At 37.9% G+C, this 115,343-nt stretch carries 115 protein-coding genes, 1 tRNA gene and 2 pseudogenes (1 of these 118 running past the window's edge); 96 read left to right on the top strand and 22 right to left on the bottom strand.

Features of this window, described 5'->3' with window-relative positions; genetic code table 11:
* The 3 genes from TR08_RS11065 to TR08_RS11055 form a co-directional block, all read left to right on the top strand.
* Positions 1-1,055, top strand: the 3' portion of a protein-coding gene (locus TR08_RS11065) for a DUF6056 family protein (protein WP_202964965.1). Its footprint begins 340 nt before the window's first position; the window shows 1,055 of its 1,395 coding nt (coding positions 341-1,395); the start codon falls outside the window, past its left edge; the stop codon is at positions 1,053-1,055.
* A 149-nt stretch (positions 1,056-1,204) separates the two neighbouring features.
* Positions 1,205-2,188, top strand: a complete 984-nt coding sequence (locus TR08_RS11060; RefSeq protein WP_045518250.1) for a glycosyltransferase family 2 protein — start codon at positions 1,205-1,207, stop codon at positions 2,186-2,188.
* Between the two features lie 13 nt (positions 2,189-2,201).
* Positions 2,202-2,594 (top strand): GtrA family protein, encoded by a 393-nt coding sequence (locus tag TR08_RS11055; protein WP_045518249.1) that lies wholly within the window; start codon positions 2,202-2,204, stop codon positions 2,592-2,594.
* A gap of 60 nt (positions 2,595-2,654) precedes the next feature.
* On the opposite strand, the gene TR08_RS11050 is transcribed toward TR08_RS11055, so the two are convergent.
* Positions 2,655-3,644, bottom strand: a complete 990-nt coding sequence (locus TR08_RS11050) for an LCP family glycopolymer transferase (protein WP_045518247.1) — start codon at positions 3,642-3,644, stop codon at positions 2,655-2,657.
* A gap of 234 nt (positions 3,645-3,878) precedes the next feature.
* On the opposite strand from TR08_RS11050, the gene TR08_RS11045 reads away from it, so the two are divergent.
* The 10 genes from TR08_RS11045 to TR08_RS11000 all read left to right on the top strand — a co-directional run bounded on the left by TR08_RS11045 (position 3,879) and on the right by TR08_RS11000 (position 13,448).
* Positions 3,879-4,664 (top strand): glycosyltransferase family 2 protein, encoded by a 786-nt coding sequence (locus tag TR08_RS11045; protein WP_045518246.1) that lies wholly within the window; start codon positions 3,879-3,881, stop codon positions 4,662-4,664.
* A gap of 41 nt (positions 4,665-4,705) precedes the next feature.
* Positions 4,706-5,323, top strand: a complete 618-nt coding sequence (locus tag TR08_RS11040) for a YveK family protein (RefSeq protein WP_193747717.1) — start codon at positions 4,706-4,708, stop codon at positions 5,321-5,323.
* A 73-nt stretch (positions 5,324-5,396) separates the two neighbouring features.
* Entirely contained in the window at positions 5,397-6,593 is a 1,197-nt protein-coding gene (locus TR08_RS11035) for an O-antigen polymerase (RefSeq protein ID WP_045518244.1), read from the top strand.
* A gap of 4 nt (positions 6,594-6,597) precedes the next feature.
* Positions 6,598-7,305, top strand: coding sequence for a glycosyltransferase family 2 protein (locus tag TR08_RS11030; RefSeq protein WP_045518243.1), 708 nt, complete (start codon positions 6,598-6,600; stop codon positions 7,303-7,305).
* A gap of 113 nt (positions 7,306-7,418) precedes the next feature.
* On the top strand, positions 7,419-8,294 hold the full coding sequence (gene rfbA / locus TR08_RS11025; protein ID WP_045518242.1) for a glucose-1-phosphate thymidylyltransferase RfbA: 876 nt from the start codon (positions 7,419-7,421) through the stop codon (positions 8,292-8,294).
* A gap of 10 nt (positions 8,295-8,304) precedes the next feature.
* Positions 8,305-8,865 carry a dTDP-4-dehydrorhamnose 3,5-epimerase gene (gene rfbC, locus TR08_RS11020; RefSeq protein ID WP_045518241.1) on the top strand — a complete coding sequence of 187 codons (561 nt, stop codon included), beginning with the start codon at positions 8,305-8,307 and terminating at the stop codon, positions 8,863-8,865.
* Between the two features lie 14 nt (positions 8,866-8,879).
* A complete protein-coding gene (gene rfbB / locus TR08_RS11015) occupies positions 8,880-9,902 on the top strand; it encodes a dTDP-glucose 4,6-dehydratase (RefSeq protein ID WP_045518240.1) in 1,023 nt (340 codons plus the stop codon).
* A complete protein-coding gene (gene rfbD / locus TR08_RS11010; protein ID WP_045518239.1) occupies positions 9,902-10,747 on the top strand; it encodes a dTDP-4-dehydrorhamnose reductase in 846 nt (281 codons plus the stop codon). Before rfbB ends, rfbD begins: the two co-directional genes overlap by 1 nt.
* 391 nt (positions 10,748-11,138) lie before the next feature.
* A complete protein-coding gene (locus TR08_RS11005) occupies positions 11,139-12,212 on the top strand; it encodes an MraY family glycosyltransferase (RefSeq protein ID WP_045518238.1) in 1,074 nt (357 codons plus the stop codon).
* A gap of 171 nt (positions 12,213-12,383) precedes the next feature.
* Entirely contained in the window at positions 12,384-13,448 is a 1,065-nt protein-coding gene (locus TR08_RS11000) for an MraY family glycosyltransferase (protein WP_045518237.1), read from the top strand.
* A gap of 57 nt (positions 13,449-13,505) precedes the next feature.
* Here the strand turns inward: TR08_RS11000 and TR08_RS10995 are convergent, their stop codons facing one another.
* Positions 13,506-14,141: a YigZ family protein gene (locus TR08_RS10995; protein WP_045518235.1), complete on the bottom strand. Its 636-nt coding sequence runs from the start codon at positions 14,139-14,141 to the stop codon at positions 13,506-13,508.
* 261 nt (positions 14,142-14,402) lie between these two features.
* Here TR08_RS10995 and TR08_RS10990 point away from each other — a divergent pair, with 261 nt between their 5' ends.
* From TR08_RS10990 to TR08_RS30255, 9 genes are all read left to right on the top strand, one after another.
* On the top strand, positions 14,403-15,548 hold the full coding sequence (locus tag TR08_RS10990) for a sensor histidine kinase (RefSeq protein ID WP_045518233.1): 1,146 nt from the start codon (positions 14,403-14,405) through the stop codon (positions 15,546-15,548).
* A 40-nt stretch (positions 15,549-15,588) separates the two neighbouring features.
* Positions 15,589-16,272 carry a response regulator gene (locus tag TR08_RS10985; RefSeq protein WP_045518230.1) on the top strand — a complete coding sequence of 228 codons (684 nt, stop codon included), beginning with the start codon at positions 15,589-15,591 and terminating at the stop codon, positions 16,270-16,272.
* A gap of 231 nt (positions 16,273-16,503) precedes the next feature.
* Positions 16,504-17,343, top strand: coding sequence for a DegV family protein (locus tag TR08_RS10980; protein ID WP_045518229.1), 840 nt, complete (start codon positions 16,504-16,506; stop codon positions 17,341-17,343).
* 290 nt (positions 17,344-17,633) lie between these two features.
* Positions 17,634-18,614 (top strand): nuclease-related domain-containing protein, encoded by a 981-nt coding sequence (locus TR08_RS10975; RefSeq protein ID WP_152597391.1) that lies wholly within the window; start codon positions 17,634-17,636, stop codon positions 18,612-18,614.
* On the top strand, positions 18,599-20,086 hold the full coding sequence (locus TR08_RS10970; protein WP_045518226.1) for a DEAD/DEAH box helicase: 1,488 nt from the start codon (positions 18,599-18,601) through the stop codon (positions 20,084-20,086). Before TR08_RS10975 ends, TR08_RS10970 begins: the two co-directional genes overlap by 16 nt.
* Positions 20,083-20,799: a ComF family protein gene (locus TR08_RS10965; RefSeq protein WP_045518224.1), complete on the top strand. Its 717-nt coding sequence runs from the start codon at positions 20,083-20,085 to the stop codon at positions 20,797-20,799. The genes TR08_RS10970 and TR08_RS10965 overlap by 4 nt, the downstream gene beginning before the upstream one ends.
* 255 nt (positions 20,800-21,054) lie before the next feature.
* Positions 21,055-21,603 (top strand): ribosome hibernation-promoting factor, HPF/YfiA family, encoded by a 549-nt coding sequence (hpf, locus tag TR08_RS10960; protein ID WP_045518222.1) that lies wholly within the window; start codon positions 21,055-21,057, stop codon positions 21,601-21,603.
* 190 nt (positions 21,604-21,793) lie between these two features.
* A complete protein-coding gene (locus TR08_RS10955) occupies positions 21,794-22,114 on the top strand; it encodes a cbb3-type cytochrome c oxidase subunit I (RefSeq protein WP_045518220.1) in 321 nt (106 codons plus the stop codon).
* Positions 22,115-22,640: 526 nt separating this feature from the next.
* Positions 22,641-24,602 carry an SEC-C metal-binding domain-containing protein gene (locus TR08_RS30255; protein ID WP_052427416.1) on the top strand — a complete coding sequence of 654 codons (1,962 nt, stop codon included), beginning with the start codon at positions 22,641-22,643 and terminating at the stop codon, positions 24,600-24,602.
* Between the two features lie 226 nt (positions 24,603-24,828).
* On the opposite strand, the gene secA is transcribed toward TR08_RS30255, so the two are convergent.
* Entirely contained in the window at positions 24,829-27,342 is a 2,514-nt protein-coding gene (gene secA / locus TR08_RS10945) for a preprotein translocase subunit SecA (RefSeq protein ID WP_045518218.1), read from the bottom strand.
* 518 nt (positions 27,343-27,860) lie between these two features.
* On the opposite strand from secA, the gene TR08_RS10940 reads away from it, so the two are divergent.
* From TR08_RS10940 to TR08_RS10875, 14 genes are all read left to right on the top strand, one after another.
* Positions 27,861-29,258 (top strand): NapC/NirT family cytochrome c, encoded by a 1,398-nt coding sequence (locus tag TR08_RS10940; protein WP_045518216.1) that lies wholly within the window; start codon positions 27,861-27,863, stop codon positions 29,256-29,258.
* A 30-nt stretch (positions 29,259-29,288) separates the two neighbouring features.
* Positions 29,289-30,452 carry a NapC/NirT family cytochrome c gene (locus TR08_RS10935; protein WP_045518214.1) on the top strand — a complete coding sequence of 388 codons (1,164 nt, stop codon included), beginning with the start codon at positions 29,289-29,291 and terminating at the stop codon, positions 30,450-30,452.
* Positions 30,453-30,482: 30 nt separating this feature from the next.
* Positions 30,483-31,166 carry a tetratricopeptide repeat protein gene (locus tag TR08_RS10930; RefSeq protein WP_045518212.1) on the top strand — a complete coding sequence of 228 codons (684 nt, stop codon included), beginning with the start codon at positions 30,483-30,485 and terminating at the stop codon, positions 31,164-31,166.
* Positions 31,167-31,187: 21 nt separating this feature from the next.
* On the top strand, positions 31,188-32,156 hold the full coding sequence (locus tag TR08_RS10925) for a 6-bladed beta-propeller (protein WP_045518210.1): 969 nt from the start codon (positions 31,188-31,190) through the stop codon (positions 32,154-32,156).
* A 104-nt stretch (positions 32,157-32,260) separates the two neighbouring features.
* Positions 32,261-33,991, top strand: a complete 1,731-nt coding sequence (locus TR08_RS10920) for a cytochrome c3 family protein (RefSeq protein WP_045518208.1) — start codon at positions 32,261-32,263, stop codon at positions 33,989-33,991.
* A 254-nt stretch (positions 33,992-34,245) separates the two neighbouring features.
* Positions 34,246-36,129 carry a cytochrome c3 family protein gene (locus TR08_RS10915; RefSeq protein ID WP_045518206.1) on the top strand — a complete coding sequence of 628 codons (1,884 nt, stop codon included), beginning with the start codon at positions 34,246-34,248 and terminating at the stop codon, positions 36,127-36,129.
* 430 nt (positions 36,130-36,559) lie between these two features.
* A protein-coding gene (gene prfB / locus TR08_RS10910) for a peptide chain release factor 2 (RefSeq protein WP_152597390.1) occupies positions 36,560-37,661 on the top strand; the annotation gives its coding sequence in 2 pieces (ribosomal slippage) (positions 36,560-36,631 and positions 36,633-37,661; 1,101 coding nt in all).
* A 380-nt stretch (positions 37,662-38,041) separates the two neighbouring features.
* On the top strand, positions 38,042-38,905 hold the full coding sequence (locus TR08_RS10905; protein ID WP_045518203.1) for a YitT family protein: 864 nt from the start codon (positions 38,042-38,044) through the stop codon (positions 38,903-38,905).
* A gap of 51 nt (positions 38,906-38,956) precedes the next feature.
* Positions 38,957-39,280: a cytochrome c551 gene (gene cccB, locus TR08_RS10900; RefSeq protein ID WP_045518201.1), complete on the top strand. Its 324-nt coding sequence runs from the start codon at positions 38,957-38,959 to the stop codon at positions 39,278-39,280.
* A 294-nt stretch (positions 39,281-39,574) separates the two neighbouring features.
* Positions 39,575-40,261 carry a cell division ATP-binding protein FtsE gene (gene ftsE, locus TR08_RS10895; RefSeq protein WP_045518199.1) on the top strand — a complete coding sequence of 229 codons (687 nt, stop codon included), beginning with the start codon at positions 39,575-39,577 and terminating at the stop codon, positions 40,259-40,261.
* Positions 40,251-41,144 carry a permease-like cell division protein FtsX gene (gene ftsX / locus TR08_RS10890; RefSeq protein ID WP_045518197.1) on the top strand — a complete coding sequence of 298 codons (894 nt, stop codon included), beginning with the start codon at positions 40,251-40,253 and terminating at the stop codon, positions 41,142-41,144. Before ftsE ends, ftsX begins: the two co-directional genes overlap by 11 nt.
* Positions 41,145-41,244: 100 nt before the next feature.
* Positions 41,245-42,546, top strand: a complete 1,302-nt coding sequence (locus TR08_RS10885; protein ID WP_045518195.1) for a murein hydrolase activator EnvC family protein — start codon at positions 41,245-41,247, stop codon at positions 42,544-42,546.
* A gap of 182 nt (positions 42,547-42,728) precedes the next feature.
* Positions 42,729-44,183, top strand: a complete 1,455-nt coding sequence (locus tag TR08_RS10880; RefSeq protein WP_045518193.1) for a S41 family peptidase — start codon at positions 42,729-42,731, stop codon at positions 44,181-44,183.
* Positions 44,184-44,456: 273 nt separating this feature from the next.
* On the top strand, positions 44,457-45,650 hold the full coding sequence (locus tag TR08_RS10875) for a PDZ domain-containing protein (RefSeq protein WP_045518191.1): 1,194 nt from the start codon (positions 44,457-44,459) through the stop codon (positions 45,648-45,650).
* A gap of 215 nt (positions 45,651-45,865) precedes the next feature.
* On the opposite strand, the pseudogene TR08_RS31900 reads toward TR08_RS10875, so the two are convergent.
* A pseudogene (locus TR08_RS31900) lies at positions 45,866-46,032 on the bottom strand (IS3 family transposase); the annotation flags it as partial.
* Positions 46,033-46,369: 337 nt separating this feature from the next.
* On the opposite strand from TR08_RS31900, the gene TR08_RS10870 reads away from it, so the two are divergent.
* The 3 genes from TR08_RS10870 to TR08_RS10860 are packed head-to-tail and all read left to right on the top strand — an operon-like array spanning position 46,370 to position 50,005.
* Complete coding sequence (locus TR08_RS10870) at positions 46,370-48,694, top strand: xanthine dehydrogenase family protein molybdopterin-binding subunit (RefSeq protein WP_081954438.1); 2,325 nt, start codon at positions 46,370-46,372, stop codon at positions 48,692-48,694.
* A 4-nt stretch (positions 48,695-48,698) separates the two neighbouring features.
* Entirely contained in the window at positions 48,699-49,532 is an 834-nt protein-coding gene (locus TR08_RS10865) for an FAD binding domain-containing protein (RefSeq protein WP_045518189.1), read from the top strand.
* Positions 49,532-50,005, top strand: a complete 474-nt coding sequence (locus tag TR08_RS10860; RefSeq protein WP_045518187.1) for a (2Fe-2S)-binding protein — start codon at positions 49,532-49,534, stop codon at positions 50,003-50,005. The genes TR08_RS10865 and TR08_RS10860 overlap by 1 nt, the downstream gene beginning before the upstream one ends.
* 175 nt (positions 50,006-50,180) lie before the next feature.
* Here the strand turns inward: TR08_RS10860 and TR08_RS10855 are convergent, their stop codons facing one another.
* A complete protein-coding gene (locus TR08_RS10855; RefSeq protein ID WP_045518185.1) occupies positions 50,181-50,624 on the bottom strand; it encodes a hypothetical protein in 444 nt (147 codons plus the stop codon).
* Between the two features lie 141 nt (positions 50,625-50,765).
* Here TR08_RS10855 and TR08_RS32480 point away from each other — a divergent pair, with 141 nt between their 5' ends.
* The 8 genes from TR08_RS32480 (at position 50,766) to TR08_RS10820 (ending at position 57,017) form a co-directional block, all read left to right on the top strand.
* Positions 50,766-50,909, top strand: a complete 144-nt coding sequence (locus TR08_RS32480) for a hypothetical protein (protein ID WP_193747715.1) — start codon at positions 50,766-50,768, stop codon at positions 50,907-50,909.
* A gap of 161 nt (positions 50,910-51,070) precedes the next feature.
* On the top strand, positions 51,071-52,417 hold the full coding sequence (locus TR08_RS10845; RefSeq protein ID WP_045518183.1) for a cytochrome ubiquinol oxidase subunit I: 1,347 nt from the start codon (positions 51,071-51,073) through the stop codon (positions 52,415-52,417).
* A complete protein-coding gene (locus tag TR08_RS10840; protein ID WP_045518181.1) occupies positions 52,414-53,439 on the top strand; it encodes a cytochrome d ubiquinol oxidase subunit II in 1,026 nt (341 codons plus the stop codon). Before TR08_RS10845 ends, TR08_RS10840 begins: the two co-directional genes overlap by 4 nt.
* 12 nt (positions 53,440-53,451) lie before the next feature.
* Positions 53,452-53,550 carry a cytochrome bd oxidase small subunit CydS gene (gene cydS / locus TR08_RS34165; protein ID WP_441911875.1) on the top strand — a complete coding sequence of 33 codons (99 nt, stop codon included), beginning with the start codon at positions 53,452-53,454 and terminating at the stop codon, positions 53,548-53,550.
* 236 nt (positions 53,551-53,786) lie between these two features.
* The gene (locus TR08_RS10835) at positions 53,787-54,155 is read left to right on the top strand and encodes an ArsR/SmtB family transcription factor (RefSeq protein WP_045518180.1); all 369 of its coding nucleotides are present in this window, start codon (positions 53,787-53,789) and stop codon (positions 54,153-54,155) included.
* A 74-nt stretch (positions 54,156-54,229) separates the two neighbouring features.
* Positions 54,230-55,168: a cation diffusion facilitator family transporter gene (locus tag TR08_RS10830; RefSeq protein WP_045518178.1), complete on the top strand. Its 939-nt coding sequence runs from the start codon at positions 54,230-54,232 to the stop codon at positions 55,166-55,168.
* A 127-nt stretch (positions 55,169-55,295) separates the two neighbouring features.
* Positions 55,296-56,165 carry a permease gene (locus tag TR08_RS10825; RefSeq protein WP_045518176.1) on the top strand — a complete coding sequence of 290 codons (870 nt, stop codon included), beginning with the start codon at positions 55,296-55,298 and terminating at the stop codon, positions 56,163-56,165.
* A 15-nt stretch (positions 56,166-56,180) separates the two neighbouring features.
* Positions 56,181-57,017, top strand: a complete 837-nt coding sequence (locus TR08_RS10820; RefSeq protein ID WP_045518173.1) for a TIGR03943 family putative permease subunit — start codon at positions 56,181-56,183, stop codon at positions 57,015-57,017.
* Positions 57,018-57,052: 35 nt separating this feature from the next.
* Here the strand turns inward: TR08_RS10820 and TR08_RS10815 are convergent, their stop codons facing one another.
* The 3 genes from TR08_RS10815 to TR08_RS10805 all read right to left on the bottom strand — a co-directional run bounded on the left by TR08_RS10815 (position 57,053) and on the right by TR08_RS10805 (position 60,137).
* Positions 57,053-57,982 carry a TIGR03943 family putative permease subunit gene (locus TR08_RS10815; RefSeq protein ID WP_045518171.1) on the bottom strand — a complete coding sequence of 310 codons (930 nt, stop codon included), beginning with the start codon at positions 57,980-57,982 and terminating at the stop codon, positions 57,053-57,055.
* A 12-nt stretch (positions 57,983-57,994) separates the two neighbouring features.
* Positions 57,995-58,993 carry a permease gene (locus tag TR08_RS10810; protein WP_045518169.1) on the bottom strand — a complete coding sequence of 333 codons (999 nt, stop codon included), beginning with the start codon at positions 58,991-58,993 and terminating at the stop codon, positions 57,995-57,997.
* A gap of 139 nt (positions 58,994-59,132) precedes the next feature.
* A complete protein-coding gene (locus TR08_RS10805) occupies positions 59,133-60,137 on the bottom strand; it encodes a metal ABC transporter solute-binding protein, Zn/Mn family (protein WP_045518168.1) in 1,005 nt (334 codons plus the stop codon).
* A gap of 343 nt (positions 60,138-60,480) precedes the next feature.
* Between TR08_RS10805 and TR08_RS10800 the strand changes: the two genes are divergently transcribed.
* The 8 genes from TR08_RS10800 (at position 60,481) to TR08_RS10765 (ending at position 69,384) form a co-directional block, all read left to right on the top strand.
* Positions 60,481-61,668 (top strand): GTP-binding protein, encoded by a 1,188-nt coding sequence (locus TR08_RS10800; RefSeq protein ID WP_045518166.1) that lies wholly within the window; start codon positions 60,481-60,483, stop codon positions 61,666-61,668.
* A 36-nt stretch (positions 61,669-61,704) separates the two neighbouring features.
* The gene (rpmG, locus tag TR08_RS10795) at positions 61,705-61,854 is read left to right on the top strand and encodes a 50S ribosomal protein L33 (protein ID WP_045518164.1); all 150 of its coding nucleotides are present in this window, start codon (positions 61,705-61,707) and stop codon (positions 61,852-61,854) included.
* A 181-nt stretch (positions 61,855-62,035) separates the two neighbouring features.
* Positions 62,036-62,269: a DUF2198 family protein gene (locus tag TR08_RS10790; protein WP_045518580.1), complete on the top strand. Its 234-nt coding sequence runs from the start codon at positions 62,036-62,038 to the stop codon at positions 62,267-62,269.
* A gap of 319 nt (positions 62,270-62,588) precedes the next feature.
* On the top strand, positions 62,589-64,568 hold the full coding sequence (gene uvrB / locus TR08_RS10785; protein ID WP_045518161.1) for an excinuclease ABC subunit UvrB: 1,980 nt from the start codon (positions 62,589-62,591) through the stop codon (positions 64,566-64,568).
* Positions 64,569-64,575: 7 nt separating this feature from the next.
* Positions 64,576-67,452 (top strand): excinuclease ABC subunit UvrA, encoded by a 2,877-nt coding sequence (gene uvrA / locus TR08_RS10780; RefSeq protein WP_045518159.1) that lies wholly within the window; start codon positions 64,576-64,578, stop codon positions 67,450-67,452.
* 88 nt (positions 67,453-67,540) lie between these two features.
* Positions 67,541-67,858, top strand: coding sequence for a DUF4870 domain-containing protein (locus TR08_RS10775; RefSeq protein ID WP_045518157.1), 318 nt, complete (start codon positions 67,541-67,543; stop codon positions 67,856-67,858).
* A gap of 35 nt (positions 67,859-67,893) precedes the next feature.
* Positions 67,894-69,009, top strand: a complete 1,116-nt coding sequence (locus tag TR08_RS10770; protein WP_045518155.1) for a DUF4097 family beta strand repeat-containing protein — start codon at positions 67,894-67,896, stop codon at positions 69,007-69,009.
* Between the two features lie 15 nt (positions 69,010-69,024).
* Positions 69,025-69,384 (top strand): phage holin family protein, encoded by a 360-nt coding sequence (locus TR08_RS10765; RefSeq protein WP_045518153.1) that lies wholly within the window; start codon positions 69,025-69,027, stop codon positions 69,382-69,384.
* 44 nt (positions 69,385-69,428) lie between these two features.
* Here TR08_RS10765 and TR08_RS10760 read toward each other — a convergent pair whose 3' ends face one another.
* The 3 genes from TR08_RS10760 to nagA are packed head-to-tail and all read right to left on the bottom strand — an operon-like array spanning position 69,429 to position 72,092.
* A complete protein-coding gene (locus TR08_RS10760; protein ID WP_045518152.1) occupies positions 69,429-70,151 on the bottom strand; it encodes a GntR family transcriptional regulator in 723 nt (240 codons plus the stop codon).
* A gap of 23 nt (positions 70,152-70,174) precedes the next feature.
* Positions 70,175-70,900, bottom strand: a complete 726-nt coding sequence (nagB, locus tag TR08_RS10755; RefSeq protein ID WP_045518150.1) for a glucosamine-6-phosphate deaminase — start codon at positions 70,898-70,900, stop codon at positions 70,175-70,177.
* A 4-nt stretch (positions 70,901-70,904) separates the two neighbouring features.
* A complete protein-coding gene (gene nagA, locus TR08_RS10750) occupies positions 70,905-72,092 on the bottom strand; it encodes an N-acetylglucosamine-6-phosphate deacetylase (RefSeq protein WP_238579129.1) in 1,188 nt (395 codons plus the stop codon).
* 257 nt (positions 72,093-72,349) lie between these two features.
* On the opposite strand from nagA, the gene hprK reads away from it, so the two are divergent.
* The 20 genes from hprK to TR08_RS10650 all read left to right on the top strand — a co-directional run bounded on the left by hprK (position 72,350) and on the right by TR08_RS10650 (position 89,924).
* The gene (gene hprK, locus TR08_RS10745; RefSeq protein WP_045518148.1) at positions 72,350-73,282 is read left to right on the top strand and encodes an HPr(Ser) kinase/phosphatase; all 933 of its coding nucleotides are present in this window, start codon (positions 72,350-72,352) and stop codon (positions 73,280-73,282) included.
* A 21-nt stretch (positions 73,283-73,303) separates the two neighbouring features.
* Complete coding sequence (lgt, locus tag TR08_RS10740; protein ID WP_045518146.1) at positions 73,304-74,134, top strand: prolipoprotein diacylglyceryl transferase; 831 nt, start codon at positions 73,304-73,306, stop codon at positions 74,132-74,134.
* Between the two features lie 19 nt (positions 74,135-74,153).
* On the top strand, positions 74,154-75,107 hold the full coding sequence (locus tag TR08_RS10735) for a nucleoside recognition domain-containing protein (protein ID WP_045518145.1): 954 nt from the start codon (positions 74,154-74,156) through the stop codon (positions 75,105-75,107).
* Positions 75,097-75,744 carry a pyrophosphatase PpaX gene (gene ppaX / locus TR08_RS10730; protein WP_045518144.1) on the top strand — a complete coding sequence of 216 codons (648 nt, stop codon included), beginning with the start codon at positions 75,097-75,099 and terminating at the stop codon, positions 75,742-75,744. The genes TR08_RS10735 and ppaX overlap by 11 nt, the downstream gene beginning before the upstream one ends.
* 2 nt (positions 75,745-75,746) lie before the next feature.
* A complete protein-coding gene (locus tag TR08_RS10725; RefSeq protein WP_045518142.1) occupies positions 75,747-76,280 on the top strand; it encodes an acyltransferase in 534 nt (177 codons plus the stop codon).
* A 244-nt stretch (positions 76,281-76,524) separates the two neighbouring features.
* Complete coding sequence (locus tag TR08_RS10720) at positions 76,525-77,688, top strand: ATP phosphoribosyltransferase regulatory subunit (protein WP_045518140.1); 1,164 nt, start codon at positions 76,525-76,527, stop codon at positions 77,686-77,688.
* Position 77,689: 1 nt separating this feature from the next.
* Positions 77,690-78,328: an ATP phosphoribosyltransferase gene (gene hisG, locus TR08_RS10715; protein ID WP_045518138.1), complete on the top strand. Its 639-nt coding sequence runs from the start codon at positions 77,690-77,692 to the stop codon at positions 78,326-78,328.
* Position 78,329: 1 nt separating this feature from the next.
* Positions 78,330-79,598, top strand: a complete 1,269-nt coding sequence (gene hisD, locus TR08_RS10710) for a histidinol dehydrogenase (RefSeq protein WP_045518136.1) — start codon at positions 78,330-78,332, stop codon at positions 79,596-79,598.
* Between the two features lie 26 nt (positions 79,599-79,624).
* Positions 79,625-80,212, top strand: a complete 588-nt coding sequence (gene hisB, locus TR08_RS10705) for an imidazoleglycerol-phosphate dehydratase HisB (RefSeq protein ID WP_045518134.1) — start codon at positions 79,625-79,627, stop codon at positions 80,210-80,212.
* Complete coding sequence (gene hisH, locus TR08_RS10700) at positions 80,213-80,863, top strand: imidazole glycerol phosphate synthase subunit HisH (protein ID WP_045518132.1); 651 nt, start codon at positions 80,213-80,215, stop codon at positions 80,861-80,863.
* Positions 80,835-81,557 (top strand): 1-(5-phosphoribosyl)-5-[(5-phosphoribosylamino)methylideneamino]imidazole-4-carboxamide isomerase, encoded by a 723-nt coding sequence (hisA, locus tag TR08_RS10695; RefSeq protein WP_045518130.1) that lies wholly within the window; start codon positions 80,835-80,837, stop codon positions 81,555-81,557. The genes hisH and hisA overlap by 29 nt, the downstream gene beginning before the upstream one ends.
* Entirely contained in the window at positions 81,554-82,315 is a 762-nt protein-coding gene (gene hisF / locus TR08_RS10690; RefSeq protein WP_045518129.1) for an imidazole glycerol phosphate synthase subunit HisF, read from the top strand. Before hisA ends, hisF begins: the two co-directional genes overlap by 4 nt.
* Positions 82,312-82,923, top strand: a complete 612-nt coding sequence (hisIE, locus tag TR08_RS10685; RefSeq protein ID WP_045518128.1) for a bifunctional phosphoribosyl-AMP cyclohydrolase/phosphoribosyl-ATP diphosphatase HisIE — start codon at positions 82,312-82,314, stop codon at positions 82,921-82,923. Before hisF ends, hisIE begins: the two co-directional genes overlap by 4 nt.
* A 174-nt stretch (positions 82,924-83,097) precedes the next feature.
* A complete protein-coding gene (locus TR08_RS10680) occupies positions 83,098-84,591 on the top strand; it encodes a tetratricopeptide repeat protein (protein ID WP_045518127.1) in 1,494 nt (497 codons plus the stop codon).
* 480 nt (positions 84,592-85,071) lie between these two features.
* Positions 85,072-86,022, top strand: a complete 951-nt coding sequence (gene trxB / locus TR08_RS10675) for a thioredoxin-disulfide reductase (protein ID WP_045518126.1) — start codon at positions 85,072-85,074, stop codon at positions 86,020-86,022.
* Between the two features lie 274 nt (positions 86,023-86,296).
* A complete protein-coding gene (locus tag TR08_RS10670) occupies positions 86,297-86,755 on the top strand; it encodes an NUDIX hydrolase (RefSeq protein WP_045518124.1) in 459 nt (152 codons plus the stop codon).
* Positions 86,756-86,774: 19 nt separating this feature from the next.
* Complete coding sequence (gene rapZ / locus TR08_RS10665; RefSeq protein WP_045518123.1) at positions 86,775-87,668, top strand: RNase adapter RapZ; 894 nt, start codon at positions 86,775-86,777, stop codon at positions 87,666-87,668.
* A complete protein-coding gene (locus TR08_RS10660) occupies positions 87,665-88,648 on the top strand; it encodes a gluconeogenesis factor YvcK family protein (protein WP_045518122.1) in 984 nt (327 codons plus the stop codon). Before rapZ ends, TR08_RS10660 begins: the two co-directional genes overlap by 4 nt.
* Before the next feature lie 43 nt (positions 88,649-88,691).
* On the top strand, positions 88,692-89,642 hold the full coding sequence (whiA, locus tag TR08_RS10655) for a DNA-binding protein WhiA (protein ID WP_045518121.1): 951 nt from the start codon (positions 88,692-88,694) through the stop codon (positions 89,640-89,642).
* Positions 89,643-89,666: 24 nt separating this feature from the next.
* Complete coding sequence (locus tag TR08_RS10650; RefSeq protein ID WP_045518120.1) at positions 89,667-89,924, top strand: HPr family phosphocarrier protein; 258 nt, start codon at positions 89,667-89,669, stop codon at positions 89,922-89,924.
* Between the two features lie 80 nt (positions 89,925-90,004).
* Here TR08_RS10650 and clpP read toward each other — a convergent pair.
* Positions 90,005-90,616: pseudogene (clpP, locus tag TR08_RS10645) on the bottom strand (ATP-dependent Clp endopeptidase proteolytic subunit ClpP); the annotation flags it as partial.
* A gap of 393 nt (positions 90,617-91,009) precedes the next feature.
* Between clpP and TR08_RS10640 the strand changes: the two are divergent.
* The 3 genes from TR08_RS10640 to TR08_RS10630 all read left to right on the top strand — a co-directional run bounded on the left by TR08_RS10640 (position 91,010) and on the right by TR08_RS10630 (position 93,579).
* Positions 91,010-91,972 carry a tyrosine-type recombinase/integrase gene (locus TR08_RS10640; RefSeq protein WP_045518116.1) on the top strand — a complete coding sequence of 321 codons (963 nt, stop codon included), beginning with the start codon at positions 91,010-91,012 and terminating at the stop codon, positions 91,970-91,972.
* 165 nt (positions 91,973-92,137) lie between these two features.
* A complete protein-coding gene (locus tag TR08_RS10635) occupies positions 92,138-93,001 on the top strand; it encodes a hypothetical protein (protein ID WP_045518114.1) in 864 nt (287 codons plus the stop codon).
* Positions 93,002-93,342: 341 nt separating this feature from the next.
* Complete coding sequence (locus TR08_RS10630) at positions 93,343-93,579, top strand: hypothetical protein (protein ID WP_045518112.1); 237 nt, start codon at positions 93,343-93,345, stop codon at positions 93,577-93,579.
* Between the two features lie 450 nt (positions 93,580-94,029).
* Here the strand turns inward: TR08_RS10630 and TR08_RS30250 are convergent, their stop codons facing one another.
* The 3 genes from TR08_RS30250 to TR08_RS10615 all read right to left on the bottom strand — a co-directional run bounded on the left by TR08_RS30250 (position 94,030) and on the right by TR08_RS10615 (position 97,759).
* Complete coding sequence (locus TR08_RS30250) at positions 94,030-94,581, bottom strand: major tail protein (protein WP_052427415.1); 552 nt, start codon at positions 94,579-94,581, stop codon at positions 94,030-94,032.
* 90 nt (positions 94,582-94,671) lie between these two features.
* Positions 94,672-96,411 (bottom strand): phage major capsid protein, encoded by a 1,740-nt coding sequence (locus tag TR08_RS10620; protein WP_238579116.1) that lies wholly within the window; start codon positions 96,409-96,411, stop codon positions 94,672-94,674.
* Positions 96,404-97,759, bottom strand: coding sequence for a phage portal protein (locus tag TR08_RS10615; protein WP_081954436.1), 1,356 nt, complete (start codon positions 97,757-97,759; stop codon positions 96,404-96,406). Before TR08_RS10615 ends, TR08_RS10620 begins: the two co-directional genes overlap by 8 nt.
* 856 nt (positions 97,760-98,615) lie before the next feature.
* Between TR08_RS10615 and TR08_RS10610 the strand changes: the two genes are divergently transcribed.
* Positions 98,616-99,314, top strand: a complete 699-nt coding sequence (locus tag TR08_RS10610) for a hypothetical protein (RefSeq protein ID WP_045518111.1) — start codon at positions 98,616-98,618, stop codon at positions 99,312-99,314.
* Positions 99,315-99,461: 147 nt separating this feature from the next.
* Here TR08_RS10610 and TR08_RS10605 read toward each other — a convergent pair whose 3' ends face one another.
* The 6 genes from TR08_RS10605 to TR08_RS33570 all read right to left on the bottom strand — a co-directional run bounded on the left by TR08_RS10605 (position 99,462) and on the right by TR08_RS33570 (position 101,891).
* Positions 99,462-99,842, bottom strand: a complete 381-nt coding sequence (locus TR08_RS10605) for an HNH endonuclease (protein ID WP_052427414.1) — start codon at positions 99,840-99,842, stop codon at positions 99,462-99,464.
* Positions 99,843-99,971: 129 nt separating this feature from the next.
* Positions 99,972-100,406, bottom strand: a complete 435-nt coding sequence (locus TR08_RS10600) for a hypothetical protein (RefSeq protein WP_045518110.1) — start codon at positions 100,404-100,406, stop codon at positions 99,972-99,974.
* Positions 100,406-100,939, bottom strand: a complete 534-nt coding sequence (locus tag TR08_RS30245; RefSeq protein WP_052427413.1) for an NUMOD4 motif-containing HNH endonuclease — start codon at positions 100,937-100,939, stop codon at positions 100,406-100,408. Before TR08_RS30245 ends, TR08_RS10600 begins: the two co-directional genes overlap by 1 nt.
* 64 nt (positions 100,940-101,003) lie before the next feature.
* Positions 101,004-101,504 (bottom strand): hypothetical protein, encoded by a 501-nt coding sequence (locus TR08_RS10590; protein ID WP_045518109.1) that lies wholly within the window; start codon positions 101,502-101,504, stop codon positions 101,004-101,006.
* A 42-nt stretch (positions 101,505-101,546) separates the two neighbouring features.
* Positions 101,547-101,711 carry a hypothetical protein gene (locus TR08_RS32475; RefSeq protein ID WP_193747713.1) on the bottom strand — a complete coding sequence of 55 codons (165 nt, stop codon included), beginning with the start codon at positions 101,709-101,711 and terminating at the stop codon, positions 101,547-101,549.
* Between the two features lie 48 nt (positions 101,712-101,759).
* A complete protein-coding gene (locus TR08_RS33570) occupies positions 101,760-101,891 on the bottom strand; it encodes a hypothetical protein (protein WP_274521003.1) in 132 nt (43 codons plus the stop codon).
* 476 nt (positions 101,892-102,367) lie between these two features.
* Between TR08_RS33570 and TR08_RS10585 the strand changes: the two genes are divergently transcribed.
* Genes TR08_RS10585 through TR08_RS10575 form a run of 3 tightly spaced genes read left to right on the top strand, consistent with a single transcriptional unit; the run spans position 102,368 to position 103,076 of the window.
* A complete protein-coding gene (locus TR08_RS10585; protein ID WP_045518108.1) occupies positions 102,368-102,613 on the top strand; it encodes a hypothetical protein in 246 nt (81 codons plus the stop codon).
* Positions 102,614-102,630: 17 nt separating this feature from the next.
* A complete protein-coding gene (locus TR08_RS10580) occupies positions 102,631-102,876 on the top strand; it encodes a hypothetical protein (protein ID WP_045518107.1) in 246 nt (81 codons plus the stop codon).
* The gene (locus TR08_RS10575; protein WP_045518106.1) at positions 102,876-103,076 is read left to right on the top strand and encodes a hypothetical protein; all 201 of its coding nucleotides are present in this window, start codon (positions 102,876-102,878) and stop codon (positions 103,074-103,076) included. The genes TR08_RS10580 and TR08_RS10575 overlap by 1 nt, the downstream gene beginning before the upstream one ends.
* Before the next feature lie 15 nt (positions 103,077-103,091).
* Here TR08_RS10575 and TR08_RS10570 read toward each other — a convergent pair whose 3' ends face one another.
* Entirely contained in the window at positions 103,092-103,274 is a 183-nt protein-coding gene (locus tag TR08_RS10570; protein ID WP_045518105.1) for a hypothetical protein, read from the bottom strand.
* A gap of 167 nt (positions 103,275-103,441) precedes the next feature.
* On the opposite strand from TR08_RS10570, the gene TR08_RS10565 reads away from it, so the two are divergent.
* From TR08_RS10565 to eno, 14 genes are all read left to right on the top strand, one after another.
* Positions 103,442-103,717 carry a hypothetical protein gene (locus TR08_RS10565; protein WP_045518104.1) on the top strand — a complete coding sequence of 92 codons (276 nt, stop codon included), beginning with the start codon at positions 103,442-103,444 and terminating at the stop codon, positions 103,715-103,717.
* A 26-nt stretch (positions 103,718-103,743) separates the two neighbouring features.
* Entirely contained in the window at positions 103,744-104,103 is a 360-nt protein-coding gene (locus tag TR08_RS10560) for a hypothetical protein (RefSeq protein WP_152597388.1), read from the top strand.
* Positions 104,104-104,208: 105 nt separating this feature from the next.
* The gene (locus tag TR08_RS10555) at positions 104,209-104,445 is read left to right on the top strand and encodes a hypothetical protein (RefSeq protein WP_045518101.1); all 237 of its coding nucleotides are present in this window, start codon (positions 104,209-104,211) and stop codon (positions 104,443-104,445) included.
* A 356-nt stretch (positions 104,446-104,801) separates the two neighbouring features.
* Entirely contained in the window at positions 104,802-105,452 is a 651-nt protein-coding gene (locus TR08_RS10550; RefSeq protein WP_045518099.1) for a hypothetical protein, read from the top strand.
* A 62-nt stretch (positions 105,453-105,514) separates the two neighbouring features.
* Positions 105,515-105,970 (top strand): hypothetical protein, encoded by a 456-nt coding sequence (locus TR08_RS10545; protein ID WP_045518097.1) that lies wholly within the window; start codon positions 105,515-105,517, stop codon positions 105,968-105,970.
* Between the two features lie 172 nt (positions 105,971-106,142).
* Positions 106,143-106,214: transfer RNA gene (locus TR08_RS10540), tRNA-Arg, on the top strand.
* A 111-nt stretch (positions 106,215-106,325) separates the two neighbouring features.
* On the top strand, positions 106,326-107,651 hold the full coding sequence (rpoN, locus tag TR08_RS10535) for an RNA polymerase factor sigma-54 (protein WP_045518095.1): 1,326 nt from the start codon (positions 106,326-106,328) through the stop codon (positions 107,649-107,651).
* Between the two features lie 13 nt (positions 107,652-107,664).
* Entirely contained in the window at positions 107,665-107,922 is a 258-nt protein-coding gene (locus TR08_RS10530) for a glutaredoxin family protein (protein ID WP_045518093.1), read from the top strand.
* Positions 107,923-108,055: 133 nt separating this feature from the next.
* On the top strand, positions 108,056-109,078 hold the full coding sequence (locus tag TR08_RS10525) for a sugar-binding transcriptional regulator (RefSeq protein ID WP_045518091.1): 1,023 nt from the start codon (positions 108,056-108,058) through the stop codon (positions 109,076-109,078).
* A 49-nt stretch (positions 109,079-109,127) separates the two neighbouring features.
* Positions 109,128-110,135, top strand: a complete 1,008-nt coding sequence (gap, locus tag TR08_RS10520) for a type I glyceraldehyde-3-phosphate dehydrogenase (RefSeq protein ID WP_045518089.1) — start codon at positions 109,128-109,130, stop codon at positions 110,133-110,135.
* Positions 110,136-110,285: 150 nt separating this feature from the next.
* Positions 110,286-111,470 carry a phosphoglycerate kinase gene (locus tag TR08_RS10515; RefSeq protein ID WP_045518087.1) on the top strand — a complete coding sequence of 395 codons (1,185 nt, stop codon included), beginning with the start codon at positions 110,286-110,288 and terminating at the stop codon, positions 111,468-111,470.
* Between the two features lie 164 nt (positions 111,471-111,634).
* Positions 111,635-112,396: a triose-phosphate isomerase gene (gene tpiA / locus TR08_RS10510; RefSeq protein ID WP_045518085.1), complete on the top strand. Its 762-nt coding sequence runs from the start codon at positions 111,635-111,637 to the stop codon at positions 112,394-112,396.
* On the top strand, positions 112,389-113,921 hold the full coding sequence (gpmI, locus tag TR08_RS10505; RefSeq protein ID WP_045518083.1) for a 2,3-bisphosphoglycerate-independent phosphoglycerate mutase: 1,533 nt from the start codon (positions 112,389-112,391) through the stop codon (positions 113,919-113,921). Before tpiA ends, gpmI begins: the two co-directional genes overlap by 8 nt.
* A 27-nt stretch (positions 113,922-113,948) precedes the next feature.
* Complete coding sequence (gene eno, locus TR08_RS10500; protein ID WP_045518081.1) at positions 113,949-115,247, top strand: phosphopyruvate hydratase; 1,299 nt, start codon at positions 113,949-113,951, stop codon at positions 115,245-115,247.
* Positions 115,248-115,343 lie beyond the last annotated feature (96 nt).

The following is a 115,343-nucleotide window of genomic DNA, read 5'->3' as shown; positions in this document are numbered from 1 at the left end:
TATCTAAACTATTCCCGTCCCATAATGCTAGTATAACTAATTGGTTAATTATCGGTATATTATTCATGTATCCATTTATACATATGTCTTCTGCTGGGTGGATAGCAACTACTTTAAATTACCTTTGGCCGCTTGCTTTTGGTTTGTTTTCAATGGTACCAATTAAAAAAATTCTTTTTTATGAGAGAATTTCCTGGTATGAGTTTATATTCTATATCCCAGCGTTGATTTTTGCTGCAAACCAGGAACAAATGTGTGCAATTCTATTTGTTGTATATTTTACGTTTACAATATATTTATTAATACATAAAAGAATAAACATGTTTATGATATTACAAACAAGTATATGTTTAATGAGTATTATATTTATTTTAAGCACGCCAGGTAATGTAAAAAGAAAAAATAGTGAAATTCAGACATGGTTCCCGGATTATATCAATATTTCATTCATTAGAAAAATAGAAATGGGTTTCTCTTCATCTTGGTTTGAATTTGTTATGAAACCCAATGTGATATTTACTGTATTTTGTATTTTATTATTGCTTTGCATGATGGTTACCCAAAAGAAAAAACTATATAAATGGATTGCATTCATTCCTTTAGCTTCTAGCCTTATTTTTGGCCTATTTAGTAACGTACTAAGTGAAGCCTTTCCAGCAATTCAAAAGATTAACAATTCTATGACTCAATATGGAACAAGAGTAAATTTTGCTTCTATTATTACTTGGATTCCAGATATTATTTTAGCTGTGGTGTTCATCTCAATATTAATTTCACTTTATTTTATATTTATAAATAAAAAGTATGCTATTGTAACGATATTTATTATCATGCTAGGATTTGGGTCTAGAATGATAATGGCATTTTCTCCAACCATCTGGGTTTCAGGGGAAAGAACCTTTATATTTATGTATTTTTCATTTATCATATGCTCGGTAATTTTGTTTCAGGTCATATTCAAGTCGGAAATAAGTAAATTTGATACATTTACCAAAAGTATAATAAGTATTCTAGCATTATTATCATTTCTTAATACGCTGTATTTATTGGGTTAATTGAATAGAAATGGAATCGTTTTGGATGTAAAGAATGAGAAAGTTTTTTCTAAATATGGGATTTATTATAAAGCTATTATTTAGCCTAAATATTGAAAGGATTAGATTTTGCTTTGCTTTGGAAGCAGCAATGGGAAGGGGGCATCTACATGAGAAAGATTACCATTATGATACCTGCATATAACGAGGAAGATGTCTTGCAACAACTTTATGATCGATTAAGTAAGGTTATCCTTAATATTCCTTTTTATGATTTTGAGCTATTATTTGGTAATGATGGAAGTACGGACGGCACTTTGGACCAGATAAAGAAATTAAGGGAAAAAGATAAAAAAATTTCTTATGTAAATCTATCGAGGAACTTCGGAAAAGAAACTGCGATGATAGCGGGTTTAGATTATGCATTAGGAGACGCAGTTATTATCATTGATGCTGATTTACAAGACCCGCCTGAATTAATACCAGATATGATTAGGTACTGGGAAATGGGCTATGATGATGTATTCGCAAAGAGAAAATCCAGGGCGGGTGAATCGTGGGTAAAAAAAACAACCGCATCAACTTTCTATAAAGTTTTACAAAAGTTAACTCAGATTCCCATTCAGAAAAATACTGGTGATTTTCGACTGCTTGATCGAAGATGTGTAGAGGCCCTTAAACAACTTAGGGAAACACAAAGATATACAAAGGGGATGTTTAGTTGGATTGGCTATAATAAAAAAGAGATTTTATTTGATCGTGATCCGCGTGCAGCAGGAGAGACTAAATGGAACTATATTAAATTAGTTGATTTAGCTATTGAGGGGATTACTTCGTTTACTACGACTCCATTGCGAATTTCAGCACTGTTTGGATGTGTCATTTCCTTTTTTGCCTTTGTTTATATACTCTGGATTATCGCTAAAACACTATTATTTGGGGAAAGCGTTGCAGGATATCCTTCATTGATGACTGTTATTTTATTTTTAGGTGGAATCCAATTAATTTCTTTAGGGATAATTGGGGAATATTTAGGTAGAATTTTTAACGAGACTAAGAATCGTCCGCTTTATTTTGTAGATGAATATAACAACGAAAAAGTTCAAAATGTGTCAAGGAAAAGCTCTAAAAATATTGTTCATCTAGAAAGATAACTAGGAGATTGATATGAAAGACAAAAGGCAAATCGTGAATTATCTTATTTTTGGTGTCCTCACTACTTTTATTAATATTGTAACATACGGATTTTTAACAAAAGCTCTTCACATAGACTATAAATTGGCAACCACCATAGCATGGCTTGTATCTGTTCTTTTTGCTTTTATTACTAATAAGCTTTATGTATTTAATAGTAAAGAATTAACCGTTGTTTTATTAATCAAAGAATTAATGTCCTTTTTGTTTTTTAGACTCATTTCTTACGGGATTGACATAGCCTTAATGATACTTCTAGTGGAATGGTTGGAGGCAGATGACCTGTTTTCCAAAGTTATCTCAAATGTAGTCGTGGTTATTATCAATTACGTTGCTAGTAAACAAATTATATTTAACAACCGATAACACTTGTGTCAATAGAAAAACCCCCTGAATCATAGTGTATCGATTCAGGAGGAATCTTTATTACTGGTCAATTTCTTCAACTGTGTCTGCAGGCAATCCTAAATGCTCGCGTAATTGGTTAGAGATAGTCTGGCGTGTTTCATCTTCAACCATAAAATACCATACATCCTTAATGGTTTGACCTTCTCCTTCTATTTCCATTTTTTCTATATTATTGGCAGCGGACTTATATTTCGCTTGAATGCCAATAATGTCGTCGAAGGTTAGATTTGTTTTAATATTATCTTCAAGAGCTGTTAAGAGATCTTCATAGTTTGTTAATGTGGAAAATGTAGCGGCTTTTTTTATTACTTTTGATACTACTTCACGTTGTCTTTCCTGTCTTCCGAAATCTCCAAGAGGATCTTCTTTTCTCATCCGAGCATATGATAATGCTTCTCTGCCGTCTAAATGTTGTTCTCCAACTTCTAATGTAACTCCATCTAATTCAAATTCATATTGGTTATTGACCCTAATACCACCAACAGCATTTACTATTTCTTTAAACCCGTGCATATTGACTTCTGTGTAGTAGTCTATTGGTATATTTAAAAAATGCTCAACGGTATTAATCGACATTTCAATTCCACCATAGGCATATGCATGGTTTATTTTATCTAACCAATTATTCTTGGGTTTTTCTTGATCAATCAACATCGTTCGTGTGTCACGTGGAATACTTAGTAGTTTAGTAGTTTTTAGGTCAGGATTAATTGTAATAACTAACATAGAATCTGTTCTTCCTGAGTCACCGTCACGTTCATCAACACCGACTAGAAGAATTGATAGTGGGTCTTTTCGGTGAAATTCCACCTCTTCTTCCCTTTTTTCTGATACTTCTCTAGATATTGGCTGGTGCATTTTTTCGACTGCATTCGTTACATCACTAAACATATTGTATGCAAAAACACCGGTTCCAAGAGTAAAAATGAATAGTATTAAAAAGGTAAAACGGAGTATTTTCCTTTTATTTTTCCTCTTCCTTTCAATTCTTTTTGTAGGTAAATTCATATAATTTCCCTTCTATAATGAAGTTGATCATTATTGTTTAGTTTATTAATCGACAATCTTGTAAAAATTATAATATTGTTAGTGAATATTATCAATATGTTTATCCCTCAATTGGTACAAATTACGACAATATATGCTATAATAAATTTTCGTTGGAAAAAGAATTCGATTCTTTTAAGGAATTTGTTTAAGAATCAGAGTGAAAGTTTGAAAAGAAAGCGTGTGTGAAAAAAGATGATTAACTCTAGAGTCGCAATAAGTATTGTTACGTACAATAGTAAACATATATTTAATGTCTTGGGCAATTTGAAAGAGGAATTTAACCAAGACGATAGATTCCGTTTTGTTATTTTTGATAATAATTCTACTGAAGAATACAAAAAGAAATTGAGTCAATATCAAAACTTCGCAGATATTATTTTTCACAATAAAAATGAGGGTTTTGGCTTTGGACATAATTATAACTTACTTAATTCACCTGAAGAATATTTCTTGGTGTTTAACCCGGATATAATATTGAAAAAAGAGAGCCTGCTAACCATGATTGAACATCTTGATAAAGATAAATCAATTTCACTCATTGTCCCAAAAATACTAAATGCTGATGGGACAACGCAGCACCTTATTAGGAATCGTGTAACTGTTTTTGACTATGCCCTACGATTTATACCATTTTCATTTGTGAAAAAAATGTTTTCTAAGCGGCTTGCAACATATGAATGCAGGAATCTTCCAGAAGACCAGCTTGTTGATATTAGAATTGGTTCAGGATGTTTTATGTTAATACGAGGAGCAGATTTTAAGCAAATTCAGGGTTTTGATGAGAGATACTTTATGTATTTTGAAGATTATGATTTGTGTTTAGAACTAGGGAAACGCGGAAAAAGAATTGTCTATACACCATTTTCAAGTGTCATCCATTATTATGAGAGAGGCGCTCACAAGAATTCAAAGTTGTTTAAGATTTTCTTGAAATCTATGGCGGAATTTTTTAATAAGTGGGGATGGAAGTTAATTTAAAAGTAATCAATACTAATAAAAAGATAATGGAGGTTTTAATTGTGGAAGAGTCATTTTTTCTAGAGGAAATAATAAAAACTGTAAAAAAATACTTTTGGGTAATCTTATTAATCACGATTCTTGGAGGGATTGCAGGGAGGGTACTCTCTTCCAATGGACCAGCTCCAACGTATGAAGCATCTTCACTCATTATTTTAGAACAAAAAAATAATGAAACAAATGGAGTAATTAACCAAAGCCCAGATAGTGGACGTTTTTTCAATACAGCTCAAACATTATTTAACACACCTGTCATTCTTGAACCTGTTATTAAGGAACTAAATCTTGAAAAAAGTGTTAAAGAGCTTTCCGCTCAAGTTAGTGTATCGAATGAAAATAGCTCGCAATTACTTAGAGTTACGGTAAGTGATTCAAATGCCCAACAAGCTACTGATATTGCGAATTCCATTGTTAATGTTTATCAACAAGAAATAAATAATTATTTAGATGTTGAAACGGTAAAAACCCTTGAAAAGGCGCAAAGTGGTCAAGAAACCCAAATTCTTCATAACAGATCTAATGCAAATATGGCAATGGGAGTTATTATTGGATTCATTCTAGGATCATTATTAGCATACATTCTAAGATTTTTCTCTACGCGAAAAAAGGTGTCTAATTAATATAGTATCGGAGACCTAAATCGTGAGATTTGCCGTGTATACGGAAACTAGTAGGGAAGGGGGTATTCAAAGGTTGATTAATCCATATTTTATTTACTCACTGTCTTTTTTAGGGGTATTAGTATCCTACTTTTTCGGTTGGTCAAAATTATTTCCTGAATTAGGTTTGTCCTTGCTGGTTTTTTTGATCAGTTCCATAATTATTGCTGTCATTATTGGCAGATCCTTTTATATAAGAAATATTATTACTTTTAATAAAATTAAATTTACTAATAAAGTGGAATGGGTTACTTATGCAATTCTATTCGGTTATCTAGTTGAGTTTATTTACCACCGTAATTTTCCTCTTCTAGCTGTCTTTACGAAGAATCCTTTGAGTTATCATGAATTTGGTATACCGACTTTCCATGTATTCTTAGTTACTTTTAATTCTTTCTTTTCCATTTATTTATTTCAAATGATTCTTTCTGAAACAAGGAATAAAAAGTACTTAATTATCTTTTACATATTAACCCTCGTTCCATCTTTATTAATCATGAACAGGGGTATGCTGGTCATGATATTGATTAGTTGTTTGTTTGTCTATCTAATTAAATATCAACGACAAATAACATTCCGTAAAATTACGGGTTTATTGGCAATAGTTCTTCTAGGTCTATATCTTTTTGGAGTAGCCGGGAATGTGAGGGTGAATAACAGTTACCAAACAAATACCTCATTATTTAGTAATAATCTATTTATGCAAATAGGGGGAGCAACAGAAGAATTTAAACAATCTCTTATTCCGAAAGAATACTTTTGGGGATATATATATATTGCTTCACCTTTAGCTAATTTACAAAAAACAATTAATGAATATGAGCTTGAAGAAGATATAAATTTACCTGACTCACTCAAATTAACGATCACTCAGATGCTGCCAGATTTTATTAGTAAAAGAATCGTATCTCTTTATGAATTTGAAAAAATACCTGGTGGGAAACAAATAACGCAAGAATTAAATGTTTCGACCGCCTTTACCCAGCCATTTGTTATCCTAGGATGGGTAGGCATAAGCCTTTTTACACTATTTATTTTCACTTTTGCCTTTTTTTACATGCTCTTACTTAAAAAATTGAACAGTGAATTTTTTGTCATTGGTGTAGCGATTATTAATACAATGTTCCTATTTAACACATTTACGAATATGTTCTCATTTACAGGCTTAAGTTTCCAATTAATATATCCTTTGTTATTTACCCTTTTAGGAAAAAGAAAGAAAGGATTATAGACCTATGATATCTGTATGTTTGGCAACTTATAACGGAGTTGAGTTTATTGAAAGGCAGCTTGATAGTGTTTTAAAGCAGCTTCATCCAAATGACCAAGTAATTATTGTAGATGATAAGTCTACTGATTCTACTGTTGATGTGATAAATAACCGATATGGAAACCGTGTTGAAATATTCATCAATGATCAAAATTTAGGCGCTATAAAAAGCTTTGAAAAAGCAATTTCTTTAGCAAGAGGCGATACCCTTTTCCTATGTGACCAGGACGATTTGTGGGATGATCATAAAGTTGAAACTGTAATGAGGGCGTTTAAAGAACAAAATGCAGACTTGGTTATCCATGATGCGGTAGTAGTTGATGGGAATCTTGAGGTTATTAACCCATCATGGAACGAATATAACAATAACAAAATCAATCAAGGGATTTCTGGGAATATAGTAAAAAACGCTTTTACTGGGGCATTTATGGCTTTTAAAAAGGAATTAGTACCTGCTATTTTGCCGTTTCCTCCTTTTATTGAGATGCATGACCAATGGATTGCACTTGTTTGTATGATGAAGAAGAGGAAAATAGTTTTTATTGACCAGCCGTTAATGAAGTATGTCCGCCATGGAGGCAACGTAACTGGAATTAATAAGCGAAGCTTATCCGCACAATTAAAAGGGCGTATGCATACAATCTTTTCCATTCTTAGCTATAAACGTAAATAAATTTACGTTTTTGTTACATATTTGTACTTAGTTGTTTTTTTGAGATAACTTTCCTTATAATGGGGAAGAAAGTTAAGAAGGTTTTGTAAAAGAATAATGAGGAGTTGACATAAATGAAGGGTATTATTTTAGCAGGTGGCAGTGGAACAAGACTTTATCCGTTAACAAAAGTTGTGTCAAAGCAATTATTACCTGTATATGACAAACCAATGATTTATTATCCGCTATCTGTTTTGATGTTAGCTGGAATAAAGGATATTTTAATTATTTCGACACCAGAAGATATTTCTCGTTTCGAGCAAATTCTAGGAGATGGATCCGATTTAGGAATGAATTTTTCATATAAAATTCAGCCGCATCCAGGTGGGTTAGCACAAGCATTTTTAATTGGAGAAGAATTTATCGGAGATGACAATGTTGCCTTGGTCCTAGGTGATAATATTTTTTATGGTCATGGATTAACTGATTTATTAAGAAGTGCTGCTTCACGGGAAACTGGAGCATCTGTTTTTGGGTATTACGTTAATGACCCAGAGCGTTTTGGTGTGGTTGAATTTGATGAGGAAGGTAAAGCGATTTCGATTGAAGAGAAGCCTTTAGTTCCTAAGTCAAACTATGCCGTAACTGGTCTGTATTTTTATGATAATCGCGTAATTGAGATTGCGAAAAACATTGAGCCTTCACCAAGGGGTGAACTTGAAATTACAGACATCAATAAAGCCTACCTTGACATGGGAGAACTAAATGTAGAATTGCTTGGCCGCGGCTTTGCTTGGTTGGATACAGGAACTCATGAGTCCTTATTAGAGGCATCCCAATTTATTGAAACAGTTGAAAAACGTCAGTCATTAAAAATTGCATGCTTAGAAGAAATTGCATATAAAATGGGCTATATTACAAAAGATAAGTTATTAGAGCTAGCAGAGCCATTAATGAAAAATCAATATGGTCAATATTTAGTAAAAGTTGCAACTCAAGGACTGAAATGAGGTATATCGAATGAATGTGATTGAAACAAAACTTTCTGGTGTGAAAATATTAGAGCCTAAGGTTTTTGGTGACCATCGAGGTTACTTTATGGAAAGCTATAATAAAAATATTTTTGAAGGACTAGGCTTACATTTTGATTTTATACAAGATAATCAATCCCTTTCCGCTTCGGTTGGAACTTTACGTGGTTTACATTTTCAATTAAATCCTAAAGCTCAGACAAAGGTAGTTCGTTGTGTAACTGGGGCCATTTATGATGTTGCGGTAGATATTAGAAGCGGGTCTCCTACATATGGACAGTGGGTGGGAGTCATTTTAAGTGAGCATAATAAGCGTCAGCTTCTAGTTCCAAAAGGTTTTGCTCATGGCTTTTGCACATTGGTACCTGACACCACTGTCGCTTATAAAGTGGATGAATATTACTCTCCTGAGCATGATGGCGGTATTCTTTGGAATGATCCAGAATTAGGAATCGATTGGCCAACAATGAATCCGATTCTTTCTGATAAAGATACGAAGCATCCAACATTAAGTGCTGCAACTCATTTAAATTTTGTGTACGAGAAATAGGAGGCATTGCAAATATGAAGTTATTAGTTACAGGCGGCGCTGGCTTTATTGGCAGCAACTTTGTCCGTTACATGGTAAACAAATACCCTAATTATCAAATCGTTAACCTTGATTTGTTAACCTATGCTGGAAATCTAGAAAATCTTAAGGACATTGAAAATGCTCCTAACTATAAATTTGTTCGTGGAGACATTGCAGACCATGAATTCATAAATGGTCTTTTTAAAGAAGAAAAGTTTGATTATGTATTAAATTTTGCAGCAGAATCCCATGTTGACCGCAGCATCACAGATCCAGGGATTTTTGTACAGACTAATATCCAAGGAACTTTGGCGTTGCTTGATGCAGCCAAAACATTTGGTGTTACAAAATACCTACAAGTTTCAACGGATGAAGTATATGGTACGTTAGGTGAGACTGGTTATTTCACGGAAGAGACTCCATTAGCAGCAAACAGCCCGTACAGTGCAAGTAAGGCTGGTGCAGACTTGCTTGTTCGTGCCTACCATGAAACATTTGGTCTGCCAGTCAATATTACACGCTGCTCCAACAACTATGGACCGTTCCATTTCCCTGAAAAGCTTATTCCGTTGATGATTATCAATGCGTTGAATGATAAGGAGCTTCCAATTTACGGAGATGGTTTAAACATTCGTGATTGGCTACACGTTGAAGACCATTGTCAAGCGATTGATCTAGTGCTTCATAAAGGACGTAATGGAGAAGTTTACAATGTCGGCGGCAATAATGAACGTACAAACATTGAAATTGTAAAAACTATTTTAAAGCATCTGAATAAGCCAGAGTCTCTTATGAAGTTTGTTACGGACCGTCCTGGTCATGACCGTCGTTACGCAATTGACGCAACGAAGCTTCGTACTGAACTTGGCTGGTCACCAAAATATAATTTTGATACCGGAATCGAACAAACGATTAACTGGTATTTAGATAACCGTGAGTGGTGGGAAAATATTATTTCTGGTGAATACCAGGATTATGTGAAATCCCAGTATGGCGACAGATTAGAGGTAGAATAATGAAGGTTGTTGTAACAGGTGCAGCAGGTCAATTGGGTCAGGATGTTCTTTTGGAACTAGCCCGAAAGAACCATCAAGCTTTTGGAGCAGACCGAGCGCAATTGGATATTACCATTGAAGAGGACGTTCTCGCATATATTAGTGAAGTGAAGCCAGACGTCATCCTTCACTGTGCAGCCTATACGAATGTGGATGCGGCTGAAGAGAATGAAGAGGCTGCCTATCAAGTCAATGCTGCAGGTACGGAATATTTAGCAAAAGCAGCCAAGCTAACTGGTGCGAAAATGCTTTATATTAGCACTGATTATGTTTTTGATGGTACGGCTACTGAGCCCTATAAGGTTGATGAACCGACCAAACCCCTGGGTGCATATGGACGAACAAAGTTGGCTGGTGAACAGCTATTGCAAAAGCACCTAAATGAATTTTTTATTGTTCGTACAGCTTGGGTGTTCGGGATTTATGGAAATAATTTTGTGAAAACCATGATTCGCCTTGGTAAAGAGCGAGGAGAAGTCGGTGTTGTACATGATCAGGTTGGTTCACCAACCTACACCGTCGATCTAGCCCAGTTCATGGTTGAGCTAATGGAGACTGAAAAATATGGAATTTATCATGCCACGAACAGCGGTGTCTGCTCATGGTATGAATTTGCAGTGGAAATCTTTAAGCAGGCAGAAATGAATGTGAAGGTAAATCCATTAACAAGTGACCAATTCCCACGCCCAGCTGCTCGTCCTAAATACTCAGTATTAAGTAAGAAAATGATTGAAAAACAAGGACTAAAGTCATTACGTGATTGGAAAGAAGCCCTTGCAGCTTATTTAGCAGAATCAAAAGAATGATGTCTATATAATCAATCTCCCTTTCACTCAGAAAGGGGGATTTTTTTTTCACATAAATATTTTGTGAAAAAGTTAACATCGATTTGAAACTAAATCTTAATATTAACCGTCTATATGAGTGGTTAATTGAAACAAATAAGTTGAATAAAATTTGACTTTAATTTGTCATGATATTGAAAACATTACTCGGCAAGAGAAATTTTAATTGGGAAATGCCTGTTTTAATGCGGTTTTGAACCGTTTTCAAACAAATTAAGGAGCAATTTATGTTTCTAGTCCTAGTTTATTTATATATGGGACTATGCTATAATCCATTAGGAAATGATGGCAAGTTAAAAATTACAATTAAAATAATAATAAAACTATAGAAATGTAAAACTTGGAGGAGACTATGTTTTATCTAACTCTAGCAATCTGTTTTTTTGCAACAATACTACTCACTCCGCTCGTTAAGAAACTAGCATTTTTGATTGGAGCAACAGATAAACCCAACCAAAGAAAAGTTCATTCACGTATAATGCCTCGTTTAGGGGGATTAGCAATCTTTTTAAGCTTTTTGATTGGAGTATTAATTAGTAAACCCGCTGGCGTTCCTTATGGGGAATTTCATTATTCAATCGTTATAGGAAGTATTATTATCCTTTTAACAGGTATGCTTGATGATGTGAAGGAAATCTCTCCGAAGCTAAAACTAGCAGGACAAATTGCAGCCGCGGCTGTAGTGGTCATTTATGGGGGGCTAAAAGTTGAATTTATCAACCTTCCATTTGGTGGTATCATTGATTTTGGATACTTAAGTATTCCAATAACGATGATTTGGATTATTGGAATTACAAATGCGATTAATCTAATAGATGGTTTAGATGGCTTAGCAGGCGGTGTGTCATCAATAGCCTTATTCTCTATCGCGGGAATGTCAATGATCATGGGTAACCAGTATGTTACTATGATTGCGTTAATTGTGGCTGCCAGTACCTTAGGTTTCCTAGTTTTTAACTTTCACCCTGCTAAGATTTTTATGGGTGATACGGGAGCACTTTTCTTAGGATATATTATTGCTGTATTGTCATTACTAGGATATAAAAATGTAACTTTTATCTCATTAATTATTCCGGTTATTATTCTCGGAGTACCAATTTCTGATACGTTCTTTGCGATTATTCGCCGACTAGTTAACAAGCAGCCCTTATCGGCACCAGATAAATCGCATCTCCATCACTGCTTATTAAAAATAGGATTTACTCATCGTCAAACAGTCTTATTAATTTATGCTATGGCTGCTCTGTTTGGTCTTGCTGCGTTTGTTTTTTCACAATCAACCGTTTGGGGTTCAATCACTGTCATTTTAGCGCTGTTAATTACGATAGAGTTAGTTGTTGAGAGTATTGGTCTCATTCGTGAGGACTATAAACCTCTCTTGAATTTTATTAAAGGACTCATGCCTGTGAATGTAAAAAATAGATAAAATCATATATTCATAGTAAAGCCTAAAACAACGTTTTTAGGCTTTTTTTGATTTTGTATATATGGGATATTTTTTAAACAAAATTTTAAAAAAAGTTTTCCTGTTTTTTACCATACATACACTGTTTTCAAAATTACATTTATGGACATGATACTATCGAGGAGGTTCGCTATGCTTTTTTTTACCTTGATAGTATGTTTTATCATAACCATTCTTATTACTCCAATAATAAAAAAGTTAGCTGTCTTTATAGGAGCAACCGACAAGCCAAATCAGCGTAAGGTTCATCAGTCTACCATGCCAAGGCTTGGCGGTTTAGCCATTTTTATTAGTTTTATCATCGGAATCATGATTTTAAAGCCTTTTAACCCTGCTTCAATCGCCATTCTAATAGGCAGTACTATTATTGTTTTTACAGGAATTTGTGATGATTTATTTGAGCTTTCAGCCAAGTACAAATTCATTGGGCAATTTGCAGCCGCCCTCACCGTCGTTTTCTTAGGTGACCTGCAAGTGAATTTCATTAATCTCCCATTTGGAGGCCAGCTGGAATTTGGTTATTTAAGTATTCCGTTTACGATTCTATGGATAGTTGGGATTACAAATGCGATCAACTTAATTGACGGTTTAGATGGACTTGCGGCAGGTGTATCCTCAATAGCCTTGGTTACAATCTCAGGAATGGCACTTATCCAAGGGAACCTGTATGTTGTTGCAGTCGGTACTATTGTCTTAATGGGGACCTTGGGCTTCCTTTTCTATAACTTCCATCCTGCAAGTATTTTCATGGGTGACACCGGGGCACTGTTTTTAGGGTTTATTATTTCGGTTCTCTCCTTGTTAGGGTATAAAAATGTAACGTTTATTTCTTTTATCATTCCGGTCATTATACTGGGAGTTCCGATTTCCGATACTTTCTTTGCCATCATTCGAAGGATTATTAATAATCAACCGCTGTCAGCCCCCGATAAATCTCATTTGCACCATTGTCTGCTCCGGCTAGGCTACTCTCACCGGCAAACAGTGTTAATGATTTATGCAATGGCATCCTTCTTTGGACTTGTGGCTGTTGTTTATTCTCAAGCAAGAATTGGTGTCTCCATTCTTTTAATTGGAGCTCTTATCTTATTAATGGAGCTAATAGCTGAAAAAATTGGTCTCATGGGGAATGACTTCCATCCATTATTAAAAATATTACGTATGTTTGGTATTACTGCTGCAAAGGATCGATCATAAAAAGGGGACTGACTCAAAATGGCACAAGTGAGTGGCATTTGAGTCAGTCTCTTTTTTCTAAAGTAAGACTTCTAGATAATCCGTTTCCCCTTTTTTGATGCCTGCTTGTCCGTTTGTAAGTTCAATTACCCAATCATTGAACACACTTACTTGGTCTTCATTCACGTATACTTCCACTTCAACTGTATCAAGATAATGAATTTCCTTTATGATATATTCAGACTCCCGGAGTTCCTTTTCAACTTTTCCAAGCCAAGTATAATCAATCTTTACATGAATAACTTGAACTAGTCTCCGCTCAACGATACCCGCTTTATCTAAACCTTCTGATGTCGCCTTTCCATAAGCACGAATCAGTCCGCCAGCGCCTAATTTAACCCCTCCAAAGTAGCGGGTAATTACGACAACAGTATCTTTCAGTTTCTTTTTCTTCAACACCTCAAGAATCGGTACGCCTGCAGTCCCACTTGGTTCACCGTCATCATTGGCCTTTTGATTTTGATCATTTTCACCTATCAGATAGGCCGAACAATTATGGGTGGCATCCCAATATTTTTTCTTTAGCGTTTGGATGAATTCCTGTGCTTCCAATTCATTTTCTGCTCTTTTAATATGGGCAATAAAACGCGACTTTTGAATGATAATTTCATTTTCGTAAGCATCCTTCTTAACAGTAAAATACCGAGATAGCATGGTTTTCTCCCTCCATAACTTTTTTCAAATGATATAAAAAAAACATAGGTGTAATATAACTTTAATATAGAAATAATTTTCCCATGTTATAATAAATATTGTTCAAATAATGTAAATCAATTTTCTTAAAATAGTAGTTTAGCTACCAAACATTATACTACTTATGCACTATACAGTTGGGAAATTTTTTGGTTTAACGCTCACAGATAGTAAAATATTACAATTCGCGTTAAACTAGAAAAAAGGTCTCCGGAGGAGAGCATGGCGAAAATTCAGAAGATTAATGTAAAGTCGATTGATGAAATCCGTGAAGAGATGATTGAAACCGTCACGAGCAGTAAAAGTGATATATTTCAAATAAGTGAGCAATGCCGAAAAGACTACGAAAATATGACAACTGAACTACGCACCATTAAAGAAATGATGGTGAAATTAAATGCTGAAGAGGAACGCCTAGAAGAACTGGTTCTTAAGGCGAGATTAACCTTATCAGAACTAAGTATGAATTTTAAAACATATTCTGAAGCTGAGGTCAGGGAGGCTTATGAAAAAGCGCACCAGCTACAAATGGACCTCTCCATTAATTGGCAATATAAGAAACAGCTCTTGGATAAACGAGCTGACCTCGAGCGCAGGCTATTGGGGTTAGACGAAACGATTGACCGTGCAGACCAGCTCATTTCGCAGATTTCAGTGGTCATGAATTATCTCATGAGTGACTTAAAACTTATGGGTGAAGAATTACAGAATGCAAAAGCCAAACAGGACTTTGGCTTGAAGATAATCGAAGCCCAAGAGGAAGAGCGAAAACGACTATCTAGAGATATTCACGACGGTCCAGCACAAATGCTTGCAAATGTTATTATGAGATCTGATTTGGTTGATCGTGTTTATCGGGAGCAAGGACCTGAGGAAGCTTTTAAAGAGATTGGCAGCTTCAAAAAAATGGTCCGTGCTGCACTTTACGAGGTCCGGAGAATTATTTATGACCTTCGTCCGATGGCACTTGATGATTTAGGCCTAGTGCCTACCCTCAGAAAATATTTACAAACCATCGAAGAATATCATAACAAGTCGAAAATTGAGTTTATTAACATTGGTTTAGAACGCAGGCTTCCTACTAAGTATGAAGTTGGTCTATTCCGTTTAATTCAAGAATCCGTGCAAAATGCCTTAAAGCATGCAAATGCTTGCGAAATAAAAGTAAGACTGGAAATGACAAAAAATGAATTAACCGTTCTAATCAAGGATAATGGCTCTGGATTTGATACTAGTCAAAAAAAACCCGAGTCATTTGGAATCATTGGGATGAGAGAACGAGTAGAGCTTCTTGAAGGAAATATTACGTTTGAATCTAAAATAGGAAAAGGAACTGCTGTTTTTATTGTGGTCCCATTACCGTCTTAAACTAAAAACATGTAATACATTGGAGCAGGAGGGTAAATAAATGATGACTAAGATTGCGATTATTGACGACCATCAACTATTCAGAGAAGGGGTTAAACGAATTCTAGAATTCGAAAAAGCATTCCAAGTTGTTGCCGAGGGTGATGACGGCAGTGATGCGATAACCATTGTAAATGCCTATAATCCAGATGTAGTGATCATGGATATTAATATGCCTCAAATGAATGGGATTGAGGCTACACGTGAGCTATCAGAAAAGTTTCCAGACACCAAAATTATCATCTTATCCATCCATGATGATGAAAACTATGTGACGCATGCACTCCAAACCGGTGCAAGAGGATATTTGCTAAAGGAAATGGATGCAGACGCACTAATTGAGGCAGTTCGGGTAGTGGCTGACGGTGGCTGCTACTTACATCCAAAGGTAACCCATAACTTAGTAAATGAATATCGCAAACTGACAGCTGGACGTACTGGCGGCGGTGCATTTGTTCAAACGCTTGAACTTCGTCGTCCGCTTCATCTGTTAACACGCCGTGAATGCGAAGTACTGCAAATGCTGGCTGATGGTAAAAGTAACCGTGGAATCGGGGAAGCTTTATTTATCAGTGAAAAAACGGTTAAAAATCATGTGAGTAACATTTTACAAAAAATGAACGTTAACGACCGTACACAAGCAGTTGTTGTGGCGATTAAAAACGGCTGGGTTGAAGTTCGTTAAGTTTACGTTTTATGGGAAGGGCATGCTCTAGATGAGCGTGCCTTTTGCATTTTATTAGACTGTGTTAAAGGGTATTATTGATTTTGTAACTCTGTTGATTTGTGCGGAAAGCGAAGCGCCTGGAGCACAAATCAACAGACAAGTTTAACACTGCCTTTTATTAAATAAAATGCATTTTCATTCTTTTTCATTTAAAATAGAACAAAACATATATTTAAGGATGGTTTCAATATGAAAACGGCCGTTGTTACGGATAGTACAGCTTACATACCGAAAGAAATACGCGATAAATGGAATATACAAATGATCCCGTTAAATGTCATCTTCGGTAACGAGGCATATCAGGAAGAAGTTGATATTACAGCAGGACAATTTTATCAACAAGTGAAAGAGAAAGAACTTCCAACCACCTCACAGCCTCCAATCGGTCAATTTGTAGAGTTGTTTGAACGATTGTCTAAAGACTATGATGCTGTCATCAGTATCCACCTCTCAAGTGGAATCAGCGGTACATTTGCTGGAGCTGTGACGGCTAGTACCATGGTAGACAATATTAAGGTCTACCCATTTGATTCGGAATTCAGCTGTATGCCACAAGGGTTATATGCCATTAAAGCTGCGAAAATGGCTAAAAATGGCGAAGAAGCTGATAAAATCATGTCTCGTCTTGAGGAATTGAAAAAAACAGCACGCGCCTATTTTATGGTGGACGACTTGTCACATCTCCAGCGTGGCGGACGTCTATCAAGTGCCCAAGCGATTATTGGCAGCTTGCTTCAAGTAAAACCACTTCTTCACTTTGAAGAAAGGGTCATCGTCCCATTTGAGAAAATTCGCACTCGAAAAAAAGCAATGAAACGGATGGTCGACCTGCTAGGTGAAGACGCTGCCAGCGGCGAGAACTATCAAGCCGCCATCATCCATGCTAACCGCGAAGAAGAAGCACTGGATTGGAAGTCTGAGCTCGAAACCTTGTATCCAAACGTAGAATTCACCATAAGCTACTTTGGTCCTGTTATTGGAACTCATTTAGGAGAAGGTGCAATGGGCCTTGGCTGGATGAAAAAATAGAGTGTGTGCAATGCCAGGCTGTTGCCTGGTTTTTTGATGGAGTTGGTTAGAAAAAAGTCCGCCGGGCGGAATTATTGTTGAATCCGGCGGGAATACGCCAAAAGTTGGCGGGATTATCCCTGAAACTCGCGGGATTAATTCAAAAGTTGGCGGGATTATCCTCAAAACCCGCGGGATTAGATATCTCCATATTTTTTAGCAAAAAAGAATCATTCGACATTTAGCAGGAATTTTGTCACTCCCTGTAGAAAATGTTTAAAAAATACTAAAGGAGTGATATAGCTTTGATAATGAAAGAATTAACAAAGCCACTGCGCCTGGTTTTAACTGAGATTTTACTAAGGCGCTTACTAATTGGTTTCTTTAAACGTCCCGATGTTGAAAAGGACTTAGCCAAAAGATGGGCTGGTTATTGGGGAGAAATAACATTAGATAAGTACCTAAAAGAACTGCCTGCCAATCAATATTACATATTTCATGACCTCCAACTTAAAGTCTATGGTGTCCACTTCCAAATTGATACCCTCCTGATTTCCACAAAGTATATACTCATCATTGAAGCAAAAAATATTTCCGGTACTATAACCTTTGATAATACATTTCAGCAGCTCATTCGTTTAGAAGATAATGAAGCCTTTGAAGATCCTCGAATACAGGCTAAAAGAAATCAAGCTCTTTTAAAAAGTTTCTTTCGAAGTCTTGGGTTTAAAGATTTACCCATCGATTACCTTGTTTTTTTCAGCAATGTCAAAACCAAGTTAAAAGCGTGCCCTGAAATTGAATCGGATTTAACCAGAGTATGTAAAGCAAGAGAAATTTTTGAAAAAATAGAGACCTGTGAAGCTATATACCAGGAGGAAAAAATAAGCCTTACTGAGATTAATAAAATGACAGACATACTTCTTCGTAATCATCAACCTAAAAAGATAAACATCCTAGGTCAATACAAAATTGCACCGACGGATATTGTAACTGGAGTCTGCTGTACAAAATGTTCAACCATACCTATGACTTACATAAAAGGGACTTGGTTCTGTCCCACATGCCAATTCTCCTCAAAAGATGCCCATTTGGAAGCTATAAACGATTACTTCCACCTATTGAAGCCGAGTATAACCAATAATGAATTGAAAGTATTCCTTCATCTCCCTTCAAACGATATAGCACAAAAAATCCTGAAAAAATTAAAATTAGAAAGTACAGGTAAAACGAAAAGTCGAATTTACCATCAACCAATCGAGAGGAGTTTGTCTCCGTGCGCTTTCTCCTAAAGGACAATATATTGATTCCTGAAAAAAATAAAGAATACGCACTGCCAATCTCACAAATCCAAACCATTCCACAGCCATCATTAAACCCTAATTTCCCCTATAACCCTGACCTCCAGCTACTCCTTTCCGGCAAACAGCTTTTGCTTGATGACCTTCCATTTCCTCTCGATGAAATCCAAACCCATTATGAAAATGGATATATTACCTACCGAAAAGGCATTGAATACAGCAGAAATAAACCTGTTTGTTCTCGTTGTGGTAACAAGACAGAGAATTGGTTTGGTCAGTTTCCATGCTCTAGGTGCGGAGAAATATGTCTTTATTGCCGTAAATGCTTGATGATGGGGAGAATCAGTGCATGTACTCCATTAATTGGCTGGAATGGACCCACTCCCGAGCACCATTTGCCTAATAGAATCCTTGAGTGGAAAGGACAGTTATCGCTTGGTCAGCAATCAGCTTCGAATAGAGTAGTAGAGACAGTAAATAACATGAAGGAGCTACTAGTTTGGGCAGTTTGTGGAGCGGGGAAAACGGAAGTTCTTTTTGCTGGAATTGAATCAGCCCTTGTCGCGAAAAAAAGAGTTTGTATCGCCACACCACGAACTGATGTAGTCCTTGAGCTTACCCCAAGACTGAAAGCAGCATTTCCAGAAATCAATGTTGCTTCCCTTTACGGTGGGAGTGAGGACCGCCATCTTTATGCACCGCTTACGATTGCGACTACACATCAGCTGCTCCGTTTTTACCAAGCCTTCGATACTGTTATTTTAGATGAGGTTGATGCCTTTCCCTATACAGTAGAGGAATCACTCCAATATGCTGCTGCGCAGGCGAGAAAACCAGAATCAGCCATGATATACCTAACGGCGACACCAAATGAAAAATGGCAAAGAGAGTGCCGTACAGGAAAAAGAGCCTTTACCACCATCCCAGCCAGATTCCACCGTTATCCACTTCCCGTACCTCACTTCAATTGGTGTGGCAATTGGCAAAAGGAATTGAAAAAAGACAAGCTTCCAGCAAATATCCTCAACTGGATAAAAGCACGACTTGAGAATAATAAGCAAGCGTTGTTGTTTTTCCCGCACATCCGTTTAATGGAAAAAGCTCTCCCCGGCCTTCGAAAATTAGCCCCCGATATTGAGGCTGTCCACGCCGAGGATCCAGATCGCAAAGAAAAGGTTCAAAAAATGCGAAACAAAGACATTCCTCTATTACTAACGACAACGATTTTAGAACGAGGTGTTACATTTCCCAACATTGACGTCGCAGTTATCGGTGCAGAAGATGACATTTTCACCGAATGTGCACTTGTTCAAATTGCAGGAAGGGCAGGAAGGAGCAAGGATTTTCCTCGTGGAATAGTAACATTTTTTCATTACGGTAAAACGGAGGCAATGCTAAAGGCACGAAAACAAATCATTGGTATGAATCAAGAAGGAGTTAGAAAGGGGTTAATTGACGAATGAATTTATTCCACCAAGCACAATGTCTGATATGCCATGAAATAATCCAGCCTTTAATGGGGTGGAGAGCTATTTTTTCAGAAGAAAAAGAATTGATCATATGTCCAACATGTGAGGGGAAGTTTGAAAAGATTCAGGGAGAAAAATGTAGGATCTGCAGCCGATTGTTTCAATTTTTGGATGAAAGGTTTCGTCACGGCGATTTGTGTCATGACTGCGAACGTTGGGAGAAGGATCCCGAATGGAAGGGCTATCTCGACTCCAATCACTCGATATTTATATACAATGATTTTTTTAAGGAAGTGATGGCTAAATTTAAATACCGTGGTGATTATGTATTGGCGAAAATATTTGTACAAAGTATTAAGGAATTCCTGTGGAAGACAACTCCAGATTTACTTGTACCCATCCCATTAAGTAATGAGCGACTATATGAGCGAGGTTTTAATCAAGCTGAAGCCGTGTTAATTGAATCAGGATTAACCCCCACAATACCTTTAACCAGGATACACTCGGAAAAACAATCAAAAAAATCACGATTAGAACGAATTCATATTCCTCAGGTTTTTCAAGTCGACCATCAAATTGAAATCATCGGAAAAAACATTCTGCTACTCGATGACATTTATACCACTGGTTCTACGCTTAGGCATGCTGCAAAGCTATTAAAAGAATCAGGAGCGGAAAGGGTTCAATCCTTAACGCTCGCACGATGAACAGTCTGTCTCGTACTTACTATTTCATCTCAGTACTTTATTCCTAAGACATAAAAGTGGTAATATGTCACTAATCAGAATAGACTAAAGGTGTAGGAAACTTAAAAAAAGAAATTCATGAGTATTAGAATGGTTGTCACTATTTCCCCTTTGTTTTTGTCAAAATTTCGACAAAATTTTTATTCTGATTTAGCAGGATAATCAAAGGGTAAAATAGAAATGTAATACATAGGAATATAAAGGAGGAGTCCACAAATGAATTATAACGTTCGTGGTGAAAACATTGAGGTAACTCCAGCAATTAGAGATTACGTTGAAAAGAAAATTTCTAAATTGGAAAGGTATTTCACAGAAGCACCTGAAGCAAAGGTAAATGTGAATTTAAGATTCAATCAAGATAAAAGTTCAAAAGTAGAGGTTACCATTCCACTGCCAAATTTAGTCCTTCGTGCAGAAGAAACGAATATTGATATGTATGCTGGAATTGACTTAATCTCAGACAAGCTTGAGCGTCAAATCCGCAAGCATAAAACAAAAGTTAATCGTAAATTCCGTGAAAAGGGTGTTTTACCGATTACGTTTGCAACTTCTGAAAACACTGAAGTTCAGGAGCAAGATGAAGATGACTTAGAACTTGTTCGTACAAAGCGTTTTGATCTTAAGCCAATGGACAGTGAAGAAGCTATTCTTCAAATGAATCTATTAGGACACAGCTTCTATGTGTTCAACAATTCAGAAACAAACCGTACAAACGTTGTTTATAAGCGTAAAGATGGTCGTTATGGTTTAATTGAAACACATTAATAAGAAATGTAACGCAGTTCCGAGCAATCGGGGCTGCGTTTTTTTTAATCTACAATATTTAAATTTTCTATATAATTACAGATTTAACAAAGACTTTACAAAAAACACTATTTATATAATGGTAATATTGGGATTTAATTGTAATATAGTATAATAGTTGCATATTTTAATGAATGGGGGTAGGAATAAAGTGGGGAAAGCGTATTTAAAAGTAGCAAGTGTTTATTTTGCAATTGGGGTTCTGGCGGGACTAACTATGGGGATAATTCATGATTTCCGTTTTACATCCGTTCACGCTCATGTTAATTTACTTGGCTGGGTATCCATGGCATTGTTTGGACTTATTTATCATTTTTATCCAAATGCAGCAAACTCAAAATTAGCTAAAACTCAATTCTGGTTACACAATATTGGGGTGCCAGTGATGTTAGGCGGGATTGCCCTTCAAGTATTAGGTGTTTCTGCTGCTCTTCCACCAACCATTATTGGTTCATTAGCCGTTGTGTGGTAGGAGTCATTTTATTTATGGTGAATGTATTTAAATATGTTGGGAAAGATTCAAAATACAATTCTGATAAAAATGTGTCGGTCTAAACTTTGTTAGGTCTATAAAATGCGCATGAGATTTTTTGATAAAAATCTTGTGCGCATTTTTATTTGGTAAATTATTTACTATTTAAAAAAACAAATATAGAGTGTAAGAGAATGAAGCTAAATTTGCAGATAAAATGGAAAAGGTCGAAGAGAGGTCTCAGAAAAAGAGGTAACCATGAAGAGTCAACTTTCGAAGAAGAAGCGACCGTTGTTGAGGAAATCAACCTAATATAATGACAAGAATAATAAGAAGTAAAGAAACTTTCTTCAACCCTCAACCTCCTTAAAATAGAGTATTTCCTTTATATTAATTTTAACTTTCAGATAATTCTAATAAAAAACTTAGATATGAAAGATTTAAAGTATATTCCATATTATTCTGTCAAAAATGGTACTATTTAATTAATGATAATTTGATACATAGAAAGAGAGGGCGAGAGCCGATGACTGAAGCGATTGGTCGGAATGAACCTTGTCCATGTGGGAGCGGGAAAAAGTATAAGAAATGCTGTGGTGCTAAGGAAGCAGTGTCGATTACTCATTTGATTGAAAGTGAGATTGACGATTTACAAAAGAAACTGCTTCACTTTGCACTTGACCATTATGAAGATGATGTATATAAGGCATTTGATGAGTATGAAAGGTACTTTTCTATAGAAGATGAAGAAGAGCGCCAGTTTTATGAATTTGTGTATTCTATCTGGTTTTCCCTGTTTTGTATATTAGATGATGGGGAAACCATTCTTGAAAAATTCATATCTTCAGAGGTTGGGAAAATTAAACGGCCAAAATTGAAACAGATCCTGCTATCTTGGACAGACGCAAGAACAATTGCAGGTGAGATTACCAACATTGACAACAATCTACTTACAGTAGTAGATGGTTTTTCCTCCGAACAATTTGAGGCAATAGTAACAAATACACAAAGGTCGTTTGAAAAAGGGTCATTTTTTATTGGCTTCCTTCTTCCTTTTAGCGAAAAACACGTCTTTTTCCCAGCGCCGTTTGATTTGCCGGAATTACCAAATTATCAAGCGATAGATTATATAAAGCAAAAAAGTGAAACGGCTGGATATCACTCGCCACAGGAGTTTTTTACTGACTTTTTCATGGAGATAATGAAGGATCTTACTATGGTTGGAGGATTGGTTGATGCTGATAGCATGGAGTGGCAATCCCCTATTTATAAGGAAGTAGCAGAGTTACTAAAGAAAAACTTGGAATCACTCGGTGAAATCCCGTCGATCGTCGATTTAGGCATAATTCTTTGGTTTCAATTTTGCGAGAAAAAGCAAAAGAGGATAAAAAAACCAAACCTTTATGCAGCTTCACTTCATTATTTACTTTCAACATTCAACAACATGGCTTCAGAGCTTACTCAAAAGGAAATTGCCAAGTTGTATAGTGTACCGGTAGGATCCCTTTCTTCCACCTATAGAGAAATGGATGACGAATTAGAGGAAGAGATAAATAAGATTATTGAGATTTCATATGAAGAAGCAGATGAAATAGATAACCAAATCCATGCTCTTCCTTTTAACCTAAACCAGGGACCGATGCTTACAGAACAAATCATGCAGGAAGCATTGGCAGAGATTCAAGGGCAAAATTTTGAAACAATCGACGAAATAAATGAATTCTTGAATAAGAAGCTAATGAACCCAGTTCCTAAAAATGCACCAAAAACGAATAAAGACCGTGCTCAGCAATTGATATATGAAGCAATGGAAGTTCAAGGACCTAAGCGCTATAAACTAGCGCAAGAAGCCATAAAATTAAATCCTGACAGTGTTGATGCTTATGTTATTCTTACTGAAAATGCAACAGGCCTGCAAGAAGCATTAATGCTTTCTGAAAAAGCAATGAGGATTGGAGAAAAGGAATTAGGTAAATCATTCTTCGTAGAAAATAAAGGCCATTTTTGGGGTCTGCTAGAAACTAGACCTTATATGCGTGCTAAAGCTCAATATGCTGACGCCCTCTATCAACTAGGGAAAATGAATGATGCCATACAGCAATATGAAGAAATCCTTGTGCTAAATCCAAATGATAACCTTGGTGGACGTTATATGTTAATTGCAGCTTATTTGAGCAAAGGAGAATTGTCTAAAGCTGAAAAACTGTTGAAACAATTTGAAGAGGAAACCGCACATGGACTTTACAACATGCTTTTTGTCGAATTATTAAAAAAAGGATTCAGTGCTAAAGCAGCTAGGATGTTGAAGGTTGCCAAGAAGCAAAATCCACATGTGATTCCATACCTAACAGGTAAAAAACGCCTGCCTAAACATCTTCCTGACCAATACGGATGGGGAAATGAAAACGAAGCAATCATCTATGCAGACGAACATCTTCACTTATGGAAAAAGATAAAGGGACTGCAGGAGTGGCTACAGAAACAGTAAAATCGAGAGGGGAATCCTCTCGATTTTTTTGAGGCTTATTGTGACCGAAAACAGAAGTGGGGAAGAGTTTTGAGCACTGGTAGGTAATTTACCGGTCCTCTAATTATTTTATTTCACGTCTTTGATTACCACTACCCAGCATATTCGCCATTGAAGGGAATCAGAGTTAGTTCTATTAGAAAAGTAAACAAAAAGAGGGTCGGCAATTCGCCGGCCCTCTAACATTTTATTTCCCTGCGCCATGGCAGTTTTTATATTTCTTCCCGCTGCCACAATAGCATGGATCATTTCGACCTATGTCCATTTGGTTTACTTTTGGTTTCTTCTTAACCGCTTCTCCGTCTTCTTTCGGATTGACAGCCTGACCTTTTGCCACTTCTTGGCGCTCAAGGTTGTTACGGATCTCTGCCTTCATGATATACATAGAAGCTTCTTCTTCAATGGAGAGGATCATCGCCTCAAACATCGCGAAGCCTTCATGCTGGTATTCACGAAGAGGGTCAATTTGTCCATAAGCCCGAAGGTGGATACCTTGGCGAAGCTGGTCCATCGCGTCAATGTGGTCAATCCATTTACTATCAACCGCTCGTAGAGTAACTACCTTTTCAAATTCGCGCATTTGCTCTGGAGAAAGGATTTGTTCCTTTTCGTTGTAACGTTCCTTCACTTTTGCAAAAATAGCTTCGCTCATTTCCTTAGGATCTTTACCACGTAATTGCTCGACAGTAATGTCACCTTCATGAAGTAGGTTTGCATTAACGAAATCGATAATTCCCTGCAGGTTCCATTCTTCTTCATCCTCATGCTTATTCGCATGTGCTTCAACATTTCGTTGGATGGTAGAAAGAATCATTTTTTCTACGATTTCACGTAAGTTTTCGGATTCTAACACTTCATCACGTTGCGTATAAATGATCTCACGTTGTTGACGTAGAACATCATCATATTGTAAAAGCTGTTTACGGGCATCAAAGTTATTGCCCTCTACACGTTTTTGTGCAGATTCCACGGCTCTTGAAACCATTTTACTTTGAATTGGCTGAGTATCATCCATCCCAAGTCGTTCCATCATGGCTTTCATGTTGTCAGAACCGAAACGGCGCATTAGCTCATCTTCCATTGATAAGTAGAACTGGGTTACCCCAGGGTCTCCTTGACGTCCAGAACGTCCGCGAAGCTGGTTATCAATTCGTCGGCTTTCATGACGCTCTGTACCGATAACGGCGAGACCACCTAAATCGACAACACCTTCACCAAGCTTGATATCTGTACCACGTCCGGCCATGTTGGTTGCGATTGTAACAGAGCCTTTATGACCTGCTTCCGCAATAATTTCAGCTTCGCGTTCATGGTTTTTCGCGTTCAAGACATTATGTTTAATTCCTTTTTTTAGCAAATACTTAGAAATGAGCTCAGATGTTTCAATTGCTACTGTACCGACAAGAACAGGCTGTCCCTTTGTATTGCGCTCTGCAATATCCTCGACAACAGCACGGAACTTTCCGTCCATGGAAGCATAAATTAAATCTGGGCGGTCATCACGCGCAATTGGTCGATTAGTAGGAATCACGATTACGTTCATATTATAGATGTTACGGAATTCTTCTTCTTCCGTTTTCGCTGTACCTGTCATACCAGCTAGCTTTTCATACATACGGAAGTAGTTTTGGAAGGTGATCGTCGCCATGGTCATGCTTTCGTTTTGAACTTCCAAACCTTCTTTTGCTTCAATCGCTTGATGCAAACCTTCACTATAACGGCGCCCCTTCATTAAACGACCGGTAAACTGGTCAACGATGATGATTTCGCCATCTTGAACAACATAATCAACATCTAGGTGCATGCTCACATTTGCCTTCAAAGCCTGATTAATATGGTGGTTTAATGTAACATGTGAAATATCAAAAAGATTTTCTATTCCAAAAGCACGCTCTGCTTTACTGATTCCTTCCTCTGTCAGCATGACGCCTTTTGTTTTTTCATCATAGGTAAAATCTTGATCTCTTGTCAGTGTTCGCACAAACGCGTTTGCTTGAATATAAAGAACAGCTGATTTTTGAGCAGAGCCTGAGATAATCAATGGCGTACGCGCTTCATCAATTAAGATCGAGTCAACCTCGTCAATAACCGCATAAAACAGCGGACGCTGTACTTTTTGTTCCTTATAAAGGACCATGTTATCCCGCAAATAATCAAAACCAAACTCATTGTTTGTACCGTATGTTATATCACAACCATAGGATTCCTGTTTTTCTTCCTTTGACATACTATTTAGATTTAAACCAACAGTTAGTCCAAGAAATTGGTATAATTGTCCCATTTCATTCGCGTCACGGCTGGCCAAGTATTCGTTGACTGTAATAACGTGAACACCTTTTCCTGAGATGGCATTCAAATAAACCGGCATTGTTGCGGTTAATGTTTTACCTTCCCCAGTCTTCATCTCAGAAATGTTTCCTTCGTGGAGAGAAATCCCCCCCATTAACTGAACATGGTATGGGTACAAGCCAAGCACACGGCGGGCACCTTCACGAACTACCGCAAAGGATTCCACAAGTAGATCCTCAAGTGTTTCACCTTTTTGATAACGAAGTTTAAATTCTTCTGTTTTCTCGCAGAGCTGATCATCACTTAATTTTTCCGTTTCTGCAGCTAGTGCATCAATTTGATTTGCCATTTTGTCCAGCCGTTTTAGCTCGCGTTTATTAAGGTCGAACACTTTATTTAAAATCCCCATCATATGATGAAACGCTCCTTTATATCTAAATTATCCTACTAAAGAAATTCATTTTTAAATGAAAAATACCTTATTTGAAAAATCGATAATTTTCCTTTTTATCTTACCACTTCCATTATGTAGTGACAACATTGTTACCGTTATAGCCACATTTACAAAAAATGAATCTTCGATGTTTACAAGTTCACATAAATCACCTATTTCAAAATTGTCAAATTTTTGTATGAAACAATAATTCGAGTTTCATGAAAGATGTGTATCTAAAGTGAATAAATATATTTATTTTTGTATAAATATTAACTTCGATGTAGGTTTCCAACTTGTTTAGATTGTTAACTAAATATTAAATTATCAACGTTTTCATGTTGTTTTTAGGAAGAAGGTCCCACGGTAATGTTATGAAAAAATATTCACAAATTGTACATTGGAAAATACTTTTGCAATGTTAGATACTACCATTAGAGAGGTTAACTTAGAAAATATAGAGAGATAAAAATTAAAAAATGGGAAGGGTGAGTCTAGTGGCCTTTTGGGGGAAGAAAAAGAATAGAGATATAGATCCTGAAACTAGAGAGAATAAAAAGAAGCCTGGGCTATTACGAAGACTCTGGCATAAAGTCAGAAACATAGACTGGAAGGATCCAGTTACTAGATGGAAAGCATTATTTGTTGCCCTAATCGGGTCTATTGTCATTTTTGGAGGCGGATATGGAGTTCTTTCCTTTACGAACTCGCCATCATTCTGTTCCAGCTGTCATGAGATGGCGCCTGAGGTTACAACATTTACAGCAAGCGCCCACAGTGAAATCACCTGTGTTCAGTGCCATATCAAACCTGGCTTTGTTAACATGATTAACCACAAAGTCATTTCATTAAAAGAAGTTTATCACCACGTCATGGGAATACCAGAACAAATTGTTCAAACTGAGCATGAAGCGGTTTCAGACGAAAACTGTTTACAGTGTCACTCCAAGAACCGTTTAGTTACTGCATCAAAAGACTTAATTGTTAACCACAAAGGCCACATCGAAGAAGGTGTTCCTTGTATCAGCTGTCACTCTGGGGTAGCGCACGCGAAAATCGCTGCCCGAGGTATCAACACCGAAGAAGTTCGTGGTCATTGGACAGATGATGTTGCTCAACAAATGATGGAACAAAAATATTTAGCGCCAAACATGGGAACATGTATCGACTGTCACGATAAAGTGAACAACGGTGAAAAGCCTTGGAAAGATGTTGCTTATCTAGTTCCGCCAAATCCAGAACATTTAGAAGAAGCAGCGAAAGAAGAAGCTAAGAGCACTACTAGTGAAGTAAAACATGATGCAGCAACAGAGGAAGAAGCAGCAGAAGCAGTTGCAGCACATGACAAAAAAACACAAGCAATTATTTTAGAAGCAGTTGGAAAACAACAAAAAGATGTAAAACTTTCTATGGCATGTGAAACCTGCCATCAAAGAGTTAAAGTTCCAGAAAATCACCGGGTTGAAAACTGGAATGGAAATCACGGCGGTACGGCTCTTCAAGAGCTAGACACATGTGTAGACTGTCACCAGGATTCAAAGTGGATTAGAGATATTCCTAAGGAAGACCTAATGTCTATGCTTAAAATGGCTGAGGTTGAGGAAGAAAACAAAGATCATAAGTACACAGCAAATATTAACGTTGTTAGAGAACAATCTCGTATCAATAAATTCTGTAGTGCTTGTCACGGTGAACGTCCTGAAAGCCACGTGGAAAGTGATGTTTGGCTAACTGCACACGCAGATAAAGCACAAACTCCTGAAATGAAAGCAGAATGCTTTGTCTGTCACGATCGTGAAGAGCCAAAAGCAGATTCAACAGATGTTAAGGCACCAACAGATGTATATTGCCAATACTGTCACAGAACTGGCTTTAAAGATGATGTGAAGAAATAAAGATTAGTTGTTTAGCAGGAGGGAAAAAGAATGGAAGAAGAACATATAGAAAAGACCCGCCCTCCCAGGAATCGCTATAGATTATATAAATATTTAACAGTAGCACTGTTTTTCATCGTTATTTTCTTCTCATTGGGACTAGTAGGAGTAGAAACAACTTCAAGTTCGGAGTTCTGCTCCTCCTGCCATGAGATGAAGCCTGAGTTTTATACATGGAAGGCGTCCACACATAGTGAAGTGGATTGTGTCAACTGTCATATCGGGTCAGGAGCGGAAGAATACACTAAAGCAAAAGCAAATGGACTTTTGCAAGTTTATAAGAAAACAACACAAACATATACGGCACCCATTCAGATGCCTAAGGAAATTCCAGATGAAGCATGCGAAAAATGCCATAATATGAAATTGCGTGAAGTTACCCCTTCAGGAGATCTCATCATTCCTCATGATAAACATATGGAGAAAGATGTAGAGTGTATTCAATGCCATAGTGGGGTTGCACACGGAAAAATTGCAGAACGTAAAGTAACATTCAAGTCTGACTATGATAAATGGGATACTTCACTTGGTCAATCTATGATGAGTGAAAAAAAATTCACGAGTCCGAAAATGGAAGAATGTATGGATTGTCATAAAGCTAGAAATGTAACAACCGAGTGTAGCGCATGTCATACGACAAGTATGTACCCTAAGAGTCATACAAAAGGGGATTTTAAGCTTACATCACATGGCTCGTTGGCTAAAGATGATGTTCAAGAGTGTAATGATTGTCATAAGTATATGTCTACAAAAGAGATTACATTATTTAATGACCAGCCTGCTTATACTCAATATTTAAGAGATCAAAAAATCCAAAGTAAACAGGTTAGTAGCAAAGACTATGCAAAAGAAAATACTTTCTGTAAAGATTGCCACACTCAGCGTCCAAAGAGTCATGAAAAAGGGTTTGTTAAAAAACATGGCAAGGTTGCAAACAAAATTGAAGAAGCTTGTTTAACCTGTCATGACCTACAAAAAAATGGACAAAATGAGATTTCAAATATTACCTGCAATAGTTGTCATCCAAGTAGCCATGAAAATAAAGATTGGAGAAAGACTCATCCGATAAATGTTGCAGAGGGTGTAAAAGTTTCAGAGACATGTTATCTATGTCACAACGAACAGAAATGTCAATCTTGCCATAAAGAAGATTAAAGTGCATTTAAGTAGAGTAGGAGGGTTCGTATGCAAGTAAAGGTACAACTTGAAACCCAAGAGCCTGAAAAAAAAGTAAAAAATGATCAGTTTACATGGTGGCAATCATCATTGTTATTAGTAGGAACACTAGTAATATGTTTGGTAGCAGGATATTTCATCAGTGATAGATTCCTTTGGGATAATACTGATTCAAAACAAATTGATGAACAACTTAAGTTTTATAAAGGAGAAGTAAAAAAGAATCCCAATGACCCAGAAAGCAGGGTCCAACTTGGCTATGCTTATTTTCTAGATAAGGACTACGATGAGGCGATCAAACAATTTAAAACTGCAAAATCTCTTGATAAGAATTATTTTGACGCATATTTAAATTTAAGCATTGTTTATGATAGGCAGGACCGAATAGATGATGCATTGCAAAATGCGATTAAGGCAACCGAAATCTCACCAAAGGATTACAAAGGACACCTTATGAAGGGAAAAAGTTATCGGAAATTAAAAATGTATAAAGAAGCAAATGAAGCATTAGCAGAAGCAGACCGTTTAAACGTAGGAAATACAGATACCATTTATGAAATCGGACTAGTAGCAGAAGATCAAGGAAAGAACGAAGAAGCTGAAGCAATTTATAAAGAAGCACTTGCGTATGATCCTCTTTTTAAACCAGCCTTGAACGCACTAGATAGATTAACATCCAAAGATAAAAACTAGAATGTAAAGGAGTTGAACTCATTGAAAAGAAGAACCGCTTATATATGGATGGGCACAATTGTTGGATTGAGCGTTGTCTTGTTTGCTGCAATCTATTTCTTAAATCTAGGTCAAGAAGTTGATAAAGCTGCTAATAATGTTAAAGGCGGTGAGCCTAATTTTAGTTACTTTATACAGGGAGATTTCAAATCTCCGTTGGATAAACCGATGGATGTCTCGAAAATTGGAGAATATGTTTATGTAACTGATACTAACAATAAGCAAGTCCAGGTCTTTGATACCAGTGGTACCCCGATATTTAAGTTTGGTAAAGAGGGGGAGGGTGAAGGGGAATTTAAGTTCCCTTATGGTATTACAGGTGACAAGGATGGAAATGTTTATGTAGCAGATTTATATAATGGAAAGATTTCTATTTTCTCGAAAAAAGGAAAGTTTATTAAATATTTCGAGGAAAAAGATAGTACTACTCCAGCAATTACAAGTCCAGCTGGATTAAGAATTTTTGATAACAAACTATATGTTACAGATATCGAAAGTAAAAAAGTCATCGTATTTAACCTGGACGGTAAGAAATTACTTGAAATTTCTTCCGCCTCTAGCAAAGAAGATGTGTTTAATGCTCCCAACGCTATTACCATTGATAACGATGAAAATATATATGTATCAGATTCAGGTAATCTTAGGGTTGTAGTTTATGATAAAAAAGGGAAATTCACACGAATTATTAATGGAAACAAGGATGCAAAAGGTGAATCAAAGTTTGTTAATCCAAGAGGGTTAGCTGTGGATTCAAAAGGAACACTCTATATGATAGATAATATGACTCACTTTGTTTATGGGTTTGATAATAAGGGAGAACAAGTCTATCAATTTGGTGGACTAGGCTCAGAAAATAATCAATTTTTCCTCCCCAATGGCCTATTTATAGATGAAAAGAGTCAGCTATATATTACAGATACATTTAACCAAAGAGTTGCCGTTTACTTTTAAGACTACTCAATTCTTAAAGGAGGTGATGCTCAAAACGTAATAATTTTGTAGAAAGATTGTTTTAGAGAGAGAAAAAGAGAGAGAAAACAGGGAGGTTTTTAGAAATGAGTAAGACAAAACTAGGCTTCTCGCTGATACTAGCTCTATTATTAGTGGGAATGCTAAGTACGGCTGCTTTTGCGAAAAGTCCATTTAATTTTGCGGCTACTCAAAATGCAGACAACACTTATACAGTAACATTTAAAGCACTATCTACTGATAAAGCTGGTACAGTTTTTACAGTAACAGTAAGAGATGCTGGTAAAGCTGAAGTTGGGACACCACAAGACTTTACAACTGCAGTTGACGGAGATCCTCAAACATTTACCTATACTACTTCAGCTTTAACAGTAGGAGCAAGATACACAGTTGAACTAGTTAATAAAGCTAATCCAACTCTTGTTGTTGCAAGTTCTGATTTACTTGTAGCAGATAGTAACAATGGAATTATTGACACTTCAGGTGTTGACCATAGTACTAATTTGGTCAACGCTAACGAAACGGGTTTTGAAGGATTAAGCAAAAAAAGATCTGGGCAAAAAATGCACGGATCTTATCAAAACAACACCAACTCTTGTGCAAGCTGTCATCAAACACATACTGGTGAAGATCACTACCTATTATTCAGAGATGGCACATACAGCACTTGTGCTGCCTGTCATGATGGTACAATGGGAGCAAATGGAGTTTTTGAAGCCCCATCAGCAAAATCTGGTACATTTGGTGGAAGCCATGCTGGAAACATGTCTGTTCACTTAGCAGACGGAACTGTTGACGTTAAAGCTGCACCTGGTGGAAATCATACTGATACTGGCAAATGGGCTGAAGAGTTTACTTGTGCTAGCTGTCACAATCCACACGGATCTGATAGCGCTCGTTTATTAAAAACTGACCCTGCTGGTTGGATTAAAACTGAGAACGTTATTGATCCTACTAAAGGAACAAATGGTGGTATGAAGTTTACAGATAGAAGTATTTACGATACAATTCCTGCTACAAACGAGGGAGATTACATCCTTGTAAGAAAAACAGTAGATGCAGCAGCAGTTGCTGCAAACGTATTCTTTACAAAAGCAGCAGTTCCTGCTGATTCTACAGTTATTTCCACTTACAAATGGGACTATAAAGCTAAGAAATATATCGCAGACTCTTCATTATGGATTCGTTCGGATGGTGGCAGACCTGCTGTTATGACAGAATTAAAAGTAGCTGGTGTTGCTAAACCTGCAACTGCAGAATTTTTAATTGTTTGGAAAGATGGTTTTGCTTATAGTAAACCTCTTGACACAACGGCTGCAAGCATTGATAAAGCTACATTCTTAATTGGAGCAGCTGTTGATAAGGTTACAAACAACTATGATTATTTTGACAGTGCTGCACCAACTTATGTAAAAGACAGTGGTGTTCAAATGAGCAAATTCTGTGCATCTTGTCATACTGACTACCTATCGGCAACTTATGCTAATGCTGATACTGGTGTATTTACGTCAGCTCACCGTCACCAAACAGATACTGACAGACTTACTTGCGTACGCTGTCACTATGCACACGGTACAGATGCTACAATTATGAAAGACTCTTTAGATAGAGGACTTGCTGAATTAACAGCAACTGGTGGTTTATACGAAGGAAATCAAACAGCAGCATTAGATTACTTAAAAGATCCAAACCCATCATCTGCATTAAAACGTTACACTGGTATGGCTGTATGTTTCGGATGTCATGATGGATCAATCGCAAGTGATGACACTACGTGGAGTAATTACAGCCCATTACAACCAGGTGTGAAACAATAAAAAAGCCAACAAATAGCGCCACTACTTGTTAGCTTAAAAGAAAAATGATTTATATTTTAATAAACAAGGTAGCAATAGTTATATTGTTACCTTGTTTTTATTATTCCACATAGTCACAAATCTGTCAAAAAATCTCTTCATTTTCGCCCAAATTTTTCTCGGTATTCACTGCTATAATATACATATAATCCCTATAGAAAATAACTTAAGCATAATAACTAAACATAAATTAACAGAAAATGAGTTGAAAACTAATGAAAAAAAATGTCTTGATATATCAGCAAATCTTATATAGTTTCTTGATCATACTTATAGTAGGTGCCTCGATCTTTTCTTTTCCGTCTACTAATGTATTTTCGGCTATTGGAGATAAACCTACTATATCAATAGGATCCCCTACCTCTAATGTATTACTTAACACAACAGAGGTAGTCATTTCTGGAACATATACGGATGACAATGTTCAAAAGGAAGGGCTTCTTTTTACAGCATACGACAAAGAAGTCAAAATCTCAGACTCTACGACAAATGTAACGGAATGGAACATAGACGAAAATGGTACAGATAAAACGTGGACGTTTTCAACCACCTTATCAGAAGGAATCCATGACCTATCCATTGAAATTAAAGAAATTCCACCAGCTGATGAGACAATGTCAGCTAAGCAAAGTGTTACGATTATTATAAACAAAACAAGACCATTTATAACAGAAACTGGGATACTCCTTCCTGATAACACCATACTTGTAGGAGAAGATTTTACAAGAGTGCCACTAGAAGCAAAGATTAAAATTACTGTCGCTGATGATGAGCCAATGATTCAACTTGTAAATAAAATTGAAGCAACCACTAATCCTTATAACCCTATTAATGTGATGGTAGGAGCTAAGCAGATAAGTGGGACTGCAGAAATTAACGACCTTGGAAACCAAGCTGGACTGTATAAGTATGAAATTCTTTTTACACCTGACAGTAATTCGCTAGATTGGAAATTAAACACAACATACGTAGTTTACATCGATTCATTACTTGTGGACGATGCAAATAACCTTTTGTATGCAAAAAGCTATAAATTTACAACTCGAAGTGATATGAAGGATAATGATAATCCCCACGGTCATTATATAGCGAAAACAAATATGTGTGCTGCCTGTCATAGTTCACATGGAGGTTCTTCAAATTCTTTAGTAGGAGTTTATTATCAGGATAGATTTAAGGAGGAACTACAAGCTGATCCTTCTTCAAATTATTGCATGGCTTGCCATGATGGTACAATGAATGCACCGATCATTGATCAAATAGACAAAAAGTATAATCATAATAATCCTGTTGAATACTCTGAATCAGAAGTAAATGAATTAAAAAACGCTGATTCATGTACATCATGTCACAATCCCCATTCAGGTTGGTCAAAAGAAAATCAAAATCTACTAAAAGACCATTATGTTTATAAGCATAAGGAAGCACATCCAGAAAAAGGACTGGAAACTCTAACTGTAGATAGTTTAGAAACATCCTGTATAACATGCCATGAGGATGACGCAATTTATGACCGAAGTAAGTACCCTGATGTTGTTCATGAGGTTTTTTCATATAATAAGTCCATAACAACAGAAGGTGCAATATCGACTAAAATTAACGATCCAAACTTTCAAACGATAAATGATTATTCCCTTTGTCTACGGTGTCATAACACAGATAAAAATAAAAATATAGAAAAATATTACTTACAAACAAACTCTGGACATTATTTTACAATTCCAGAGGGCAAACAAACAAATGTTGACGGAAGTAAATTAAATGGTCCTATCCCTTGTGCAGAGTGTCATGATACACATGGGTCTAACAATATTAAATTGCTGAGAGAACAATTCGGTAATATAAAAACTGAAGATACCTTTAATAAATCTGAAGGTGACTGGATACCATCAGAAGAGCGCGATTTTTGTCTGAAGTGTCATAATAAATCAATTGAAATTTATGGAAGAGCAGCGGAATATAAAGAAATAAATGGTGATGGGGACATAATTGGTCACCGATCAATAGAAGATAAAGATGTAAGGTGTTCTACTTGTCATGGTGGAGAATCGAAGACATTTATCGAAGCTGCTCATTCACCTGGGAAATTACCAAAATAATTCTGAAGATAGTTGTGAATGCTCAATAATTTTAAATCCAGATAAAACGAGAGGATTCGTCTTCTCGTTTTTTGTTTAGAAATCTTTCAATAATGTTAATAAGTACTGTTAATATGTTGATATGTGGATAAATTTTATGATTATTTTTAATATTATGTAGATATCTTGACTTATCCACATATTTATCTAGATTGATTTTTCAACTTGTCTGTGGATTCGAAGTGTTATCCACAGTGGAAAAATATCTATTCCAAATAATATGGTGATAATCTAGTTTATCAAAAATAATCATGCGCAATGGACCTTGAAGTAGTCACTATGAAATCATTTTTGAAATTTCCCCTCTTATCAGGCTATAATGAATAAGGAACAAACGAACGGCTGCAACATAAGCTAGAAACTGACCGTAATTTTTATAGAGGTGAAGAAAATGGAATTAGCAGAAATTCGAAATGAACTTGAAAAAACAGCTAAGAAATTAGCGGACTTTAGGGGGTCTCTTTGACCTTGAAAATAAGGAAGCACGCATAGCTGAGCTAGATGATCAAATGCTTCATCCTGATTTTTGGAATGATCAGCAGGCGGCCCAAACCGTCATTAGTGAAGCAAATGCGTTAAAGGATCAGGTAAATGAGTTTCGTGACTTGTACGAGACATTTGAGAATCTTGAAGTAAGCTACGAGCTTGTAAAGGAAGAAAGTGACGAGGAATTACAGGCTGAGCTTGAAGAAGAGTTGACAGGACTGACCTCGAGATTAAATGAATTTGAGCTTCAGCTGCTTTTGAGTGAAGAATATGATAAACATAATGCGATTTTAGAGCTGCACCCAGGTGCTGGCGGAACCGAGTCACAGGATTGGGGCTCAATGCTACTACGTATGTATACACGCTGGGCTGAGAAAAAGGGTTTTAAGGTAGAAACACTTGATTATCTTCCTGGTGATGAAGCGGGGATTAAAAGTGTGACCCTGGCGATAAGAGGTCATAACGCTTACGGTTATTTAAAGGCGGAAAAAGGTGTACATCGATTGGTGAGGATTTCCCCGTTTGATGCCTCAGGTCGTCGTCATACTTCCTTTGTATCGTGTGAAGTCATGCCTGAATTTAATGATGAAATTGAAATCGAAATCCGTACCGAGGATCTAAAAATAGATACGTATCGTGCCAGCGGTGCCGGTGGACAGCATATCAATACCACCGATTCAGCCGTAAGGATTACCCACATGCCAACTGGGGTTGTTGTTACGTGTCAGAATGAGCGGTCACAAATTAAAAACCGTGAGGCAGCCATGAAAATGCTTAAAGCTAAGCTGTATCAACGCGAAATTGAACAGCAGGAAAAAGAACTGCTGGAAATTCGCGGTGAACAAAAGGAAATCGGCTGGGGAAGCCAAATTCGTTCCTATGTATTCCACCCTTATTCAATGGTGAAGGATCATCGGACGAGTGCAGAAAGTGGAAACGTTCAGGCCGTTATGGACGGAGAAATAGATCAATTTATCGACGCTTACCTGCGTTCAAGAATTTCATAATAAAAAAGAAATGACGAGTGCGAATTTGCTCTCGTCATTTCTTTTATTTTTGCTAATTTGTCTTTAAAAAATAAACTCCTATAATTAACCTATAAAATGGAAAGAAAGGGGTATTAATTTGACTATTCTAACCGTGAAAGATTTAAATTTCTTGGATATTTGGACTAAAGTATTAGAAAACATAAGAGAAAGCATATCAATGCAGTTAGTGGTCTCAAGAATATGACGAGTTTTTTTTATTTTATTGTAAATACTATTAAAAATTTAGCCCTTTAATGCTTTATCTCAATGCCATTTACAGCAAATTATTGCCATGCTATACTCACCTCGGTTAAGGTGAAAAATTATAGTAAAATGGCAATATAGAGGGGAATCGCACTATGAATAAAAGAAGAAATAATCGGTCTGCACCTGAATTTGAAAGTGCATTAGAATACATAAACGTTTTAGTCGGATCAGCTATTATCGCGATGGCCTTTAATGTATTTCTCCTCCCGAATCAAATTGCTTCGGGAGGCGTCAGCGGTATTAGTACCATATTATTAAGCGTGTTCGGATGGGAGCCGGCATATGTACAATGGGCTTTTAACATACCATTGTTCATTGCAGGAGTTATTTTTTTAGGAAAACAATTTGGAGTTAAAACACTTGTCGGAACAATATTTTTACCCTTTGTTGTTTTTTTAACAAAGAACATTGACCCCTGGACAAATGATGCCTTGCTTGGAGCGTTGTTCGGCGGAATAGCAGTAGGACTCGGATTAGGAATCGTATTCAGAGGAAATGGTTCAACGGGCGGTACGGATTTGGCAGCACAAATTATTACAAAGTACACAGGGCTAACCCTCGGCACAAGCGTTGTCCTAATTGATGGACTCATCGTCATTTCTGCAGCTCTTGTCTTCGATATTGAACGAGGATTATACGCATTGATTGCCTTATATGTAACAAGTAAAACGATCGATCTAGTTCAGGTTGGTTTTGGCAGGTCAAAAACAGCAATGATTATTACGAGTAAGCAAGAGGAAGTACGTGCGGGAATACTGAATAAAATTGACCGAGGTGTAACTAAACTATCTGCATATGGTGGATTTACGGATAATGAGCGCCCTGTCCTAATGTGTGTGGTAGATCAGAGGGAGTTCACAAAATTGAAACAATTGGTTAAATCCCTTGACCCAACTGCATTTGTCGTAGTTATGGACGCTTCTGAAGTGTTGGGAGAAGGTTTCAAAAGGGTGTAATATTGCTATACTATTCCTTGTATGGAAATTTTTTCTGAAGGGGGAGTAGCAATGAAGAAAAAGCTACTAAAAATGTTATTGGGAACTGCTCTTGTTATGGGACTTGCTGCCTGCGGCGGCGGCGATGACGAGGGTGGAGGTGACACAGCAGCAGCTGGGGATGCTGAAAAGATTTACTCACAAAAGTGCTCAAGCTGTCACGGCGGTGACTTAAAGGGTGGTATGGGACCTGACCTAACAGCAGTTGGAGCAAACAAATCAAAAGATGAAATTGCCGGCATCATCAAGGATGGTACAGATGGCGGAATGCCAGCGGGTCTTATCGAAGGCGATGACCTTGACAAGGTTGCAGATTGGCTTTCAACTAAAAAGTAATTTATGTAAACGTTCTGTGATTTGTGCAGAACGTTTTTTATTTTTGTGAATCTATGCTACTTTATTAAGATATTGTTAAATTTTGTCGAAAAATATAGGATGTAAATAACAATTTATGTAGGTTTTGAAAAGAAACTGTAATATTTTTATCGCTTTTTTTACCTCAGTTGAGTGTTATAATGAATTTATGCGAAATCCTGCCGTTTTTTGTCTAGGATTTTGTTTTTGTGCAAGAAAATAAAAGGTTGTTGTCGAATCTTATTGATCGAAACTAACTTATAAAGGTGATCTAAAATGATAGAATTACAAGATGTGTTTAAAAAGTACCCGAACGGGGTTACAGCGATAAATGGAATAGATGTACGGATTAACCAAGGTGAATTTGTCTATGTAGTTGGTCCAAGTGGTGCTGGGAAATCAACGTTCATTAAAATGATGTATCGTGAGGAAGTCCCAACCTCAGGTACGATTACAATGAATGGCGTTAACCTAGCTAAACTAAAAAATACGAAGGTACCTATTTTCCGACGGAACCTTGGTGTAGTCTTTCAAGACTTTAAGCTATTACCAATGAAAACTGTTTATGAGAATGTAGCCTTTGCGCTTGAAGTTATTGAAGCGCAGCCGAAGTTTATCAAGAAGCGTGTAATGGAAGTACTTGACCTCGTTAACCTTAAGCATAAAGCAAAAATGCTTCCAACAGAGTTATCCGGAGGGGAGCAGCAGCGTGTTTCGATTGCCCGTTCGATTGTTAACTCACCAAAGGTTGTTATAGCAGACGAGCCTACAGGTAACCTGGATCCAGAAACTTCATGGGAAATTATGAATATCTTTGAAGAGATTAATAACAGGGGTACTACCATTGTAATGGCAACCCATAATAGGGAAATCGTCAACACCATTAAACATCGTGTAATTGCGATTGAGTCTGGTAAAATAGCACGTGATGAACAAAGAGGTGATTACGGTTATGAAAATTAGAACTCTTGGCCGTCATGCGCGCGAAAGCTTTAAGAGTATTGGCAGAAATGGCTGGATGACGTTTGCTTCTGTAAGTGCTGTAACGGTAACGCTCATCTTAGTTGGTGTCTTTTTCGTTATTATGATGAATCTCAATAAAGTAGCTCAAACCATAGAAGAGGACGTACAAATTCGCGTTCACATCGATGTTGCTGCGAATGAAGAGGATCAGCAAAAGTTAAAAGGTGAGATTGAAAAGATATCAGAAGTACAAAGTGTGAAATTTTCATCCAAGGAGCAAGAGCTTGAAGAATTAATTAAAAGCATGGGTGAGGATGGACAAGCATTTAAACTTTTTGAACAAGACAATCCACTAAACGATGTATTTATCGTAAAAACGAAAAATCCGCAGGATACAATGAAAGCAGCGAAGGATATTGGTAAGCTAGAATATGTCACAAAGGCTGTGTACGGTAAGGGTACAGTTGAAAAATTATTTAACTTTATAGAAGCAAGCCGTAACGTAGGGATTGTATTAATCGCGGGATTATTCTTTACTGCGATCTTCCTAATTTCTAATACGATTAAAATTACGATTATTGCAAGGCGAAGAGAAATTAAGATTATGAGGCTAGTAGGAGCAACGAATAACTTTATTAGGTGGCCTTTCTTTTTAGAAGGATTATGGCTTGGCATCCTTGGTGCCATACTGCCGATTATCTTAATAGCAATTGCTTACTATAACGCTTATGATTATCTAGCACCCAAGTTAGTGGGGAACTTCATTCAGATTCTTCCATACGATCCGTTTATTTATCAGGTTTCTGGATTGCTAATTTTAATGGGAGCATTAATCGGCGTTTGGGGAAGTGTAATGTCCGTAAGAAAGTTCTTGAAGGTTTAATTTTTTCAGGAAGGGCAGTAAAAATGTCCTTCCTGATTATTGTTGTTGGGCAGATAAAGATTTCCGTACATAAATAGAAAAGGGAAGGAGCAATCGGGCTTTGAACAAAACAATAGTAACATTAGCGGTTGCTGCAACAGTTGGAATAAGCAGTATTTTTGGGGGAATTGTTGAAGCAGCTTCCATTTCAAGTTTAAAGGGTCAGCAAAATCAAATTGAAAAAGAAAAGTCTGAAATATCATCTACTATAAATGACGCAGATCAGAAGATTAATAGTTTAAAAGAACAACAGTCTGATGTGAAGGAACACATGAAACGCCTTGACATTGCGATTGATGATACTCATAAAAAAATAAGTGAAAAAACAGCAAAACTGGAAGAAACAAAAGCAGAAATTGCTAGACTCCAGGAAGAAATAAAAGTTACCAAAGAGCGAATTGAAAAGAGAAATGAGCTTTTGAAGGACCGTGCCCGAAATTATCAAGAAACAGGTGGAATGGTCAGCTATATTGATGTATTAATGGGTTCAAAAAACTTTAGTGATTTTATTGACCGTGCAAGTGCTGTGGCAACGATCATGCAAGCAGACCAAGATATTTTACAGCAGCACGAGGCTGATAAAAAGAGTCTGGAGGAAAATCAAGCCAAAGTTGAACAGGAGCTTGCAAGCGTACAAACGATGCTTGCTGACTTAGAAAAAATGAATCAGCAATTGAATGCGCAGAGAGTTGAAAAAGATCAGTTATTAGCTTCTCTAGAACAGCAGGAAGAAGAGATTCATGAGCATAAAATGGAGCTGCAGGAAGAAGCGCAATTACTTGCTGCCCAATCTGCAGCTCTCCAAAAAGCAATTGCACTTGAACAAGAACGTCAAGCAGCAGAAGCAGCTGCAGCCGCTGCAGCCGCTGCTGCCAATAACAATAACAATAACAATGGATCCAGTAGTGGCGGAGGCGGTAATGGCGGAGGTGGAAGTACCCCAACTGCACCTGTCACAGGTGGCGCATTCACATTGCCAGCGAATGGAAGAATTTCATCAGGTTTTGCAGGTCGAGAAGATGGTATGCATTTTGGGGTTGATATCGCTAATGCTGCTCCAGGTGTTCCGATTTGGGCCGCTGCTGATGGAGTCGTGATTCAATCCTACTATTCTAGCAGCTATGGCAACGTCGTATTTATTGCTCATTCTATAAATGGGCAGACATATACTACGGTTTCTGCTCATATGGAAACGCGATTTGTCAGCTCCGGAGCAGTTGTAAAAAAAGGCCAGCAAATTGGAATTATGGGCAATACGGGTCAGTCTTATGGTAAACATTTGCATTTCGAACTTCATAGAGGCGAATGGAATTCAAGCAAAAGTAACGCAATCAATCCAGTTGGAATTGTACCAATGCCATAAATACAGAAAAGGGAGAAGCCATGCTTCTTCCTTTTTTTGATAAAAATCGGTAAATGAGCACCTCCACATTTCAGGCATAACTCGTCCATTCCTTACATAATAGTTAATAATCGAGCGGGAAAGTGGCACTTTTTTCTATAATTAAGGACAGTCAATTGATGCTGCACATGAGGGGGAACAGGATGAAAAGTAAATGGATTGCCCTAATGGTGGTTGGTTCGCTTCTTACTGGAGCGGGGGGCACATATGCAGGACTGCAATGGTATGGACAAACAGATGGAAACACAGCCCTTGAACAAACATTAACGAAAAAGGAAACAGTCGTTACAGATCAACCAGATACGGAGGATCTTGCAAAAGTTAATCAGGCCTATGAACTAATCCTGAGCCGATATGTTGAAAAGGTAGATAGAGAGACTCTAGTAGAGGGTGCTATTCAAGGAATGCTTACGGTGTTAGATGATCCCTATTCTGTTTATATGAATAAGGAAACGGCTCAGCAATTCAGTCAGGCTTTAGAATCATCATTTGAAGGTATTGGGGCAGAAGTTGGTATGGTTGATGGGAAAATTGTTATTATTTCTCCATTTAAAAATTCCCCAGCTGAAAAAGCAGGGTTAAAGCCGAATGATGAGATTTTAAAAGTAGATGGAACAAGTGTTGAGGGACTTGACCTCAATAAAGCGACCCTAAAAATACGTGGGAAAAAGGGAACAAAAGTAACGTTGGAAATCGAACGAAAGGGCTTAAAGGAACCTCTCTCCATTGAAGTTACTCGTGATGAAATTCCACTTGAGACCATTCATGCTTCTGTGAAAAAACAAGATGGAAAAGGGATTGGTTATATTGAAATTACATCTTTTTCTCAAGAAACCGCTGCTGATTTTAAAAAAGAGCTTAGTTCTTTAGAGAAGAAAGATATTGAGGGCTTAATCATAGATGTCCGTGGTAACCCTGGTGGATTGCTCGTAAGTGTTGAGGATATCTTAAAAGAATTTGTTACGAAAGAAAAACCATTTATTCAAATTGAGCAACGAAATGGGAAAAAGGAACAGCACTTCTCCAATCTTACCGAGAAAAAGGAATACCCAGTAGCTGTCTTAATTAACAAAGGCAGTGCATCAGCTTCAGAGATTTTAGCAGGAGCCTTAAAAGAAGCTGCTGATTATCAGTTGGTCGGAGAAACGACTTTTGGTAAGGGAACGGTACAACAGGCAGTCCCTATGGGAGATGGCAGCAATATTAAGCTAACACTATTTAAATGGTTGACACCAGATGGAAACTGGATTCACAAAAAAGGTATTAAACCCGATGTAGAAGTTAATCAGCCTGCCATCTTTGATACACATCCGCTTCAAGTTGAGGAACCTCTTAAAGAGGATATGAACAATGAGCAGGTTAAAAATGCACAGGAAATATTAGCCGGGTTAGGATTTGCTCCTGGTCGAACAGATGGTTATTTTAGTACAGAAACAAGCACCGCTGTTAAAGCCTTCCAAAAGAGCAACAACCTAGAACCAAGTGGAAAAATTGACACAAAAACCGCTGCAAAGCTAGAAGAAGAAGCCATAAAAGAAATGAAAAAGGAGAAAAACGACATCCAGCTGCAAACTGCTTTGAGGCTAATTACAAAATAAACAAAAACAGAGGCTTTTGCCTCTGTTTTTGTTTGCGACAAATTTATTAGAATTTAGTTGAATATGTCGAGAATTTCCATGGAAATATTGTTGATGTCGAAAGAATTAACACGTTTCAATGTAGGATCTTATAAACGAACATCATTTTCTCCTTATAATTCGACATTTTTTTATTTTTTCAAGAAACTAGCAATAGGTTTTATTCTTCCAGTTTGGTAAAATAATCAATAGAGTTAGAATAGTAGAATTTATGATAGAGGCAGGTGGCAGGAATTGGTGCAATTATGGCTTTTTGAGCTGTTAAAAGGAACAGGAAGACTCTTTCTTCATCCTGTATTTTACTATCTCATTTTCCTTTCTGGGATTCTTGGAGTTTCAAGAGTAAAACGGGAGCGGAAAAATTTCCATACAAGGACATTTGATGCTTTTTTTGAACTACGACAGTCGGTTCCATTAGGATTGATTTTGGGTCTAGTGCTATCCATTGTCACGGTTACGGCTGGTCTAGCCGTTCCATTTGCAGCCATCCTTCTAATCGTTGTCTTTACGTTATTATGGAGTTTAACAACAAATATTCGGTTAATGTCGCCAGTCTACACGGTGGGTGCAGCATTTTTTGGAATTATATTAATCGCTGAATATGACTGGAACATTCCGCTTTATAAAGAAGCATTTCACGCTATTGATGAAAAAGTCTATCCTTCTGTGGTAATCCTATTGGCACTCTTATTAATTTCGGAAGGAATTCTTATTAGTAAAAATGCAAGTAAAGGTTCCTCTCCCAAGCTGGTAAAAAGCAGGCGAGGGCAAAGTGTTGGTGTTCATGAATTGAAACGACTCTGGATGCTTCCCATATTTCTGCTAATCCCTGGGGATGTTCTGACCTTGCCATTCGAGTGGTGGCCTGTCTTTCACGTGGGAGCAGAATCCTACTCTCTCATTCTTGTTCCATTTGCAGTCGGTTTTAACCAGCAAATCCAAGGCATGCTGCCAAAACAATCCATTCAGCTGCAAGGTCGTAGAGTACTAACACTTGGAATCTTGACACTGATTTTGTCTGTATTCGGTTATTGGTATCCGCTTATCTCTATTGGAGCTGCAGCCTTGGCCATTATCGGTCGTGAAATCATTTCCTTAATGCAACGGTTGAAGGATGATAGTTTACCGTTTTACTTCTCCAAGAAAAATAACGGCATAATGATTATAGGGATTATACCAGAATCACCTGCAGATAAAATGGGACTTCAGGTAGGAGAATTAATTTCAAAAGTAAATGGTGTTACTATTCGCGATGAACAAGTTTTTTATGAAGCGTTACAAAAAAATCGAGCCCATTGTAAGCTCGAGGTATTTGATATTAATGGTGAGATCCGTTTCGTTCAACGAGCCTTGTATGAAGGCGATCATTACGAGTTAGGTATTCTTTTTGTACAGGACCAGAAAAAATATGATGAAAGAATAGGATAATGTAATTTTTCATTATTCTCAGGAATACAATCATAATTTAACGAAATCAAAAATCATAAATCAGTGAATTAATTCAAAAATTGACGGAATGGTTTATTAATTTACTTGAATAAACTATTATGTGATGCGGGAGACTCACTTGTCTCTCGTTTTTTAAAACGTATCGCAAAAGTTTGAGTAGATATCATTTGCTTTAATAACAATGCAAATTGTCATTACCTTGTAGGGCATGAGTTCGGTTGTACCGGACTCATGCCTTTTAATTTTGCCTTGATTAGCTTGTAATAATAGTATTTTATATATTTCTCTAGTTCTAGTTAAAGTGCTCTACGCTTTTGAATTCCTTTAGATATAGGAGATCCGACTTCATGATGCCAAAGAAAATCTTAAAGAAAAAAATGAATTAATGGAAAAACTGGAAAAGTAAATTGCCGTTTCACAGTGGATTCAAATCTTAATCAGCATTTAAGAGAGAAGAATGTTATTAAAATTTTTGAAGTGGAATATGCATTGCTGGAAGTTAGCAAAGAAATAGCACGAAAAACAAAAATCCAACCAGTGTGTCGATTGACAATAAAAAGTTTCTGGCTGAATTCATGCATTTTTTTTTGGATAATACATAAATTTTTTATGTAGAGTAATAAAGAAATTGAATCGGTAACAGGTTTCACTTGGAAACGAGTGAAACTTTCATTGTGTAAAGAAGAATTTTAAAGGGGATGAAATCATTGCATATGATTGGGAAGGGAATACCCCGTAAAGAGTCCCTTGATAAAGTAACGGGCTACGCTAAATATACAGCCGATTATGAAACACCTGATATGCTTCATGCAGGATTAGTAATAAGCCCCCATGCGCACGCTATCATCAAACAAATTGATATTTCGGGAGCAGTAAAAATGCCTGGTGTTAGGGCAGTGGTCAAGGGAGAAAACCTGCCTCTTACAGGAGAAGAGCTTAGTGATCGTCCGCCCATCGCATATGACCGAGTACGATTTCATGGTGAGGTCATTGCCATCGTGGTAGCAGACACACCGTATTTGGCAGAGAGGGGGGCAGCAATGGTCAAGGTACAATATGAATTACTTCCTGTCGTGAATTCCCCCTCTGAAGCCTTGAGGCAAGATGCACCACTACTCCACCCTAATTTAGGAGAATATAAGAAAATCCAAATGGTTTACCCGGTGCCAGGCACCAACATTGCCACTCTGACGAAAATTAGAAAAGGAAATATGAAAAAGGGGTGGGATGAAAGTAAAGTTGTGGTGGAAGAAAAGTTTGCCTTCAGGCCTTCTGATCATGCAGCGATGGAAACACGATGTTCCTTTGCACAAATACATCCCAACGGAACTATTGAGATTACGTCTTCCTCACAAGCTCCCTTTTTGATTAAGAGATTAATAGGCCAATATTTTAATATTCCACCTGGGTATATCAGAGTAAATACCCCTCTCGTCGGCGGGGCTTATGGTGGCAAGAGTTCCACCCAGCTTGAAATATTAGCCTACCTTGCTTCAAAAGCGGTTGGCGGGAGATTAGTCAAAATTCTTAATACTCGTGAGCAAGATATGCTGACATCTCCGGGACATATCGGCCTCGAGGCAATTGTTAAAATCGGAAGTACAAACGACGGTAATCTAAAAGTAGCGGAGTTACTTTATTTTTGGGATGGCGGAGCCTATTCCGATAAATCCATCGACTTAAGTCGTGCAGGTGCGGTCGACTGTACCGGTCCCTATAACATTGAGAATATCTGGTGTGATTCGTTATGTATGTATACGAATCATCCATATGCTGCCCCTTTTAGGGGATTTGCTCATTCGGAAGTGTTGTTCGCATTTGAGCGAACCATGGATGTCTTAGCGAAAAAACTTAATATGGACCCGCTGGAGTTACGTTATAAAAATGCTATCTTGCCAGGTCATACAAATCCAACTCAAGTCCGTCTAACTTCTAGTACAGTAGGAAATCTCCCAAAATGTATCAAAAAATTAAAAGAAATCTTCAATTGGGAAGAGGGACAGTTGATAGAACTTGATGATGAGAGAGTTAGAGCAAAAGGGATCAGCTGTATCTGGAAGAACTCAACAATTGACCCAGATGCTAGTTCTGGAGTTATTTTATCCTATAATACGGATGGGAGTATTAATCTTATTTCGGGAGTTATCGAGATTGGGACAGGTACTAAAACCGTTCTTGCTCAAATCTTAGCCGAAAAATTAAAAATGGATATAAACGATATTCATGTACAAATGGAGGTTGATACTCTTAATACTCCGGAACATTGGAAAACGGTCGCAAGCAGAGGAACCTTTATGGCTGGAAGAGCGGTATTAGCTGCTGCAGAAGATGTGATTCATCAGTTAAAGAGTCTCGCCTCCTTTATATTGAGGACCCGTGTAGATGATCTTGAGGTTGGCTATGGAAAAGTTTATGTAAAGAGTGATTCAAAAAAATATATTCCGATTAAAGACATAGCCTATGGGTATTCGTTTCCAAATGGAAATGCCATTGGCGGACAAATCATTGGCAGGGGACATTACATGTTTAGCGGAATCACTTATTTGGACAAAGAAACAGGAGCGGGAAATCCAGGACCTGAATGGGCAGTCGGCGCCCAAGGGGTTGAAGTTGAACTCAATAGAAGGGATTACACTTATCGAATAGTTAGAGCAGTTTCGGTTATTGATGCTGGTAAGGTACTTAATGAAAAAATGGCGGTTGGCCAGGTTATGGGCGCGATGAGTATGGGGTTATCCTTTGCCGGAAGGGAAACCTTTCGTTTTGATTCCAAGGGGATAGTGCTAAATCCGCAGTTACGTACGTATCGGCCGATTCGATTTGGAGAGCATCCTATATATGAAGTCGCTTTTGTTGAAACTCCGGTGAAGGATGCTCCATATGGTGCAAGAGGATTGGGCGAGCAGGGGCTCCTAGGAATGCCTGCAGCCCTTGGAAATAGTCTCTCCGCAGCCCTTACTGTAAACATTAACTATTTACCACTAATTCCCGAACTTTTATGGAAAGTAAAAGAGGGAGGGTGATAGCATGCTAGCAGCAAATATCGAGTACTATAAACCAGCCACCATTCAGGCAGCATTAGAACAATTCTATTTATTAAAAAATAAAAGAAAACGGCCCATTTATTATGGAGGCGGAACAGAGGTTTTAACACTAGGAAGGCTAAATCTTATCGAAACAGATGCGGTAATTGATCTTAAAGGAATTCGAGAGTGCCAATCCTTTGAGTTTGATCAAGAGTATTTAATCACTGGTGCTGCATTGCCACTCACCTATATTGAAGAGAAGAACTTATTTCCTTTGTTAACCAGTTCCTCGATGGGTATTGCCGATCATACCGCAAGAAACAAAATTACCATAGGGGGAAATATTTGTGGTCAAATTTTTTACCGGGAAGCGGTTTTGCCATTTCTAATATGTGAGAGTAAGGCCGTAATTGCGGGAGAAAATGGTATACAAATTTTTGCCCTGAATGAAATTTTCAACGAAACATTACAGTTAGAGGAAGGACAATTTCTACTTCAACTGCTTACGGAAAAAAGATATATCCATCTTCCATTTGTGAGCATAAAAAAACGTCAGCAATGGGATACGGGCTATCCATTACTAACGGTTGCTGCGGTTAAAGTGGAAGATCAAATACGCTTTGCCTTTAGTGGCTTATGTCCGTTTCCATTTCGTTCTAGAAAAATGGAAGACGAATTAAACAATCTCCAATTGCCGTTAAAAGAACGAATCAGCCGTGCTCTATTACAAGTACCCTCACCTATATTAGATGATATCGAAGGCTCAAAGGATTATCGATTATTTGTTCTGCGGAACACATTGAACGAAATTATTTTGGATTTGGAGGGAAAGTAGTGGCTCAATCTCTAGTAAAAAAAATAGGTGTATCACTAGAAATCAATGGAGAGCAGCGCCAGGTTGAAATTCGACCTGCAGACACCCTCCTCTATGTTTTAAGGAATTACCTCGGCCTAACTGGGGCAAAACCAGGCTGTTTAAATGGAGACTGTGGAGCCTGTTCTGTCATCGTCAATGAAAAGGTTTATAAGTCTTGTATCATGCTCGCGGTTGAGGCTGTCGAATCAAAAGTCACATCGATTGAGGGCTTGTCAGATAGCCCTATTCAAAAAGCATTTGTTGAACATTTTGCCTTTCAATGCGGCTATTGTACACCAGGGTTTATCATGAATACACATGCTATGTTGCTGCATGAGCCCCATCCAACCTATGAAACGATTAAGGAATGGCTCTCCTCCAATATTTGTAGGTGCACTAGTTATCAGGAAATCGAAGATGCTGTGTTTTCTGTTATTGGAAGAGATAAATAAAAAAATCTTTTTGAAGTGATGCTCATAAATTAAACGATCTGTTGAGCGTCACTTTCTTTTCGCTCGGTAAAAAAGAAAATAAATATCATAATAGAGAGGGCAATAACAAAAACTTGATTATCCGTTGGCCTAATCGTTGGTAAATCTGTAAGGGGCATATTCCATCGTCACTCCTTTAAAAATTTCTAAAAAAACTTGGATCCATTTCAAAGTGCCTCGAAACGATTTTACGAAAAAAATGATAATTTTTCTTAAGAAACGGAAGAGTTGGCAGATAGTTTGGTGCACCAAAAATGGATCCACTCACATCGATAGAAAACCTGCTTGGTCCGACGACAACACTGACCAGTCGAATCTCATCAATAATTAGTAGCACAGCAATGATAACATCAAGTACATCAATCAGGGCAGTGGTAACCTTATTTCCAAATTTCCCTTCTGTGCGGGTTCTGCCGAATAAGGGACCGCTAAGGGAAAGACTAAATTCCCCAGGCGTTACAAATATCCCAACAATGGTAATTTGACCTGTTAATAGTAATGCAGCTGTAGCAAGGTTTAAATCTCGTTGAAGAGCAGCAATGACAATTAGATCTTCTTGAATATTTGTGCCATTTGGCATTCGATTACACCCCACCCTCACGCCCATTTTATTCAATAAGTGGGCACATGTGATTAAAAATCACCTTCTTATATGGTTTTTGCACAAGAATACATATACTTTAGCGATTATACTGCTCTAGAAAAACTGAGGACGGATGAAATGAGTGCAGAATTACAAACTTTAGAAGCTCAAAACCATTTGACAGTAGTAGATCCTACTTTGAACGAAAACTCCTTCATCCGAAAAGAAGGAGTTTTTTATGTTTCATTAATAGTTATAAAAAAATTAAAATATAACGGATAAATTTGGGAAGGATAATGATGGTAATGATGAGTCGAGGAGTGATTGTTATTTATAAAAAACAGGAACAAAAATTAGTCTTGCTTAGTTTTATTATAGCTTTCATATTAGGGTTATCCTTTATTGGACGGGTATTTTCAGGATAAGAAAAAGGTGGTCGGGAAATGGGAAATGAAGAAGCGGTCTTTTTTAGCCGCATCCTAACAGAATTAACACTATCCTTTCATATCATTTACGCCACTATTGGCGTTGGTATTCCGCTGATGATTATGATTGCACAATGGGTGGGAATAAAGAAGCAGGACGAACATTACATATTATTAGCAAGAAGATGGACACGTGGGTTTGTAATTACCGTGGCTGTTGGGGTGGTGACAGGCACCGCAATTGGTTTACAGCTATCGCTGTTATGGCCAAACTTTATGGTGTTAGCGGGAAATGTCATTGCCTTGCCACTCTTTATGGAGACGTTTGCGTTTTTCTTTGAAGCGATCTTTTTGGGCATCTATCTTTATACATGGGACCGCTTTGAGAATCAACGAAAACATCTGCTGCTACTGATTCCGGTTGCGGTCGGAGCCTCTTTTTCAGCCGTTTTTATTACAATAGTCAATGCATTTATGAATGCACCACAAGGCTTTGATCTTGCAGGCGGGCAGCTGGTAAATGTGAGTCCGATTGTGGCGATGTTTAACCCTGCGATGCCGACAAAGGTTGCCCATGTACTGGTTACCGCCTATATGACCTCTGCATTTGTGTTAGCAGCTGTCGGCGCTTTTAGAATACTTAAGGGCTCTAACCATCCCTATCATAAAAAAGCATTATTTTTAACCATGAAAATTGGTCTCATTTTTTCAATTACCAGCGCTGTTATCGGCGATTTCTCCGGTAAATATTTAGCAAAATATCAGCCTGAAAAATTAGCAGCAGCGGAATGGCATTTTGAAACGGAAGAAGGAGCGCCGCTGATTTTATATGGAGTCCTTGAGAATGGGGAAGTAAAATATGCTTTAAAAATTCCATTCGCACTAAGTATTTTAGCTCATAGTGCCCCTAATGCAGAAGTAATTGGACTTGACCAATTTCCTGGGGATGAAGTTCCGCCCCTCTATATTCATTACCTATTTGATGTAATGGTCACGATTGGTATGTGGATGACCTTATTGTCGTTGGTATATCTCGTTGGTACCTGGAAAAAATGGCGTTTCACCGCATCGAGATGGTTCCATTGGCTGATTGTATTAGGGGGACCACTTTCAGTTCTTGCAATCGAAGCCGGCTGGTGGCTCGATGAAGTGGGGCGGCAGCCATGGATATTGCGAGGGATTATGCGTACAAAAGAAGCGGCAACAACGAGTGGACAGGTGGATTTAATGCTGCTGTTGTTTGCTGGATTGTACCTTATCCTGGGAATTGGAAGTATTGTCGTGCTGATGAGAATGTTCCGAAAAAATACAGTGGAGCAAGAGTTATCAGACCGAGCTGCTGAAAGGAGTGGGGAGGTACTATGAATCTTGAAATTATTGGGATTACGGTTCTTGGGATGTTTCTCTTTGGTTACATTATCATCGCTTCCATAGATTTTGGTGCTGGATTTTTTAACGCCTACAGTACTGTAAGGGGCAAGCAGCATATTTTGACGAAGATTATTCAGCGGTATTTATCACCTGTATGGGAAGTCACGAATGTTTTCCTTGTATTTTTCTTCGTAGGGATGGTTGGATTCTTTCCAAAAACAGCGTACTACTACGGAACTGTCTTACTTGTGCCAGCAAGCATTGCGATTATTCTGCTTGCAATTCGAGGATCCTATTATGCGTTTACAACCTATGGGGGACTTAAACATAAAAGGTATGTCGTCCTCTATGGGTTATCCGGACTGTTGATTCCTGCTTCCTTATCCATTGTATTGACCATATCAGAAGGTGGGTTTGTCACGATAGAGGATTCGGGACCAGTGCTGGATTATTGGGTCTTATTTACAAGCCCATTATCATGGAGCATTGTCGTGCTCAGTCTAACGGCTGTGTTATACATTTCGGCAGTCTTCTTAACCTGGTATGCTCATCAAGCAAAAGATGAGGCTGCAACAAATCTTATGCGAAAATACGCACTTATTTGGGCAGCACCAGCAATTATTGCGGCTGCAGGAATTATTGTTGAATTGAGAATCCATAATCCTGAACATTATCAGCGGTTAATAGACTTATGGTGGTTGTTTGCGCTTTCCGTAGCTTTCTTTATTGGAACTGTTTATTTCGTTTGGAAGCGGCATTCCTATTGGTTAGCATTTTGGCTCTTAATCGGCCAATTTTCACTCGCTTTTTTAGCGTATGGAATCTCGCATTACCCATATTTACTTTATCCATATCTTAGTATTTATGATAGCTTTACCAACGAAACGATGGCAACCGCTTTAATTATTGCCTTTATTGCAGGGCTCGGTTTACTCCTGCCATCCTTGTATCTGCTGCTAAAGCTATTTTTGTTTAACAAAGAATATGTACAGGGTAAACGAAATGATCATGTATAAGGAGAAATGAAGATGTTAGAAGCTTTTTTTATTTTCTACGCACCATTTCTGTTCGTCATTGTATCCATTACCGCTTCTTTCTTATTGGCCACAAAAGGGGAAATTTCATGAATTGAATAGGGCCCGAGGAAATCCAGTTTGGCGCCACAAGGATGGAAGCATTGCCGAATGGTAGGAAGATGATATTCTGCAATTAGAAAAGAAACCAGCTTGATTTATTTCAAGCTGGTTTTGCTATTTTATTTTAATGGCAGGTAGCCATATTGAAACAAAAAAATGTTTCACATTCAAACAGCTGTTTGAATATGCTATAATCAAACTAACATTTGAATGTATGAGGTGATGGAATGAAGGAACATGATGTTTGCGAAGTTACCTGTATAGATAGCGACAAAACTAAACGTGTTCAGCCGTTAGTTGAAAAAAGTAATATCGTTGAGGTTACAAAACTTTTTAAAGCTTTATCTGATGAAACGCGAATGAAAATTGCCTATGCTCTCACGCTTGTTGAGGAGCTTTGCGTCTGTGATGTGGCCAATATTGTCGGAGCTACAACGGCAACAGCTTCCCATCATTTACGCCACTTAAAAAGCCAGGGACTTGCAAAATACCGTAAAGAAGGAAAGCTAGTCTATTATTCTCTCGATGATGATCATGTGAAACAACTCATTCACATTGCCTTCGAGCACCAACAAGAGGTTGCAGGTCGAAGGTAAACGTTTGAAAAACGTATCGTAAAAAGGAAATAAGAAAAAACTAAGAGACAGCTCTAGTTGGGAGAGGGATATTTATGGGACACCATCATCACCACCATGGACACTCACATGGTCATGGGCATGGACACGGTCATTCACATACAAGTAATAAAAAAGCACTACTAAGTTCATTTATTTTGATTGCCGCATTTATGGTGGTTGAAGTAATTGGCGGTATATTAACAAACAGTTTAGCTCTATTGTCTGACGCCGGACATATGCTTAGTGACGCTGCTGCACTTGGACTTAGTTTTTTCGCCATTAAACTAGGGGAAAAACAGGTATCACATGAAAAAACGTATGGATACAAGCGCTTTGAAATTATTGCTGCGGCATTAAATGGGATTACACTAATTATCATTTCTTTATATATCTTTTATGAAGCATTTCAGCGTTTCTTCGCTCCACCTGAGGTTCAAAGTACAGGAATGCTAATGATTTCAATTACAGGATTAGTGGTGAACATTATCGCTGCTTGGATTTTAATGAGCGGTGACAAGGATGACAACCTCAATGTCCGAAGTGCATTTTTACACGTTCTAGGTGATATGCTGGGGTCCGTCGGAGCCATTGTAGCCGCCCTGCTGATTATGTTCTTCGGCTGGACGATTGCAGACCCGATTGCCAGTGTCATTGTTGCTGTTTTAATTATTATTAGTGGTTTCCGAGTCACTAAAGATTCCTTCCATATCCTGATGGAGGGTGCTCCTACACAAATTGATATCCAGCATGTTAAAGAGGCGCTCAGTAAAATCCCATTAGTAAAGGAAGTACATGATTTACACATTTGGACAATAACTTCTGGATATCCAGTATTGAGCTGCCATATTACCATTTTAGATGATGCCGTCCATGACGATATTCTGGCTAGTTCACAAAAAATTCTACATGATGAATTTCATATCGAGCACAGTACGATACAAGTCGAAAAGGCTGAAATTGGTTGCCCTAGTCCGCATGGTACATGTAACTAAAATCATTTCATAATAATTCCACTTATAACATTAACATTTAGTTGAAAGTGAGCTTAAACACCTATACAATTTATAGGTGCTTTTTTTATATTATTTTTAAATAGACTAAACATAGGGAGGTCTTGCTATGAAGAGCGAACAATTCTTGCAAATGAACACGATCTTTATAAGTATTTTAATAGAGGCCTTGCCTTTTATCTTGTTAGGGGTATTAATTTCGGGGATTATCCAGATTTTTGTGACGGAAGAAATGATGGCTCGGATTATTCCTAAAAACAAAATACTTGCTGTTTTATCTGCTGCTTTTATAGGTGCTATTTTTCCTGCTTGTGAGTGTGGAATTGTCCCAATTACAAGGCGATTGATGGCAAAAGGTGTTCCACTTTATGCAGCAATTCCCTTTATGCTTACAGGTCCAGTGATAAATCCTATCGTGTTGTTTTCCACCTATATTGCATTTGGGAACAATTGGGAAATGGTGTTCTATCGTGGAGGGATTGCCTTACTTGTTGCTCTTATTGTTGGTGGCTTACTAGCCATTCAATTTAAGGATTCTCAGTTAAAGAATGATGTAGCTGACCATGTTCATCGGAAATCATTTAAAGGAAAATTTATTGGGATGCTTAAGCATTCAATTGATGAGTTATTTTCAGTAGGAAAATTCTTAATTCTTGGTGCGTTTGTTGCGGCATTCATTCAAACCACGGTAAAAACTGCTACCTTGCTGGACATTGGCCAAGGTCCGTTAACTTCCAACCTGGTTATGATGGGTCTCGCTTATGTTCTTTCGTTATGCTCAGAGGCGGATGCATTTGTAGCAGCATCATTTAGAAGTACATTTTCAACAGGTTCCCTTGTTGCCTTTCTTGTCTTTGGTCCGATGCTGGATATTAAGAATACGTTAATGCTTTTAGGAACATTTAAAGCGAAATTTGTTCTGTATTTAATGGGATATATAACTATCTTGGTCGCAATAATTACATTATTTGTTAAGTAGGGAGGTAATGCTGATATGTTAAGAACACTCATATTAATTGGATTAACGTATTTATTTATGCATTTACATGCCTCAGGTGATATCTCCAAGTATATCAATATGAAATATTCATATCTCTCTTATTCTGCCATTTATATTCTAGCCATTTTTACTTTTATTAGTATTTATTTTTATATAAAAGAAGATCAACACGATCATGATCAATGTGGAGATGATTGTGGACATTCACATGAAGAAAATACTTGGTGGAAAAAAGCAATAACCTATGGAGTATTTATTATTCCGATTTTGACAGGTCTGTTTCTGCCTGTCGCAACGCTTGATTCGAATATTGTTGAGAAAAAAGGCTTTTATTTTCCTGTTTATGAAGACAGCGATTCAACTAGTCAGCAGCAATTTTTACAACCTGATACAAGTCTTTATTATGGACAAGATGACTACGATGATTTAATGGCTAAATCGTTAAAGAAATTATTGAAAAAAGATACGCTTGAACTTAATGAAAGCAACTATTTAACCGATTTAGAATCCATCTATACTTATCCTGGACAATTTATTGGCAAAGAAGTTAAAATAACAGGATTCTCCTATAGCACAGATGAATTAGCTGCGAACCAAAAATTTCTATTTAGATTTGGAATTATTCACTGTGTTGCAGATTCGGGCGTGTTTGGAATGTTAGTGGAGCTTCCGAAGGATGTTAACCCTAAAAATGATGAGTGGCTAACGGTAAGTGGAAAACTCGAAACCATCTACTATCAGCCCTTTAAGAAAACAATCCCTTATCTAAAAGTGACATCATGGGAGACTATTCCTACACCAGAAGATCCTTATGTATATCGTCAGTATTAACAGCCTTAGTTCAATAAGAACTAAGGCTGTTTTTTCTAAAGCACTTTCACACTAATTGGATAAAGGTAAGGTTCTTTAGGTTCACCGATTACTTTCCACTTGGTGATTTTTATGATCGGAAACTTTGTCCCATTATAGTTTGTGGTATCCAAAACGCCTTTCGCTTCAATCCAAGTATTTACTTCTAGTGACGAGGCTTCTGGTAACTCTGATATAAATCCAATAATGCCAGCATCTGCTACACAATGTGTTATCAAAAATCTTGCTAGCACAAGCTGGTTTTGTTCAAGCCCATCTTCTTTATAAACAAATCCTTTTAAATTAATTTCTCTACCCTTAAATTTATCGAGGTCCATATGCATTTCTTCATAATAGGTAGAAAAAACATTATCGTTCATCTCAATAGTTGAACTTTGTTCTAATTGCTGTATTAATTGTTCGTATTCTTCGTTTGTATAAACGTTGTCTTCGATACGAGAAAGGTCAACAAGCTCCTCATTAATAACAGGATCTTCCTGTTGATTATTGTTAGCTGCAGCCTTTTCCTCTTGTTTATTCTCTGACTTCTGATTTGATAATACAGCTAAACCACCTTTTTTATCTGCAATTGATGCGTCGAGAACCTTAGGTGGAAGCAGAAAGCCCGTGATCAACGGAAAAACAATCACAAGATAAGCGATTAATTTTTTTGTATTAAAAGGAGAATCTCCATGGTCGTGACTACAGTTATGGTCGTGTGCATCTTGATGACAGTGGTGATGATGGCTGTTGTCCTTAATGGTCCATATTCTTGTCGTTTGGATAATAAACAAAATTAGAAATAATACAGAAGCGGACTGGCTTAAACCCTCATATTTTGGATTAATAAATTTTGTCATTTCTCCAGTAAAATGAAGCTTGAAAAGCATGACTGAAAAAGCTAGTAAAATAAAAGCTCTGACTGCCTGCTGAAAATGGAATCGCACGACTTTCCCCCCTTAAATAAAGCTTTGCACAAGCATGATCGTAATAAAGATAATCGAAATGATTAAAGCTAACACACCGATAACAAACTTCACTCGAAATACGCTCAACATCATAAGGGTATTTTTTAAATCCATCATCGGACCAAAGATTAAGAATCCTAGTATGGCTGAAGTTGGAAAAATATTGCTGAAGGAAGCACCAATAAACGCATCTGCTTCAGAACAAAGTGATAAAACGTAAGCTAATCCCATCATGACAGATAGAGACGATACCGTTCCGCTTCCTGCTTCTAAGAGTGCTTTTGCAGGCAAATAGGTTTGAACAAATGCAGCTAAAAAGGCTCCCATAACTAGGTACTTACCCATATCAAAAAACTCATCAATGGAATGGGTTAACATGGACCAAAATCTTGTTGAAAGAGATTCTTTTTTAGAGAGTGTGTGTGAAGATCTTGTATGGATAGGAGTTTTTAATTGATTTCCTCTAAAAATAATGCTAACAACCAATGCAACCATCAAAGCGACAAAAAAACCTAACCCCATTCTTAATCCCGCAATCTTAAAATCGTTCCCAAATGCCATATAGGTAGAGGCAATCACAATGGGATTAATGAGCGGACCAGTCAACATAAATCCGATGGCAGCATGGATTGGTACGCCTTTTCCGACAAGACGTCGGACAATGGGAACAATACCACATTCACACGCAGGAAAGAGGGCTCCAATTATACAACTCATGATTATAGCTAAAACCTTATTTTTGGGAATCCAGCGTTGAATATGTTCTTCTGTCACAAATATTTGGATCACACCTGCGATGAGGACTCCTATTAAAACAAATGGCAGTGCCTCTATTAAAATACTTAGAAAAATCGTGTTTAGATTTAATAAAGACGGAGGTATATCATATGAGATTTTAAAGCTAGTACTTAAAGAAAGCAGTAACAGCACTAAAACAATGATCATAATACCCGTAAATTCTATGATATTATTGCGAACAATTCGATACATAAATACCTCCTGTTTCTATTAAATAGTTTGTACATTTAATAGAGTATGAATAAAAAAATTTATATATACCTATTACTAGATTTATGTAAAGGGAATCCCAGCTGCAAAAAATGGCCGGGATAGATAAGTCAGGATGTTGTTAATCATTTAAAACTTTCTTTATCGTTTCTAAATTCTTTCGCATGATGCTGAAGTAGTCATCTTTTTGTTTAATGTTTTCTTCCGTTACAGCTTCTAGATTATGGAGAGAAAGCGACTTTGCTCCTATTTCTTCTTGGATGATTTTTGCTATTTTTGGTGAAACATTCTGCTCGAAAATCACATAATGAATATTATGTTCTGTAGACTCTTCAATGATTGCTTGCAGTTCTTTCTGAGTTGGTTCTTGTGTGGGTGATAAACCTGTTATTGCAATCGTTTCAATGCCATATCGCTTCTCCCAATATCCATAAGCAGCATGCGAAACTAATAAATTCTTCGTTTTTGAACTCTCAATGGTCGTTTTAAATTCCTGATCCAGTTTTTCCAGCTCGTTTTTTAGCTGTTTAAAATTGGTTTCAAACTCTGTTGCGTGTTCTGGCATTAACTCACTCAAAGAGTTTTTGATGTTATTCGCAAGGTCAATGGATAGTACAGGATCTAACCATACATGGGGATCTAAATCACCATGGTCATGTCCTTCTTCCGCATGGGACTCAGATTCTGCGTGTTCATCTTCTTCAGATTGACCATTTTCATCTTCGTGATGTTCATCAGAATGACTAGATTCTATCAGATCAATTCCTTCTGCGGCTTTTAAAATGTGTACTTCCTCTTTTTTCAAAGCTTCCGTTGCTTTTTCTGCAAACCCTTCAATCCCTGCACCTGTATAGATAAATAAATCAGAATCAGCTAAGGTGGTCATATCTTTTGTTGAAGGCTCGTAGGAATGGGCATCCACGTTTGGTGGGTAGATACTCTGAACTTCAACAAATTCACCGCCAATTTTTTTGGTAAAATCCTCAAGTGGATAAATAGTCGTATAAACAGTTAATGTTTCTTTATCTTTTTCTGCACTCTTATTTACAGTTTCTGTTTTTCCGCATCCAGATAAAATAAGACCAAACGCGAGAACAGAAATGGAAACTAATTGAGAAATTTTCATTTTAATAAACTCCATTCTAATTTCAATTATAAATCGTAATTGTTTCGTTTTACATTCTAAAACATGTCTATGAGTTTGTAAATGAAAATATGAATTTTTTAGATTAGCAGATTTGACCAATAAAAAATAATTGTAAATTCATTTGGAAAAAAACTTGCTTTAGAGAAAAAAATTTAATAATATGTTAATCGTAACTATTACGATTTAAAAAAGATGTGATTGGATCATAAATTGGGTGAGGTATCCCATATAAATATCCAGTGAGGATTCAAATAATAATTAAACGATTATGTTTGGGTTTTAAATCGTAATGGTTTTGATTTGAAAAAACGAGGTGAAAGAAATGACGAAAAAAATACCGGTTACTGTATTAAGTGGTTACTTAGGTTCTGGGAAAACAACATTATTAAATCATGTATTAACAAATCGTGAGAATAAACGGATTGCAGTCATCGTGAATGATATGAGTGAAGTGAATATTGATGCTTCGATGATTAAACAAGGAGGTTTTTCTCGAACAGATGAGAAACTTGTGGAGCTTCAAAATGGATGTATCTGCTGTACGTTAAGAGAAGACTTAATGATCGAAGTAGAAAGGCTTGTTCAAGCCGGTGATATTGAATATATCTTAATCGAATCATCTGGAATTTCTGAGCCAGTTCCTGTTGCCCAAACATTTACATACGTAGATGAAAGTCTTGGAATCAACTTATCTGACTATTGTACTCTTGACACAATGGTAACAGTAGTGGATGCAAATCATTTTTGGCATGATTTTGCTTCTGGCGAAAGCTTACTTGATCGTAAGCAAGGAAACGATGAATTAGATACCCGTGAAGTGGTCGACTTATTGATTGATCAAATTGAATTTGCCAATGTGTTGATTTTAAACAAGATTGACTTAGTAGAGAATGAGAGTGTTCTTGAACTGAAAGCAGTCCTGCAAAAGCTAAATCCTGAGGCGAAAATAATAGAAAGTGCTCATGCCCAAGTAGCATTAAGCGAAATTTTGGATACTGGATTATTTGATTTTGAAGAGGCAAGTCAAGGTGCTGGCTGGATTAAAGAGCTATTAGAGGAACACACTCCAGAAACAGAAGAATATGGTATTTCTTCATTTGTGTATCACAGGAAGAGGCCATTTCATCCTGAAAGATTGATGCAGTGGTTAGAGGATTGGCCAGTAGATGTTGTTCGAGCAAAAGGCTTCTTCTGGCTGGCAACGAGAAATGATATGACTGGTTTATTATCACAAGCAGGACCTTCTATCACTATGCAAGGTGCCGGAGAATGGCTTGCTGCATATCCTGAACAAGAACAAAAGCAAATCCTTATGGAAGAACCAGAGCTCTTGGAAAAATGGGACGAAGAGTTTGGAGATCGGATGACAGAGCTTGTTTTCATCGGGGTTAATATGAATCGTGAAGAAATTGAGGCTTCATTAGACAAAAGCTTATTGTCTGATGAGGAAATGACAATGGATTGGAAACAATTTAACGATCCGCTTCCGGGATTTACAATTAGTGCGTAAAAAAGAAAAGGAATCAAAACAAAGGAGGAAGAAATTATGAGAGTAAAGATAACTTTAGCTTGTACAGAAACAGGAGACCGCAATTACATTACCACTAAAAATAAGCGAAACAACCCAGATCGTATAGAGTTAATAAAATATTCACCACGATTAAAAAAACGCACTCTACACAGGGAAACAAAGTAATTTTCCATCTTTTACTTGAATGACAGAAGTAGAAGCCTTTAGTGGCCCTCTCTAAAAAAAGAGGTTGAATGCTTCGAAGACAAGAGTGTTGAATCTCTTGTCTTTTTTTCTTGCAATTTTGTGAATTAATTTCTAAAATTAATAAACAGTAATGAATAAATGAGGTGGACCCATTTTGGAGATGGTTATTAGATATTTGTCTGCGCTTATTTTGCCAGGTTTGCTCGTATTGCTATTTACCCGGGTCACATATAATCGGCTTATCGGTCTTGCCTTGACCGTCGGACTCATCGCTGCCTCTGCTTTTAAAGGGTATACGAACACTTTACCGCTTATCGTTGTAGATGCCTTTTCGCTAACTGCCGGTTTCTGGCTTGCAGCAAAAATGAAGGCAAGAGTATTTAAAAAAACATAAACACCCACCGTAGATGTTAAGTCTGTCAATCAAATGGCAGGCTTTTTTGCTTTTTGCGAGTAAAATGGGGGTTCTCGCGAGTAAAAGGCTAAACACCGCGAGTAAATGGCCATATTTGGCAGGTAAATTCACTTTTTCCGCGAGTAAAATGAAAATCCACAAGAAAAACGAATGTTCGTTCGCATAATAGTGGTTTGTTTTCGGGGATTTGTGTTAGAATGATACTATTAGAAATTCAGGGATACATTTTCTAGCACCATCCCGGCCCATTCGCACGTCCATAGGCTAGAAAGTGATTTATATATCGGGAGGGAAGTTTGTGAAGGACCAATTTGAATTAGTATCGAAATACTCACCTCAGGGTGATCAGCCGGAAGCAATCCGCCAATTAGTTGAAGGCATTAAAAGCAATAAACGACATCAAACACTGCTTGGTGCAACCGGTACTGGGAAGACGTTTACTGTTTCAAACGTGATAAAACAAGTAACCAAGCCGACACTCGTCATCGCTCACAATAAAACTTTAGCAGGTCAGCTTTACAGCGAGTTTAAGGAATTTTTCCCAAACAATGCTGTTGAGTATTTTGTTAGTTACTACGATTATTTTCAGCCTGAAGCCTACGTTCCATCAACAGATACATTTATTGAAAAGGATTCAAGCGTCAATGATGAGATTGATAAGTTGCGCCACTCGGCGACCTCGGCATTATTTGAGCGCAAGGATGTTATCGTCATTGCCAGTGTATCGTGTATTTATGGTCTAGGTTCTCCGGAAGAATACCGAAATATGGTGCTCTCGCTCAGGAAGGGCATGGAAATTGAACGCAATCATTTGCTCCACCGGTTAGTTGATATTCAATATGAAAGGAACGATATTGACTTTAAGCGCGGTACATTCCGTGTGCGCGGCGATGTTGTCGAGATTTTCCCTGTTTCCCGGGATGAACATTGCATGCGGGTTGAGTTTTTTGGTGATGAAATTGAGCGAATTCGTGAAGTAGATGCGCTAACGGGAGAAATTATTGCAGACCGTGACCATGTTGCCATTTTCCCGGCATCCCACTTCGTGACCGGGGAAGAGAAACTAAATAAAGCCATTGAAAACATCGAAAAAGAACTGGAAGAACGTCTTGCAGAACTGCGGGAAGATAATAAATTACTAGAAGCACAGCGGCTTGAACAACGAACACGTTATGATCTTGAAATGATGCGGGAGATGGGCTTTTGCTCTGGTATCGAGAACTACTCCCGGCACTTAACACTTAGACCTGCTGGATCTACACCCTATACGTTGATTGATTACTTTCCAGAGGATTTTTTAATGGTTGTTGATGAGTCACATGTCACCCTGCCGCAAGTAAGAGGGATGTTCAATGGTGATCGAGCACGTAAACAGGTGCTTGTTGACCATGGCTTCCGTCTGCCATCAGCACTTGACAACAGACCGTTGACCTTTGATGAATTTGAAAAGCATGTTCACAATGCCATCTTTGTTTCAGCCACACCAGGTCCATATGAGTTAGAGCACACTCCAGAAATGGTCCAACAAATCATTCGGCCAACAGGGCTACTCGACCCAACGATTGAAGTTCGCCCAATTGAAGGGCAAATCGATGATATTATCGCTGAAATTCAAGAGCGAATAAAAGTAAATGAACGTGTGCTGATTACGACTCTGACCAAGAAAATGTCTGAGGACTTAACCGACTATCTGAAAGAGATTGGGATTAAGGTTCAATATTTGCATTCGGAAGTCAAAACGCTTGAACGAATCGAAATTATTCGCGAACTGAGGCTTGGAAAGTATGATGTTCTTGTTGGGATTAACCTGCTCAGAGAAGGGTTGGATATTCCGGAGGTTTCATTGATTACGATACTCGATGCGGATAAAGAAGGGTTCCTCCGTTCGGAACGTTCATTAATCCAAACCATTGGTCGTGCTGCTCGTAATGCCAATGGCCATGTTATCTTATATGCGGACAAAATCACCAACTCGATGGAAATAGCGATTAATGTAACGAGAGAACGCCGCAAAATCCAGGAAGAATATAATAAAAAGCATGGCATAACGCCAATGACCATTCAAAAGGGAATTCGCGAGGCCATTCGTGCCACCCATGCTGCCGAGGAACAGGAAGATTACAAACCAGCAACTTCCTTCGGCAAGATGTCGAAGAAGGAAAAAGATAAGCTAATTGCCACGATGGAAAAAGAGATGAAAGCAGAAGCAAAAGCGCTTAATTTTGAACGTGCTGCTGAGCTTCGGGATTTATTATTAGAGCTAAAAGCGGAAGGATGACGTAACCATGGCGATGGATAAATTGATTGTAAAAGGCGCCAGAGCCCATAATTTAAAAAATATAGATGTCACCATTCCGAGAGATAAGCTTGTTGTTATAACGGGACTTTCTGGTTCAGGAAAGTCCTCACTTGCTTTTGATACAATCTATGCAGAAGGGCAGCGCCGCTATGTGGAATCACTTTCTGCATACGCACGGCAATTCTTAGGGCAAATGGATAAGCCTGATGTTGATTCCATTGAAGGATTATCTCCTGCGATTTCAATTGATCAAAAAACAACAAGCCGAAACCCCCGTTCAACAGTGGGGACGGTGACGGAAATATATGATTATTTACGATTACTTTTTGCCCGTGTTGGCAGACCTACCTGTCCAATCCACAATATCGAAATCTCCTCACAAACGATTGAACAAATGGTAGACCGTATCATGGAATATCCAGAACGGACAAAAATGCAAATCCTAGCTCTGGTCATTTCCGGACGAAAAGGAGCACATGTAAAAGTATTTGAGGATATTAAAAAGCAAGGCTTCGTTCGTGTCCGCGTAAACGGTGAAATGCTTGACCTTGGTGATGAAATTGTATTGGAAAAAAACAAAAAACATTCAATTGAGGTTGTAATCGACCGAATTGTCATCAAGGATGGAATTGCTGCCAGAGTCGCGGATTCTCTTGAAACAGCATTACGTCTTGGTGAAGGAAAAGTTATTGTCGATGTCATCGGTGAAGAGGAACTTCTTTTCAGTGAAAACCATGCATGTCCTCATTGTGGTTTTTCCATTGGTGAATTAGAACCGCGGATGTTTTCGTTTAATAGTCCCTTTGGGGCATGCCCTGAGTGTGATGGACTTGGTTCAAAGCTCGAAGTAGATATTGATTTGGTTATTCCCAATAAGGATTTATCATTGAAGCAGCATGCAATCGCACCGTGGGAGCCAACCAGTTCACAGTATTATCCACAGCTGCTTGAAGCTGTTTGCAATCATTATGGTGTAGATATGGACATGCCTTTCAAGGATATCCCTAAACACCTTATAGATAAAGTGCTTTATGGTTCTAAAGGTGATAAAATCTATTTCCGTTATGAGAATGATTTTGGACAAATCCGTGAAGGTCATATTGAATTTGAGGGTGTAATTCGTAATGTAGAACGCCGCTATAAAGAGACCAGCTCTGATTATATTCGGGAGCAAATGGAGAAATACATGGGTGAGCAGCCATGTCCAAGCTGTAAAGGGCATCGTTTAAAGAAAGAAACCTTAGCAGTGCTCATTTCAGGACACCATATCTCCCAACTAACAGAGTTATCGATAGAAGAATCTTATCATTTCTTTAATGGATTGAAATTGTCTGAAAAAGAAATGCAAATCGCTAAGTTGATTTTCCAAGAGATTAACGAGCGCCTTGGTTTTCTTATGAATGTAGGATTGGATTATTTGAGTTTAGGACGTGCAGCAGGGACGCTATCCGGGGGAGAAGCACAGCGAATCCGTTTGGCCACTCAAATTGGTTCTAAGTTAACAGGGGTTCTCTATATTTTAGACGAACCATCGATTGGTCTTCATCAACGTGATAACGACCGGTTAATTGGAACACTTCAAAATATGCGTGATATCGGAAACACGTTGATTGTGGTGGAACATGATGAAGATACGATGATAGCGGCGGATTATCTAATCGATATTGGTCCAGGTGCAGGAATTCACGGAGGACAAGTAATTTCAGCAGGAACACCTGCCGAAGTAATGGCTGACCCGAATTCACTTACCGGTCAGTATCTATCCGGTAAGAAGTTTATTCCGCTGCCGTTAGAGAGACGTAAGGCAGACGGAAGGTATATCGAAATAAAAGGTGCTGCCGAGAACAATTTGCGAAATGTGAATGTAAAGATTCCTCTAGGCATGTTTATCGCAGTGACGGGTGTTTCAGGATCAGGGAAAAGTACATTAATTAATGAAATCCTACATAAATCGCTAGCCCAGAAGCTTAGCCGCGCTAAAACAAAGCCAGGTGAACATAAGGATATCTTGGGTATTGAGAATTTAGAGAAGGTAATCGACATAGATCAATCTCCAATTGGCAGAACACCTCGTTCTAACCCAGCAACCTACACCGGTGTATTTGATGATATCCGTGATCTATTTTCGACAACGAACGAAGCGAAGGTACGCGGCTATAAAAAAGGACGTTTTAGCTTTAATGTGAAGGGCGGACGCTGCGAGGCCTGTCGTGGTGATGGGATTATTAAAATTGAAATGCATTTCTTGCCTGATGTCTATGTTCCATGTGAGGTGTGCCATGGAAAACGCTATAACCGTGAAACACTTGAAGTGAGATACAAAGGAAAAAACATTTCTGAAATACTAGATATGACCGTCGAAGCAGCCGTGCAATTTTTTGAAAATGTTCCAAAAATCAGCCGAAAGCTCCAAACCATTTATGATGTTGGTCTAGGTTATATTACACTTGGTCAGCCTGCGACAACACTTTCTGGAGGAGAAGCACAGCGTGTGAAGCTTGCTTCAGAGCTTCATCGACGTTCAAACGGTAAGTCCTTCTACATTTTAGATGAGCCGACAACCGGCCTACATGTCGATGATATTTCTCGTTTGTTAGTAGTCCTCCAGCGGCTTGTTGAAAATGGCGACACCGTTCTAGTTATCGAGCATAACTTAGATGTGATCAAAGCAACTGACTTTATCATTGATCTCGGTCCGGAGGGTGGAGACAAAGGCGGAACGATTGTTGCTACAGGAACTCCAGAAAAGGTGGCTGAAGTACCTGGTTCCTATACAGGCAAATATTTAAAACCAATTTTAGAGCGTGACCAGTTACGTATGAAAGAAGAAGTACACGAAAAAGAAACAATTGCAAAAAGCTAAAACCTCGAGTTTTAGCTTTTTTAATTAATAAAATTTGAATCTTTCTTCATTCCCATTCGTAAATATCGTTTAAGGGGAGTGATTATGAATGGATACAAGAAAGGTTCTTTCAGGATTATGTTACTTTAGTATTTTTTTTGCAGGAATTCTTTTTCCACTGGTTGTAATGTTTGCCTCTGGGGATGACGTAACGAAAGGTCATGCGAAAAAAGCATTCTTATCTCATTTAATACCACTAATTCCAGCGCCGCTGCTTATTTTCGCCATATTTAATGATTTAAATGCTATTAACAATCAAGCAATTCCTGTTTTTACACTCGTTACAGCAGGTATTATGGTCTTAGTTAGTCTAATTGTCACTATCTGGAATCTGATAAAAGGCGTAAAAGCTTTCATGATGGAATAGGATTTTAAAGAAAACTTATATTGGGGTGGTTAATGATGAAGGAAGAACGAAAAAGGATTCTAAAAATGGTGGAAGAGGGAAAACTAAACGTTGACGAAGCATTAACTTTACTTGAGGAACTTGAAAAAGAAGCTCAGACATTGGATCAAAAGCAGGAACAAATTGCCCAAGAGATCTCAACAGCCTTCAAGTTTGAAGAAGCAAAAAAGGAAGAATCCGCACAAAGCAAAGTACACTCGACAAAGGATAAAATATTTGATTTTGTCGATACCGCTTTGAAAAAAATTAAGGACCTTGATCTTGATTTGAACTTTGGTCAGTCCGTAGAAATCTCGCACATATTCCATCAGGGCGATGTATACTTACGTGATATGGATATTGATCTCGCCAATGGATCATTAAAGTTTGTTCCTTGGGATCAAAACGATGTTCGGATTGAATGTCAGGCAAAGGTGTACCGAGTAGAAAATTCAGATCAAGCTCGGGAGAACTTTTTGAAGGATGTCTTGTTTGCAATTGATGGTCAAAAATTGCGATTCATGACTCAGCAAAAATGGATGAAGGTCGACGCGGTGGTTTATGTTCCTCAGGCAGAATATGAACGCGTTCGCGTTAGAATGTTTAATGGTCCAATTTCTGGTGAAGAATTAACGATAAGTGATCTGCGTATGAAGACAGCTAATGGAAAAATTGAACTTACACGTTTAAACGGGAAAAAGGCCGAAATTGAAACAGCAAATGGCCATATTACATTGCAAACCAGTACGATTGATGATCTTGAGGTAGAAACCATCAATGGGGCAATTAAGCTTGATGGCGATTTTAGAAAGGTAGAAACGCAAACTTTAAATGGTAATACTACCTATAACCTAACTGGAAATCGGTGTGAATTAATTGCAGCTAAAGCAACTACAGGAGGGATTGATTTGTATATTCCAGATGGAGTGGCTGCGAGCGGTGAATTAAAAACAAATCTTGGCGGTTTTAATATAAAGCTTGATGGGATTCAGGTTCTTGAAGAAAAAAGTGAAATGATTCAAAAAATGCTTCGTTTCCAATCGGTTAATCATCCTGACCGCATGTTAAAAATATTTGTCGATACAAAAACGGGATCGATTACACTTCATAAATCGGATGAGGTCAGTAAATAATAGGAGATTTGATAAATGAAATGGTTGATTGGGATCTTCATAAATGCTGTTTTGTTCATGGCAATTGCAGGATACTTTTCTGAAAGCTTCTTGCTGGAAGGCTTTGCTGCTGCCCTAGGAGCGAGCTTCTTATTATCGATCATAAATATCATCGTCCGCCCGATTTTAGTCATTTTAACCTTACCTGTAACAGTTTTAACATTAGGATTATTCCTATTTGTTATTAATGCAATAACGCTAGAAATAACCGATTATTTAATGGGCGATGCCTTTGAAATCGCTGGTTTTGGAATGGCACTTTTAGCAGCTGTTATCATGTCAATAATCACCCTGGTTCTAAACAAAACCATTCTTAAATCATCCAGGGAAAAATAAAGAAGCAAATGGCTCATCCATTTGCTTCTTTTATTTTCCTTTTGTTAACGTTTCATGGAATGAATAAAGCGATACCGGTCTGCGCGAAAAGTAGATTTAACCAACTCGAAAGGAATTCCATTTTGTAAATAAGATATACGCTCAATCAAGAGGATTGGATCCCCGATATTAATTTCCAATGCTTCTGCATCATTGCTGCTGGCAATAGAAGCTTCGATTTCTTGCGTCGCTTCAGTTATTGAAAGAGAGAGAATTTCCTCAATGTATTGGTAAAGAGAGAGGTTACTGTTTTCCTCCGTTAGACCTGGAACAATTTCAACTGGTATATAAGCTGTTTCCAGTGCCATTGGGGCACCATCCGCTAAACGAATCCGTTTAATTTTATAAACGGATTCGTTTTCTTCTATTTTAAGATCAAAAGCTGTTTTTTTGTCAGCAGGGATGATTTGGAAGGATAATAGGGTGCTGCTTGGGCTCATTCCCCTTGAAAGCATATCCTCCGTAAAACTCGTCATTCCCTGAAGTTCTTGTTCAACCTTTTTCTTATTGACAAATGTTCCTCTGCCTTTTTGTCTTTTTAGATAGCCTTCAGAGACCAAATTATTGATTGCCTGTCTGACCGTCATGCGGCTAATCTGAAACGTTTGCGCATATTCCCGTTCTGAGGGAATGACGGTCTCTTCCATTAAAATACCATTCTCTATTTGTTGTTTAATGTACTCTTCTAGTTGATGATAGATAGGAACCGGCGAATTTTTATTAATCATCCAAACACTCCTTGCGAAAAGTACTAGATATATTTTAACGCATCTCTATCAGCAATTACAGTAACATTCTGATGATTCTTTAAAACAGAGGCCGGAAATTCTTCGCTTATTTCTCCATTAATAAACTTGAATAGTGCTTCTGCTTTGCTCTCTCCCGATACAAGCAGTAGAATTTCCTTGCTTTCAAGTATAGAAGCAGTGCCCATGGTTATGGCATGTGTTGGCACTTCGTCAAGAGAGTTAAAAAATCTTGAATTTGCTTCCCTTGTATTTTGATCGAGAGTGACGATATGTGTCCGGCTGGTAAAGGGAGTCCCTGGTTCATTAAAACCAATATGACCATTTTGACCAATACCTAAAATTTGTAGGTCAACCCCGCCAAGCTCTTTGATAAGCTTTTCATAACGAAGACATTCCTGCTCTAAATCGCTAGCAGCTCCATTCGGAATATGAGTATGATTTTCACTAATATCCAAATGATTAAATAAATTTTGACTCATGAAATAATGGTAGCTATTAGGATCCTCAGCAGGAAGTCCGATATACTCATCTAAATTGACGGATTTCACCTGTTTATAGGTGGTCTCGTTCTCCTCATGATCCTGGATTAAATATTCATAAACACCTTTTGGGGTGCTCCCTGTTGCTAATCCCAGTGTTAAGCTTGGGTTAGAGCGAAGTTTATCTACAATAAATTTTCCAGCCTCTAAGCTCATCTCTGCATAATTTTCTGTACGAATTAGTTTCATGTTATTACCCCTTTTTAAATGCCATTTCCCCACGGCAGATTGTCAATTCAACTTGATATTCATTTGATAAAATCGTTAAATCCGCGTCTTTTCCAACGGAAATGCTCCCTTTGCGGTCATATACGTTTAATTGTTTAGCAGGATTCACACTTGCCATTTGAACAGCTTTTGATAAAGAAATATCGGCTGCTTCCAGGATGTTTTTTACGGAATCATTCATTTTTAAGATACTGCCAGCAAGTGTTCCGTCGGCAAGAAGTGCTTTTCCATTTGCGACAGATACATCTTGTCCACCAAGATCATAGATACCATTTTTAAGGCATTTTGCCCTCATGGCATCTGTTATCAAAATCATGCCTTCTGTTCCTTTAGCATTGATAACAAGCTTCATTACCTCAGGACGAACATGAATCCCGTCTGCAATTAGTTCCACCATTAATTCTTTAAAAAGAAGGGCAGAACCGGCGACACCAGGTTCACGGTGGTGTATGCCTCGCATGCCATTAAACAAATGTGTCACCTGTTTTGCACCTGCTTGAACGGCATTTTCCATTTCCTCGTAGACTGCATCTGAGTGACCGATAGAAGCAATAACCTCATTTTCGTGTAAATAGCTGACAAAGTTTGTCCCATTCTCAAGTTCAGGTGCCACGGTTACCAATTTAATGCTTCCTTCAGCGAGTTCTTGCCAATGCTTAAATAATTCAATATCAGGATTAATAATGTATTCCATCGGTTGTGCACCGGCACGTTTTTTATTAATAAATGGCCCCTCTAAATGAACACCGAGAATGTCTGCTTTACCAGAGTCATTATGACCGTTAAGGTAAAGTGCTGCATTTCTTAAGGCGTTCTCAATATTTTCGTGTTTTTGGGTAATGGTTGTCGCTAAAAAGCTTGTGGTTCCTTCAGCAGGGAGTGCTTTCGCCATTGTTTCTAATGCCTCTATCGTGGCATCCATAGTGTCAGCACCTGCAGCTCCATGAATGTGGACGTCTATAAAGCCTGGAACAACATTTTGACCCTCAGGTATTTCTATTTTTTCAACATTTTCTAAATGGGAAGGAAGTGCTTTAATAGGACCAATCTCTTGGATTTTTCCATTTTCAATAAAAATATAGATAGATTCTGCCACTTCATTTTCTAGAACTGCCTTGCCATGAACCATTAAGAGTAGGCTCAAAATCTTCATCTCCATTTCAAAATAATTACATCTATGAGATTATTATAGCTCCAAGTGGAATAGTTGTCTATACCAGTAAGGCGTCGTATTCTTATTTATTTTTCCGTTAAATGAAGAATGTATGAAAAAACGAATAACTTCTATATGGTTATGAAAAAAATTTAAATAGTGCTAAAATAAGAAGAAATTGAAATACATTATAAGCTGATGACTGTTTAGCAGTAGCGACTAGGATGCTACAGCTTTTCGGATAAGGAGGAAAACTTTTGCCAAAGGTACGTACGAAGGATATTTTTGAAAGATTCCATCTGGAATTGATTAGCGGTGAAGAAGGAATTAATCGTCCGATTACGACAAGTGATATTTCAAGACCTGGGATTGAAATCGCTGGATACTTCGAATATTATCCAGCAGAACGTATTCAACTATTAGGAAAAACAGAGCTGTCCTTCTTTGAGGAATTATCCGAAAATGAACGTATATCAAGAATGGAACGTTTATGTACAGATATCACTCCTGCGATCATCGTTACAAGAGGGTTGGATGTGCCGCGAGAACTTATTGAAGCCTCAGAGCGAGAATCTGTTCCAGTGCTGCGATCAAATATGAAAACAACTCGTTTTTCAAGTCGTCTAACGAACTTTTTAGAAAGTAAACTGGCACCAACAACCGCAGTCCATGGAGTTTTAGTCGATATATATGGAATTGGCGTATTAATTACTGGAAAAAGCGGAGTTGGTAAAAGTGAGACAGCTTTAGAGTTGGTAAAACGCGGCCATCGGCTTGTAGCAGATGATTGTGTTGAAATTCGCCAGGAAGACGAAGATACGCTCGTTGGAACTTCTCCAGATTTAATCGAGCATCTATTAGAAATTCGCGGACTAGGCATTATTAATGTCATGACTCTTTTTGGAGCAGGAGCGGTTCGCAGCAATAAACGAATTACCCTGGTTATTAACCTGGAAATTTGGGATTCCGCAAAGCAATACGACCGCCTTGGTTTAGATGAAGAAAAGATGAAAATCATTGATACGGAGATTACAAAGATCACCGTTCCAGTCCGTCCAGGACGAAATCTGGCTGTCATCATTGAAGTAGCTGCAATGAATTTCCGTCTAAAAAGAATGGGCGTGAATGCTGCACAGCAATTTACAGAACGTCTATCTGATGTCATCGAGGATGGAGACCATGAGGATTAATTTAATAAAAGGAGTAATTATATGAATTCAACTATTCAGCCGCTTGACCCCATTGCTTTTGCTTTAGGACCGATTCAAGTCCATTGGTATGGTCTCATTATTGGTTCCGGATTAGCGTTGGCACTTTTTCTTGCTATTAGGGAAGGAGATAAGAGGGGGCTTCCAAAGGATACATTCGCGGATTTAATGCTTTGGGCCATTCCTATTGCGATTCTTTCGGCACGATTATATTACGTTATTTTTGAGTGGGGCTATTATGCTGAGCACCCAGACCAGATCATTCAGATTTGGAATGGCGGAATTGCCATTCATGGAGCACTAATTGGATCCGTCCTAACTGCCTATATTTTTGCAAAAAAGCGCGGGATTTCTTTTTGGAAGATTGCCGATATTGCTGCACCTAGTATTATTTTAGGTCAAGCCATTGGACGTTGGGGGAACTTCATGAACCAAGAGGCTCACGGAGGCGAGGTTACCAGGACGTTCCTCGAAAACCTCCAGCTACCTGAGTTTATTATTAATCAAATGTATATAAATGGTGCCTATTATCATCCAACCTTTTTATATGAATCTGTTTGGAATTTCGTTGGCTTTATTCTATTGATTTTACTCCGACGTGTGAACCTGCGCCGTGGAGAGCTATTCCTATCTTATGTTATTTGGTATTCCGTTGGTCGTTTTTTCATAGAAGGTTTAAGAACGGATAGTTTAATGCTGGGTGGCCTTCGAATGGCACAAACCATCTCGATCGCTTTAATTATAGGTGCTGTTTTAATCCTGATATACCGCCGAAAGAAGAATCTAGCGGAAGACAGATACTTAGATAAAAGCAATCAAGCATTAACGCACTAAAGAAGGAGATTTTGGAGAAATGATTAACTCGATTAAAAAGGGTTTACAGGTGGGGGTTAAAACAACATGGACCTTAGGGAAAATTATTTTTCCAGTAACCCTTATAGTAGCGCTTCTACAATATTCATCCATCTTACCATGGGTAATTGAGAGAATAGCCCCTATGATGAAGCTGTTAGGCTTGTCTGGAGATGCAGCTATTCCACTCGTATTGGGGAATTTCCTCAATCTTTATGCAGCGATTGGCGCTATTTTAACACTTGATTTTACCGTGAAAGAAGTTTTTATTTTAGCAGTAATGCTCTCATTTTCTCATAATTTAATCGTAGAATCTAGCGTCGCCATTAAGGTTGGAGTTAAACTTTGGCTTGTATTGGTTACAAGGCTTGGACTAGCGTTTGCCTCTGCAATTGTGATAAATCTTGTTTGGCAGGGAGGAAGCGAGACAGCTCAATATGGTCTGATTCAAGCAAAAAGTGATGAACAAGTTTCGGGAATCGGTGCAATAATACTTGCAGCGATCGAAAAAGCGGGACTGGGGATTCTGCAGTTAGCGATGATTGTCATCCCGCTGATGATCGTCATTCAAATCTTAAAGGATTTGCAATGGCTTAAGAAATTTTCACAAGGAATGTCTCCTATTACTAGGAGCCTAGGAATGAATGAGAATACTTCTACTACTATGGCAGCAGGCTTATTATTTGGGCTTGCCTATGGTGCAGGAGTTGTGATCCAGGCAGTAGAGGAAGATGGAGTTAGTAAAAAGGATTTAACACTCGCTTTTCTTTTTCTAATGGCCTGCCATGCAGTAGTAGAGGATACGCTTATCTTTATCCCGCTGGGCATTCCGGTCTGGCCGCTCTTTTTAATTCGGCTTGGTGTGGCAACCGCCTTAACCTTGATAGTCGGGTTACTCTGGAAACGATCAGGCATTATTCGCAGAAAGGAAGCAGAACCAACTTATGAAAAGTAATATTAATACAATTCTATTTGATTTAGATGGAACGTTAATCGATACGAATGAGTTAATTATTTCTACCTATTTACACACGCTTGAAAAATATTATCCAGGCAAGTATACACGAGAAGATGTCCTGCCATTTTTAGGTCCTACTCTTCATGAAGTTTTTGGAGCAATGGATCCAGAACGGGTGGAGGAAATGGTTCTAGAATATCGCACTTACAATCTAGCTAATCACGATATACTTGTAAAAGAATTTATCGGTGTTATGGAAACAATTGAGACATTAAAGAAAAAGGGTTATAAGCTCGCAATCGTGACGACGAAACGTGAGGATGTTGCCTTTAAAGGACTACGCTTGATGAAGCTTGATTCGTTCTTTGATGTAATGGTCGCTTACGATCATGTGAAAAAAGTGAAGCCAGATCCTGAACCGATTTTTCTAGCGCTTGAAAAGTTAGAGTCAAAGCCAGAGGAAGCCTTAATGGTAGGCGATAATTTTCACGATGTATTAGCTGGAAAAAATGCAGGTACGAAAACAGCAGGTGTCTCTTGGACCATCAAGGGTAGAGAGTATCTGGCAAAATATGAACCAGATTACATGTTAGAGAACATGGCAGACTTATTAACGATTCTCGGAGAGGGATAAAAATGAGGAGAACGACCCGGTACCCAGTCGAAGGGGCAAACTCCTTATGGCATGTCTACAAAACTGTGCCATTTTGGAAAGTGGTTAGAAATTTCATTGTGATTCAACTTGCCCGCTATACCCCATTCCTTGGAATGAAAAATTGGCTTTATCGCACATTCCTAGGACTAAAGGTCGGTGAGCAAACATCCTTTGCGTTAATGGTCATGCTCGATGTGATGTTTCCTGAGAAAATCAGTGTCGGACGTAACACTGTAATTGGCTACAATACAACAATTCTTGCCCATGAATATTTGATAAAAGAATATCGTCTCGGTCCAGTTGAAATTGGCAGTGAGGTCATGATTGGTGCCAATTCAACCATTCTCCCTGGGGTAATGATTGGTGACGGTGCCATCGTATCCGCTGGAACACTCGTTCATAAAGATGTCCCGACCGGTGCATTTGTCGGTGGCAATCCTATGCGGGTGATTTATTCAAAAGAAGAAATGGAAAAACGATGGGCCGAAGATCCGATTTATGGGAAAAATAAATAACGAATAAAAGAGGCCGGGTTTTTAAACCTGGCTTTTTTTTACATATTACTGACCCCGCGGGATTATCGCCCATTCTCGCGGGTTTAGTTCAGAAAGCCGCGGGATTATTCCGGATACCCGCAGCAATAAACTGAAAACGCGCGGGAGTATAGTTTTCTGTTGACGAAAATTTCCCGAAAAGGTAAACTTTAATTTATTAGCATATTAGCGAACTAAAGGATTCTGAAAATAAAGGATGATTTGGATGAGCCGTTTATTTATGTTTGAAAAGCCTTTAGGCATGAGAGATACGCTTCCGGAATTATATGAAAAAAAGCAACGTGTCCGTTCCCTTATGGAAGATGCAATCAAGCAGTGGGGATATCAATTTATTGAAACACCTACCCTAGAATACTATGAAACCGTTGGAACTGCCTCCGCTATACTTGACCCGGAGCTTTTCAAATTACTCGACAAAGATGGGCACACTCTCGTGCTCAGGCCGGATATGACGGCGCCGATTGCCAGGGTAGCCGCTTCTCGCCTTTTAGAAAATGATCTCCCCCTCCGCCTGGCCTATGCTGGAAATGTCTACCGGGCACAACAGCGGGAAGGCGGCAGACCTGCTGAGTTTGAGCAAATCGGTGTGGAGTATATTAATGACGATACCGTATCAAGCGACGGCGAGGTAATCGCCTTGCTTGTTTCTTCATTAAAAAAAGCAGGGCTGAATCAATTCCAAGTATCTGTAGGACATATCGGCTTTGCACAAGAATTATTTATGCAAATTTTAGGGACAAATGGACGTGCCACCGCATTAAGACGGTTTTTATATGAAAAGAATTTTGTTGGTTACCGTGAGCAAGTGAACTCTTATTCCTTATCCTCCATTGATAAACAGAGGCTGCTTCAGCTCCTAGAGTTAAGGGGCGGCGATGAAGTAATTGGTAAAGCACTTGATATCATTGAAGATGGCTTTGGAAAAGAATCCTTGATACAGCTGAAGGAACTGTGGGAGGTAATCACAGACTACGGTTTAAAGGACTTTGTGAAATTTGATTTTACAATTGTCAGCCATATGAGTTATTACTCAGGAATATTATTTGAGGCATATGCTGGGAATGTCGGCTTTCCAATTGGAAATGGCGGGCGCTACGGATTGATAGAGAAATTCGGAAAAAAAGCGAGTGCAACTGGTTTTGCGGTAAGGCTTGATAAATTGCTTGAAGCAATGGGCTCACAAGAAGTCGTAAATACAGTGGAGTGTATTTTTTTCAGCCAGGAAAGACGAAAGGAAGCCTTTCAATTGGCCGAAACCATGAAAGCAGAAGGAAAGAAAACCGTGCTGCAAGACATTAATGGTGTAAAAAATCTCGATGCTTTTACAAAGAATTTTGCCAATACCACCTTTTTAATCGGGGGCGCTTAAGATGAATGCGAAATTAACGATTGCGATGCCAAAAGGGAGAATTTTCGAAGAAGCTTTAGAGCTACTTCGGAAAGCAGGCTATACACTGCCTCCGGAGTTCGATGATTCTCGAAAATTAATCCTCGATGTTGAAGCGGAGGACATGCGTTTTATCCTGGCAAAGCCAATGGATGTGGCTACATACGTCGAGCATGGCGTTGCTGATGTCGGTATTGCCGGTAAGGACGTATTACTTGAAGAAGAACGTGATGTATATGAACTGCTAGATTTAAGAATTAGTGCCTGCTATCTGGCAGTTGCTGGTCTACCTGGGACAAAGATGAACGATGTTGCACCAAAAGTGGCAACGAAATATCCTAATGTGGCTGCCGCTTATTTCCGCGAGCAGGGGGAACAAGTCGAAATCATTAAATTAAATGGGTCCATCGAGCTTGCGCCATTAATTGGATTAGCTGACCGGATCGTTGACATTGTTTCGACAGGGAGAACACTGGTCGAAAATGGGCTTGTTGAATATGAAAGAATTAAAGATGTAACATCAAGGCTCATCGTAAATCCCGTTAGTTACCGGATTAAGGACGACCGAATAAACGAATTAGTTGCAAGGTTAACCCGTGTTGTCTCCTTGGAGGTAAAGTAAAATGAAAATAGTTAAAGTGAATGACCAGATTTCCATCAAACGGTCGATTGAATCTGGTACAACAGAACAGTCAGCCATAGTTAAAAATATTATTTCAGACATTCGAACCATTGGGGATATTGCCTTACGTGATTATACAGAAAAATTTGACAGGGTACGCTTAGAATCCTTTCTGGTAACTGAAAATGAATTGAATGAAGCCTATGGGAAAGTAGATTCTGAATTTATTTCAATTGTTCAAGAGGCAGCTGAAAATATTAGAAGCTTCCATGAAAAGCAATTGCGTCCGTCATGGATGACCACCGAAGAAAATGGCAGTATACTTGGTCAAAAAATAACGCCGCTTGATTCTGTAGGTGTTTATGTCCCGGGAGGAACAGCAGCATATCCTTCCTCAGTACTCATGAATGTTATTCCTGCAAAAGTGGCAGGGGTAAAAAGAATTGTGATGGTATCACCCCCTGATGGTGAAGGGAGACTTCCAGCAGCCGTGCTTGTTGCAGCAAAAGAAGCAGGAGTGGAAGAAATCTATAAAGTTGGCGGGGCACAGGCCATTGGTGCACTGGCATATGGTACAGAGTCAATTGCACCTGTTGATAAAATTACTGGACCGGGCAATATCTTTGTAGCGTTGGCAAAGCGAGAGGTTTTCGGTGATGTCGATATTGATATGATTGCTGGTCCAAGCGAAATTGCGATTATTGCAGACAATTCTGCCCGGGCCGATGAGGTTGCAGCTGATTTATTATCCCAAGCAGAACATGACCCGCGTGCATGCAGTGTCCTTATTACTCCTTCTATGACATTAGCAGAAGAGGTTGCTATTGAAGTCGAAAAACAACTGGCTTTATTGCCACGAAAAGAAATTGCCTCTCGGTCGATTGCTGATTTTGGTGTAATCTATGTGACTTCCTCCTTAGAGGAAGCGGTTGAAACGGTAAATCAACTAGCACCAGAGCACCTTGAAATCTTGACCGAGAATGGTATTGAACTGCTTGGGAAAATCCGACATGCAGGTGCTATTTTTATCGGACGCTATAGTTCAGAGCCAGTAGGCGATTATTTTGCTGGACCCAATCATGTACTGCCGACAAATGGTACTGCTAGATTTTCAAGTCCATTAAATGTAGATGATTTTCAAAAGAAATCAAGTGTCATTATATACAGTGAAAAAGCGTTAAAAGAGAATGGAGAAAAAATCGCAAAATTTGCCCGTATGGAAGGTCTTGAAGCCCATGCGCGAGCAGTTGAGTTAAGACTAAAGAATTAATCAATTATTTGCTAGGGGGCCCTCTCATGGAAAGATACGCAAGCATTGAACGAAAAACAAATGAAACCCAAATCAGTTTATCATTAGACATTGATGGCGAAGGACAGTCGAAACTTGAAACAGGGGTTCCATTCCTTAGCCATATGCTCGATTTATTCACGAAACATGGGCAATTTAATCTTAACGTTGATGCAAAAGGGGATATCGAGGTAGACGACCATCATACGACTGAGGATATCGGGATTTGTATAGGACTGGCATTGCGTGAAGCTCTCGGAGATAAGAGGGGAATTAAACGCTATGGGAATGCCTTTGTACCAATGGATGAAGCATTAGCGCAGGTTGTTGTTGATCTAAGTAATCGCCCACACCTTGAAATGCGTGCAGAATTTCCTAATTCAAAGGTTGGTACCTTTGACACGGAGCTTGTTCATGAATTTTTATGGAAGCTTGCTCTTGAGGCACGTATGAACCTTCATGTGATTGTTCATTACGGACAAAATACTCACCACATGATTGAAGCTGTTTTTAAAGCACTTGGCCGAGCGCTTGACGAGGCTACAACAATAGATCCCCGCATTAAAGGAGTTCCGTCAACGAAAGGGATGTTATAAATGATTGGAATTGTCGATTACGGTATGGGCAATCTGTTTAGTGTCAGTAAGGCGCTTGAACGGTTGAATGCAGATTATTTTATATCAGGAGACAAAGAGGAGCTCCTACGTGCTGATGCGTTACTGCTACCAGGTGTTGGCTCTTTCCGAGATGCGATGGAAGTTTTGCAGGCTGACACTATTAAGGAGTTTGCAGCAAGTGGAAAACCTCTGCTTGGCATATGCCTTGGTATGCAGCTTTTGTTTGAAGATAGTGACGAAAACGGTTTGACAAAAGGTCTCGGATTATTGCCTGGTAAAGTTCGCCGCTTTCCCGGCAAAACGGGTGAGGGAGAAACCTACAAGGTTCCTCATATGGGCTGGAACAAACTTGAATTTGTAAAATCCTCTCCATTATTAGAAGGGTTAGAAGAAGATTATGTTTATTTTGTTCATTCTTACTTTGTAAGTGCAGACAACTCGGAGGTACTACTGGCAAAAGCTAATTACCATGAAGAAGTTTCTGCCGTTGTTGGCAGGGATAATATATTCGGAATGCAATTTCACCCTGAAAAAAGCAGTAAGCTTGGAATGGCACTGTTGAATAATTTTTTGCAATTAGTTGAAGAGAGGATACGGTACGATGACACTCACAATTTATCCGGCTATTGATATGCGCGGCGGGAATTGCGTACGCCTCCTGCAAGGTGATTATGATAAGGAAACGATTTATGGTGATTCACCTTTTGATATGGCACAGCGATTTGCGGCAGATGGTGCAGAATGGATTCATATGGTTGACCTTGATGGGGCAAAGGATGGAAAGCGGGTTAATGACCGTTTTGTCATTGAAGCAGCCAAGTGGCTAAATGTAAAAGTCCAAATTGGCGGGGGCATTCGGTCCGAAGAAGACATCCTTCATTATCTGGAAAATGGAATAACTCGCGTGATTATTGGAAGTATAGCAGTTTCTAATCCACAGTTTGCGATTGAAATGATTCAGAAATACGGTGAGCAGATTGTTGTTGGGATTGATGCGAAAAATGGCTATGTGGCTACACATGGCTGGATTACTACTTCAGAGGTGAAGGCAGTAGAACTGAGTAAACGTTTTGCTGATGCTGGTGCCGAGACGTTTATTTTTACCGATATTGCTACAGATGGGACGCTTTTAGGACCTAATATTGCAGCTGTATGTGAAATGGCTGAGGTTACAGGGAAAAATGTCATTGCTTCTGGCGGAGTGAGCAGTTTAGCAGATTTACGCGCTCTAAATGCAGAAGGGGTTAGAGGAGCTATTGTCGGAAAAGCTCTTTATGAGAACCGTTTTACATTGAATGAAGCACTGGATGAGGTGAAAAAATGACGTTGACAAAACGAATCATCCCCTGCCTTGATGTAAAAGAAGGAAGAGTAGTGAAAGGTATTCAGTTTGTTCAGCTTCGGGATGCTGGAGACCCGGTAGAATTAGCAAGATTTTATGATGAGCAAGGAGCGGATGAGCTGGTCTTCCTTGATATTTCTGCATCTGTCGAAGGACGAAAAACCATGGTCGAAGTGGTAAAGGCTGTTGCTTCTGAGCTTGCCATTCCTTTTACAGTGGGAGGCGGGATTAATTCGTTAGAGGATATGAAACGAATTCTTCGTGCTGGTGCTGATAAGGTGTCATTAAATACGGCAGCTGTATTGAATCCTGAACTTATTTCTGAGGGAGCAGGCTACTTTGGAACGCAATGCATTGTAGTCGCGATTGACGCTAAATATGATGAAGAGCTTGGAACATGGCGTGTTTATACACATGGCGGCCGGACACCAACGGATCGTAAGGTAATCGATTGGGCAAAAGAAGCCGCGGAATTAGGTGCAGGTGAAATTTTACTAACAAGTATGGATAGTGATGGCGAAAAAAATGGATTTGACCTAAATCTGACTGCATCAGTAAGTGAGGCTGTGACGATTCCGGTCATTGCTTCCGGTGGAGCTGGAAATGCCGGTCATTTTGAGGATGCTTTTATTAATGGAAAAGCTGACGCAGCCCTTGCAGCTTCTATTTTTCATTATAAAGAAACTTCAGTTCAGGAAGTGAAAAGCTATTTGCTTGAGAAGGGAGTGGCGGTCCGATGAACATTCGTTTTGACGAAAAAGGGCTTGTACCTGCGATTGTACAGGATGTAGAAACAAAAGAGGTATTAACATTAGCTTATATGAATGAGGAATCATTGACAAAAACGATCGAAACTGGGGAAACATGGTTTTACAGCCGCTCTCGCCAGGAGTTGTGGCATAAAGGTGCAACGAGCGGGAACACTCAGTCTGTTGGAAGCGTGAAATATGACTGTGACCAGGACGCAGTCCTTGTGCTCGTCGAGCCGAAAGGACCTGCATGCCATACGGGAGCCGTTAGCTGCTTCACTGAGGGGGTTACGGAAAGAAACTCCAGTCTGGCAGACTATCAAATCTTGCAATCATTAGAGAAGCTAATTATCGAACGGGAGAAAGAGCGTCCTGAAGGGGCATATACAACCTATCTATTTGAAAAAGGCGTCGATAAAATCTTGAAAAAAGTCGGTGAAGAGGCCTCAGAAGTAATCATTGCAGCCAAAAACCGCGACCAAGAAGAACTAAAATGGGAAGCCGCCGACCTCCTCTACCATCTACAAGTATTATTAGTCGAACAGGGACTGCCGTTTAAAGAAGTATTGAAAACATTAGAAGAAAGACATAAGCGGTAACTGCATAAACGGTGACAGGCACCAAATATACAAAAACACGCTGTTATGCAGCGTGTTTTGTATATTTGGAATATCTTCCAATGTGTCCAAACCAGTTCTATCCCTTCTCGTACGGGCTTTGGTTGTGGTATACTACATAAGTTAGTTTATTGTATTGTATAGATGGAGGTCTCCATGGTTAAAGACTCGAAAGCAAGAATTCAAAAGGGAAAGATCCTGTCGTTTGTTCCGACTGGGGAATATTATTTCACGAAGGGTATTAAAGCATACCATCGCCGTGATTTTAAAAAGGCTAAAAAATATCTTCAACGGGCGATGCAGCTTGAGCCGGGTGAACCAATGATAACCTGTCAGCTTGCCATAGTGTCAACAGAACTTGGTGAGTTCGAAAATTCTAATCGACTCTTGCATTTAATCCTTGAAGATCTTGATGAAGAAATGGCTGAATGTCATTATTTTTTAGCGAATAATTATGCCCATATGGGTTTCTTTAAAGATGCGTATCATCACGCAAATATGTATTTGGAAATGGACCCAAATGGGGATTTTAATGAAGATACAGAAGACCTTCTAGAACTACTGTCGTTTGAGGCGGAGGGTTTAGAAGATGAGCTTTATGAACAGGACGATCTTATCATAAAGCAGGAGCAGGCTCGGGATTTATTGGAATCAGGATATTTTCCGAAAGCCATTGAATTGTTGAATGACGTTGTGGAAGCATATCCTGAATATTGGTCTGCTTATAACAACTTAGCTCTCGCTTATTTTTATTTAGGGAAAACGAAAAAAGCAGAATCCATTCTCGATGATGTATTAGAAAGAAATCCTGGAAATCTTCATGCATTGTGTAATCGGCTTGTTTTTGCCCATTACCAAGGCAGGACTAAAGCTGTCGAACGCTTAATGGATTCCTTGAAGAAAATCCAGCCAATGCTTATCGACCATCAATTTAAATTGGGGGCAACCTTTGCTTTAGTGGGTGAGTATGAGTCAGCATACTTCTGGTTGAAAAAGCTATATAAAAACGGTTTTCAAGGGGACGGTCCCTTCTATTATTGGCTTTCCTATTCGGCTTTTTATACAAACCGTGAGACTTTTTCGAGAAGCATTTGGAAAATAGCCCTGGAGCATAACCCAGATAAAGAGGGGTTTGAACCATGGAATGTGGAAAAACCAATTGCAAATGGATTTGAAGATCACTCAGGATCGATTTTTCAAAAGCTGGAAAGTGATTATATTGAAGAACGGTTATTTGCGATTTTCCTTGCGTCTGTTTCAGGTAAAGTAGGAGAAATTTTCACCACTAAGCGTTTTTATCAAAATCAAAAGCTTTCGTCGATGGAAAAGAATTATGTCTCTTTCTTAAAGTCAGGAACTCCTTCAGCGATTAAAGATGCGCAGGAAATTGCGGAGGTCCTTTACCAAAAACATAAGCCAATCGGGACGGTTGAGTCAGGTTTGTATTTGATGTGGTTTTCCGTGTTTGTAGAAATGTCCAAGTCAGAGGTAAACATGACTAACAAACATGCTTGGGCTGGAGCGATGGAATATGTGTGGTATAAGGCAAGCAATGAAAAGGTATCACAGCAAGAAATTGCCAAACGCTATGATATCTCAGCAGCAACGATTGGGAAATATGTAAAGTTAGTGACCAAACATCTTAATTGATGTCTAGTTGCAGCGCCTAGGGGCTCGGGGTCATAAGCTTGTCTAGTTGCGGCTCCTTGGGACTCGAGGAATAAGCCACCCCATGAAGAAGGCAAAAAGCGCCTTCTTGCATGGTTCGTCTTATTCCTTCGTCCCAGGACAGTCGCCTTCACATTTCAGACAAGCAGTCAAGAAGGTTAAAGAGCGCAACCTTCATGCCGGCTCGTCTTATGCCTGTCGCCCCTGACCAAGGCGCTTCCACTTTTCGGTCATTAAGCAGATAAATGGACTTCGATACGATTGTTTTATACGATTAAGTAGGGAATACTATACTTAATCGTTTTTTTTTATATATTTATATCTAGCTGCAGCGCCTAGGGGCTCGGGGTCATAAGCCAATCCGTCAAGAAGGTTAAAGAGCGCAACCTTCATGCCGGCTCGTCTTATGCCTGTCGCCCCTGACCAAGGCGCTTCCGCTTTTAAATAAGGAGTGAAACATATATGTCTGAGGAAAAAATTTATGATGTGATTATTGCTGGTGCTGGTCCTGCTGGAATGACAGCTGCTGTTTATACATCTCGTGCAAATCTTTCTACACTTATGATTGAACGTGGGATGCCTGGTGGTCAAATGGCAAATACGGAGGATGTTGAAAACTATCCTGGATTTGAAAGTATCCTGGGTCCAGACTTATCCACGAAAATGTTTGAGCACGCTAAAAAGTTTGGTGCTGAATATGCCTATGGTGATATAAAAGAAATTATTGACAATGGTGATGTTAAAACCGTTATCGCGGGTTCAAAACAATACAAAGCCTATTCTGTTATTATTTCTGCTGGAGCTGAATATAAAAAGGTAGGGGTACCAGGTGAGAAGGAACTAAGCGGTCGTGGTGTTTCATATTGTGCCGTTTGTGATGGTGCATTTTTTAAACAAAAAGAACTGTATGTCATCGGCGGTGGGGACTCTGCAGTTGAAGAAGGAGTTTATTTAACCCGTTTCGCTTCTAAGGTAACGATTGTACATCGTCGTGATGAACTTCGTGCGCAGAAGATCCTTCAAGACCGTGCATTTGCAAATGAAAAAATTGATTTTATTTGGAATCACACGATTAAGTCGATTAATGATAAAGAAGGTAAAGTGGGCAGTGTAACCCTTGTTTCCACTCAAAATGGAGTGGAACAGGAGCTTCCAGCAGATGGTGTATTTATTTATATCGGGATGATCCCACTGTCTAAACCATTTACAAACTTAGGAATTACGAATGAAAATGGCTATATTGAAACAAATGAACGAATGGAAACAAAGGTACCTGGAATTTTTGCAGCAGGAGATATTCGTGAGAAAACACTAAGACAAATTGTCACTGCTACTGGTGATGGCAGTATTGCCGCACAAAGTGCACAGCACTATGTAGAGGAACTAAAAGAAGAATTAAAAATCAAGCAATAAATTTACAAATTCTTCATAAACGTAATCCTGTTTTAATTCTGTTGTAACAATGGTGAAATATTTTTGAGGTAGAATGTAAATAAGAATTGACCCCCTTTAAAATATTCACTTGGTGCACAGGCTTGAAAAGCCTGTGCTATTTTTTTACATATTTTTAACATAAATTATGAAATCCGATTTCATTGTGACCGCTTCCTAAAAGGAGTATAATAATAAGAATAAATATACGCTATTATACGATATTACTTAGCTTGATATATAGAGGGTGTTTGTTGTGCAACGAGTCACCAATTGTGTATTAATTAGAGATAATCAAGTATTGATGTTGAAGAAGCCGCGCCGTGGCTGGTGGGTAGCACCTGGCGGCAAAATGGAGCCGGGCGAATCTGTTCGAGACTCCTGTATCCGCGAGTACCGAGAGGAAACCGGAATCTACTTGAAAAACCCACAATTGAAGGGTATTTTTACGTTCATAATGAAAGAAAATGATCAGGTTCTATCCGAATGGATGATGTTTACCTTTTTTGCAACCGATTCTGATGGAATGCAATTTGACGAATCGGATGAAGGTAAGCTTGAATGGCAGCAGCTAGATCAACTAAAAAACCTGCCAATGGCGGCAGGAGACTATCATATTATCGATTACATGATTCATGGAAATGGGATTATTTACGGTACTTTTACTTATACCAAAGATTTTCAACTAATCAGTTATCGATTAGATCCAAGTTAACATGAGGGGGAAAAAATAAATGAGTACCGGATCAACAAATGAAACGCAAATGGTCATCATTACGGGGATGTCAGGAGCAGGAAAAACCGTTGCTATCCAAAGTTTAGAGGATTTAGGGTTTTTCTGCGTCGATAATCTGCCTCCGACATTGCTTCCAAAATTCCTTGAACTTATGAGGGAATCTGGGAATAAAATGAATAAAGTGGCATTGGTTATGGATTTAAGGGGAAGAGAGTTCTTTGATCATTTATTTAAAGCGCTTGATGAACTTGCAGAAACCTCTTGGGTAAGCCCGCAAATCCTGTTCTTGGATGCAGATGATGCTACTTTAGTAAGAAGATACAAGGAAACAAGAAGATTTCATCCTCTTGCACAATCTGGTTTGCCATTAGAAGGAATCAAATTGGAACGGGAGCTTCTTGATGAATTGAAGGGTAGAGCACAGCTAATTTATAACACTTCACAAATGAAGCCGCGCGAATTACGTGAAAAGATTATTACTGAATTTACCACGAATAATCAATCAATTTTTACTGTCAATGTCATGTCATTTGGATTTAAGCATGGAATACCAATCGACGCCGATCTTGTTTTTGATGTACGTTTCCTGCCAAATCCTCATTATATCGATCACATGAGACCTAAGACAGGATTGGATGAAGATGTTTCAAGTTATGTTTTGAAATGGAATGAAACGCATAAATTCTTAGAGAAGGTTACAGATTTGCTCAGCTTTATGCTTCCGCATTATAAGCGGGAAGGAAAAGCGCAGCTTGTCATTGCAATAGGTTGTACCGGAGGTCAGCACCGCTCCGTTACGCTGGCAGAATATCTAGCTAAATACTTTGAAAATGATTATAAGACATTAGTTTCACACCGTGACATTGAGAGGAGAAAGGATCAGACAACATGAGCAATTACGGACAGCCAAGAATCGTCATCATTGGCGGTGGTACAGGATTGCCGGTTTTATTACGAGGATTAAAACAGTATCCGGTTGATATTACCGCCATTGTGACGGTTGCGGATGATGGCGGCAGTTCAGGAAGGCTCCGTGATGACCTGCAAATTCCTCCGCCTGGAGATATCCGAAATGTGCTAGCCGCACTATCGGATGTTGAACCACTTGTGGAAGAGATGTTTCAACATCGTTTTAAGACCTCCAATGAATTATCGGGACATTCGCTTGGTAATTTGATCTTGGCAGCAATGACATCGATTACTGGGAACTTTGTTCACGCCATTCAAGAAATGAGTAAGGTATTAAACGTTCGAGGTAAGGTTCTGCCTGCAGCCAATCAAAGCGTTGTGCTTCATGCAGAAATGGAGGATGGGACAGTTGTATCTGGAGAATCAAAAATTCCCTATTCCGGCAAAAAAATAAAAAAAGTTTTTTTAACACCGAAGGTTATCCGCCCTCTGCCAGAATCAATACAAGCGATTAGACAAGCGGATTTAATCATTATTGGTCCGGGAAGTTTATATACTAGTATTTTGCCTAACCTACTTGTACCAAGATTAGGTGAGGAGGTTTGCCGTTCTCATGCCAAAAAGGTATATATATGTAATTTGATGACACAAGCTGGTGAAACGCACGGATTCACCGCGAGTGACCATGTAAAAGCCATTTATGATCATATGGCCTGTTCTTTTATGAATACCATTCTTGTTAACGACAAAGAAATTCCTGAAGACATCCAACTACGCTACAATGAAGAGCTTGCGAACCCTGTCAATTATGATTTGGACCGCATATCCGAGCTTGGTCTTGAAGTGGTTCATGCTGATATTGCGATACAGGAAAATGGGGCACTTAGACATGACCCAAAAAAGGTTGCCAAAATTTTATATAATTTACTTATAAATGAAACCAAAACGAGGTATGAAGCGTAATAATAATATCCGGATTAAATACCCGGATAAAGGGGGTGAAGGGATGTCTTTCGCTTCGGAAACGAAAAAAGAATTGACGAATTTAGAAATAAAACCATGCTGTATTCAAGCGGAACTTTCCGCTCTCATACGAATGAATGGTTCTATGTCCTTTTCCAACCGTAAGTTAATTGTTGATATTCAGACTGAAAATGCAGCGATCGCTAGAAGGATTTATACTTTAATAAAAAAGAGCTATGATGTACCAGTTGAACTGCTTGTTCGAAAAAAAATGAGATTAAAAAAGAACAATGTTTACATTGTCCGTTTGTCGCAACAGGCAAAGGAAATACTTGAGGATATGAAAATCCTTGGTGAAGGATTTACCTTCATCCATGATATTGCTAGTGTTCTTGTGAAAAAGAAATGTTGTAAACGTTCTTATTTACGTGGCGCTTTTCTTGCTGGAGGTTCCGTAAATAATCCGGAAACTTCATCTTATCATTTGGAAATTGCTTCGCTCTATAAGGAACATAACGATTCCTTGTGCGAATTAATGAATAAATTTGGACTTAATAGCAAAACACTTGAAAGAAAAAAAGGCTATATTACGTACTTAAAAGAAGCAGAAAAAATTACCGAGTTTTTAAATATCATTGGTGCAGTCAATGCTCTTCTTCGTTTTGAGGATGTGCGGATTGTAAGAGATATGCGAAATTCGGTGAATCGTCTGGTTAATTGTGAAACAGCGAACTTAAATAAAACCATTGGAGCGTCCATCAGACAGGTTGAAAATATTCGCTATATTAACGATACAGTTGGATTGCATATTTTACCTGAAAAGTTAAGAGAAATCGCTGAACTCCGTCTCCATTATACGGATGTGACCCTTAAAGAACTAGGGGAAATGGTTTCCGGAGGTACAATTAGTAAATCAGGAATTAATCATCGGTTAAGAAAAATAGATGAAATCGCTGAAAAATTACGAATAGGTGACTTGGCTCCAAGAAAATAGAAAAAACATGAGGAGGAATTTGTAATGATAGAGAAACAAGTTGAAGTTAAATTGAAAACAGGTCTTCAGGCACGTCCAGCAGCATTATTTGTTCAGGAAGCAAACCGGTTTTCAGCTGATATTTTTTTAGAGAAAGATGGTAAAAAAGTAAATGCGAAAAGTATAATGGGCTTAATGAGCTTGGCTGTCGGCTCAGGTGTAGTTGTTAATATTGTCGCAAATGGTGATGATGAAGAAAGAGCAGTCGATGCATTGTCTAATTTTGTTCAAAATGAACATTAAAATAAAAAGAGTTTAGCCCGAAATTGGCCAAACTCTTTTTTGTGTAAAAAAACAGCCGGCAAAAGACGGCTGCTTTCCAATTACTTATCTTTCTTTTTTTCTTCTGTAAGGCTTCGTGTAATAATGTGGTCAACAAGACCGTATTCTTTTGCTCTTTCAGCTGTCATAAAGTTATCGCGATCAGTATCTTTTTGAATCACTTCAAGAGGCTGTCCAGTACGCTCTGATAAGATTCCATTCAATTTTTCACGAAGGAATAAAATACGCTTAGCTGCGATTTCAATCTCAGTAGCTTGACCTTGTGCTCCGCCTAATGGCTGATGAATCATTACTTCGGCATTTGGTAACGCATAACGTTTACCTTTTGTTCCTGCTGCAAGTAAAAAAGCACCCATTGATGCTGCCATACCAATACAAATCGTTTGAACATCTGGCTTAATGAACTGCATAGTGTCATAAATGGCCATACCAGCTGTAATGCTGCCGCCAGGGCTGTTAATATAAATGGATATATCCTTTTCAGGGTTTTCTGCTTCTAGGAAGAGTAATTGTGCTACAATGCTGTTAGCCACATGATCATCAATACCACTGCCTAGCATAATAATCCGGTCTTTTAAAAGACGAGAATAGATGTCGTATGCTCTCTCTCCACGGTTTGTTTGTTCAATAACTGTAGGAATCAAATTCATTTTTTCTTCCTCCTTTAAGTATGAAAGATTTTAATATGTATAGTTAATGATACACTGATGGTCAATTAAGGTCAAACAATTCGCCTTACTATTTGTTCGACAACTTTCCCTATTTCAGCATAACCATTAAGGGCTTTTTTAAACCTATCTTACTTGCAAAGTTTCACGAATTGGAATATAATATATAAGTCGCACATATGCGCTCGTGGTGCAACGGATTTGACGAGAGCAAGCGAAACATTTACATAAATCAACTTTACTATGCCACCAGCGTTATATCAACGTTTGTGGCATTTTTTGTGTCCATTTTTAATGGCTACAGATGAAACATAAATACCACGAAAGCTACCACGAAAACAAAAGCGAACCAAACCATATTTTTGGGGAGGTTTAGCCATGAAACGAAGAAATACCGTCACCACTTCACTCGCTCAAAAACTAGAAACCACGCTAGAAGAAATTGAGCAAACTTCATCATTTCAAAAAGCTACTATAGAATTTTTCAAGCATTGTCGTATTAAAGGATTGTCCTCAGAAACAGTGAAATTTTATCAAAAAGAATTAAAGCAAATCGGTAGAGCTTTTGCTGAAATAACTGTCCCACTTTCAGACATTAGAAAAATAAATACTGTTCACATTGAAAATTTCATTGAGTACCAGCAAGGACTAGGACGAGCAATAAACACCATTAACTCACGATTACGAGCTGGTAGGACATTCTTCAATTATTGCCTAAGAAAAAAGTATATAAACGCTAATCCATTCGATGGAATCCAGCAATTAAAGAAAAGGCACGAAGTAGGAGCAACACTTAGTAAACAGCAATTAAAACGTTTGCTTAACACACCAGATGTATCAAGCTTTGTTGGTTTGCGTGACCTTACACTTATGTTGACCCTAGCACACACTGGGGTGAGATTGACAGAGCTAACGTCACTGAAGGTACAAGACGTTTCATTTGATGGGAAGGGAGCAATCAATGTTCAACGAGCTAAAAACCGATATGCAAGGCGAATACCACTCACAAACCGATTAAAACAAGTGTTGAAAGCATACATCGAGGAACGTGGAGCATTAGATCACGATTTATTATTCATTAATATTGAGAATCAACCTTTAGGAGCACGAACTGTTCAGGAGCGATTGAAACATTACGGAAGAGAAACAGGGGTCGAAAAGCAAGTGGCTGTGAGTCCTCATGCGTTCAGAAGGACATTTTGTCGATTGAAAGTTGAAGCTGGTACAAATATTTTCGTTTTACAAAGGCTTTCAGGTCACCAATCATTAGAAATTCTAAAACGATATGTAGAAATATACGGAAAAGATTTAGAACTAGCCATCGAACAAGGTTTTGATTGAATAATGCTAGTTTAGAAAATTATGAGCTCGTGTTACTATTTAAAAGTTTACAAACAAAAAGAAACGTTCCCCAACAGTTTGCCGACCTAAGGGAACGTTTCTTAAAAAAATAACAACTTCATTATAGCAAGTTTGCTTGATGAAGTCTAAAGGGAGAATTTCATAATGAATGGAATTATTAAACGAAGGAAGACAACTGATTACGCACAGATCCATAACGGAGCACTTCAACAACTTGAGGACGTTAGAAGCATTGGTTTAATCGCTCATTTAATGTCATTACCTGATACTTGGGTAATTTCTAAAATGCAATTGTACAGCAAGTTCGGACGAGGACCGATTACAAACGCAATTAAAGAATTGGAAGCGAAAAAGTACTGGGTCACTATCCAATATCGAGACGGTAAAAAGACTTTGTATTATTACAACGTCAGTGACGTAGCTTTTGACGACAGTGAAGTTTTAAATATGATTGCCGAGGTAAATCAAGGTGGGTTTAAAATAATCGCTATATCGGAAAGCTTTACGCATTTGATTTCAATTGGTGAAAATCAACAATTCAAAAAAACTGATAATCCTGAAATTGTGGTTTCTTCAATTGTCGATTTTGAACAGTTCAAAATCAATTGTTCAAATTCAACTGTTGAAAACGAACACCTATTAAATAAAGTATTAGAAACAAACAAAGAAAAACAAAATAAAGAGAAAGAAACATTTGTTAATTTACAAGGCATTAACAACTTTTTAAATCCTATTCAATTTAAAATTTCTTTAATTGACGCCTGTAATTCTTGCTACAGTGAATTTGCACCCAGCAGATGGAGTAAACAACAATGGCTCACATTAATTGAAACATTCGTTAATGAAAAGATTGAAGATGAAGCCTACATACGAGTTCCAGCAGATAAGATTAAATCCTATGCTTACGCTTCACTTAAGAACATCGCTCATAAAGTCGATTTGAAAAACGGAAAAACTCATTTAAGCAGCACTGGTGAAATTCCATATTACGATTGGTTAAATCAATAGAAAAGTCACTCCTTGTTAAAGGGAGTGACTAGCCAAGGTCTCTTTGCTTTGGCTCAAAGGCAGTGTGCTTGCTCTCATCATAGAAACAAGTTCGATATTGCCCAAAGTATTTCAATGATGGCAACGGGAATTTTTACATTAATTTTAATGTCAATTTCCAACATTGGGACGATTACACCTCTTTGACGAGGCAGTACTTAGAGCTACTAATGCCCCTTGACAGGACATTTTCGGTCCAGACCTCATCGACACTCACGGTGCAAGCACAACCATATTATACCATATAAAATTATGAAACTACTAATTGAATATTAATATTCAATTTTAAAGGGTGAGCAACAGTGAACAAACTTAAATTAATTGCTATGACATTAATAACCGTATTTTTATTTGTTGCTATTGCGTATCAGATGTTTAATGCCATTCTGATAGTCGACCCAGTTATGGAAGAAAAGCTAGAGCATTTTGAAAGCACTGGCGGTTGGAGAGCTCACCAAGAACGTATCGAATCATGGGAAGCTGAAGCTAAAGCAAAGGAGATGCAGAAAATAGATAGTTCAGGCGTAGGGTTGATATAAAAGAAACTGGCTGAGGTATAGAACCTATATAGAAAAAACACAGGAACTATATAACGAATATATAAATAAAAAAACAGCACCAATTCTTTACGAGAAGGTAGCTGTTCAAGGTTTTAGGCTATTTAATTTAAGTGTGTCACAACAAAATACAATACAAGGAAATATGCTTCGGTTTTCACTCCCTTCTTATTACTTATTATATTGTTTTAATAAAAATGGTAAGGAAAGAAACCAAAAAAAATAGACCGCCCAACATAAAGTTGAGCGGATTTTAGCGTATCTCTCGCTAAATACATTAATAAGCTTGTAAACTTCCCTATTGTATATATACACTGCTTGATGAAAAGTAAGTTAGCAAACCGTTGAACCATGCAGACTTTATACACAGTAAAATATCAATTTTACCAATAAAAAAAGACGGAGCACTCGTGAAAGCACTCCATTTAATTATTAAACCGTTTCAGGTTTTTGCACAGTTGAATACCAATCAGTAACTTGTAAAGCTGGAGCTGTTTCCGAATCTACCATGTAAAACACGCTGGCATCTTCTAGAGCACGAACTGTGAACGTAAGCTCAACTGTTTCTTCTTCAACTCCACCTTCTAATGTTTGAGCGGAAATAGCTGGGGGAGCGAATTTAACAGCATAAATTGCATATAAAGTTTTAAAATTGCTACCCAATTTATTGCGTTCAAATAGAATCGCTAACTCAGGAGCTACGTCAGTTGATTTAACTAACACGCCACCAGCGTTTACAGTAGCACCGAACAATGTGTTATATTCTTGAATTGTTAAACCAGAAATTGTTAAAGTTCCTTCTCCGCCATTGAAAACAAAATCATTATAGTCGATAGCGTTGTCAGCGTAAAACTGAACTTGCTCGTAAGATAATTCAGCTTCGATTGATTTTGCACCTTCGATTTTAACAGGTGTTCCGTATGTTGAACCTGTCAAAGGAGCAACGTGAATATTTTTAAATCCACCAAGACGTTTTTTAACCATTTTAATTTTCCTTCTTTCGTTATTTTAGCGTACAAATAAAAAAAAGAGTTGGATCTGCGTTAGCAGACCCGAACTCCATAAGTTTTAAGATTAAGATGCTGGATGTTTCATGAAACGCAATGCGTTAGGGTTAAGAACTTTACCGTCCATATAACCGTCAAGCAATAGCAAGTGTGAACCACGAACAGCTTGAGTTGTATCACCAGTGATATGTTTTAACTCTAAACCTTTTTTAATCATTGTAGCATAACCTTCAGAAAGGTTTCCGAAGAATACTGACTTAGCACCAGCAGCTACGTTAGGCATTGCTTCGTTGATAACGACTGGTTGACCAAATAAACGGTAAACAGGACCGCTTTCAGTAATATCACGTACTAAATGATATCTACCATCAGCATCTGTAAGTTTAGAAATCATGTTGAATGTAGGACGAGATACTGCCCAAATAGCTCCACCAACATATTCAGGATTCATTGAATTGTAAAGGTCAAGCAAGTTGTCAATAGTAATGCTTGAAATTGTAGCAGCAGTTACAGGAGTTGTAACAGATACTGCGTTAAGCAAACCTTCAAATTCGTTGTTAGCTACAACACCAGTTAGAATTTTTTTATCAAGTGCCATACCGATACGGCGAGACATAACATTGACAGCATAATTAACAATGTCGATTCCGCTATCATTTACTAAATGTTGAGAAAGTTCAATACCAGTAGCAACACGTTTTTGCTCAAGACGAACTTTATCAAGTGTGAAATCAGCTGGGCTAAATGTACTCATTTCACCAATGAAAACACCGTCTGCACCAAGGTCTTGTTCACGTAGGATGTCTAAAAATCCGTTAGCAGGTGTGAAGTTTTTAGTGCGAGAAAATAATGGCGCAACTTCAAAAACTTTTTCAACAATATAGTCTGATAAATTTGCTGGTACAGTGAAAGAACCAGCGTTTTGTCCTGGAGTAGTTACATAAGCAGTTAAGGCACGTAGCTCTTCTCCATCTTGCTTACGAATGAATTGCTCAGTAGCACGAATTTCTTGTTCTAGATTTAAGTTTGTCATTTTAATAGAATCTCCTTTAGGGTTTTTTTCGAGCTTTAAAATTTGCTCGTTAATTGTCCGAATTTCTTCGGCAAGAATTTCACCATGTAATTTTTCAGAACCGTTTAAATCACGGTTTTCTAGAGTTGCAATATCCGCCATTTGTTTAGCGTCTTTGAGCAACTTTTGTTTTTCTTGCCTTAATTCTTTAAGGCTCATTGATTCGTAGTTCATTGATTGAACATTCCTTTCTTCAATTTCTGGGATTTCAATATCAACAGGTTTCAAAGACCTGGCTGAAATTGCTCCATCTGAATAAGCTCCTTGACGAACAGCAGAAACTTCAAATAACGCTAAATCTGTGATTGAGCGTTTGTAAGTTCCGTCATTCAATTTCTCCCAGCTGTCTTTCAAAACTTTGAAACCAAAAGACATATCAGGCACTAAACCGTCTTTAATCCATGTGTGATACCTTTTGCCATAATCGGTTTCAGACAATTTAGCATTCATCAGCAAACCATCAGCAGTTTCGGTTAATGTTAAAGAGCCGTTTTGTGTACTTGCTAAAAGTTTTTCTTTGTCATGTTCAGCCAATAGATCAACCACGTTATTGCGTTTGAGCGCTTTTGCAAATGTGTTTGGCATAATTCGTTCAATGAACTTTTTGCCATCACGAGTTGTTAATTGGTGAGACCATTTGCCTGGCTTGTTTACAATTCCACGACAAAAAAGCCCATCGGAAGTGTTTTCCACTCCTGATAGGCTCACATTATAATTGCGATATTCGTTATTCATTTTGGTTTGTTCCTCCATCCATATTTGGCACTTTCATTTCACCAGTTTTAGGATTGTATAAAGCATGAGCAATCGTGAATTTAATGAAATCATCATCATATGGTTTTTTATCCAAAGCTGAACGATATTCATTAAGTGTTATTGCTCCGTCATTTAATTGTTTTGATAAGTTATTAGTGCGTTCACCTTCGGTAGTTCGTAGCAATTCAGCTGTTTCAAATCTAAAGAAATAGCCATCACGTTTTTCTTGCTCAAGCAATAATGATTTATCCAAAGCACATTCAAAAGAATGAATGATAGGCGACAACGTATGCTTCAAAAAATGAAGTTGATTTTGTTCAATCGAGCCATATTTATTAGCAGCAGTAGTAATCATGCTTTCAGGCACACCAAATAATTTACAAATTTCAGTAGCAGTTGATTTGCTAGTTTCCGAAATTTGTAGCTCATTCGGATTGAGCGATAAAGGTTTATAATCTAAACCTTCTTCAAGTATTACAGTTTTAGCACTGTTTTTGGAACCTGTGTATATTGATTGCCATGATTGTCTTAGTCGGTCAATCATTCCTTGAGTTAAACGACCAGTCATTTTTAGAACGCCTGTCGGAACTGCGCTATTGTTATAAAGATTTTTTGTGTATTCAATTTCAGCTAATGCTTGCTCGAACAATGATTGTCCACGAACTAAAACACCATTTGCTTCAAATGGATTAACAGGGTTATTCATCACTCGTAGCAATTGGTCAGGTTTAAAAGTTTTTTTATCCGTTTTGTTTTTAAATCCTTGACCAGTAATTGTTGTTAGATGATAATCAGCGTCCACGTACTTATAGCCATTGTGGAAAACATCAACTTGAACATTTTTCGATGGCAAATGATTTAATTCGGTTAGTTCCTCAACTTCTTCAATCATTCCACCAACACTGACAGGTTCTGATTGTTTGCCAATATTAGCAATCGCCTGTCCATGTAAAATGTAATCTTTGAGCATTAACTTTTTAAAGTCGATAGCGTTCATATGCTCTTGGTTTTCGTGATTCAGTAGATTAACACGTTTGTCGATTACTTTTTCAATCGAGCCATCTTCAGCATTTTCTTTGTATAGAAAAACTGGCATTTGTGCAATTGTATTTGTGATTAGATCCAAACAAGCTGAAGCGGTAGCAATTTTCACTACATTTTCTTCTCTAGCTCCAGATGGAACACCACTGATAAAGCTATTTGATGAAATTTCAACTCCACCAATTGTTACAGTTGAGCTTCGGATTTCTTCAACTTCTTCCGACAATTTAGCAAGTTGATTTCGTAGTTCGATATTTTCTTGCTTTGATTTATTAAATAAAGCCATATATTAACCTCGATTCTTACAAAATAAAAAAAGACCGTCACAAAGTGACAGCCTAAATGGTTGTTTTCATTATTGAACTGAAGTTCTCGACTACTTCAGCTCTAAATGAACACAAATTGAAAAAATTGATTTTAACAAGAGAAAAGCTTGTTAAAGTTTAATGTTGTTGGAAATCAACATTAGGGAAAGCATGATAAACTCATGCTTTTTAAACATTGACTTGCTCATGAACATTTTGACAAGAACTAACCGAAAAGAAATAGGAAGGTATTAATCGCAGTACAGTTTTCACCACACCAGTAGCCACCGCACAACAAGGGGGTTTGATACTTTATGGAATATCAAACTTAAAAACGGTGGCTATTGCTATGGTGAAACGCTAAAATTCGGATTTTACTTTTTTCCAGTTTCGCTTTACATACGACAAATGAACTTCTGACTGACTTTCAGATTTAAGCCAACTATTTAACATATCACGAGTTTGTGATTGGGAAAATCCTGTATCTTGGCAAAACGTGACAAAGTCTTTTTTTGTGCGTTTATAGTATTCTTTCAATCCGATAATATCTATTAATTCAGAATCAGTGAAAGCAATTTCAGTGTTAAATTAAATCACCTCATTTGATTTTATTGGTTCGTTTGCCGAACTACCCTTACTTAATATATGTGCAGTGCTCGGAGCAAAGTAAGGTAATTCTATGAAAGATTTTAAAATAAATTGGTTGGGAACTGGCGAAACCAGATGCCCAATTGACATACTAATATACACTGTTGATACTAAATTAAGGGTGTTTTTAACTTTTTCTGATATTATTTAATTGAATATTAATATTCAAAAAGACGGAGTTGAAATAATATGGAGCCAGTTAAATATATTAAGGACATGCTGAATATAGCTGAGGGAACAGTAGTTGATACAGCAGTGGACGTTGGTTTAGAAGCAATCCCAACTGTTGGACAAGCGTTACAATCGTACAAAATAAAGAAACTTGAAAAACGAATGAATACGCATGAACCACAATTACAGATTATTAAAGAAAAAATTGAACAAAGCGAAAATGAAGTTTTCTACAAGCAAGAAATATTTCCGTTGATTGTAAAAAGTTTAATGGAAGATGATGAAGATTCAAAAGCAAAAGTAATTATTGATGGATTTGAATACATTATTGATAATGATTTATATGAAATTGAACGAATTTATCATTATTACGATGTGCTTTCAGAGCTAAGATACAGCGATATAATGATTTTTGTGAAAATGTACATGCCATATGAAATGAGAAAAGAATCATTAAAAGCATCCATTGTATTATATTCGCCTGAAGATATGAATAAACATGAGCGGAACTTATTTTATGAAAAAGAAGCTATTGGAGTTTATCAGCAAAATAAATTAATTCGATTGGGACTTGTTGAGAGTAAAGTTGCTAATGTTGACGGCGGCGATTTTAATGACAAAGGACAAATGAGCCTAATTGAAGAAAAAAATGTAATTACCGATTTTGGAATTAGATTTTTAAAATTCTTTTCAATCGAGGAACCTGACGAAGCTTAAACAGATATTAATATATAATTGAAAAATTTGTAAGCTCTGTCAGCCACATTTTGTCCAAAAAAGTCCAATAGGTACCTTGCGTGTAAGTTAAGGTACCCTTGTCTTCGACAATCCCTATAATAAATTTCCACTGAACAGTAGGGGAGACTATAAAACAAATTCTCGTTCATCTTCTTGTGGTGCTTTCCAATTAAAATCTAATTCTTTTGTTCCAAGTTGACTGTTACATGTCCGACACAAACAACAAAGGTTGCTTTCATCGAATATCAATTCAGGATAATCACGCCTGTTTTTAATGTGATGAACAGTCATGTTAGCTGTTTCGATGATACCGAACTTAATCAAACATCTTTGACAGTAGCCACCGTCACGGTCAAGTACCCTTAATCGTAACTTCTTCCAGCGACTTGACTTCATAAGCTTATCTGTTTCACCTTCGGTTGCTTTATTCCTTACACGTTTCTTACACTGACAAGTAGCTGTGTAAGGTATTCGCTTACCACAGCCACTGCATATTTTAGTTCTCATGTTATTAATCCTTTCATTTGTGATATATCACGTTAAAGCTTTCATCAGCATTATCAATTTCTTTTTCATTTGTGTTCTTGTTCATGATTCCTATTACAATCAAAAGCACAGGTAGCATTAACAGTATAATCATGCTATCTCACTCGCTTGTTTTAACATCATCTTTATTTCATTGGCTAACTGTTTAGAGATTAGATCATCTTTCTTTATGGTTGCCTTTTGTTGTTCACACAGTTCAACACTGCTTACTTTATTACGTTGTGTCCGTAAACAATCTTTAACATGTAATATTGCTAATGTAATAGCATTCAGTTGCTCAACAGTGTGGTTAAAGTAAGACAACATAGCATAGTTCCGTTTCACATTTATCATCGTTGCTAATAGAGTATGACGTTGATAATTGCTATCGAAAGCTAACTCTTTTAATATTAGATAGAATCCGTTTAGCACTACATCAGATTCCTTACTCATTAATGGTGAATAATTATTCAAAGCGACTAATAATTCTTCCGTGTGGCGAAAATCATCAATAGCGAATAACAAATCTAATACCTTACTCATCATCATTGTGCCACCTCTGCATATTCCCAAATAAACCCTTTGTAAGTTTTAAGATTTTTATTACATGCCATGCTAATACCTTGATAAGTTCCTTCAACTTCTTTAGCAGCGATAACTGTGCCTTCATGTATTTTGATGATTTCACCATTTAATGTTTTTTGTATCACAATTTGTTTTTGAGCACCGTTGTTTATTCTTCTTAATTTATTGGCAACTGCGTGTTGACTATTTTGTTTAGCAGTCGTCCATTCCAAATTATCAGCTCGATTATTCTTTTTGTTGCCATCTAAATGATTAGCCTGATGTTTTTTTGATGGAGATTTGCCATTGAATACTTCACATACGATTCGATTCAACCTAAATATTTTTTGCTTCTTATTTTTACTTAAGCCAATTAATACATAATCAGTCGCGCCTTTTGTCGCTTTCAAAAATTCACCATTTTCATTTTTATGAAACGACAATACATTTCCAAAATTGCTAACCTTATATAATCCCTCATAGCCAGGAATCCATTTATAAATTTCTGTTTCCATTTGTACATTCTCCTTTGTTAATTTGTGTGTCGGTGGGGTCTGCCTGTGGCAGATCCCACCTTGATTAAAATACAAGTTCTTTTTTGTTTCTTGGCGTTGCTCGAATAATATTCTTTGGGTCGTAATAATCTTCAATCGTTGGTTCTTGAATCCATTTATCATCAGAATAATAGCCGTTTTCGATTGCCCAAATGTCCCAAGGTTTGACGTAAATCCTTGAGGCAACACCAGCTTTCTTTTCTGCTTGTTCTTTGAAGTGAATCAATCCAGCTCGTTGCAAAAACTTTTTGCATTGTTTATAGTTACTGCTTTTGATACCAATTTCTTTTAAAGCGTCTTTTTCAGGTAAACAGCAGTAGTATTCTCCGTTGCTATCGACAAAATCTTTTTTACCTTCTGAAGTGTGTTTGAACTTAGACAAACTAATTTTGTCTTCGATGGCTGCGTATAGCATAACCGCCCAGATACCGCCTTCTTTGTCGTCCTTGATTCTATCATCTACCATCATAGTTTTTCGTGGTTGGTAGAATGTGTTGTGATTGACGTTTTCATCGTGTAAATACATTTCATATATCTCCTTCTGGCATATTAATTGGCATGATATTTATTAGCTGAAAATCTCATTTAAATCTGCTTTTAATTGCGCTGTTTCTACAAAGAAGAAAACAGTTAATTTTTCCTTCGTGGCATGAGGTTCACAGTAAATAAAATCATGCCCTCTTCTGATTAGTTCAATAGCGATTTTCTTGCTATGAATTTTTTTGATTATCATATGATTGTCACTCCATTTGATTTGATTTGAATATTAATATTCAATTATTTATCCTTCTAAATCTTTGCGAATCAGTTGTTCAATATAGGCACTAAATGATAGTCCTAATGATTTAGCACGTATTTTTCCTAAATTGAAAATTGCAACTGTGATTAATACAGTGGATTTAACTTTATTCAATTTGCTCACCCTTTCTGTTGTCTTAAAACATATATATATAGGTCAATCAAAAGTAAGGTATTTTTCATTACTTTTTCTGTTTTTTTTACATAACGTTATTATATTGTTCGCTAGCGAATTGTAAGGGTGACATTAAAGGTTAATAGTTTCTTCATATAATAGAAAATAAAAAAACTTCCCACAGGGAAGAAAAACAGCGCAGAAAAACGCTAGTTTTTCGCTGTGTTGTTTTCTTTTATGTTGTTTTAGTTTAATAAGTATAGTTAATAAGTATAGTTAGAAGTCGTCTGGCGACTAACTAGTTAGTTGCTTGACGACTACCTAGTTAGTTGTCTGGCGACTATGCGTAGTTGTCTGGCACCTACCCCAAAAAAGGTAGTTTTTCAGCAACTAACCTATTAAAAAATATTCCAACTTTCTACTAGTCTCGCTCAAAGCCATGTCTTACGATAATGGCAAAGGAGATGTGATTACATATGAACAGATTGATAGTAGCAAACGCTATTGAGGTAATGACTAAACTGTTTTTCGAGGAAGGAAGTAAGAATAACGAACTGGCATTTAAAGCAATGGAAATATTCATTGAGCTGGGTTTGATGAAGGATATTAGATTAGTAGCAGAAGTAATAGAAGCGCAGAAAGCATTTGCATTGCTGGAGAAGATAAAACTTTTTGATGTAATAGCAGCTGGTAAAATTGAGGACTTGTTAAAGGGATATTAAATAAGGGAGGTAATAATATGGCTGTTGACTATACAAGAAATGGAATTCGTATCGCCTTGGAGTTGTGGCTGAGCACGGAAAATGATTTTGTTGTCGAGGAGCTTCTGGATCTATTGATTCACACAGGACTGTTCGACAATACTGACCAAGTCATAAGCATAATCGAAACGGAAGAAGCGCATGTCCTATTGCCATTTATAGTGAAGTTGCTGAGAAGACAATTGAATGAGCTTAAAGATGAAATGGGGAACGATGAAAGCTAATGGGGTTGAAGCTGATTTATAAGTACAGTATGGCTATGGATCTTATCCGTATGGGGAATGATTTGGAATACACAGCTCGGAATCGTGAAAATCCGAAGTATCAAGTGTATTTCTTCACTCACGATGAAAAGCTAAACAGCGATATTGCTCTATTGATGGAACGTTTATATGCTGAAAGAAAACAAAAGGGAACTTTATAAGCTCCCTTTTTTTGTTCAATCCATTCTTTCAAATTTCTCATCGTAGCAGGGTTTGCAAACAATATCATCTTCATGTACAAAGTCGCTTTTATCAGTCCAGCCACATTCCACACAATTTTTGAATAGTTCTTTTAGTTTATATTCTTGTTTACTACCTGGCTTTACATTTGCAAATAATTCATCTGTACTATAGCCCATTAGCTCCCCTCCGTTCTTATACAAATTATACCAGTTTAATAGAGTAACCAGCAATGAGACTTGTTCTAGAACAGGTGTTTTTTTATTTTTATTGATTAATGTTGACCATTGTCAGCTAATTCGATTTAATAGTAATATGGAACTATTTTCTAAAGGAGTGAAATACAATGAGCAGTGATAATGTTTGGACAAGTAAAAGAAAAGAAGCATATGAATTTGCAAAATTACTAACAGTGGTAGATGGCATTAATGAAGTGAAGGTTCATAAATCTGAAGCGTTTGAATTTAATGTTATATTCGGTATTGACGAAAAGGTTCACGAGCACTCGCTTTATATTGAAATGGCTACTCTTTTAAAAGAATATGATTTACAAGGCATTAATACTCATGGTGCAAGATGGGAAAGAGCATTTCAAGAAATTAACAATGAAGATAAATATTAATCATTGTGATTGATATGAATAGTGAGATGATTAAACAATTAAAATTTAAAATGCTATTATTTTTAGGATTAGGTATTGGCGGAATTTTTTTAACTAATTACCTTACTGACTTACAAAAAGAAATAATTATCCTACAAAATGAAGAAATCTTCAGTGAAAAAATAGAGCCAATTGATTATTATGCAAATGAAATAGATGGAAATGTAGATGCTGGTTATATTTATAGCGAAGAAGACCAGCCGATTATAGATAAGCGAGAGCAATTACTCGCAGCTGCGGATAATTCTAAAACCATTGGTATTATTGTCTGTTTTATTTTCATATTTTTATCATTTTATTATTACGATAGGTTTTCAAAAGAAAAAAAGAGTAGTAAGAGTTTATAATAAATACATTGAAATTCCACCAGTTGAAATCAGCTGGCGTTTTTTTATTGTCAAAAAGGAAATTAGCTTTTGAATGTCGAATATTGGAAAGTGGGAGGTGATAATATGGAAAATGCAAAATATAAGCTTTATTATGTTAATGGCGAAACTGAAGTATTAGAAACGGAAGATAAATATATCAATGATGCTAAAACTGGCTTAAATCTTAAGTTGGCACATAAACCAACATGGATTAGGGTTGGCGGTAAACACATTAATTTATCGAACGTTATCAGTATCGAAGTTGTTGGCGAAAATGAAAAGATTACATTGAAACCAATTAAATTAACAGTAACAGAGTAAGCTTTCCTTCGGGAAAGCTTATTTTTTTTATTTTTTCAAATTCGCATTTGCATAGGGTAAATTTTGATTTTAGCTATTACAGCGTACTTCCATATTAAACCCCTATGGAGCGTTAAATGTCACTAGCGACAAATTAATTTGCACATCATCTGAATAGTAGAATTACCATTCATTAAACACGAACATTAACCTGTTAACTTATGTTTATAGTTCGGATTTTGATGAAAAAATTGTAGACAAAGCTCGGTTCGTGGTGCTAGTATAAGAGTACGCCCAGCAGGGTAGTACATTAAACGGAATAATTACAAAATATCCCCAATTACATAATAAAAGCAAAACTATGGGGGAATTGAATTATGATTAATCGAGTTATTTATGGTGGAAAAGTATATTATAAAGTTGCTGATTTAGCAGAACTTTTTGATGTTTCATTATATAAAATGAGGAAAATCGTTAAAGCACAGAACATTGGGGAAAATCTTCAAGGTTTTGGTCGTGCTGTATTTGTTATGGAAGAAAACGTTGCTAAAATCGAAGTTCGCAACGAGGTAAAAATTCTAGAAACTAAATTCACAGTAGATCCAGTGAAAAAAGTAAAAACTGTAAAAACGCCAGTGATTGATGTGAAGAAACCAACTAAAAAGTCGGCAAAGAAAAACGTTGATAATGTTGTGGAACTTCGGGGCAAAAGCAAAAACGAAATTGTAACAATCGCTAATGATATTTTAACGCTACAAAATGAACATACTCAATTGTTAGACAAAGGCAAAAAGTTATCACAAAAAATTGGTTTAGCGGGGAAATTATCGCTGACGAATGACATTGTAGATAAACATTTGGGCTCAGGAGAAGATTTATTTAAAGCTCCTGTTGATAAAATTGAACAAATTCGTTTAATTATTGCGGAGTTAGAAATTGCTGTTACTGAATTGAATGAATCATCTGGAGAAGTAGCAGTTGCATTAAATGTTGATACGCCCAATGATGAACCAGAGCTGTCTTTTTAAGGTTTCCTTACAGCCATTTCTAAATACCTATAATAATAGTATAAATTATAGGAGGTTCGATTATGGTTGCCAAAAGAAACAACCCATTGTACCGTAAATGGCGAAATATCATTTCAAGATGCTACATGCCTTACAACAACAATTTCAAAACTTACGGAGCAAAAGGTGTAACAGTATCTCAACGCTGGTTGGATTTCGATAATTTTGCTTATGATGTTGAGAATCATTTACCTAATGGACATTTGCTTTACGAAAAAGGTTATGATTTAGACAAAGACCTTAAAGGTGGCAACATATATTCCCTTGAGAATTGCACAGTATTATTATCGGAAGAAAATCGGAAAATTGCTCGTGAAAAACAAAAGAAAGCTATATCAGCAAAACGAAATAATGAAGAATTGATATTTGATTCAGTTGCCGAGGCTAGCCGTCAGTTGAATATAAACAGAGGCAGTATACAGCAGTATTTGAAACGGGGAGAAGTACATACTTCTGGGTATTTGTTTCAGTACGTGTGAAGGTGGTAAGCAGTGTTTACCGCCTTTTTTCTGTATTTGGCATTGACAGTTTGCATGGCTGTTTAGTATTATTAGAGAGCGTTATGGTTCGTCTTTTGTACAAATAACACGCAGTGGTATCAAGCAAAACGCCAGTAAACGTTGATATGTCAATGTTTCAATTAGCACATATGCGCTCGTGGTGCAACGGATAGCACGTAAGATTCCGGTTCTTAAAATGGGGGTTCGATTCCCTCCGAGCGCGTCTTCTAAAACCTCCTTTTACTAGGTAAAGGGAGGTTTTTATTATTTACCTGATAATTTCCATACCCGAAAACCCTAACTTCATGTAAAATAGAGCAAGGAGGGGGATAATATGGATTTAAAAGCAGGTTTATGGCAACAACAATCATTGAAATTGGCAATGACGCAGGAATTATCCCAAGCGATAGCTCTTTTACAATATTCAGCACAAGAGCTTTCTTCTTTCTTAGAAAACAGGGCGCTTGAAAATCCCCTAATCCAGGTTGAGAATAACAATATTCAGCCTATTAACCCATTAATAGACCGAAATCGGCGAAAACATACTAAGAATACAGAAAATGAGTGGATTGAACAAATTGCTGCAAAGTCATCCAGCGTTGAAGATCAATTAGTCAGTCAGCTTAATGTTCATAAATACTCTAGTAATCAATTAAAAGTAATCAAATATTTGATTCAAAAACTTGATGTAAACGGATACTTATCTTCCGATCCAATGGAAATCTCCGAACAATTAGGTGTCTCATTAGAGATGGTAGAAGAGAGTGTTATCGTTATCCAAACCTTGGAACCAGCCGGAATTGGAGCACGCGATCTTAAAGAATGCTTATTAATTCAAATCGAACGAGAAAACCTAGAAGATGATTTGGCGATAATCCTCCTTACTCAGTATTTCCACTTGTTTGCGGAAAAGAAATGGAAGCTGATTGCGAAAGAATTGCAAATTCCATTACAGAGGATACAGGAGATATTTGACACTATTCAGCAATTGAATCCACGTCCTGGAGCACTTTTAGAACAGGAAAATGTTTCATACATAATCCCTGATGCCATGGTCGAACGGTTTGGGGATGGTTTTTCCGTACGGTTGTGTGATGATATTATCCCTAAAATAAGCTTTAATGACCATTATTATCAAAAACTTACTACTACCCAGGATTCTCAAGTAAGTCGTTTTTTACAAGAGAAGGTACAGGATTATCAATGGATCATGAAAAGTATTGAGCAGAGGAAGGAAACGTTAACAAGAGTTGTTAGTAAAATTGTGGAAAAACAAACTCAATTTTTAAAAAAAGGTCGGGAATACCTGGTTCCAATGACGATGAAGGAAGTTGCAAGTGAACTTGATATTCATGAATCAACCGTTAGCCGGGCTGTGAAAGAGAAATATGTGCAGACACCAATCGGAACTTTCTCATTGAAATCCTTCTTTACCAGCACCATTCAAACGGTATCAAATGAAAACACTTCCTCGAGTCAAGTGAAAAATGCGATTGCAGCACTGATTGAATCTGAAAATAAACAACGACCGTTTTCAGATCAAGAAATAGTGGAAATGCTAAAGATAAACCAAGGGATTGTGGTTTCGAGAAGAACCGTTGCAAAGTATCGAGATCAGTTGGGTATTCCCTCCTCATCAAAAAGAAAAAGGTTTGATTGAAAGGAAAGTAACAATGCCGCAAACACTAATTACTTTATATACTAGAAAACGTTGCTCCCTTTGTGATAAAGCAAAGAACATGATAGAAGAACTTAAGGAAGAATGGAGTTTTACATTAGAAGAAATTGATATTGATAACAGTGATGAGTTAACAGAACTATATGGAATTATGATTCCTGTTGTTCAGATTGATGGGGAAGAAGTGGCTTTTGGAATTATTAACAAAATAGACATAAGTAAACGATTACAAGAAAAATCGGAAAACTTTTAAGTTGAAATAGGTTTTCACTCCTGTTAGAATATTAATTGTTAGCAGGGGTGATTTTTTTTCGATGAAGTGGGACATAATTTGTCTAGGGTGGACATTTTATGACCAGTCACATATAATAAAGGAGCAAGGTGTTATGCAATCACTCATCGATATTCAAAAAAGATTATTACCTGATCTCCTTCAAGTGCTACATAAACGGTATTCTATCCTGAGGCATATTGGTTTTATGCAGCCTGTAGGAAGAAGGAGTCTTGCTACCAACCTTGGATATACGGAAAGGGTTCTACGCAGTGAAGTTGATTTCCTTAAGGATCAAAATCTTATTTCCATTAACAATATTGGAATGAGTTTGACTTCTGAAGGAATAAATTTGCTAGAAGACTTAGAAGGCCTAATCCGCGAATTAATCGGTATTGACGTTATGGAGTTGGAGTTGAAACACCGTTTTAAAATTCAAAAGGTTGTGATTGTACCTGGAAACAGTGATGAATCCCAAATGGTCAAGGATGACTTAGGTAAGGCTTGTGCAATTTGCATGAATAAGTATCTGACTGGGAAAAATATTATCGCTGTAACTGGCGGCTCAACCATGGCAGCTGTTGCAAATGTACTTACGCCTGAACTTGGCAAAAAGGAATTGTTGTTTGTCCCTGCTCGCGGTGGAATTGGTGAGGATGTTCAAAACCAGGCAAATACGATTAGCTCGATTATGTCGAAAAATACGGGGTCGAAGCACCGTGTATTCTATGTACCTGATCAGGTCAGTAACCAAATTTATGAATCCCTTATTAAAGAACCAGAAATTCATGAAGTTTTAAACTTGATAAAATCTGCAAGCATGGTACTTCATGGCATTGGGGACGCTATTACAATGGCTGAACGTAGGAAGTCTAAACCCGAGATTATGCAGAAGCTAGAAGCGAATTTGGCAGTGGGGGAAGCTTTCGGCTATTATTTTAATGAAAAAGGTGAAATTGTCCACAAGGTTTTAACAATTGGACTTCAACTAGAAGACCTCGCACAGATTCCAAATGTGATTGCTGTAGCGGGTGGCGCATCAAAGGCGAAAGCAATAAGGGCTTATATGAAACAAGCACCTACTTCGACTATATTAATCACCGATGAGGGTGCAGCAAGAAAGTTATTAAAAGGTTAATCCCTTTTTAAAATAAAAAACCTTTTTTCAATACAAGGAGGAAATTACAATGACAGTAAAAGTTGGTATTAATGGATTTGGTCGTATCGGCCGTAACGTTCTTCGTGCGGCACTAAACAATTCTAATGTTGAGATTGTTGCAATTAACGACTTAACGGATGCAAATATGCTTGCGCATCTTTTAAAATACGATACAGTTCATGGAACTCTTCAGGCAGATGTAAAAGTTGACGGAGAATACTTGATCGTGGGCGGCAAAAAGGTAAAGGTTCTTGCTGAACGCGATCCTGCACAACTTGGCTGGGGCGAGCTTGGTGTTGAAGTAGTGGTTGAATCAACAGGCCGTTTCACAAAGCGTGAAGACGCTGCGAAACACCTTGAAGCTGGTGCTAAAAAAGTAATCATTTCTGCTCCAGCAGATAATGAAGATATTACTATCGTAATGGGTGTTAACGAAGATAAATACGATGCAGCAAACCACCATGTATTATCTAACGCATCTTGTACAACAAACTGTCTAGCTCCTTTTGCAAAGGTATTGAACGATAACTTCGGAATCAAGCGTGGAATGATGACAACTGTACACTCTTATACTAATGACCAACAAATCCTTGATTTACCACACAAGGACTACCGTCGTGCGCGTGCAGCAGCTGAAAACATGATCCCGACTTCAACCGGTGCGGCTAAAGCTGTTTCTCTTGTTCTTCCTGAACTTAAAGGGAAATTAAATGGTATGGCAATGCGAGTTCCAACTCCAAACGTTTCTATTGTTGACTTAGTTGCAGAATTAGATAAGAACGTAACGGCTGAAGAAATAAACGCAGCATTCAGAGCAGCAGCAGAAGGTCCATTAAAAGGAATTTTAGCATACAGTGAACTTCCATTAGTATCTAGCGATTACAACGGAAGCTCTGCTTCTTCTACAATTGACGCATTATCAACAATGGTTCTTGAAGGCAATATGGTAAAAGTATTATCTTGGTACGATAACGAAGTTGGTTACTCTAGCCGTGTTGTTGACCTAATTGGCTATATTGGACAAAAAGGACTTTAATCCTAATATTTTTTATCATTTGACTAAGATTGGTAATCCTATTATCAAAGGTCTATAATGATTAATGGTATTCAAAGGGGAGCGGGGAACATTCCCCCTCCTTTTTTTATGTCAATTTACTAGCTTTTTATTAAATAGGAGGCTTCTCGCATGAACAAGAAGACATTAAAAGACGTAAATGTAAAAGGAAAACGCGTTTTCTGCCGAGTTGATTTTAACGTTCCTATGCAGGATGGGAAAATCACGGATGAAACAAGAATTCGTGCTGCATTACCTACCATTCAATATTTAATCGATCAAGGTGCTAAAGTAATCTTAGCGAGCCATTTCGGACGTCCGAAGGGTAAAGTAGTGGAGGAAATGCGCTTAACTCCAGTTGGTGTAAGACTTTCTGAACTTCTTGGCAAAAACGTGCAAAAAGCAGATGAAGCGTATGGTGATTCTGTTAAATCTTTAATTGAAGCTATGAATGAAGGCGATGTTCTTCTTCTTGAAAATGTTCGTTTTTACCCAGGTGAAGAAAAGAATGATCCTGAACTCGCGAAATCTTTTGCAGAACTTGCTGATGTCTATGTAAACGATGCATTTGGTGCAGCACACCGAGCACATGCTTCCACCGAAGGTATTGCACACCATCTTCCTGCTGTATCCGGTCTTTTAATGGAAAAAGAACTTGATGTACTAGGAAAAGCCTTATCCAATCCTGAGCGTCCGTTTACCGCGATTATTGGCGGAGCGAAAGTTAGGGATAAAATTGGTGTAATTGAAAATCTATTAGAGAACGTTGATAACTTAATTATTGGCGGCGGACTAGCGTATACATTCGTAAAAGCAAACGGTCATGAAATTGGAAAATCACTTCTTGAAGAAGACAAGATTGATTTAGCCAAAACGTTCATGGAAAAAGCAAAAGAAAAAGGTGTCAATTTCTATATGCCGGTTGACGCTATCGTCGCAGATGATTTTTCAGCAGATGCAAATATCAAGGAAGTGGCTATTAATGAAATTCCAGCAGATTGGGAAGCACTTGATATTGGACCAAAAACTGCTGAAATTTATCGTGACGTGATTCAAAAATCAAAATTAGTGATTTGGAATGGACCAATGGGTGTATTCGAAATTGATAAGTTTGCTGGTGGAACAAAGGCGGTTGCTGAAGCACTTGCAGAAGCAGAAGGTACATATTCAGTAATTGGCGGCGGAGACTCTGCAGCAGCAGTAGAGAAATTTAATTTAGCAGAAAAAATGAGTCATATTTCAACAGGCGGCGGCGCTTCACTTGAATTTATGGAAGGTAAGGAACTTCCAGGCGTTGTAGCTTTAAATGATAAATAATATAACTTAAATAATATTAGAAATGTCTAGCTTCAGGCGCCATCGGCTCGAGGTCATAAGCCAATCCGTCAAGAAGGTTAAAAAGCAACCTTCATGCCGGCTCGTCTTACGCTTGTCGCCGATAAGCGCGCGCCTTACGCTTTTCGATGAAAGGAAGTGCCAGCATGCGTAAACCGATTATTGCGGGTAACTGGAAAATGAATAAAACTCTTGCAGAAGCAAAAAGCTTTACGGAAGAAGTAAAAGGGCTTGTTCCAGATTCTCAAAAAATTGATTCTATTATTTGCGCACCTGCTTTATTTTTACAAAATCTTGTAGAAATTACTGACGGCAGCGATGTGAAAATTGGTGCACAAAATATGCATTTCGAGGAGAGCGGCGCTTTTACAGGAGAAATCAGTCCTAAACCACTTTCTGAAATTGGTGTTCGATATGTCATTATTGGCCATTCTGAACGCAGAGAAATGTTCAACGAAACAGATGAATCTGTTAATTTAAAGACACTTGCAGCTTTTAAATACAACTTAACACCAATTGTTTGTTGTGGTGAAACACTAGAGCAGCGTGAAAATGGCGAGACTATGGATTTTGTTGGTACACAGATTCAAAAAGCTTTAGCTGGCTTAAGTGATGATCAAGTGAAACAAACAGTTATTGCCTACGAACCTATTTGGGCAATTGGAACTGGAAAATCTTCTACCTCACAGGATGCAAATGATGTTTGTGCTCATATTCGTCAGGTCATCGCTCAGCAATTCAGTGAAGATGTTGCCAATGCTGTTAGAATTCAATACGGCGGCAGTGTGAAACCTGAGAACATTAAAGAGTATATGGCTCAGCCAGATATCGATGGCGCTCTTGTAGGCGGGGCAAGCCTTGATGCTCGCTCATTCTTGCAGCTATTGGAGGCAGGAAGCTATGAGTAAGTCCCCCGTTGCCCTCATCATTCTAGATGGATTTGGATGCAGGGATGAACACAAAGGGAATGCTGTCTATCATGCAAAAAAGCCGAATTTCGATCGTTATTGGAATCAATTTCCGCACTCACATTTAACAGCTTCAGGTGAGGCAGTTGGGCTTCCTGAGGGACAAATGGGTAACTCAGAAGTCGGTCATTTGAATATCGGTGCCGGTCGGATTGTATACCAAAGCTTAACGCGTGTGAATATCGCCATTCGTGAAGGTGAATTTGTAAAAAATGAAACCATTTGCAGTGCGATGGATCATGTGAAGAAAAATGGTACAAACCTGCATTTATTCGGTTTATTATCGGATGGCGGCGTACACAGCCACATTAACCATATGTTTGCTCTTTTAAAAATGGCGAAAGAGGAAGGCGTTGAGAATGTTTACATTCATGGCTTCCTTGATGGACGTGATGTTGGTCAGAAAACAGCGGCAACATATATTCAGCAGACTCTGGATAAAATGAATGAGTATGGCGTGGGTGAATTTGCAACCATTTCTGGACGCTATTATTCAATGGACCGGGACAAGCGCTGGGAGCGTGTTGAAAAGTCTTACTGTTCAATGGTTTATGGTGATGGTCCTACCTACACGAATCCATTAGATGTAGTAGAGGATTCATACCAACATGGAATTTATGATGAATTCGTCATTCCATCAGTGATTACAAAAGAAGATGGTAAGCCGGTTGCTACAATCCAGGACAATGATGCAGTCATTTTCTATAATTTCCGTCCAGACCGAGCGATCCAAATTTCTAACGTATTTACAAATGAAGATTTCCGTCCTTTTGATCGTGGTGAAAAACATCCGAAAGATTTATTCTTTGTGTGTTTGACTCATTTCAGTGAATCTGTAAACGGATATGTTGCGTTTAAACCGTCTAACTTGGACAACACTTTAGGTGAGGTATTAGCGCAGAATGGATTGAAGCAATTAAGAATTGCCGAAACAGAAAAATATCCTCATGTAACGTTTTTTATGAGCGGCGGTCGTGAAGACAAGTTTCCTGGAGAAGAGCGGATTTTAATAAATTCTCCTAAGGTGGCAACCTATGACCTGCAGCCTGAAATGAGCGCCTATGAAGTTACGGATGCACTACTAAAGGAAATTCAGAACGATAAATTTGATGCCATTCTCCTAAACTTTGCGAATCCTGATATGGTTGGACATTCAGGAATGCTTGAACCAACTGTTAAGGCGATCGAAACAGTTGATGAATGTTTAGGTAAAATCGTGGATTTAATTCTCGAAAAAGGTGGAACAGCTATTATTACTGCTGACCATGGTAATGCAGATGAAGTCATTACGCCAGAAGGCAATCCAATGACTGCCCATACCACTAATCCAGTTCCAGTCATTATCACGAAGAATGATGTGGAATTGCGAGAAGGTGGAATACTAGGTGATTTAGCTCCAACGATGTTAAAATTAATTGGTGTACAACAGCCAGAGGAAATGACAGGAAAATCATTAATTAAATAATTTTTAAATTAAAAGGAGAGAAATTAAATGCCATTTATTGTAGATGTATATGCTCGTGAAGTATTAGATTCCCGCGGTAACCCAACAGTTGAGGTTGAAGTTTTTACAGAATCAGGCGCTTTTGGCCGTGCATTAGTACCAAGTGGAGCTTCTACTGGTGAATATGAAGCAGTAGAACTTCGCGATGGTGATAAAGAGCGATACCTTGGTAAAGGTGTATTAAAAGCAGTAGATAACGTAAACGAGATTATTGCTCCACACCTTGTTGGCGAAGAATTTAGTGTATTAGATCAAGTTTCTATCGACCACGCTTTAATCGAGCTTGATGGAACTGAAAATAAAGGTAAATTAGGTGCAAATGCAATTCTAGGTGTATCTATGGCCGTAGCTCATGCTGCTGCAAACTACTTAGATGTTCCTTTATATCAATACCTTGGCGGTTTCAACGCAAAGCAGCTTCCTGTTCCAATGATGAACATTGTAAACGGCGGAGAGCATGCTGATAACAACGTTGATATTCAAGAGTTCATGGTTATGCCTGTAGGAGCTCCTAACTTCAGAGAAGCACTTCGTATGGGTACAGAAATTTTCCACAGCTTAAAATCAGTTCTTAAGGAAAAAGGACTTAACACAGCTGTTGGGGATGAAGGTGGATTTGCTCCAAACCTAGGATCTAACGAAGAAGCTCTTCAAACGATTGTTCAAGCAATCGAAAAAGCTGGCTACAAGCCTGGCGAAGAAGTATTCTTAGCAATGGACGCTGCGTCTTCAGAGTTTTATAACAAAGAAGATGGAAAATACCATCTTGCAGGTGAAGGCGTTGTTAAAACATCCGCTGAAATGGTTGATTGGTATGAAGAGCTTTCTAACAAATATCCAATTATCTCTATTGAAGATGGTTTAGACGAAAATGATTGGGAAGGTCACAAGCTTCTAACTGAACGTATTGGAAACAAAGTTCAATTAGTTGGTGACGACTTATTTGTTACAAATACCAAGAAGCTTTCTGAAGGAATCACGAATGGTATCGGTAACTCCATCCTAATTAAGGTAAACCAAATTGGTACATTGACTGAAACATTTGATGCGATTGAAATGGCTAAGCGTGCTGGCTATACTGCAGTTATCTCACACCGTTCTGGTGAAACAGAAGATAATACTATCGCTGACATCGCTGTTGCAACAAATGCGGGTCAAATCAAAACTGGTGCGCCTTCACGTACTGACCGTGTTGCAAAATACAACCAATTGCTTCGCATTGAAGACCAATTAGGTGAAACAGCACAATACAACGGATTAAAATCTTTCTATAACCTAAGAAAATAATCAACTAAGCTAAGGCACTCATTGACGAATGAGTGCCTTTCTTGATCTGGAGTGACAGTGATATGATCTTAAAAGAGTTTTCGGTCAATGAAGGGA

Source organism: Neobacillus niacini (assembly GCF_000759675.1).
GTDB classification, from domain to species: Bacteria; Bacillota; Bacilli; order Bacillales; family Cytobacillaceae; genus Neobacillus; species Neobacillus niacini_A.
The sequence above is the reverse complement of the archived record's forward strand: the minus strand, read 5'-3'. Positions and strand labels throughout refer to the sequence as shown.

Bases quoted from the DNA above. Each gene is read 5' to 3' on its own strand.
- TR08_RS11060 (WP_045518250.1), top strand. From the start codon at position 1,205: ATGAGAAAGATTACCATTATGATACCTGCATATAACGAGGAAGATGTC.
- TR08_RS11055 (WP_045518249.1), top strand. From the start codon at position 2,202: ATGAAAGACAAAAGGCAAATCGTGAATTATCTTATTTTTGGTGTCCTC.
- TR08_RS11050 (WP_045518247.1), bottom strand. From the start codon at position 3,644: ATGAATTTACCTACAAAAAGAATTGAAAGGAAGAGGAAAAATAAAAGG.
- TR08_RS11045 (WP_045518246.1), top strand. From the start codon at position 3,879: ATGATTAACTCTAGAGTCGCAATAAGTATTGTTACGTACAATAGTAAA.
- TR08_RS11030 (WP_045518243.1), top strand. From the start codon at position 6,598: ATGATATCTGTATGTTTGGCAACTTATAACGGAGTTGAGTTTATTGAA.
- rfbA (WP_045518242.1), top strand. From the start codon at position 7,419: ATGAAGGGTATTATTTTAGCAGGTGGCAGTGGAACAAGACTTTATCCG.
- rfbC (WP_045518241.1), top strand. From the start codon at position 8,305: ATGAATGTGATTGAAACAAAACTTTCTGGTGTGAAAATATTAGAGCCT.
- rfbB (WP_045518240.1), top strand. From the start codon at position 8,880: ATGAAGTTATTAGTTACAGGCGGCGCTGGCTTTATTGGCAGCAACTTT.
- rfbD (WP_045518239.1), top strand. From the start codon at position 9,902: ATGAAGGTTGTTGTAACAGGTGCAGCAGGTCAATTGGGTCAGGATGTT.
- TR08_RS11005 (WP_045518238.1), top strand. From the start codon at position 11,139: ATGTTTTATCTAACTCTAGCAATCTGTTTTTTTGCAACAATACTACTC.
- TR08_RS11000 (WP_045518237.1), top strand. From the start codon at position 12,384: ATGCTTTTTTTTACCTTGATAGTATGTTTTATCATAACCATTCTTATT.
- TR08_RS10995 (WP_045518235.1), bottom strand. From the start codon at position 14,141: ATGCTATCTCGGTATTTTACTGTTAAGAAGGATGCTTACGAAAATGAA.
- TR08_RS10990 (WP_045518233.1), top strand. From the start codon at position 14,403: ATGGCGAAAATTCAGAAGATTAATGTAAAGTCGATTGATGAAATCCGT.
- TR08_RS10985 (WP_045518230.1), top strand. From the start codon at position 15,589: ATGATGACTAAGATTGCGATTATTGACGACCATCAACTATTCAGAGAA.
- TR08_RS10980 (WP_045518229.1), top strand. From the start codon at position 16,504: ATGAAAACGGCCGTTGTTACGGATAGTACAGCTTACATACCGAAAGAA.
- TR08_RS10975 (WP_152597391.1), top strand. From the start codon at position 17,634: ATGAAAGAATTAACAAAGCCACTGCGCCTGGTTTTAACTGAGATTTTA.
- TR08_RS10965 (WP_045518224.1), top strand. From the start codon at position 20,083: ATGAATTTATTCCACCAAGCACAATGTCTGATATGCCATGAAATAATC.
- hpf (WP_045518222.1), top strand. From the start codon at position 21,055: ATGAATTATAACGTTCGTGGTGAAAACATTGAGGTAACTCCAGCAATT.
- TR08_RS30255 (WP_052427416.1), top strand. From the start codon at position 22,641: ATGACTGAAGCGATTGGTCGGAATGAACCTTGTCCATGTGGGAGCGGG.
- secA (WP_045518218.1), bottom strand. From the start codon at position 27,342: ATGATGGGGATTTTAAATAAAGTGTTCGACCTTAATAAACGCGAGCTA.
- TR08_RS10935 (WP_045518214.1), top strand. From the start codon at position 29,289: ATGGAAGAAGAACATATAGAAAAGACCCGCCCTCCCAGGAATCGCTAT.
- TR08_RS10930 (WP_045518212.1), top strand. From the start codon at position 30,483: ATGCAAGTAAAGGTACAACTTGAAACCCAAGAGCCTGAAAAAAAAGTA.
- TR08_RS10920 (WP_045518208.1), top strand. From the start codon at position 32,261: ATGAGTAAGACAAAACTAGGCTTCTCGCTGATACTAGCTCTATTATTA.
- TR08_RS10915 (WP_045518206.1), top strand. From the start codon at position 34,246: ATGAAAAAAAATGTCTTGATATATCAGCAAATCTTATATAGTTTCTTG.
- TR08_RS10905 (WP_045518203.1), top strand. From the start codon at position 38,042: ATGAATAAAAGAAGAAATAATCGGTCTGCACCTGAATTTGAAAGTGCA.
- cccB (WP_045518201.1), top strand. From the start codon at position 38,957: ATGAAGAAAAAGCTACTAAAAATGTTATTGGGAACTGCTCTTGTTATG.
- ftsE (WP_045518199.1), top strand. From the start codon at position 39,575: ATGATAGAATTACAAGATGTGTTTAAAAAGTACCCGAACGGGGTTACA.
- ftsX (WP_045518197.1), top strand. From the start codon at position 40,251: ATGAAAATTAGAACTCTTGGCCGTCATGCGCGCGAAAGCTTTAAGAGT.
- TR08_RS10880 (WP_045518193.1), top strand. From the start codon at position 42,729: ATGAAAAGTAAATGGATTGCCCTAATGGTGGTTGGTTCGCTTCTTACT.
- TR08_RS10870 (WP_081954438.1), top strand. From the start codon at position 46,370: ATGAAATCATTGCATATGATTGGGAAGGGAATACCCCGTAAAGAGTCC.
- TR08_RS10865 (WP_045518189.1), top strand. From the start codon at position 48,699: ATGCTAGCAGCAAATATCGAGTACTATAAACCAGCCACCATTCAGGCA.
- TR08_RS10855 (WP_045518185.1), bottom strand. From the start codon at position 50,624: ATGCCAAATGGCACAAATATTCAAGAAGATCTAATTGTCATTGCTGCT.
- TR08_RS32480 (WP_193747715.1), top strand. From the start codon at position 50,766: ATGAGTGCAGAATTACAAACTTTAGAAGCTCAAAACCATTTGACAGTA.
- TR08_RS10845 (WP_045518183.1), top strand. From the start codon at position 51,071: ATGGGAAATGAAGAAGCGGTCTTTTTTAGCCGCATCCTAACAGAATTA.
- TR08_RS10840 (WP_045518181.1), top strand. From the start codon at position 52,414: ATGAATCTTGAAATTATTGGGATTACGGTTCTTGGGATGTTTCTCTTT.
- cydS (WP_441911875.1), top strand. From the start codon at position 53,452: ATGTTAGAAGCTTTTTTTATTTTCTACGCACCATTTCTGTTCGTCATT.
- TR08_RS10835 (WP_045518180.1), top strand. From the start codon at position 53,787: ATGAAGGAACATGATGTTTGCGAAGTTACCTGTATAGATAGCGACAAA.
- TR08_RS10830 (WP_045518178.1), top strand. From the start codon at position 54,230: ATGGGACACCATCATCACCACCATGGACACTCACATGGTCATGGGCAT.
- TR08_RS10825 (WP_045518176.1), top strand. From the start codon at position 55,296: ATGAAGAGCGAACAATTCTTGCAAATGAACACGATCTTTATAAGTATT.
- TR08_RS10820 (WP_045518173.1), top strand. From the start codon at position 56,181: ATGTTAAGAACACTCATATTAATTGGATTAACGTATTTATTTATGCAT.
- TR08_RS10810 (WP_045518169.1), bottom strand. From the start codon at position 58,993: ATGTATCGAATTGTTCGCAATAATATCATAGAATTTACGGGTATTATG.
- TR08_RS10805 (WP_045518168.1), bottom strand. From the start codon at position 60,137: ATGAAAATTTCTCAATTAGTTTCCATTTCTGTTCTCGCGTTTGGTCTT.
- TR08_RS10800 (WP_045518166.1), top strand. From the start codon at position 60,481: ATGACGAAAAAAATACCGGTTACTGTATTAAGTGGTTACTTAGGTTCT.
- rpmG (WP_045518164.1), top strand. From the start codon at position 61,705: ATGAGAGTAAAGATAACTTTAGCTTGTACAGAAACAGGAGACCGCAAT.
- TR08_RS10790 (WP_045518580.1), top strand. From the start codon at position 62,036: ATGGTTATTAGATATTTGTCTGCGCTTATTTTGCCAGGTTTGCTCGTA.
- uvrA (WP_045518159.1), top strand. From the start codon at position 64,576: ATGGCGATGGATAAATTGATTGTAAAAGGCGCCAGAGCCCATAATTTA.
- TR08_RS10775 (WP_045518157.1), top strand. From the start codon at position 67,541: ATGGATACAAGAAAGGTTCTTTCAGGATTATGTTACTTTAGTATTTTT.
- TR08_RS10770 (WP_045518155.1), top strand. From the start codon at position 67,894: ATGAAGGAAGAACGAAAAAGGATTCTAAAAATGGTGGAAGAGGGAAAA.
- TR08_RS10765 (WP_045518153.1), top strand. From the start codon at position 69,025: ATGAAATGGTTGATTGGGATCTTCATAAATGCTGTTTTGTTCATGGCA.
- TR08_RS10760 (WP_045518152.1), bottom strand. From the start codon at position 70,151: ATGATTAATAAAAATTCGCCGGTTCCTATCTATCATCAACTAGAAGAG.
- nagB (WP_045518150.1), bottom strand. From the start codon at position 70,900: ATGAAACTAATTCGTACAGAAAATTATGCAGAGATGAGCTTAGAGGCT.
- nagA (WP_238579129.1), bottom strand. From the start codon at position 72,092: ATGAAGATTTTGAGCCTACTCTTAATGGTTCATGGCAAGGCAGTTCTA.
- lgt (WP_045518146.1), top strand. From the start codon at position 73,304: ATGAATTCAACTATTCAGCCGCTTGACCCCATTGCTTTTGCTTTAGGA.
- TR08_RS10735 (WP_045518145.1), top strand. From the start codon at position 74,154: ATGATTAACTCGATTAAAAAGGGTTTACAGGTGGGGGTTAAAACAACA.
- ppaX (WP_045518144.1), top strand. From the start codon at position 75,097: ATGAAAAGTAATATTAATACAATTCTATTTGATTTAGATGGAACGTTA.
- TR08_RS10725 (WP_045518142.1), top strand. From the start codon at position 75,747: ATGAGGAGAACGACCCGGTACCCAGTCGAAGGGGCAAACTCCTTATGG.
- TR08_RS10720 (WP_045518140.1), top strand. From the start codon at position 76,525: ATGAGCCGTTTATTTATGTTTGAAAAGCCTTTAGGCATGAGAGATACG.
- hisG (WP_045518138.1), top strand. From the start codon at position 77,690: ATGAATGCGAAATTAACGATTGCGATGCCAAAAGGGAGAATTTTCGAA.
- hisD (WP_045518136.1), top strand. From the start codon at position 78,330: ATGAAAATAGTTAAAGTGAATGACCAGATTTCCATCAAACGGTCGATT.
- hisB (WP_045518134.1), top strand. From the start codon at position 79,625: ATGGAAAGATACGCAAGCATTGAACGAAAAACAAATGAAACCCAAATC.
- hisH (WP_045518132.1), top strand. From the start codon at position 80,213: ATGATTGGAATTGTCGATTACGGTATGGGCAATCTGTTTAGTGTCAGT.
- hisA (WP_045518130.1), top strand. From the start codon at position 80,835: ATGACACTCACAATTTATCCGGCTATTGATATGCGCGGCGGGAATTGC.
- hisF (WP_045518129.1), top strand. From the start codon at position 81,554: ATGACGTTGACAAAACGAATCATCCCCTGCCTTGATGTAAAAGAAGGA.
- hisIE (WP_045518128.1), top strand. From the start codon at position 82,312: ATGAACATTCGTTTTGACGAAAAAGGGCTTGTACCTGCGATTGTACAG.
- TR08_RS10680 (WP_045518127.1), top strand. From the start codon at position 83,098: ATGGTTAAAGACTCGAAAGCAAGAATTCAAAAGGGAAAGATCCTGTCG.
- trxB (WP_045518126.1), top strand. From the start codon at position 85,072: ATGTCTGAGGAAAAAATTTATGATGTGATTATTGCTGGTGCTGGTCCT.
- rapZ (WP_045518123.1), top strand. From the start codon at position 86,775: ATGAGTACCGGATCAACAAATGAAACGCAAATGGTCATCATTACGGGG.
- TR08_RS10660 (WP_045518122.1), top strand. From the start codon at position 87,665: ATGAGCAATTACGGACAGCCAAGAATCGTCATCATTGGCGGTGGTACA.
- whiA (WP_045518121.1), top strand. From the start codon at position 88,692: ATGTCTTTCGCTTCGGAAACGAAAAAAGAATTGACGAATTTAGAAATA.
- TR08_RS10650 (WP_045518120.1), top strand. From the start codon at position 89,667: ATGATAGAGAAACAAGTTGAAGTTAAATTGAAAACAGGTCTTCAGGCA.
- TR08_RS10640 (WP_045518116.1), top strand. From the start codon at position 91,010: ATGAAACGAAGAAATACCGTCACCACTTCACTCGCTCAAAAACTAGAA.
- TR08_RS10635 (WP_045518114.1), top strand. From the start codon at position 92,138: ATGAATGGAATTATTAAACGAAGGAAGACAACTGATTACGCACAGATC.
- TR08_RS30250 (WP_052427415.1), bottom strand. From the start codon at position 94,581: ATGGTTAAAAAACGTCTTGGTGGATTTAAAAATATTCACGTTGCTCCT.
- TR08_RS10620 (WP_238579116.1), bottom strand. From the start codon at position 96,411: ATGAATAACGAATATCGCAATTATAATGTGAGCCTATCAGGAGTGGAA.
- TR08_RS10615 (WP_081954436.1), bottom strand. From the start codon at position 97,759: ATGGCTTTATTTAATAAATCAAAGCAAGAAAATATCGAACTACGAAAT.
- TR08_RS10610 (WP_045518111.1), top strand. From the start codon at position 98,616: ATGGAGCCAGTTAAATATATTAAGGACATGCTGAATATAGCTGAGGGA.
- TR08_RS10605 (WP_052427414.1), bottom strand. From the start codon at position 99,842: ATGAGAACTAAAATATGCAGTGGCTGTGGTAAGCGAATACCTTACACA.
- TR08_RS10600 (WP_045518110.1), bottom strand. From the start codon at position 100,406: ATGATGAGTAAGGTATTAGATTTGTTATTCGCTATTGATGATTTTCGC.
- TR08_RS30245 (WP_052427413.1), bottom strand. From the start codon at position 100,939: ATGGAAACAGAAATTTATAAATGGATTCCTGGCTATGAGGGATTATAT.
- TR08_RS10590 (WP_045518109.1), bottom strand. From the start codon at position 101,504: ATGTATTTACACGATGAAAACGTCAATCACAACACATTCTACCAACCA.
- TR08_RS32475 (WP_193747713.1), bottom strand. From the start codon at position 101,711: ATGATAATCAAAAAAATTCATAGCAAGAAAATCGCTATTGAACTAATC.
- TR08_RS10585 (WP_045518108.1), top strand. From the start codon at position 102,368: ATGAACAGATTGATAGTAGCAAACGCTATTGAGGTAATGACTAAACTG.
- TR08_RS10580 (WP_045518107.1), top strand. From the start codon at position 102,631: ATGGCTGTTGACTATACAAGAAATGGAATTCGTATCGCCTTGGAGTTG.
- TR08_RS10575 (WP_045518106.1), top strand. From the start codon at position 102,876: ATGGGGTTGAAGCTGATTTATAAGTACAGTATGGCTATGGATCTTATC.
- TR08_RS10570 (WP_045518105.1), bottom strand. From the start codon at position 103,274: ATGGGCTATAGTACAGATGAATTATTTGCAAATGTAAAGCCAGGTAGT.
- TR08_RS10565 (WP_045518104.1), top strand. From the start codon at position 103,442: ATGAGCAGTGATAATGTTTGGACAAGTAAAAGAAAAGAAGCATATGAA.
- TR08_RS10560 (WP_152597388.1), top strand. From the start codon at position 103,744: ATGATTAAACAATTAAAATTTAAAATGCTATTATTTTTAGGATTAGGT.
- TR08_RS10555 (WP_045518101.1), top strand. From the start codon at position 104,209: ATGGAAAATGCAAAATATAAGCTTTATTATGTTAATGGCGAAACTGAA.
- TR08_RS10550 (WP_045518099.1), top strand. From the start codon at position 104,802: ATGATTAATCGAGTTATTTATGGTGGAAAAGTATATTATAAAGTTGCT.
- TR08_RS10545 (WP_045518097.1), top strand. From the start codon at position 105,515: ATGGTTGCCAAAAGAAACAACCCATTGTACCGTAAATGGCGAAATATC.
- rpoN (WP_045518095.1), top strand. From the start codon at position 106,326: ATGGATTTAAAAGCAGGTTTATGGCAACAACAATCATTGAAATTGGCA.
- TR08_RS10530 (WP_045518093.1), top strand. From the start codon at position 107,665: ATGCCGCAAACACTAATTACTTTATATACTAGAAAACGTTGCTCCCTT.
- TR08_RS10525 (WP_045518091.1), top strand. From the start codon at position 108,056: ATGCAATCACTCATCGATATTCAAAAAAGATTATTACCTGATCTCCTT.
- gap (WP_045518089.1), top strand. From the start codon at position 109,128: ATGACAGTAAAAGTTGGTATTAATGGATTTGGTCGTATCGGCCGTAAC.
- TR08_RS10515 (WP_045518087.1), top strand. From the start codon at position 110,286: ATGAACAAGAAGACATTAAAAGACGTAAATGTAAAAGGAAAACGCGTT.
- tpiA (WP_045518085.1), top strand. From the start codon at position 111,635: ATGCGTAAACCGATTATTGCGGGTAACTGGAAAATGAATAAAACTCTT.
- gpmI (WP_045518083.1), top strand. From the start codon at position 112,389: ATGAGTAAGTCCCCCGTTGCCCTCATCATTCTAGATGGATTTGGATGC.
- eno (WP_045518081.1), top strand. From the start codon at position 113,949: ATGCCATTTATTGTAGATGTATATGCTCGTGAAGTATTAGATTCCCGC.